This window comes from Sphingomonas qomolangmaensis, assembly GCF_024496245.1.
GTDB lineage: Bacteria > Pseudomonadota > Alphaproteobacteria > Sphingomonadales > Sphingomonadaceae > Sphingomonas > Sphingomonas qomolangmaensis.
Genome location: NZ_CP101740.1, coordinates 739,181 through 853,901, shown reverse-complemented (window position 1 = coordinate 853,901; position 114,721 = coordinate 739,181). Strand labels below are relative to the sequence as shown.

The 114,721-nt window shown below is 65.9% G+C and carries 105 protein-coding genes, 1 tRNA gene and 1 pseudogene (2 of these 107 cut by a window edge); 57 read left to right on the top strand and 50 right to left on the bottom strand.

The features are described 5' to 3' along the window. The 5 genes from dnaE to NMP03_RS04075 all read right to left on the bottom strand — a co-directional run. Nucleotides 1-60, bottom strand: partial view of a DNA polymerase III subunit alpha gene (gene dnaE, locus NMP03_RS04095; protein WP_256507257.1) — the beginning only. 3,498 nt of this gene lie to the left of the window's left edge; the window shows 60 of its 3,558 coding nt (coding positions 1-60); it begins with the start codon at nt 58-60; its stop codon lies off the left edge, out of view. A 112-nt stretch (nt 61-172) separates the two neighbouring features. Next, a complete protein-coding gene (locus NMP03_RS04090) occupies nt 173-652 on the bottom strand; it encodes a glutathione peroxidase (protein ID WP_256507256.1) in 480 nt (159 codons plus the stop codon). Further along, entirely contained in the window at nt 649-1,323 is a 675-nt protein-coding gene (locus NMP03_RS04085) for an ABC transporter ATP-binding protein (RefSeq protein WP_256507255.1), read from the bottom strand. Before NMP03_RS04085 ends, NMP03_RS04090 begins: the two co-directional genes overlap by 4 nt. Next, nucleotides 1,316-2,566: a lipoprotein-releasing ABC transporter permease subunit gene (locus NMP03_RS04080; protein WP_256507254.1), complete on the bottom strand. Its 1,251-nt coding sequence runs from the start codon at nt 2,564-2,566 to the stop codon at nt 1,316-1,318. The genes NMP03_RS04085 and NMP03_RS04080 overlap by 8 nt, the downstream gene beginning before the upstream one ends. A 438-nt stretch (nt 2,567-3,004) precedes the next feature. After that, complete coding sequence (locus NMP03_RS04075) at nt 3,005-5,482, bottom strand: TonB-dependent receptor (RefSeq protein ID WP_256507253.1); 2,478 nt, start codon at nt 5,480-5,482, stop codon at nt 3,005-3,007. Between the two features lie 259 nt (nt 5,483-5,741). On the opposite strand from NMP03_RS04075, the gene NMP03_RS04070 reads away from it, so the two are divergent. Then, the gene (locus NMP03_RS04070; protein WP_256507252.1) at nt 5,742-6,218 is read left to right on the top strand and encodes an Hsp20 family protein; all 477 of its coding nucleotides are present in this window, start codon (nt 5,742-5,744) and stop codon (nt 6,216-6,218) included. Between the two features lie 104 nt (nt 6,219-6,322). On the opposite strand, the gene NMP03_RS04065 is transcribed toward NMP03_RS04070, so the two are convergent. Together NMP03_RS04065 and secG are read right to left on the bottom strand one after the other, a co-directional pair. Continuing rightward, the gene (locus tag NMP03_RS04065) at nt 6,323-7,957 is read right to left on the bottom strand and encodes a CTP synthase (RefSeq protein WP_256507251.1); all 1,635 of its coding nucleotides are present in this window, start codon (nt 7,955-7,957) and stop codon (nt 6,323-6,325) included. 107 nt (nt 7,958-8,064) lie between these two features. After that, nucleotides 8,065-8,445, bottom strand: coding sequence for a preprotein translocase subunit SecG (gene secG, locus NMP03_RS04060; RefSeq protein WP_256508000.1), 381 nt, complete (start codon nt 8,443-8,445; stop codon nt 8,065-8,067). Between the two features lie 313 nt (nt 8,446-8,758). Here secG and NMP03_RS04055 point away from each other — a divergent pair, with 313 nt between their 5' ends. The 8 genes from NMP03_RS04055 to eda all read left to right on the top strand — a co-directional run bounded on the left by NMP03_RS04055 (nt 8,759) and on the right by eda (nt 16,776). Beyond that, nucleotides 8,759-9,028: a MarR family transcriptional regulator gene (locus NMP03_RS04055; protein WP_256507999.1), complete on the top strand. Its 270-nt coding sequence runs from the start codon at nt 8,759-8,761 to the stop codon at nt 9,026-9,028. Continuing rightward, nucleotides 8,997-9,866 carry an NlpC/P60 family protein gene (locus NMP03_RS04050; RefSeq protein WP_256507250.1) on the top strand — a complete coding sequence of 290 codons (870 nt, stop codon included), beginning with the start codon at nt 8,997-8,999 and terminating at the stop codon, nt 9,864-9,866. Before NMP03_RS04055 ends, NMP03_RS04050 begins: the two co-directional genes overlap by 32 nt. After that, nucleotides 9,863-10,795, top strand: coding sequence for an N-acetyl-gamma-glutamyl-phosphate reductase (gene argC / locus NMP03_RS04045; protein ID WP_256507249.1), 933 nt, complete (start codon nt 9,863-9,865; stop codon nt 10,793-10,795). Before NMP03_RS04050 ends, argC begins: the two co-directional genes overlap by 4 nt. Nucleotides 10,796-10,900: 105 nt before the next feature. Continuing rightward, a complete protein-coding gene (gene zwf / locus NMP03_RS04040) occupies nt 10,901-12,358 on the top strand; it encodes a glucose-6-phosphate dehydrogenase (RefSeq protein ID WP_256507248.1) in 1,458 nt (485 codons plus the stop codon). Nucleotides 12,359-12,527: 169 nt separating this feature from the next. Further along, the gene (pgl, locus tag NMP03_RS04035) at nt 12,528-13,232 is read left to right on the top strand and encodes a 6-phosphogluconolactonase (protein WP_256507247.1); all 705 of its coding nucleotides are present in this window, start codon (nt 12,528-12,530) and stop codon (nt 13,230-13,232) included. Beyond that, nucleotides 13,232-15,076, top strand: a complete 1,845-nt coding sequence (edd, locus tag NMP03_RS04030; RefSeq protein ID WP_256507246.1) for a phosphogluconate dehydratase — start codon at nt 13,232-13,234, stop codon at nt 15,074-15,076. The genes pgl and edd overlap by 1 nt, the downstream gene beginning before the upstream one ends. Nucleotides 15,077-15,196: 120 nt before the next feature. Further along, complete coding sequence (glk, locus tag NMP03_RS04025; protein WP_256507245.1) at nt 15,197-16,165, top strand: glucokinase; 969 nt, start codon at nt 15,197-15,199, stop codon at nt 16,163-16,165. Beyond that, the gene (eda, locus tag NMP03_RS04020) at nt 16,162-16,776 is read left to right on the top strand and encodes a bifunctional 4-hydroxy-2-oxoglutarate aldolase/2-dehydro-3-deoxy-phosphogluconate aldolase (protein ID WP_256507244.1); all 615 of its coding nucleotides are present in this window, start codon (nt 16,162-16,164) and stop codon (nt 16,774-16,776) included. Before glk ends, eda begins: the two co-directional genes overlap by 4 nt. Before the next feature lie 37 nt (nt 16,777-16,813). Here the strand turns inward: eda and mltG are convergent, their stop codons facing one another. The 3 genes from mltG to NMP03_RS04005 all read right to left on the bottom strand — a co-directional run bounded on the left by mltG (nt 16,814) and on the right by NMP03_RS04005 (nt 19,426). Continuing rightward, complete coding sequence (gene mltG / locus NMP03_RS04015) at nt 16,814-17,782, bottom strand: endolytic transglycosylase MltG (protein WP_256507243.1); 969 nt, start codon at nt 17,780-17,782, stop codon at nt 16,814-16,816. Between the two features lie 24 nt (nt 17,783-17,806). Beyond that, nucleotides 17,807-19,069 (bottom strand): beta-ketoacyl-ACP synthase II, encoded by a 1,263-nt coding sequence (gene fabF / locus NMP03_RS04010; protein ID WP_256507242.1) that lies wholly within the window; start codon nt 19,067-19,069, stop codon nt 17,807-17,809. A 120-nt stretch (nt 19,070-19,189) separates the two neighbouring features. Continuing rightward, nucleotides 19,190-19,426 carry an acyl carrier protein gene (locus NMP03_RS04005; protein ID WP_256507241.1) on the bottom strand — a complete coding sequence of 79 codons (237 nt, stop codon included), beginning with the start codon at nt 19,424-19,426 and terminating at the stop codon, nt 19,190-19,192. 212 nt (nt 19,427-19,638) lie between these two features. On the opposite strand from NMP03_RS04005, the gene NMP03_RS04000 reads away from it, so the two are divergent. Then, nucleotides 19,639-20,784 (top strand): glycosyltransferase family 87 protein, encoded by a 1,146-nt coding sequence (locus tag NMP03_RS04000; RefSeq protein ID WP_256507240.1) that lies wholly within the window; start codon nt 19,639-19,641, stop codon nt 20,782-20,784. Here the strand turns inward: NMP03_RS04000 and fabG are convergent. Then, the gene (gene fabG / locus NMP03_RS03995; protein WP_256507239.1) at nt 20,738-21,478 is read right to left on the bottom strand and encodes a 3-oxoacyl-[acyl-carrier-protein] reductase; all 741 of its coding nucleotides are present in this window, start codon (nt 21,476-21,478) and stop codon (nt 20,738-20,740) included. The two genes, NMP03_RS04000 and fabG, sit on opposite strands and share 47 nt — an antisense overlap. 11 nt (nt 21,479-21,489) lie before the next feature. Beyond that, nucleotides 21,490-22,425 (bottom strand): ACP S-malonyltransferase, encoded by a 936-nt coding sequence (gene fabD, locus NMP03_RS03990; protein ID WP_256507238.1) that lies wholly within the window; start codon nt 22,423-22,425, stop codon nt 21,490-21,492. 187 nt (nt 22,426-22,612) lie between these two features. Here fabD and NMP03_RS03985 point away from each other — a divergent pair, with 187 nt between their 5' ends. From NMP03_RS03985 to NMP03_RS03965, 5 genes are all read left to right on the top strand, one after another. Further along, complete coding sequence (locus tag NMP03_RS03985; RefSeq protein WP_256507237.1) at nt 22,613-23,089, top strand: RcnB family protein; 477 nt, start codon at nt 22,613-22,615, stop codon at nt 23,087-23,089. Between the two features lie 189 nt (nt 23,090-23,278). After that, nucleotides 23,279-23,713 (top strand): 30S ribosomal protein S6, encoded by a 435-nt coding sequence (gene rpsF / locus NMP03_RS03980; protein WP_256507236.1) that lies wholly within the window; start codon nt 23,279-23,281, stop codon nt 23,711-23,713. Then, nucleotides 23,713-23,937 carry a 30S ribosomal protein S18 gene (rpsR, locus tag NMP03_RS03975; RefSeq protein ID WP_010543816.1) on the top strand — a complete coding sequence of 75 codons (225 nt, stop codon included), beginning with the start codon at nt 23,713-23,715 and terminating at the stop codon, nt 23,935-23,937. The genes rpsF and rpsR overlap by 1 nt, the downstream gene beginning before the upstream one ends. Before the next feature lie 12 nt (nt 23,938-23,949). Further along, nucleotides 23,950-24,570: a 50S ribosomal protein L9 gene (gene rplI, locus NMP03_RS03970; protein ID WP_256507235.1), complete on the top strand. Its 621-nt coding sequence runs from the start codon at nt 23,950-23,952 to the stop codon at nt 24,568-24,570. A gap of 322 nt (nt 24,571-24,892) precedes the next feature. Then, nucleotides 24,893-25,657, top strand: coding sequence for a ZIP family metal transporter (locus tag NMP03_RS03965; protein WP_256507234.1), 765 nt, complete (start codon nt 24,893-24,895; stop codon nt 25,655-25,657). Between the two features lie 58 nt (nt 25,658-25,715). On the opposite strand, the gene mutL is transcribed toward NMP03_RS03965, so the two are convergent. Beyond that, a complete protein-coding gene (mutL, locus tag NMP03_RS03960; RefSeq protein WP_256507233.1) occupies nt 25,716-27,551 on the bottom strand; it encodes a DNA mismatch repair endonuclease MutL in 1,836 nt (611 codons plus the stop codon). Between the two features lie 148 nt (nt 27,552-27,699). Between mutL and NMP03_RS03955 the strand changes: the two genes are divergently transcribed. The 10 genes and pseudogenes from NMP03_RS03955 to NMP03_RS03910 all read left to right on the top strand — a co-directional run bounded on the left by NMP03_RS03955 (nt 27,700) and on the right by NMP03_RS03910 (nt 37,112). After that, the gene (locus NMP03_RS03955; protein WP_256507232.1) at nt 27,700-28,740 is read left to right on the top strand and encodes a rod shape-determining protein; all 1,041 of its coding nucleotides are present in this window, start codon (nt 27,700-27,702) and stop codon (nt 28,738-28,740) included. Nucleotides 28,741-28,753: 13 nt separating this feature from the next. After that, nucleotides 28,754-29,635 carry a rod shape-determining protein MreC gene (mreC, locus tag NMP03_RS03950; protein ID WP_256507231.1) on the top strand — a complete coding sequence of 294 codons (882 nt, stop codon included), beginning with the start codon at nt 28,754-28,756 and terminating at the stop codon, nt 29,633-29,635. Further along, nucleotides 29,632-30,141 (top strand): rod shape-determining protein MreD, encoded by a 510-nt coding sequence (mreD, locus tag NMP03_RS03945; RefSeq protein WP_256507230.1) that lies wholly within the window; start codon nt 29,632-29,634, stop codon nt 30,139-30,141. Before mreC ends, mreD begins: the two co-directional genes overlap by 4 nt. Next, a complete protein-coding gene (gene mrdA / locus NMP03_RS03940) occupies nt 30,138-32,084 on the top strand; it encodes a penicillin-binding protein 2 (RefSeq protein ID WP_256507229.1) in 1,947 nt (648 codons plus the stop codon). Before mreD ends, mrdA begins: the two co-directional genes overlap by 4 nt. Before the next feature lie 10 nt (nt 32,085-32,094). Next, nucleotides 32,095-33,207: a rod shape-determining protein RodA gene (gene rodA, locus NMP03_RS03935; protein WP_256507228.1), complete on the top strand. Its 1,113-nt coding sequence runs from the start codon at nt 32,095-32,097 to the stop codon at nt 33,205-33,207. Between the two features lie 92 nt (nt 33,208-33,299). Beyond that, nucleotides 33,300-33,375, top strand: a tRNA-Lys gene (locus NMP03_RS03930). Between the two features lie 330 nt (nt 33,376-33,705). Next, nucleotides 33,706-34,655, top strand: a pseudogene (locus NMP03_RS03925) (SLC13 family permease); the annotation flags it as partial. Between the two features lie 68 nt (nt 34,656-34,723). Continuing rightward, the gene (locus NMP03_RS03920) at nt 34,724-35,113 is read left to right on the top strand and encodes a hypothetical protein (RefSeq protein WP_256508174.1); all 390 of its coding nucleotides are present in this window, start codon (nt 34,724-34,726) and stop codon (nt 35,111-35,113) included. A 3-nt stretch (nt 35,114-35,116) separates the two neighbouring features. After that, entirely contained in the window at nt 35,117-36,448 is a 1,332-nt protein-coding gene (locus NMP03_RS03915; RefSeq protein WP_256507227.1) for a TrkH family potassium uptake protein, read from the top strand. Beyond that, a complete protein-coding gene (locus NMP03_RS03910; protein ID WP_256507226.1) occupies nt 36,441-37,112 on the top strand; it encodes a potassium channel family protein in 672 nt (223 codons plus the stop codon). The genes NMP03_RS03915 and NMP03_RS03910 overlap by 8 nt, the downstream gene beginning before the upstream one ends. A gap of 158 nt (nt 37,113-37,270) precedes the next feature. On the opposite strand, the gene NMP03_RS03905 is transcribed toward NMP03_RS03910, so the two are convergent. From NMP03_RS03905 to smpB, 8 genes are all read right to left on the bottom strand, one after another. Beyond that, complete coding sequence (locus NMP03_RS03905; RefSeq protein WP_256507225.1) at nt 37,271-38,890, bottom strand: DUF5597 domain-containing protein; 1,620 nt, start codon at nt 38,888-38,890, stop codon at nt 37,271-37,273. A 509-nt stretch (nt 38,891-39,399) separates the two neighbouring features. Next, the gene (gene recA, locus NMP03_RS03900; RefSeq protein WP_319937621.1) at nt 39,400-40,494 is read right to left on the bottom strand and encodes a recombinase RecA; all 1,095 of its coding nucleotides are present in this window, start codon (nt 40,492-40,494) and stop codon (nt 39,400-39,402) included. A 173-nt stretch (nt 40,495-40,667) separates the two neighbouring features. Then, complete coding sequence (locus tag NMP03_RS03895; RefSeq protein WP_256507224.1) at nt 40,668-40,976, bottom strand: hypothetical protein; 309 nt, start codon at nt 40,974-40,976, stop codon at nt 40,668-40,670. Nucleotides 40,977-41,234: 258 nt separating this feature from the next. Beyond that, the gene (locus NMP03_RS03890) at nt 41,235-41,579 is read right to left on the bottom strand and encodes a response regulator (protein WP_256507223.1); all 345 of its coding nucleotides are present in this window, start codon (nt 41,577-41,579) and stop codon (nt 41,235-41,237) included. Between the two features lie 39 nt (nt 41,580-41,618). Then, the gene (locus NMP03_RS03885; RefSeq protein ID WP_256507222.1) at nt 41,619-43,997 is read right to left on the bottom strand and encodes a hybrid sensor histidine kinase/response regulator; all 2,379 of its coding nucleotides are present in this window, start codon (nt 43,995-43,997) and stop codon (nt 41,619-41,621) included. A gap of 311 nt (nt 43,998-44,308) precedes the next feature. Beyond that, a complete protein-coding gene (locus tag NMP03_RS03880) occupies nt 44,309-46,378 on the bottom strand; it encodes a M13 family metallopeptidase (RefSeq protein WP_256507221.1) in 2,070 nt (689 codons plus the stop codon). A gap of 70 nt (nt 46,379-46,448) precedes the next feature. Then, nucleotides 46,449-47,024 carry a DUF2062 domain-containing protein gene (locus tag NMP03_RS03875; RefSeq protein ID WP_256507220.1) on the bottom strand — a complete coding sequence of 192 codons (576 nt, stop codon included), beginning with the start codon at nt 47,022-47,024 and terminating at the stop codon, nt 46,449-46,451. A gap of 1 nt (nt 47,025) precedes the next feature. Next, nucleotides 47,026-47,508 carry an SsrA-binding protein SmpB gene (smpB, locus tag NMP03_RS03870; protein WP_256507219.1) on the bottom strand — a complete coding sequence of 161 codons (483 nt, stop codon included), beginning with the start codon at nt 47,506-47,508 and terminating at the stop codon, nt 47,026-47,028. A gap of 224 nt (nt 47,509-47,732) precedes the next feature. Here smpB and NMP03_RS03865 point away from each other — a divergent pair, with 224 nt between their 5' ends. Next, entirely contained in the window at nt 47,733-48,266 is a 534-nt protein-coding gene (locus NMP03_RS03865) for a fasciclin domain-containing protein (RefSeq protein ID WP_256507997.1), read from the top strand. A gap of 143 nt (nt 48,267-48,409) precedes the next feature. Here NMP03_RS03865 and dapA read toward each other — a convergent pair whose 3' ends face one another. Further along, nucleotides 48,410-49,291 (bottom strand): 4-hydroxy-tetrahydrodipicolinate synthase, encoded by an 882-nt coding sequence (gene dapA / locus NMP03_RS03860; protein ID WP_256507218.1) that lies wholly within the window; start codon nt 49,289-49,291, stop codon nt 48,410-48,412. A gap of 69 nt (nt 49,292-49,360) precedes the next feature. Here dapA and NMP03_RS03855 point away from each other — a divergent pair, with 69 nt between their 5' ends. From NMP03_RS03855 to NMP03_RS03835, 5 genes are all read left to right on the top strand, one after another. Then, nucleotides 49,361-51,418 carry a lytic transglycosylase domain-containing protein gene (locus NMP03_RS03855; protein WP_256507217.1) on the top strand — a complete coding sequence of 686 codons (2,058 nt, stop codon included), beginning with the start codon at nt 49,361-49,363 and terminating at the stop codon, nt 51,416-51,418. 112 nt (nt 51,419-51,530) lie between these two features. Continuing rightward, nucleotides 51,531-52,037 (top strand): transcription elongation factor GreB, encoded by a 507-nt coding sequence (greB, locus tag NMP03_RS03850; protein ID WP_256507216.1) that lies wholly within the window; start codon nt 51,531-51,533, stop codon nt 52,035-52,037. Nucleotides 52,038-52,078: 41 nt separating this feature from the next. Further along, nucleotides 52,079-52,816, top strand: a complete 738-nt coding sequence (locus NMP03_RS03845) for an NYN domain-containing protein (protein WP_256507215.1) — start codon at nt 52,079-52,081, stop codon at nt 52,814-52,816. Then, the gene (locus tag NMP03_RS03840) at nt 52,813-53,094 is read left to right on the top strand and encodes an acylphosphatase (RefSeq protein ID WP_319937620.1); all 282 of its coding nucleotides are present in this window, start codon (nt 52,813-52,815) and stop codon (nt 53,092-53,094) included. The genes NMP03_RS03845 and NMP03_RS03840 overlap by 4 nt, the downstream gene beginning before the upstream one ends. Nucleotides 53,095-53,151: 57 nt before the next feature. Beyond that, a complete protein-coding gene (locus NMP03_RS03835; protein WP_256507214.1) occupies nt 53,152-53,724 on the top strand; it encodes a Uma2 family endonuclease in 573 nt (190 codons plus the stop codon). Here NMP03_RS03835 and NMP03_RS03830 read toward each other — a convergent pair. Together NMP03_RS03830 and ettA are read right to left on the bottom strand one after the other, a co-directional pair. After that, a complete protein-coding gene (locus NMP03_RS03830; RefSeq protein ID WP_256507213.1) occupies nt 53,719-54,912 on the bottom strand; it encodes a sensor histidine kinase in 1,194 nt (397 codons plus the stop codon). The genes NMP03_RS03835 and NMP03_RS03830 overlap by 6 nt on opposite strands. Nucleotides 54,913-54,916: 4 nt before the next feature. Continuing rightward, nucleotides 54,917-56,596: an energy-dependent translational throttle protein EttA gene (ettA, locus tag NMP03_RS03825; protein WP_131601405.1), complete on the bottom strand. Its 1,680-nt coding sequence runs from the start codon at nt 56,594-56,596 to the stop codon at nt 54,917-54,919. Nucleotides 56,597-56,704: 108 nt separating this feature from the next. On the opposite strand from ettA, the gene NMP03_RS03820 reads away from it, so the two are divergent. The 4 genes from NMP03_RS03820 to NMP03_RS03805 are packed head-to-tail and all read left to right on the top strand — an operon-like array spanning nt 56,705 to nt 59,190. Continuing rightward, the gene (locus tag NMP03_RS03820) at nt 56,705-56,968 is read left to right on the top strand and encodes a hypothetical protein (RefSeq protein ID WP_256507212.1); all 264 of its coding nucleotides are present in this window, start codon (nt 56,705-56,707) and stop codon (nt 56,966-56,968) included. Next, the gene (locus NMP03_RS03815; RefSeq protein WP_256507211.1) at nt 56,965-57,408 is read left to right on the top strand and encodes a type II toxin-antitoxin system VapC family toxin; all 444 of its coding nucleotides are present in this window, start codon (nt 56,965-56,967) and stop codon (nt 57,406-57,408) included. The genes NMP03_RS03820 and NMP03_RS03815 overlap by 4 nt, the downstream gene beginning before the upstream one ends. After that, a complete protein-coding gene (locus NMP03_RS03810; RefSeq protein WP_256507210.1) occupies nt 57,405-58,787 on the top strand; it encodes a M28 family peptidase in 1,383 nt (460 codons plus the stop codon). The genes NMP03_RS03815 and NMP03_RS03810 overlap by 4 nt, the downstream gene beginning before the upstream one ends. Nucleotides 58,788-58,815: 28 nt before the next feature. After that, nucleotides 58,816-59,190, top strand: coding sequence for a hypothetical protein (locus NMP03_RS03805; protein ID WP_256507209.1), 375 nt, complete (start codon nt 58,816-58,818; stop codon nt 59,188-59,190). A gap of 211 nt (nt 59,191-59,401) precedes the next feature. Here NMP03_RS03805 and NMP03_RS03800 read toward each other — a convergent pair whose 3' ends face one another. From NMP03_RS03800 to NMP03_RS03790, 3 genes are all read right to left on the bottom strand, one after another. Next, entirely contained in the window at nt 59,402-60,868 is a 1,467-nt protein-coding gene (locus tag NMP03_RS03800; RefSeq protein ID WP_256507208.1) for a glucoamylase family protein, read from the bottom strand. 82 nt (nt 60,869-60,950) lie between these two features. Further along, on the bottom strand, nt 60,951-63,953 hold the full coding sequence (locus NMP03_RS03795) for a TonB-dependent receptor (protein WP_256507207.1): 3,003 nt from the start codon (nt 63,951-63,953) through the stop codon (nt 60,951-60,953). Nucleotides 63,954-63,996: 43 nt separating this feature from the next. Next, nucleotides 63,997-64,989: a LacI family DNA-binding transcriptional regulator gene (locus NMP03_RS03790; RefSeq protein WP_256507206.1), complete on the bottom strand. Its 993-nt coding sequence runs from the start codon at nt 64,987-64,989 to the stop codon at nt 63,997-63,999. Between the two features lie 166 nt (nt 64,990-65,155). Between NMP03_RS03790 and NMP03_RS03785 the strand changes: the two genes are divergently transcribed. After that, nucleotides 65,156-67,444: a glycoside hydrolase family 3 N-terminal domain-containing protein gene (locus NMP03_RS03785; protein ID WP_256507205.1), complete on the top strand. Its 2,289-nt coding sequence runs from the start codon at nt 65,156-65,158 to the stop codon at nt 67,442-67,444. Here NMP03_RS03785 and NMP03_RS03780 read toward each other — a convergent pair. The 6 genes from NMP03_RS03780 to NMP03_RS03755 form a co-directional block, all read right to left on the bottom strand. Beyond that, entirely contained in the window at nt 67,441-68,778 is a 1,338-nt protein-coding gene (locus tag NMP03_RS03780; protein WP_256507204.1) for an MFS transporter, read from the bottom strand. The two genes, NMP03_RS03785 and NMP03_RS03780, sit on opposite strands and share 4 nt — an antisense overlap. 112 nt (nt 68,779-68,890) lie before the next feature. Continuing rightward, nucleotides 68,891-69,748, bottom strand: a complete 858-nt coding sequence (locus tag NMP03_RS03775) for a DUF4886 domain-containing protein (RefSeq protein ID WP_256507203.1) — start codon at nt 69,746-69,748, stop codon at nt 68,891-68,893. Between the two features lie 58 nt (nt 69,749-69,806). After that, complete coding sequence (locus NMP03_RS03770) at nt 69,807-70,547, bottom strand: class I SAM-dependent methyltransferase (protein ID WP_256507202.1); 741 nt, start codon at nt 70,545-70,547, stop codon at nt 69,807-69,809. Between the two features lie 114 nt (nt 70,548-70,661). Beyond that, on the bottom strand, nt 70,662-71,432 hold the full coding sequence (locus NMP03_RS03765) for an SDR family NAD(P)-dependent oxidoreductase (RefSeq protein ID WP_256507201.1): 771 nt from the start codon (nt 71,430-71,432) through the stop codon (nt 70,662-70,664). Nucleotides 71,433-71,436: 4 nt separating this feature from the next. After that, nucleotides 71,437-72,621, bottom strand: a complete 1,185-nt coding sequence (locus NMP03_RS03760; RefSeq protein ID WP_256507200.1) for a zinc-dependent alcohol dehydrogenase — start codon at nt 72,619-72,621, stop codon at nt 71,437-71,439. After that, nucleotides 72,621-73,283: an SRPBCC family protein gene (locus NMP03_RS03755; protein ID WP_256507199.1), complete on the bottom strand. Its 663-nt coding sequence runs from the start codon at nt 73,281-73,283 to the stop codon at nt 72,621-72,623. The genes NMP03_RS03760 and NMP03_RS03755 overlap by 1 nt, the downstream gene beginning before the upstream one ends. Before the next feature lie 184 nt (nt 73,284-73,467). On the opposite strand from NMP03_RS03755, the gene NMP03_RS03750 reads away from it, so the two are divergent. From NMP03_RS03750 to NMP03_RS03730, 5 genes are all read left to right on the top strand, one after another. Then, nucleotides 73,468-73,719 carry a UvrB/UvrC motif-containing protein gene (locus NMP03_RS03750; protein WP_256507198.1) on the top strand — a complete coding sequence of 84 codons (252 nt, stop codon included), beginning with the start codon at nt 73,468-73,470 and terminating at the stop codon, nt 73,717-73,719. Nucleotides 73,720-74,052: 333 nt separating this feature from the next. Next, nucleotides 74,053-75,585, top strand: coding sequence for a flavin monoamine oxidase family protein (locus tag NMP03_RS03745; RefSeq protein WP_256507197.1), 1,533 nt, complete (start codon nt 74,053-74,055; stop codon nt 75,583-75,585). After that, nucleotides 75,582-76,148 carry a GNAT family N-acetyltransferase gene (locus NMP03_RS03740; protein ID WP_256507196.1) on the top strand — a complete coding sequence of 189 codons (567 nt, stop codon included), beginning with the start codon at nt 75,582-75,584 and terminating at the stop codon, nt 76,146-76,148. Before NMP03_RS03745 ends, NMP03_RS03740 begins: the two co-directional genes overlap by 4 nt. A 68-nt stretch (nt 76,149-76,216) precedes the next feature. After that, nucleotides 76,217-78,874: a TonB-dependent receptor plug domain-containing protein gene (locus tag NMP03_RS03735; protein ID WP_256507195.1), complete on the top strand. Its 2,658-nt coding sequence runs from the start codon at nt 76,217-76,219 to the stop codon at nt 78,872-78,874. 32 nt (nt 78,875-78,906) lie between these two features. Then, on the top strand, nt 78,907-79,416 hold the full coding sequence (locus NMP03_RS03730) for a RidA family protein (protein ID WP_256507194.1): 510 nt from the start codon (nt 78,907-78,909) through the stop codon (nt 79,414-79,416). 46 nt (nt 79,417-79,462) lie between these two features. Here NMP03_RS03730 and NMP03_RS03725 read toward each other — a convergent pair whose 3' ends face one another. Next, nucleotides 79,463-79,807 carry a UrcA family protein gene (locus NMP03_RS03725; RefSeq protein ID WP_256507193.1) on the bottom strand — a complete coding sequence of 115 codons (345 nt, stop codon included), beginning with the start codon at nt 79,805-79,807 and terminating at the stop codon, nt 79,463-79,465. A 401-nt stretch (nt 79,808-80,208) separates the two neighbouring features. On the opposite strand from NMP03_RS03725, the gene NMP03_RS03720 reads away from it, so the two are divergent. Then, on the top strand, nt 80,209-81,165 hold the full coding sequence (locus tag NMP03_RS03720; protein WP_256507192.1) for an NAD(P)H-dependent flavin oxidoreductase: 957 nt from the start codon (nt 80,209-80,211) through the stop codon (nt 81,163-81,165). 156 nt (nt 81,166-81,321) lie between these two features. Here the strand turns inward: NMP03_RS03720 and NMP03_RS03715 are convergent, their stop codons facing one another. The 4 genes from NMP03_RS03715 to NMP03_RS03700 all read right to left on the bottom strand — a co-directional run bounded on the left by NMP03_RS03715 (nt 81,322) and on the right by NMP03_RS03700 (nt 88,094). Next, entirely contained in the window at nt 81,322-82,623 is a 1,302-nt protein-coding gene (locus NMP03_RS03715; protein ID WP_256507191.1) for a spinster family MFS transporter, read from the bottom strand. A gap of 87 nt (nt 82,624-82,710) precedes the next feature. Continuing rightward, nucleotides 82,711-85,512: a TonB-dependent receptor gene (locus NMP03_RS03710; protein ID WP_256507995.1), complete on the bottom strand. Its 2,802-nt coding sequence runs from the start codon at nt 85,510-85,512 to the stop codon at nt 82,711-82,713. Between the two features lie 190 nt (nt 85,513-85,702). After that, nucleotides 85,703-86,776, bottom strand: coding sequence for an acyl-CoA dehydrogenase family protein (locus tag NMP03_RS03705; protein WP_256507190.1), 1,074 nt, complete (start codon nt 86,774-86,776; stop codon nt 85,703-85,705). A 100-nt stretch (nt 86,777-86,876) separates the two neighbouring features. Next, complete coding sequence (locus NMP03_RS03700; protein WP_256507994.1) at nt 86,877-88,094, bottom strand: acyl-CoA dehydrogenase family protein; 1,218 nt, start codon at nt 88,092-88,094, stop codon at nt 86,877-86,879. Between the two features lie 185 nt (nt 88,095-88,279). Here NMP03_RS03700 and NMP03_RS03695 point away from each other — a divergent pair, with 185 nt between their 5' ends. The 3 genes from NMP03_RS03695 to NMP03_RS03685 all read left to right on the top strand — a co-directional run bounded on the left by NMP03_RS03695 (nt 88,280) and on the right by NMP03_RS03685 (nt 92,357). Next, a complete protein-coding gene (locus NMP03_RS03695; protein WP_256507189.1) occupies nt 88,280-89,050 on the top strand; it encodes a thioesterase family protein in 771 nt (256 codons plus the stop codon). 110 nt (nt 89,051-89,160) lie between these two features. Continuing rightward, nucleotides 89,161-92,010 carry a DNA gyrase subunit A gene (gene gyrA, locus NMP03_RS03690; protein ID WP_256507188.1) on the top strand — a complete coding sequence of 950 codons (2,850 nt, stop codon included), beginning with the start codon at nt 89,161-89,163 and terminating at the stop codon, nt 92,008-92,010. Continuing rightward, nucleotides 92,007-92,357 (top strand): DUF952 domain-containing protein, encoded by a 351-nt coding sequence (locus NMP03_RS03685; RefSeq protein ID WP_256507187.1) that lies wholly within the window; start codon nt 92,007-92,009, stop codon nt 92,355-92,357. The genes gyrA and NMP03_RS03685 overlap by 4 nt, the downstream gene beginning before the upstream one ends. Here NMP03_RS03685 and NMP03_RS03680 read toward each other — a convergent pair. Then, entirely contained in the window at nt 92,354-92,791 is a 438-nt protein-coding gene (locus NMP03_RS03680) for a DUF488 domain-containing protein (RefSeq protein ID WP_256507186.1), read from the bottom strand. The two genes, NMP03_RS03685 and NMP03_RS03680, sit on opposite strands and share 4 nt — an antisense overlap. Before the next feature lie 125 nt (nt 92,792-92,916). On the opposite strand from NMP03_RS03680, the gene trmFO reads away from it, so the two are divergent. Continuing rightward, complete coding sequence (gene trmFO / locus NMP03_RS03675) at nt 92,917-94,284, top strand: methylenetetrahydrofolate--tRNA-(uracil(54)-C(5))-methyltransferase (FADH(2)-oxidizing) TrmFO (protein ID WP_256507185.1); 1,368 nt, start codon at nt 92,917-92,919, stop codon at nt 94,282-94,284. A gap of 9 nt (nt 94,285-94,293) precedes the next feature. Here the strand turns inward: trmFO and NMP03_RS03670 are convergent, their stop codons facing one another. Both NMP03_RS03670 and NMP03_RS03665 read right to left on the bottom strand, forming a co-directional pair. Further along, nucleotides 94,294-94,755: an EF-hand domain-containing protein gene (locus NMP03_RS03670; RefSeq protein WP_256507184.1), complete on the bottom strand. Its 462-nt coding sequence runs from the start codon at nt 94,753-94,755 to the stop codon at nt 94,294-94,296. Nucleotides 94,756-94,820: 65 nt separating this feature from the next. Further along, a complete protein-coding gene (locus tag NMP03_RS03665; protein WP_256507183.1) occupies nt 94,821-95,504 on the bottom strand; it encodes a squalene/phytoene synthase family protein in 684 nt (227 codons plus the stop codon). A 1-nt stretch (nt 95,505) separates the two neighbouring features. Between NMP03_RS03665 and NMP03_RS03660 the strand changes: the two genes are divergently transcribed. From NMP03_RS03660 to NMP03_RS03650, 3 genes are all read left to right on the top strand, one after another. Then, nucleotides 95,506-97,674 carry a TadE/TadG family type IV pilus assembly protein gene (locus tag NMP03_RS03660; RefSeq protein ID WP_256507182.1) on the top strand — a complete coding sequence of 723 codons (2,169 nt, stop codon included), beginning with the start codon at nt 95,506-95,508 and terminating at the stop codon, nt 97,672-97,674. Further along, nucleotides 97,671-98,285: a TadE/TadG family type IV pilus assembly protein gene (locus NMP03_RS03655; protein ID WP_256507181.1), complete on the top strand. Its 615-nt coding sequence runs from the start codon at nt 97,671-97,673 to the stop codon at nt 98,283-98,285. Before NMP03_RS03660 ends, NMP03_RS03655 begins: the two co-directional genes overlap by 4 nt. An 80-nt stretch (nt 98,286-98,365) precedes the next feature. Then, nucleotides 98,366-98,974 carry a TadE/TadG family type IV pilus assembly protein gene (locus NMP03_RS03650; RefSeq protein WP_256507180.1) on the top strand — a complete coding sequence of 203 codons (609 nt, stop codon included), beginning with the start codon at nt 98,366-98,368 and terminating at the stop codon, nt 98,972-98,974. Here the strand turns inward: NMP03_RS03650 and NMP03_RS03645 are convergent. The 4 genes from NMP03_RS03645 to eno form a co-directional block, all read right to left on the bottom strand. After that, nucleotides 98,963-100,396, bottom strand: coding sequence for a pyruvate dehydrogenase complex E1 component subunit beta (locus tag NMP03_RS03645; protein ID WP_256507179.1), 1,434 nt, complete (start codon nt 100,394-100,396; stop codon nt 98,963-98,965). The two genes, NMP03_RS03650 and NMP03_RS03645, sit on opposite strands and share 12 nt — an antisense overlap. Before the next feature lies 1 nt (nt 100,397). Beyond that, nucleotides 100,398-101,447 carry a pyruvate dehydrogenase (acetyl-transferring) E1 component subunit alpha gene (pdhA, locus tag NMP03_RS03640; RefSeq protein WP_256507178.1) on the bottom strand — a complete coding sequence of 350 codons (1,050 nt, stop codon included), beginning with the start codon at nt 101,445-101,447 and terminating at the stop codon, nt 100,398-100,400. Nucleotides 101,448-101,635: 188 nt separating this feature from the next. Then, nucleotides 101,636-101,959 (bottom strand): FtsB family cell division protein, encoded by a 324-nt coding sequence (locus NMP03_RS03635; protein WP_256507177.1) that lies wholly within the window; start codon nt 101,957-101,959, stop codon nt 101,636-101,638. A gap of 31 nt (nt 101,960-101,990) precedes the next feature. After that, complete coding sequence (gene eno, locus NMP03_RS03630) at nt 101,991-103,274, bottom strand: phosphopyruvate hydratase (RefSeq protein ID WP_256507176.1); 1,284 nt, start codon at nt 103,272-103,274, stop codon at nt 101,991-101,993. A 139-nt stretch (nt 103,275-103,413) separates the two neighbouring features. Here eno and NMP03_RS03625 point away from each other — a divergent pair, with 139 nt between their 5' ends. The 5 genes from NMP03_RS03625 (at nt 103,414) to NMP03_RS03605 (ending at nt 105,505) form a co-directional block, all read left to right on the top strand. After that, on the top strand, nt 103,414-104,010 hold the full coding sequence (locus NMP03_RS03625; protein WP_256507175.1) for a hypothetical protein: 597 nt from the start codon (nt 103,414-103,416) through the stop codon (nt 104,008-104,010). Nucleotides 104,011-104,045: 35 nt separating this feature from the next. Further along, nucleotides 104,046-104,402, top strand: a complete 357-nt coding sequence (locus NMP03_RS03620) for a phage holin family protein (protein ID WP_256507174.1) — start codon at nt 104,046-104,048, stop codon at nt 104,400-104,402. Between the two features lie 14 nt (nt 104,403-104,416). Next, nucleotides 104,417-104,722: a hypothetical protein gene (locus tag NMP03_RS03615; RefSeq protein ID WP_256507173.1), complete on the top strand. Its 306-nt coding sequence runs from the start codon at nt 104,417-104,419 to the stop codon at nt 104,720-104,722. Nucleotides 104,723-104,724: 2 nt separating this feature from the next. Continuing rightward, nucleotides 104,725-105,177 (top strand): hypothetical protein, encoded by a 453-nt coding sequence (locus NMP03_RS03610; RefSeq protein WP_256507172.1) that lies wholly within the window; start codon nt 104,725-104,727, stop codon nt 105,175-105,177. Nucleotides 105,178-105,274: 97 nt separating this feature from the next. Beyond that, nucleotides 105,275-105,505, top strand: a complete 231-nt coding sequence (locus NMP03_RS03605; protein WP_256507171.1) for a DUF4170 domain-containing protein — start codon at nt 105,275-105,277, stop codon at nt 105,503-105,505. 138 nt (nt 105,506-105,643) lie between these two features. On the opposite strand, the gene NMP03_RS03600 is transcribed toward NMP03_RS03605, so the two are convergent. The 5 genes from NMP03_RS03600 to NMP03_RS03580 all read right to left on the bottom strand — a co-directional run bounded on the left by NMP03_RS03600 (nt 105,644) and on the right by NMP03_RS03580 (nt 111,794). Next, entirely contained in the window at nt 105,644-106,282 is a 639-nt protein-coding gene (locus NMP03_RS03600) for a rhomboid family intramembrane serine protease (protein WP_256507170.1), read from the bottom strand. Between the two features lie 5 nt (nt 106,283-106,287). Further along, a complete protein-coding gene (greA, locus tag NMP03_RS03595) occupies nt 106,288-106,764 on the bottom strand; it encodes a transcription elongation factor GreA (protein ID WP_256507169.1) in 477 nt (158 codons plus the stop codon). Between the two features lie 76 nt (nt 106,765-106,840). Then, entirely contained in the window at nt 106,841-110,176 is a 3,336-nt protein-coding gene (gene carB / locus NMP03_RS03590) for a carbamoyl-phosphate synthase large subunit (RefSeq protein WP_256507168.1), read from the bottom strand. Next, nucleotides 110,176-110,463, bottom strand: a complete 288-nt coding sequence (locus NMP03_RS03585; protein WP_256507167.1) for a hypothetical protein — start codon at nt 110,461-110,463, stop codon at nt 110,176-110,178. The genes carB and NMP03_RS03585 overlap by 1 nt, the downstream gene beginning before the upstream one ends. Nucleotides 110,464-110,471: 8 nt before the next feature. After that, a complete protein-coding gene (locus NMP03_RS03580; RefSeq protein WP_256507166.1) occupies nt 110,472-111,794 on the bottom strand; it encodes a carbamoyl phosphate synthase small subunit in 1,323 nt (440 codons plus the stop codon). Nucleotides 111,795-111,934: 140 nt separating this feature from the next. On the opposite strand from NMP03_RS03580, the gene NMP03_RS03575 reads away from it, so the two are divergent. From NMP03_RS03575 to dnaG, 3 genes are all read left to right on the top strand, one after another. Beyond that, a complete protein-coding gene (locus NMP03_RS03575) occupies nt 111,935-112,387 on the top strand; it encodes a GatB/YqeY domain-containing protein (RefSeq protein WP_256507165.1) in 453 nt (150 codons plus the stop codon). 70 nt (nt 112,388-112,457) lie between these two features. Then, nucleotides 112,458-112,916: an endonuclease domain-containing protein gene (locus NMP03_RS03570; protein WP_256507164.1), complete on the top strand. Its 459-nt coding sequence runs from the start codon at nt 112,458-112,460 to the stop codon at nt 112,914-112,916. Beyond that, a protein-coding gene (gene dnaG, locus NMP03_RS03565) for a DNA primase (protein ID WP_256507163.1) crosses the window boundary here: on the top strand, nt 112,913-114,721 show its 5' portion. It continues 66 nt past the right edge of the window; the window shows 1,809 of its 1,875 coding nt (coding positions 1-1,809); it begins with the start codon at nt 112,913-112,915; the stop codon falls past the right edge of the window. The genes NMP03_RS03570 and dnaG overlap by 4 nt, the downstream gene beginning before the upstream one ends.

The window sequence follows — 114,721 nt, the reverse complement described above, 5'->3', positions numbered from 1 at the left end:
CCCGTCGAGCATGGTGTAGCAGGAAAAGACGCGGAGGGGCACGAAGCCGGAGTGGGACATGGCTTCAGGGTAGGTCGTGCGGCGGAGGGTGGAAAGGGCGCGGGGAAATTATCCACAACCTTCTTCCCCCTTTCCGAACGCTCGTTCCCCCTCCCGCAAGCGGGAGGGGGATTTACAGTAGCGCTTCGATATCCTTGGCGATCGCCTCGGGCACAGTCTGCGGCGCATAGCGTTCGACCACGCGACCGTCGCGATCGACCAGGAACTTGGTGAAATTCCATTTCACCGCTTTGCTGCCGAGCAAGCCCGGCGCCTGCTCCTTCAAATGCCGGTACAGCGGCGCGGCATCGTCGCCATTGACGTCGAGCTTGGCATAGACCGGAAAGGTCACGTCATAGGTCAGCGAACAGAATTTCGCGATTTCGGCGGCGTCGCCCGGCTCCTGCGCGCCGAACTGGTTGCAGGGAAACCCCAGCACCGCAAAGCCGCGCTCGGCGAACCGGCGGTGCAGCGCCTCGAGGCCGGTATATTGCGGAGTAAAGCCGCATTTCGACGCGACGTTGACGATCAGCAGCACCTTGCCCGCATGATCGGACAGATCGGTCGGCGTGCCATCGGCGGCGGTTACCGGGATCGCGGTGACGTCGGTCATTGCAGCCTCCCCTCGTGCAGCCGGACAACGCGGTCCATCCGCAGCGCCAGCCGTTCGTTATGTGTCGCTACCAACGCCGACGATCCCTCGCCGCGCACCAACCGCAGGAATTCGGCGAACACGATGTCGGCGGTCGCCTCGTCGAGATTGCCGGTCGGCTCGTCGGCGAGCACCAGCGCAGGCCGATTGGCGAGCGCGCGCGCGACCGCGACTCGTTGCTGCTCGCCCCCCGACAATTGGCTCGGGCGATGCGTCAGCCGCTTCGCGAGACCCAGCGCCGAAAGCAATTCCTCGGCGCGCGCCTCGGCATCGGCCTGGGTCGCGCCGTGGATCAGCAGCGGCAGGATCACGTTTTCGGCGGCGGTGAAGTCGGGCAGCAGATGGTGGAACTGATAGATGAACCCCATCTGGTCGCGCCGCGTGACGGTGCGGCCATTGCTGTCGAGCTTGGCGACTTCGGTGCCCGCGATCCGGATCGATCCCTCGAAGCCGCCCTCGAGCAGGCCAACCGCCTGCAGCAGGGTCGACTTGCCCGAGCCCGAAGGCCCGAGCAGCGCGACGATCTCACCCGGCGCCACCGCCAGGTCGACACCGCGCAGCACTTCGATCTTGTGCCCGCCCTGCTCGAACGAGCGCATGAGCCCGGTGGTCTGGAGGACGGGCTCATTCATAGCGAAGCACCTGGACCGGATCGGTACTCGCCGCCTTGAATGCGGGGTACAGCGTGGCGAGGAACGAGAAGACGAACGCCATCAGCACGATGCCTGCGACCTCCCAGGGATCGGTCTTGGCGGGCAATTCGGTGAGGTAGCGCATCGAGGGATCCCAGATCTGCTGCCCGGTCACCGCGCCCATGAAGGCGAGCACCTGCTGCCGGAAGAACAGGAAGATGAAGCCCAGGATCAGCCCCGCGAGGATTCCCAGCGAGCCGATCGTCGTGCCGACCGTCACGAAGATGCGGATCAGGCCGTAGCGCGTCGCCCCCATCGTCCGCAGGATCGCGATGTCGCGCGTCTTGGCGCGCACCAGCATGATCAGCGACGACAGGATGTTGAACACCGCGACCAGGATCAGGATCGACAGCACAGTGAAGGTCACCAACCGATCGACCGCGAGCGCCTCGAAAATCTCGGCGTTGAGCCGGCGCCAATCGTTGAGCACCCCACGCGATCCGATCTTGGCGGCGAGCGGCTGCAATATCTCGCCGACACGGTCGGGATCGACGGTGTCGATCTCAACCATCCCCACCGAATCGCCCATCAGCAGCAAGGTTTGCGCATCCTCCATCGGCAGGATCACGAACGCCTTGTCATAGTCGAACACCCCCACCTCGAAGATCGCGCCGATCCGGTACGACACGATGCGCGGTACCGTCCCCATCGGCGTCGCCACCCCCTGGAAACTGATGAGCGACACATCGGTACCGACCGTCGCACCTAGCGCCTCGGCCAGCCGCGACCCGATCGCGATGGTGTTCGATCCGTTGGAGAGCCGCGACAGATCGCCCAGAATGACATTGTCGCGGATCGTCGGGTTGCTGCGGATATCCTCGACCCGCATCCCGCGCAGGATCACCGCCTGCGTCCGGCCATTGAAATCGGCCATCAGCGGCTGTTCGATCAGCGGTGTCGCACTCGTGACCCCGGGCGTTTCGCGCGCCTCGCGCACGATGTCGCGCCAGTCGCGCAATTGCCCGCCATAGCCCTGTACGACCGCATGGCCGTTGAGCCCGACGATCTTGTCGAACAGCTCGGCGCGGAACCCGTTCATCACGCTCATCACGATGACGAGCGCCGCCACCCCGAGCATCACCGCGAACAGGCTGATGCCCGCGACCAGGAAGATGAACGCCTCGCCCCTGCCCGGCAGCAAATAGCGCCGGGCGATCATGCGTTCGTAGCGCGACAGGATCATGGAAAGCCTTGGGTTACGGGGAGCGGGTTCATGTGCTGCAGCGTGCCTTACGGTTCCGCAACAAGCCGCGCAATCAGTGCTGTTGCCAAATGAACACATGGTGAAACGATTCGGAAATACATGCCTGCATTTCCGGTGACATCGGCCCGCGACAGGCCTAGGCCACGACTATCGAAGTGCAGGCAATGGCCGCGGTTCGGGGAGGCTTCAGGCCCCGCTGGTCGAAAGACCGGTGTGTGGGCGGAAGCTAAAAATGGGGGCTGACGAGCGATCGTCACGCAGGCGCCCGGATCGGCAACGATCCGGGCGTTTGCATGTCTGGCGTTCTTCTTCGCGGTTGCAGCGCAATCTGTTCGAGCGCTTGGCCAGGTCTTCCGACCGTTGAACAGATAACTTGCCGCGATCGTCCGAAGTCCGATCCTCCACGCCGCTCGCAGACTAGAAGTCGAACTTGATCGTGCCGCCGAAGGTCCGCGGATCGCCGACCTGTGCCGCGATCAGCCCGGTATTGCCCCCGGTGCCCGCGAGCAGCAGGTCGATATAATTCTGGTCGAAGGCGTTGCGCAGCCAGACGAAGCTGTCGAAGCGGCCGGTGCGGAAGCCGACGCGGAAATTGTGCAACGAATAGGCATCGACCCTGGTGTAGATCGATGGCGACGGGTTCGATGACCAGTCCGACCGGTAGCTCGCGTCGTAGCCGACATAGAGCTGCCCGGTTTCGCCGAACAACACGCCCGGCGCGTTGCCCTCGGCGCCCCACGATGCCGCCCATTCCGACACGCCGGGCAGCACCTGCCCCGACACATCGCAATTGGCGGGGCTGAGCGCGCCGGGAACCCCGGCCGCGCCGGGTTGCTGGCTGCCGGTCACGACGGTGCCCCCCGACAATTCGGGCGGGCATGGCGCATCGACGAAGCGGGTATAGCTCGCGTCGGTGTAGGCGCCGCTCAGATACGCGTTGATACGCGCGCTCGGGCGGATCGAGAAATCGGCTTCGATCCCGCGGCTGCGCACCTGCTCGGCATTGGCGAGATAGCCGCGCACCGTCCCGAACTGGCCGTTGGTGACGTTCGCCTGGAAGTCCTGGATCTCGGTCCAGAAGCCAGTGACGTTGAGGGTCGCGCGGCGGCCCCAGAACTGGCTCTTGATACCTACTTCGAAGTGATCGACCTTTTCGGGCTTGATCGTCGAGGCGGCGAGGATCGGCGCGCCGTCGGCGTCGGCTGGAACGCCGTTGAGGTTGATGCCGCCGGTTTTGAACGCGCGGGCATAGGTCGCGTACAGGTTCACGTTGTCGGTCAGCTCATACGCCAGGTTCACGTCATACGACAGGTTCCAGGCGCTGAATGCGGGCTCGAAGAATTGCGATGCCTGGATGCCGCGCTGCGCCGCGGTCCAGGGATCGTTGTACGAGGGCGAGCCCGGCACCGCCGACACGATCTGCCGCGTCCCGTTCGACGCGGTGCCGGTGACCACCGAATCGTACAGCCCCTGCTTCTTGTCGTAATTCACCCGCAGACCCGGCGACAGCGTCAGCCGGTCGGTGACCTCCAAGTTCAGCTTGCCGTATGCCGCCAGGCTGATGTTATCGAGCCGGATGTCGTTGATCGCCACGACGTTGTCGAGCACCGCTGGATTGTTCGACAGCGCGCTGGTCGGGTTGAGCAGCGATTTGCTCGCCGCTGGCCCCGTCTCCTGGATGCCGCTGGTGCGGATCTTCTGAAGGAATGCGAACAAGCCGGTGACGAAATCGAACCCGGCGCCCTGGTGATTGAATCCGAATTCCTGCGAATATTGATCCTGGACGGTGGGGTTGTTCACCTTCGTATAGATCGGCAGGCCGGTGTAATCGCGGTCGTTCGCGGGGGTCCAATCCCAATAGCGCCATGCGGTGATCGACGTGATGGTGCTGCGATCGCCGACGTCCCACACCGCACGCGCCGACAGGCCGCCATGTTCGTTGCGAGCGCGAAGCGCGGCATCGACATCGGTCACTCGATCATAGGGGTTGGTGGTGGGCGCGACATATCCCGGGAAATAGCCCAGCAACGCCGGATATTGCCGGTTCGCTAGCCGCTGCGTAGGCCCGTAGCCTCCGTTCACGAACGCGCAGCAGATCGGATCCTGCAGGTTGAAGTCGCCCGCAAAGGTCAGGTCGAGATTAGGTGCCGCGCGCCACAAAACCGATCCACGGATACCCAGGCTGTCCTGCGATTGGATGTAGGTGTTCGTTGTGCTGTTGAAGATCGTGCCACGACGGCTGGTCGAGGTCACGCTCAGCCGCGCGGCGATCGTGTCCGACAGCGGCCCCGAGATCGATCCCTTGCCTTGTTTGAAATTGAGGTTGCCGAACGAAATCTCCCCCTTGCCCTCGAGCTCGAAGCTCGGCGGCTGGGTGGTGATGTTGATCGCGCCCGCGGTGGTGTTCTTGCCGTACAGCGTCCCCTGCGGCCCGCGCAGCGTTTCGATCTGCTGGACATCGACGAAGTCGAGCGTCGCCGAGGCGATCCGGTTGTAATGCACATCGTCGACATAGATGCCGACGCCCTGTTCGAACCCGTCGTTGGTCAGGCCGAACGGCGCGCCGATCCCGCGGATATTGATGAAGGTGTTGCGCGGATTCTGCGAATAGAATTGCAGCGTTGGCTGCAGCTGGGTCAGCCGGCTGATATTGTAGGTGCCCTGCGCATCGAGCGTCTCGCCGCCGATTACCGAGATCGCGATCGGCACGGTCTGCACCGACTCGGTCCGGCGGCGGGCGGTGACGACGATCTCGCCGCCCCCCTGTGGCGGCGTAGCGCTCGACGCTTCTGCTGAAGCGCCTCCCTGCTCCGGTGAAACCTGTTGCTCCACCGGCGCGATCGCGGGCTGGGCGGGTTCCTTCGCCTGCGCGGTTTGCAGCATGGCGAGCGTCATCAGGCTTACGGACGTTAGTGTCATCAAATCGCTCCCGGGCTTCGAATATGCCCCAGTATCTCAATTCATACCCAGTCAGTCGATATGGATTCCTTTTGCCTCCGACGTAGGTGAAGTTTTTGCCGGCAACGATGCTTGAAAATCGTCGCGCTCGAACCAAATCAGTCAGGCAACGGTGCCATTCGGGCCGCTCGCAATCCGCGCCGCGCCATCGGTGGGCGCCTTCACATCGTCACGTTGCTCACAAGGAGGATTTGACATGAGCCGTTTTGATTTCACCCCCTATCGCCGCTCGACGATCGGCTTCGACCGCCTGTTCGACCTGCTCGAGGCAAGCTCGCGCCAGGCGTCGGGCGACAATTACCCGCCGTTCAATCTCGAGCGGACCGCCGAGGACCGCTATCGCATCACGCTAGCGGTTGCAGGCTTCAAGACCGACGAGATCGACATCGTCGCGCAGCAGAACCTGTTGCTGGTCAGCGGCAAGAAGGCCGACGAAAGCGCCGAGCAGCGCAGCGCGTTCCTGCACCTGGGGATCGCCAACCGCAGCTTCGAGCGTCGCTTCGAGCTTGCCGATTTCGTTCGGGTCGAAAATGCAGCGCTCGCTGACGGGCTGCTGACGATCGATCTGGTCCGCGAAGTCCCCGATACGATGAAGCCGCGCAAGATCGCCATCAGCGACGGTCAGCCCGGCGACCATTCGATCCTGACGCACCCAACGGCCGAAGCCGCCTGAGTGCGTTGACCCACTAGCAGGCGCCTTGCTCCCTTGGGTGCCGCAGCGAAGGGCGCTCGGACCATTGGTCCGGGCGCCTTTTGCGTATCAGCGTCGGTTAGGCGTCAGACCAGGCGGCTCTGGCGAACCGCCGCGGCGATGAAGCTGGCGAACAACGGATGCGGCTCGAAAGGGCGCGACTTGAGTTCGGGGTGGAACTGGACGCCGACGAACCAGGGGTGATCGGGGCGCTCGACGATTTCGGGCAGCGTGCCGTCGGGCGACATGCCCGAGAACACGAGCCCCGACTTTTCGAGCGCCTCGCGATAATGCGTATTCACTTCGTAGCGATGGCGATGCCGTTCCGAAATCGTGTCGCCGCCATAGATCGATCCGACGACACTGTTGCCCGCGAGCCGCGCTTCATAGGCGCCGAGCCGCATCGTGCCGCCCAGGTCGCCATTGGCCTCGCGTTTCTCGAGCCCCTTCTCGCTCATCCATTCGGTGATGAGGCCGACGACGGGCTCGGGCGTGGTGCCGAACTCGGTCGACGAGGCCCCGTCGATCCCCGCCAGGTCGCGCGCGCTTTCGACGCACGCCATCTGCATGCCGAAGCAGATGCCGAAATAGGGGATTTCGCGTTCGCGCGCGAAGCGGACGCTGGCGATCTTGCCCTCGGCCCCGCGCTCGCCGAAGGCGCCGGGCACCAGAATAGCGTCGCAAGGCTCTAACGCCGCCGCCACTTCATCGTCGTCGCCTTCGAACAATTCGGCGTCGATCCAGCGAATGTTGACGCGAACGCGATTGGCGATGCCGCCATGGATCAGCGCTTCGTTGAGCGACTTGTACGCATCCTGCAGCCCGACATATTTGCCGACGACGCCGACGGTTACTTCGCCCTCGGGATTGGTCAGGCGATCGACGATCTCGGTCCAGCGATCGAGGTTGGGCGCTTCGCCCGGCTCGATACCGAACGCGCGCAGCACTTCGCCGTCTAACCCTTCGGCATGATATTGCAGCGGCACCGCGTAGATGCTCTTGGCATCGAGCGCGGGAATCACCGCCGCGGTCGGCACGTTGCAGAAGAGCGCGATCTTGTTGCGGTCGCTCATGGGCAGCGGATGTTCGCAGCGGCACACCAGCACGTCGGGCTGGACCCCGAGTGCGGCGAGTTCGCGCACCGAATGCTGCGTCGGCTTGGTCTTCAGTTCGCCCGCCGCGGCGATGTACGGCACCAAGGTCACATGGATGCTGACCGAATTGCCGCGCCCCAGATCATTCCGGAGCTGGCGGATCGCTTCGATGAACGGGAGCGATTCGATGTCGCCGACGGTGCCGCCGATCTCGCACAGCACGAAATCGAGATCCTCGGTTTCGGCCTGCGCGAACGCCTTGATCGCGTCGGTGACGTGCGGGATCACCTGCACCGTAGCACCCAGATAATCGCCGCGCCGCTCGCGCGCGATGATCGTCTGATAGATGCGGCCCGAGGTGATGTTGTCCGACTGGCGCGCCGAAACGCCGGTGAAGCGCTCGTAATGGCCAAGGTCGAGATCGGTCTCGGCACCGTCGTCGGTGACGTACACCTCGCCATGCTGATACGGGCTCATGGTGCCCGGATCGACGTTGAGATAGGGATCGAACTTGCGGATCCGCACTCGATAACCGCGTGCCTGCAACAGCGCCGCGAGACTGGCCGCCATGAGGCCCTTACCGAGCGACGAGACCACGCCCCCGGTGATGAAGATGTACCGTGCCATGGGAGAAAGGGCCTACCGCCGAACCGCGATGAACAACAAGCGCGCGAATCCGGCGCCGATGGAATAAAGGTGCCGGCGGACGCATCCGCCGGTGCAGCGCGGGCGCGTTATTGCGCCAGCGGGACCGCGCCATTGTCGGCCGGTGCCGACTGGTTGGTCACGACTTCGCCCGCGGCAGCGCCGAGCGGATCGACCGCCGGCGCGGTGCCGGTGGCGGGTGCCGCCGCGCCGGGGCGTGCCAGCGAGGTATCGATCGTGTCCGATCCGCGATTCGCCGCGATCACCGCCAGCACGATGCTCATCGTGATGAACACGCCGGCCAGCACCGATGTCGACCGCGTCAGAAAATCGGCGGCGCCGCGCGCCGACATCAGCCCGTTCGAGCTGCCGCCCGACGTCAGCCCGCCGCCTTCCGAGCGCTGCATCAAGATGACGGTGACGAGCAGCGCCGCGATGATGGCGTGGACGATGAGCAGGAACGTGAACAGCATGGCGTGATTTTCAAACCTCTGGAAAGCGCGGCACATAGGCGGGTGCGCGCGGACGATCAACACCCCGCCGTTACGACCGCCACGCCGCGCGACGGCGCCCTCGCATGAACCTAATGTAACAATTCATTCACCCTCTGCGAAACCCCAGCGCTTGGCGGGCGTTCACTGGGCAGAGAGTCTCGATTCTTGCGCGACTGTAACAATATGAGTTTGCCCTGTGAACGCCATTAGCGATACCTCGCTCTTTTCCTGGAAGAAGACCCTGGTCGACTATGTCCGCTCGGGCGAACCCGATCTGACCAACCGACAGATGGCTTTGCTGCTGCTGGTCTATCTCGAAGGGGGACCGCATACGGTGCGCGGGTTGGCGCGCGCGCTCAACGTCTCGAAGCCCGTCGTCACACGCGCCTTGAACAGACTAGGCACGCTCGGCTATCTGCGCCGCCAACGCGACGACAGCGACAAGCGCAATATCTTCGTCACGCAGACACCGGAAGGGACGGAGTTTCTTGCAGAGTTCGGGCATTTCCTCGCTGGCGACGCCCCAAATGGGTCAGGTGATCGCCGAGCAGCCGCGTAACCGCCATGCGCTGACCGGTCGATCGACCGCGCTTGATCGCCGCACCACCGCCGTGCGCCCCGACCTTACCGACGTAAGGCTCGCAGGATCGGTGTTCGCCCCGCATTATGCCGCCGCGATGCTCCAGACCGCTTCGTCGATCATCGCGATCCGCGAGACCCCCGATCCGGCATCGGCAGTGGTGTCCGAGGTGCTACCGGGCGAAACCTTCGAAATGCTCGAACTGTCGGAGCAGGTCGCCTGGGGCATCGGCACCGCCGATGGCGTCGTCGGCTATGTCGATGCGGGCCGCCTGCAGGATTTCGCCGCCCCCACCCATCGGGTGACTGCCATCGCCGGACGGCTCCGCGAAGCGCCCGACGCCAACGCCGCCGTGCTGGCAACGCTCCCCGCCGGCGCGCGTATTGCCGCGCTCGGCGAGCGCGACGCGTTCCTGCTCACCGACCATGGTTATATCGCAGCCGCCGACGTCGCCGCGCTCGACGCGCCGACCAGTACCGTCGGCGCCATCGCTGCGCGGCTCGTGGGCGTGCCTGCACGCGCCGGCGGGCGATCGGGCGCAGGGGTCGACACCGCCGGGCTGGTATTCCTCGCCCACGACCTGTGCGGCGTTCGCGCGCCCCGATTTACCGACCTGCAGGCCACCACCCTGGGCACCGAGGTGTCAGAGGACGACGCGGCACGCGCGGGCGATCTGTGGTTCTTCGCCGATCACGCCGCGATCCTGATTTCGCCCGACGCGGCGATCCACGTCGCGGATCGGGTCCGCGAAATTCCTTGCACCGCCTTGCGGGCGGGCGACCATGGGCCGGTGCTCACCCGGCGGAGAATCGCATGACTCATTCGGTTTTCATCGACGGCGCGGTAGGCACCACCGGGCTCGAAATCCGCGAGCGACTTGCCGGTCGTACCGAATTCGACGTGATCACGCTCGGCGGCGACGCGCGCAAGGACGCGGCGGCGCGCGCCCAGGCGCTCAACGATGCCGACTTCGTCATCCTGTGCCTGCCCGACGACGCCGCGCGCGAGGCGGTGGCGATGATCGCCAACGACCGTACCCGCGTGATCGACGCCTCGAGCGCGCATCGCGTCGCGGAGGGCTGGACCTATGGCTTCGCCGAGCTCGAACCCGCGCAGGCCGCCGCGATTGCCGAGAGTGCGCGCGTCAGCAACCCCGGTTGCTATCCCACCGGCTTCCTCGCGCTGATCCGCCCGTTGGTTCGCACCGGGCTGGTGCCACATGATTGGCCGCTCAGCGTCAACGCGGTCTCGGGCTATTCGGGTGGCGGCAAGGCGATGATCGCCGATTTCGAGAGCGGCGAGGAAACGACCGCGCACCGTGCCTACGGCCTCGACCTGTCGCACAAGCATCTGGGCGAGATGCAGCGCCACGCGCGGATCGAGCGCGCGCCGATCTTCCAGCCCGCGGTCGCGCACACGCATCGCGGGATGCTGGTCGAAGTGCCGCTGCCGCTCCACGCCTTGCCGCGCAAGCCGTCGCTCGCCTCGATCGAAACCGCGCTGCGTGATGCCTATCGCGATTCGCCGATCGTCGGCTTGATCGACAGCGAGGAAACGCGGCTGGTGCGGATCGAGGAAGATGCCGGCACTGATCGCATGACGCTGCGCGTGTTCGGCAATGCCGAGCTCGGCCAGGCGCGGTTGATCGCGACGCTCGACAATTTGGGCAAGGGCGCCGCGGGTGCCGCGGTGCAGAACCTCAACATCATGGCGGGGATCGACGCGACCGCGGGATTGCGGCTCTGACGCGCGTCCCTCTGGCGGATATTCGCCGAGGCATCGCGCAGGGTGGGTTGCGCGCATCCCTGCAGCCGCTAGTCCGGCCCCCGATATCTAAGGAGACGTAACGGCATGCGCGAACCGGTCGGCAAATTGCTATTGTTCGGCGCCACCGGCGACCTGTCGCAGCGGATGCTGATACCGTCGCTCTACGGGCTCCACGCCGACGGGCTGCTGCCCGAGGGGCTGACGATCACCGGCACCGCACGATCCGAGCAGGACGACGACTGGTTTCGCAACTTCGCGCGCAAGTCGCTCGATGAGCATCTCGCCGACGATCACAAGGATGCCGAGGCGATCGATCGCTTCGTCGAACGGCTCCACTATCAGCCGCTCGATGCCTCGACGATCGAAGGGTTCGACCAGCTGGCCAAGAAGCTTGGCGACATTTCGGGCGGGCTCGCGATCTTCCTGTCGACCGCGCCGTGGTTGTTCGGGCCGACGATCAAGGGGCTGCAATCGGCGGGCCTTGCCGGCGACAACGTCCGCATCAGCCTCGAAAAGCCGCTCGGCAAGGACCTCGAATCGAGCCGCGAGATCAACGACATCGTCGCCGGCGCCTTTCCCGAGGAGCGGACCTTCCGCATCGATCATTATCTGGGCAAGGAAACCGTCCAGAACATCCTGGCGTTGCGCTTTGGCAATTCGCTGTTCGAGCCAAGCTGGAACGCCCGCGGCATCGATCACGTCCAGATCACCATCTCCGAAACCGTCGGGCTCGAAGGGCGCGCGGGCTATTATGACGAAGTCGGCGCGCTGCGCGACATGGTGCAGAACCACATGCTCCAGTTGCTCGCGCTGGTCGCGATGGAGCCACCCGCGCGGGTCGATGGCACCGCGGTGCGCGACGAGAAGGTCAAGGTGCTGCGCTCGCTGCGCCCGATCACCGGGTCCGACGTCAGCCAGCTCACCGTCACCGGCCAGTATGACAGCGGCGCGGTCAAGGGCGCGATCGTCCGCGGCTATGACGAGGAGCTCGACAAGGATTCGAACACCGAAACCTTCGTCGCGATCAAGGCGCATGTCGACAATTGGCGCTGGCAGGGGGTCCCCTTCTATCTGCGCACCGGCAAGCGGATGCCCGAGCGCCGCAGCGAAATCAGCATTCAGTTCAAGCCGGTGCCGCATTCGATCTTCGCCGAACGCGGCGGCGCGCTCCAGCCCAACACGCTGGTGATCCGGCTGCAGCCCGAGGAATATGTCCGCCTGCTCGTGATGGCCAAGCAGCCCGGGCTCGACCGCGACGGGGTGCGGCTGCGCGAGGTACCGCTCAACCTCAGCCTCGACACCGAATTCGCCGGCACCCGCCGCCGCATCGCCTATGAACGATTGCTGCTCGACCTGATCGAAGGCGACCCTACGTTGTTCGTGCGACGCGACGAGGTCGAGGCGCAATGGGCATGGATCGACGGCATCCGCGAGGGCTGGGCATCGAGCGACATGAAGCCCAAGGGCTATGCCTCGGGCAGCTGGGGTCCGTCGTCGAGCGTCGCACTGACCGAACGCGACGGCGTGACCTGGAACGAGTAGGTTTTGCACCCTCTCCCGCACGCGGGAGAGGCAACGAAGACTTGGTCGCGCCCTTGCGCGGCCTAGTCGCAGTCGGTGAGGGTCTTCTTTCGCTGAACGACGCGAGGAAGAAGCCCCTCACCCAGCCTCTCCCGCACGCGGGAGAGGGGAAGAAGATAAAGGAACAAGCATGACCGAGATCGAATGGTGGGAATATGACGACGCTGCCGAAATGGCCGAAGCGGTCGCAGGCGACGTGCAGTTCATCATCGAAAGCGCGCTCGATGCCCGCGGCGGCGCGGTAATCGCGCTGCCCGGCGGCAAGACCCCGCTGCCGATTTATGAGAAGTTGGCCACCGCCAAGCTCGACTGGAAGAAGGTGATGATCGTCCCCACCGACGACCGGCTGGTGCCGATGGGCGATCCGCTCAGCAACATCACCGCGATCGGCAAGGTCTTCGTCCCCAAGGGCGCGCGCGTGTTTCCGATCACCAGCGAAGCCGCGACCGACTATCGCGCCGCCGGCCGCGCCGCCGATGCGCGGCTGCAGGACGTCCATTGGCCGCTCGACCTTTGCCTGCTCGGCGTCGGCGGTGACGGCCATACCGCCTCGATCTTCCCCGGCCCCGACCTAGACGAAGCGCTGTCGGGTCCCAAGGAACGCCGCGCGCTCGGCGTGATGCCCGATCCCCTCCCCCCCGAAGCCCCCGTCGCGCGCGTCACGCTGTCGCGCTCGGCGATCGTCACCGCGCGCGCGCTGCTGATCGCGATCAGCGGCCAGGCCAAGCGCGACGTGCTCGAAGCCGCGATCGCCGAGGGGGCCGGCTCGCCCTATCCGATCGGCCGCGTGCTCGCCGACACCGAGCTTCCCGTCGACATCCACTGGAGCGCCTGATGTCCCCCAGCCCTGCTTCGGCCCCAGCTTTGGCCCCCGCCCTCGCCGCCGTCACCGACCGGATCATCGAGCGATCGAAGCCCGGTCGTGCCGCCTATCTCGCACTGATGCGGCGTGAGCGCGATTCGGGGTTCGATCGGCCAAAGCTGGGCTGCGCCAATCTCGCGCACGCTTATGCCGGCACCGACGAGCAGCGCGATCGGATGCGCGACGGCAAGGCGATGAACATCGGCATCGTCACCGCCTACAACGACATGCTGTCGGCGCACGCGACCTATTATCGCTACCCCGAACAGATGAAGGTCTGGGCGATCGAGGCGGGCGCCACCGCGCAAGTCGCAGGCGGCGTGCCCGCGATGTGCGATGGGGTGACGCAGGGCTATCAGGGCATGGAATTGTCGCTGTTCAGCCGCGACGCGATCGCCATGGCGACCGCGATTGCGCTGTCGCACCGCACCTTCGAGGGTGCGGCGCTGCTCGGCATCTGCGACAAGATCGTTCCCGGTCTGCTGATGGGTGCGCTCCGCTTCGGCCATCTGCCGATGGTGATGGTCCCCGGCGGCCCGATGCGATCGGGCCTCGCGAACAAGGAAAAGGCGGCGGTGCGCGAGGCCTATGCCGAGGGCAAGGTGGGCCGCGAGGCTTTACTCGACGCCGAAATCTCCGCCTATCACGGCAAGGGCACCTGCACCTTTTACGGCACCGCCAATTCGAACCAGATGATGATGGAGGCGATGGGGCTCCACGTCCCCGGTGCCGCCTTCGCCAATCCGCAGACCAAATTGCGCCAGGAACTGACGCGCGCCGCCGTCCAGCGGCTGCCGCAGATCGGCTGGAACAGCGATGATTACCGCCCGCTCGGCGAATGCGTCGACGAGCGCGCGATCGTCAACGCGGCGGTCGTCTTGCTCGCCACCGGCGGGTCGACCAACCATCTGATCCACTTGCCCGCCATCGCCCGCGCGGCGGGGATCATCATCGACTGGGAGGATTTCGACCGGCTGAGCAAGGCGGTGCCGCTGCTCACCCATGTCTATCCCAACGGATCGGCCGACGTGAACGGCTTCGAGGACGCCGGCGGCCCGCCCTTCGTCATCCGCGAACTTCTGCGCGGCGGGCTGCTGCATGGCGACATCCTCACGATCGCCGATGGCGGCTTCACCGAATATGGCCGCAAGCCCATGATCGAGGACGAAAAGCTGGTCTGGCAGGATCTGCCCGCCGCCAGCGGCGACGACACCATCGTCCGCACGATCGACGCGCCCTTCTCGCCCGAAGGCGGCTTCCGCATCCTCCAGGGCAATCTGGGTCGCGCGTGCATCAAGGTGTCGGCGGTCGAGCAGGACCGCTGGATCATCGAAGCGCCTGCCCGCGTCTTCGCGACTCAGGCCGAGGTCCAGACCGCGTTCCAGGCGGGCGAGCTTGACCGCGACGTCGTCGTGGTCGTCCGCTTCCAGGGGCCGCGCGCCAACGGCATGCCCGAATTGCACAAGCTCACTCCGCCGCTCGGCGTCCTCCAGAATCGCGGCTTTCGCGTCGCATTGGTCACCGATGGGCGGATGTCGGGCGCATCGGGCAAGGTGCCTTGCGCGATCCATCTGTCGCCCGAGGCTTTGGGCGGCGGGCCGCTCGGCAAGGTACGCGACGGCGACATCATCCGCCTCGATGCCGAAGCGGGTACGCTCGCGGCCCTGGTCGATGCCGCCGAATGGGAAGCGCGCGAGCTGGTCGAGGAACCGCCGCGCGCCGACGGCACCGGGCGCGAGCTGTTCAACATGATGAACTTCGGCGCCGACGAAGCCGAAAAGGGCGCCTCGGCGATGTTGGCCGCGGCGGGATTGTAATTGCGCCCCTCCCACTTGCGGGAGGGGTTGGGGGTGGGCGTATCCCCAAAGTGAACACGCCGCTTGCACAGGATAGGCCCACCCCCGGCCCCTCCCGCAAGCGGGAGGGGAGTATTTGATATGGAAATCATCGCGGTAGATATCGGCGGCACCCATGCCCGCTTCGCGATTGCCGAGGTCGAGAACGGCCGCGTGCTGTCGATGAGCGACCCGATCACCCAGAAGACCAAGGATCATTCGAGCCTCCAGCTCGCCTGGCAGGCATTCGGCGAGGCGCTGGGCCGTCCGCTGCCGCGCGCCGCCGGGATCGCGATCGCCTCGCCGATCAACGGCGAGATGATCCGCATGACCAACAATCCCTGGATCATCCGCCCGCGGCTGATCCAGGAGCGGCTCGGGGTCGATACCTATACGCTCATCAACGATTTCGGCGCGGTCGGCCACGCCGTTGCGCAGATGCACGATGACGCCTTCATCCATATCTGCGGCCCCGAAACCCCGTTGCCCCAGCACGGCTCGATCACCGTCTGCGGGCCCGGCACCGGGCTCGGCGTCGCGCAGGTGCTGCGCACCGCAAGCCATTACCACGTCATCGAAACCGAGGGCGGGCACATGGACTTCGCACCGCTCGACGGGATCGAGGACGCGATCCTCAAGCGCCTGCGCCGCACCTTCACCCGCGTCTCGGCCGAGCGGATCGTCGCCGGCCCCGGCATCGTCGCGATCTACGAAACGCTCGCGGGGATCGAGGGTCGCCCGGTGCTCCAGCTCGACGATCGCGCGATCTGGGACCTGGCGTTCAGCGGGAAGGACAGCCTGGCCAGTGCCGCGCTCGACCGCTTCTGCCTCAGCCTCGGCGCGGTCGCGGGCGATCTCGCACTCGCGCACGGCCCCAAGGGCGTGGTGATCGCCGGCGGCCTCGGGCTCCGGCTCAAGGACCATTTGATCTCGTCCGGCTTCGGCCAGCGCTTCGTCGCCAAAGGGCGCTTCCAGTCGCTGATGGCGTCGATCCCGGTCAAGCTCATCACCCATCCGCAGCCGGGCCTTTACGGCGCCGCAGCCGCCTTCGCGCAGGAGCACACCCAATGAAAGACGTGACGATCGAAACCATCATGCGCACCAGCCCGGTCATCCCGGTGCTGGTGATCGACGATGCCGCCACCGCGCGCGCGCTCGCTGAAGCGCTTGTCGCGGGCGGGCTTCGGGTGCTCGAGGTGACGCTGCGCACCGCCGCCGCGCTCGACGCGATCCGCGAAATGAAGCAGGTGCCCGGCGCGATCGTCGGCGCGGGCACCGTGGTGTCGACCGGCCAGTTCGACGACGTAATGGACGCCGGCGCCGAATTTATCGTGTCGCCTGGCCTTACCGAAACACTCGGTCGCGTCGTCGTCGACAGCCGCGTCCCCTTCCTGCCCGGCATCGCGACCGCAGGCGACATCATGCGCGGCTACGACCTGGGCCTGCGGCACTTCAAATTCTTCCCTGCCGAAACCTCGGGCGGGCTGAAGGCGCTCAAGGCGCTCGCGGCACCGTTCCACGAGGCGCAATTCTGCCCCACCGGCGGCATCACCGAAGCATCGGCACGCGACTGGCTGGCGTTCGAGAAGGTGCTGTGCGTCGGCGGCAGCTGGGTCACGCCGGCGGGCGCGGCGATGGCCGATGTCGAAGCCAAGGCAAGGGCCGCGGCGAACCTTCGCTAATCTGCGCTTCCCCCTCCCACGCGGGAGGGGGGACGGCTCACATCTCGCCGCGCGCGCGCCGCAGCGCGTACCATTTCGCGACATTGGCGTTATGCTGCTCGAGCGTGTCGGCGAAGATATGGCCGCCGGTGCCATCGGCGACGAAGTAGAGCGCGCTCGTCTGCGCCGGATCGAGCACCGCATCGATGCTGGCGCGCCCCGGATTGGCGATCGGCCCCTTGGGCAGTCCCGCCATCGCATAGGTGTTGTAGTCGTTCACCGCGTTCACCTCCGATCGCAGGATCCGCCGGCCGAGCGGGCGTCCCTTGGTCATCGGATAGATGATCGTCGGGTCGGCCTGCAGCCGCATCCCGATCCGCAACCGGTTCGAATAGACCGCCGCGACCGTCCGCCGCTCTTCGTCCTTGGCGGTTTCCTTCTCGACAATCGACGCCAGGATCAGCGCTTCTTGCGGCGTCGACACCGCGATCCCCGGCTTGCGCTTGGCCCAGGCGGCGGCCAGATAGTCGCGCATCGCCACCTGCATCCGCCCCAGCACCGCCTGCCGCGCCTCGCCGCGTTCATAGCTGTAGCTGTCGGGCAGCACCGATCCCTCGGCGGGCACATCGAGCTTGCCGTCGAGCTGCGGCGCCTTCATCAGCGCCTCGTGCACCAGCACCGAAGGCCAGCCCTCGGGTACCGCGACGAAGCGCTGGACGGTCCGTCCGCCCTGCATCAGCTTGAGCACGTCGGACTGGCTGATTCCGGCAGGCACCGGATATTCGCCCGCGCGGATCGGGTCGTCCGACCCGAAGAATCGCGCATACAGCGTGAACCGGCTGGCCGAGGGGATCACCCCCGCCTTTTCCATCTCCTGCGCCGCTCGCGTCAGCGTTGCGCCCTCGGGCACGACAACGTTGACGTTGCGCTCGAGCGATCCGGCGCCGCCCCAGCTCTGCATGACGAAGAACAGCGCCGCGATGAGCGCGAGACCGGCAAACAGGCCGAAGCAGCCGAGACGTTTCATGCGCGCGCTTGCCCTATACGGGGTTCAGGTAACTGGGACCATCACCAGGCTTGCATTGGTCCCGCCGAAACCGAACGAATTGTTCAGCACCGCCTTCACGCGCCGTTCCTTGGCGACATGCGGCACCAGGTCGACCCCGCGGCACGCTTCGCTGGGATTATCCAGGTTCAGCGTCGGCGGCACGATCTGGTCGCGCATCGCCAGGATGCAGAAGATCGATTCGACCGCGCCTGCGCCGCCCAGCAGATGGCCGATCGCCGACTTGGTCGAGCTCATCGACATAGTGTCGATCGACGACCCGAACAGCCGCCGCACCGCGCCGAGCTCGAGCTCGTCGCCAAGCGGGGTCGAGGTGCCGTGTGCGTTGACATAATCGATGTCGCTCAGGCTCAGCCCCGACTTGCGCATCGCCATTTCCATCGAGCGGAACGCCCCCGAACCCTCTGGGTGCGGCGCGGTGACGTGATAGGCATCGCCCGACAGGCCGTAGCCAATGACCTCGGCATACATCTTGGCGCCGCGCGCCTTGGCATGCTCATATTCCTCGAGCACGACGACGCCCGCGCCCTCGCCCATCACGAACCCGTCGCGATCGACATCGTAGGGCCGGCTCGCGCGCTCGGGGGTGTCGTTGAAATTGGTCGACAGCGCGCGCGCCTGGGCGAAGCCCGCGATGCCGAGCGGGCAGATCGCCCCCTCCGAACCGCCAGCGAGCATGACATCGGCATCGTCCATCGCGATCATCCGCGCGGCGTCGCCGATCGAATGCGCGCCGGTCGAGCAGGCGGTGACGACCGCGTGGTTCGGCCCCATCAGCCCGTATTTGATGCTGACCTGGCCCGAGATCAGGTTGATCAGCCGGCCATGGACGAAATGCGGGCTCACGCGGCGCGGCCCCTTGGCGGCGAGCACCAGCGATTCGCTTTCGATCCCCGGCAGCCCGCCGATCCCCGCACCGATCGAGCACCCCGCGCGATAGCGCTGCGCTTCGGTCATGTCGGTCAGCCCGGCATCCTCGATCGCCTGGCCCGCGGCATCGATGCCGAAGATGATGAACGGGTCGACCTGGCGCTGCACCTTGTGATCGACGCGCTTGCCCGGATCGAAGCCATATTCATGGTCGGCGGGCTTCACTTCGCAGGCGATGCGGCACTGATATTCGCTCGCGTCGAAGCGCGTGATCGTCGCGGCGCCCGATTTGCCCGCGATCAGGTTCTTCCAGACGGTTTCCACCTCGGCCCCTAGCGGGGTGACGAGGCCAAGGCCGGTCACGACTACGCGACGCATCGCATCTCTCCGTTCAGTTCATCAAAGCAAAACGGCTCCCCACCCGGGATATTAGCCCGTTGGCGGAGAGCCGTTGCAATCAGTCGCCCCGTTCGCAGGGGCAAGCGACATAAGCTGCGATCAGCCCTTGTGCTCGTCGATATAGGTGATCGCGTCGCGCACGGTGGTGATCTTCTCGGCGGCATCGTCGGGGATCTCGACGCCGAATTCCTCTTCGAACGCCATCACCAGCTCGACGATGTCGAGGCTGTCTGCGCCCAGGTCGTCGATGAAGCTCGCGTCCTCGGTGACCTTCTCGGCCTCGACGCCCAGGTTCTCGACGACAATCTTCTTCACGCGATCGGCGGTGTCGCTCATGGTAGCTTGATCCTCAGTTGCGGCTATTCGTGATTCCTGAACGCACCTAGAACGGACCTCCATCAGTGGCAAGGCCCGTGCGAAGCTTAGCGGTCGGTCAACATTTGCGTAGGTATGCCACAGCGATGCGCCGATGGCCCTCCCCTTTCTCACCGCTGCGCGAATTGACCGCGTTCGACGGCAAGCGCGCGCGAAGCTACCGGTCGATAGCGGTGGCGATAGTTTTCGGAGTGGTGGCGCTATGGTTCGCGGCGGGGGGCAATGGCGAAGACGCCGCAGGCCGCGCGATCGGCACCGACTTCGTGAGCTTCTGGATCGCGTCGCAGGTCGCGTTGGCTGAGGGCGGTGCGGCTGCGTACGATATCGTTGCGCATGGTATCGCGCAGCGCACAGCGTTCGGCCCCGGCGACGGCTATGTAGCCTTCTTTTATCCGCCGGTTTTCCTGATGCTGTGCCTGCCGATGGCGTTGCTGCCCTATTTCGCTGCACTCGGGCTTTGGCTCGGCAGCACTGCGCTGGCTTACCTCGTCATGGTCCGGCATTGGCTCGGCGGCAGCTTTGGTAGCGCCGCGCTGACGCTGGCAGCCTTCCCGCCCACCCTGCTCAACGCCGGGCACGGCCAGAACGCGTTCCTCACCGCCGCGCTATTCGGTGGCGGGTTGATCGCGATGCGCACGCGCCCCTGGCTGGCGGGGCTGTTGCTCGGCCTGCTGGTGATGAAACCGCATCTGGCCATCCTGCTGCCGCTGGCGCTGGCATGCCGCGGCGAGTGGCGGACCTTTATTGCCACCGGGGCAGCCGCTGCAGGATGGTGCCTGCTGAGCTGGGCAATCCTCGGCACCGGCGCGTGGGCGGGTTTCATCGCCAATACCGGCCTCGCACGTTCGACGCTCGAGGACGGGCTGGTGGCGCCCGCCAAGATGGTCAGCATGTTCGCAGCGATGCGCGTGCTGTCGCTCGACGTCGCGACCGCCTACGCCGCACAAGCGGCATTTGCCGCGGTCGGCGCCGCTGCGGTCATCTACGCCGCCCGCGCGCGACTTCCCCGCCCAGCGCAGGACGCGATCCTGGCGGCGGCGACGCTGACGGTGTCGCCCTTCCTACTGGACTATGACCTGACGCTGATGGCGATACCCTTGGCGTGGTGGTTCGCGCAGACGCAGCGGCGCGGGTTCCTGCCCTATGAAAAGGCCGCGCTGCTCGCGCTTTTCATCGCGCCGCTGTTCCTCCGGACGCTGGCGACCGCCGCATCGCTGCCGCTCGCGCCGCTGGTTACCGCAGGGCTGCTGCTGGGCTGCTGGCGCGCTGCGCTTACAGCATCGCCATCCCGCCATTCACGTGCAGCGTCTGCCCGGTGACATAGCCCGCCTCGCGGCTGGCGAGATACACCACCGCCGCTGCGACGTCCTCGCCCTTGCCCAGATCGCCCGCGGGAATGCGCGTCAGCAACGCGGTCTTCTGCGCGTCGGGCAGTCCGTCGGTCATCGCCGATCGGATGAAGCCCGGCGCGACGCAATTGACGGTGATGTTGCGGCTGGCGAGTTCCTGCGCCAGCGCCTTCGACATGCCGACCAGCCCCGCCTTCGACGCGGCATAGTTCGCCTGGCCCGGATTGCCCGTCGCACCGACCACCGAGGTAATCGACACGATCCGCCCGAACCGCGCCTTCATCATCGGCCGCGCCGCCGCGCGGCAGAGGCGAAACGCCGCCTCGAGATTGACGCGGATGACGTCGTTCCATTCGTCGTCCTTCATCCGCATCGCCAGATTGTCGCGCGTGACCCCGGCGTTGTTGATCAGGATATCGAGCCGCCCGCCCAGCGCCTCGACCGCCTGTGGCACCAGCGCATCGACCGCCGCGCCGTCGGAAAGGTTGCACGCCAGCGCGACATGCTCGCCGCCCAACTGCGCCCGAAACGCCTCCAGCTTGTCGCCATTCGACCCCGAAACCGCCAACCGCGCGCCCTGTGCCGCCAGCGCCTGCGCGATCGCCGAACCGATCCCACCCGAAGCGCCGGTCACCAGCGCGGTCATGCCTGTCAAATCGAACATATTCGAACTCCTCACAGCGCTTTCGCCAGCGCCTCGATATCATCCATAGTAATCACGCTCGCCGTGGTCGCATCGGGCGCCGTCCGCTTCACCATCGGGCCCAGCACCTTGCCACCCAGTTCGACATAGTCGGTCACCCCGGCATCCCACATCGCCAGCACCGATTCGCGCCAGCGGACGATCCCCGTCACCTGCTCGACCAGCAGCGCGCGAATCACCTGCGGGTCGGCGACCGGCGCGGCGGTGACATTGGCGAACACCGGCACCAGCGGCGCCTGCAGCGCGACGTCGGCGAGCGCGGCTTCCATCGCCTCGGCGGCGGGTTGCATCAGCGGGCAGTGGAACGGCGCCGAGACCGGCAGCAACACCGCGCGCTTGGCGCCCATTTCCTTGGCGAGCGCCACCGCGCGCTCGATCGCGCCGCGTGCGCCCGAAATCACCACCTGCCCCGGGTCATTGTCGTTGGCGACGGTGCAGACCTCGCCCTGTGCGGCGGCGTCGGCAATCGCCTGCGCCTTGTCGCGGTCGGCCCCCAGCAGCGCCGCCATCGCCCCCTCGCCCACCGGCACCGCCGCCTGCATCGCCTGCCCGCGCAGCTTCAGCAATCGCGCGGTGGTCGCGACGTCGATCGCGCCCGCGGCGCACAGCGCGGTATATTCGCCCAGGCTGTGCCCGGCGACATACCCAGCCTTGTCGGCTACCCGCACCCCGCATTCGCGATCTAGCACGCGCAGCACCGCAATCGCGTTTGCCATGATCGCGGGCTGCGCATTCTCGGTCAGCAACAAGTCGCTTTCGGGCCCCTGCGTCATCAGCCGGTACAGATGCTGGCCCAGCGCATCGTCGACCTCCTGGAACAGCTCGCGCGCCGCGCGGCTCGCCTGCCCCAGCGCCATCCCCATGCCGACCGCCTGGCTGCCCTGCCCCGGAAAAATGAACGCGCGCATCGTGATCTCCTGCTTTCAGGCGCGGCGGGGTACGCCCGAACGCCGAAAGCTTTCAAGTCCCGACCGACTTGCGACATTCTGTGACGCTTTTGTTCTTCCTCGGCACATCCCAGCGACAGGCGGCTTCTAGATTGTCTTCATCGCCGGACAGTCCGGTGCACCAGTCACCCCGTCGAAGGAGATCGACATGAAGAAGATCGCAATCGCAGCCGTCGCAGCCTCGATGCTCACCGTCCCCGCCATGGCGCAGGCGCAGCAGCGCACCGTCATCGAGCGCGGCAACCGCACCGTCATCGTCGACCGCGCCAATGGCGTCCAGCAGCGCACCGTGGTCAACAATCGCCGCGGCAATGTGGTTCGCCAGAACGTCCGCGTCGCCAACCGGCCGGTGGTTCGCCAGAACGTCCGGGTCGCGCAGCGCCCGATCGTTCGCCAGCAGGTCCGCTATGCGCAGCCGGCGAACCAGTATCGCAGCTGGCAGCGTGGCCAGCAGTTCAACCGGTCGTTCGCGCCCAACTATCGCCAGATCGACTATCGGTCGTATCAGCAGCGCGGCCTCTATGCCCCGCCGCGTGGCCAGCAGTGGGTGCAGTCGGGCAACGATGCAGTCCTCGTGGCACTTGCAAGCGGCCTGATCGGCGCGGTCATCGGCGGCGCATTCTAAGCCGCACCGCGGAAGGCAAGGGGTTCGCCCCTTGCCTTTGCGCCACAAATCGATAAGGCACGCGCATCCGGGGTGGTAAGGCATCGTCCTTTCCGCCCCGGTTCGCATTTGCGAGATACGTGAGACGACAGCCGGAGGGGCCGCGCGATTGGCGCTCGGTCAGCGATCGGCCAGGACGAAGGACAAGGCATGGCTCTGTACGAGCATGTGTTCCTTGCGCGCCAGGATCTGGCACAAGCGCAGGTGGACACGCTGGCGGAAAACGCCACCAAGATCATCACCGACAATAACGGCACCGTCGTGAAAACCGAAACGTGGGGCCTGCGCGGCCTGGCGTATCGCATCGCCAAGAACCGCAAGGCGCATTACGTCATGCTCGAGATCGACGCGCCCGCAGGCGTCGTCGCCGAGCTCGAGCGCCAGACCGCGATCAACGAAGACGTGATCCGCTACATGACCGTCCGCGTCGACGAGCATGAAGCCGGTCCGACCGTGATGATGCGCAAGGGCGAGCGCGACCGCGAGCGCCGTCGTGACCGCGACGACCGTGGCCCAAGTGCCGACCGGGGCGACCGTCCCGACCGTGGCCCGCGCCGCGACCGTGAAGAAGGGGAGAACAACTAATGGCCCGCCCGTTTTTCCGCCGCCGCAAGAGCTGCCCCTTCAGCGCGAAGGACGCGCCGCGGATCGACTATAAGGACGTCCGGCTGCTCCAGGGCTTCGTTTCGGAGCGTGGCAAGATCGTGCCGTCGCGCATCACTTCGGTGAGCGCCAAGAAGCAGCGCGAACTGGCCCAGGCCATCAAGCGCGCCCGTCATCTGGGCCTGCTGCCCTACATCGTTAAGTAAGGAGGGCACCCCATGCAAATCATCCTGCTCGAACGCGTCGAAAAGCTCGGCGCCATTGGCGATGTCGTCACCGTGAAGGACGGGTTCGCCCGCAACTTCCTGCTGCCGAACAAGAAGGCGCTCCGCGCCAACGCCGCCAACCGCAAGGTCTTCGAGGCCAATCGCGAGCGCATCGAAGCCGAGAACGCTTCGCGCCGCGAGGAAGCGACTGCCGAATCGAAGTCGCTCGAGGGCGCTTCGGTGACGCTGATCCGTCAGGCATCGAATGCCGGCGCGCTCTATGGCTCGGTCGCGGTTCGCGATCTGGTCGAGGCGCTGGTCGCCGATGGCCACAAGGTCCACAAGGGCCAGGTGGTGCTCGGCAAGCCGATCAAGACGCTCGGCATGCACGAAGTGAAGGTTGCGCTGCACCCTGAGGTTTCGGTCAACGTCAAGGTGAACGTCGCCCGTTCGCCCGAGGAAGCCGAGATGCAGGCAAAGGGTGTCGACGTGATGGCGGCGATGTTCGAAACCGACACCGCTGGCTTCACCGAGGAGTATGACGCCAACGCCGAGCCGGGCGAAATCTCGCGCGGCGACGAAGCGGCGCCAGCCCCGACGACGACCGACGAAGACGAAGCCGAACCGGCCTAAGCCTTTCGACGTTTGGATATGAAAAAGGGCCGTCCGGTTATGCCGGGCGGCCCTTTTTCATATCGGCGTCGTTCGCCAAAGCTCAGGGCACCGCGACGCAGGCGCCCACGACCGCGAAGAGCGGGATGAGTGCGAGGATGACCGGCATTGCCTTACCCATGATATCGCCTGACTTTTCGAAAGAGTGTGGCGAGTGAAATGCACGGTCGGGGAAAAGGTTTCCCGGGGATGAACGGCGCCCAAGCGCGACCGAGGAATCACGTAGTGATCGCCGCCGGGGCACCGTGTATTGATCCGCAATCCCGTACGTCTTGGAGAGGCCATGATCCCGTTGTCGATTCAAGCCGGTCTGTGGGGCCTGCTCAGCGGCTCGGCTTTGCTGATAGGTGCGACGATCGGCTGGTTCGTGGCGATGCCGCGCCAGGCGGTGGCCGCGATCATGGCGTTTGGCTCGGGCGTGCTGATATCCGCTTTATCGTTCGAGCTGATGGACGAGGCGTGGAAGCAGGGCGGGTTCCTCGCTGTCGCGGTCGGGTTCGTCGCGGGCGCGGCGGTGTACACCGTGCTGAACATGGCGCTGGCCGCTAGGGGTGCGCGTCATCGCAAGCGTTCGGACGCTTTCTCACGGAAGGAGCACGCGACCGCCGCGCCCAAGGGCAACAGCGCGTCGCTGGCGCTCGGTGCGTTGATCGACGGCATCCCCGAATCGATCGTGATCGGCACCAGCCTTCTTTCAGGGGGCGCGATCGGCGGGGTAGCGGTTGCGGCGGTCTTCCTGTCGAACCTGCCCGAGGGACTTTCGAGTGCCGCAGGCGCGCGCCGCGAGGGAAAATCTGCGGGCTTCACGTTCGCGCTGTGGACCGGGATAGCGCTGGTGGCTGGGTTGTCGTCGTTCGTCGGGTACACCGTGTTCGACGGCGCCTCGCCAGCCGTGCTCGCTGCAGTCCAGGGTGTCGCAGCGGGGGCCATCCTGGCGATGATCATCGACACCATGGTTCCCGAAGCGTTCGAGGGAATGCACGACTTCACAGGGCTGATCGCGGTTTTCGGCTTCTTGACCGCCTTTGGTTTATCCAAGCTCGCCTAGTTGCGATCTGAACGGGTGACCTGAATGCATCAGCGAAGGACAGCGTCAAGGAGTGGGCTTACTTCCGCCCGAACAGCTTCTCCACATCCTGCGTCCGCAGCTTCACCCAGGTCGGGCGGCCATGGTTGCACTGCCCCGAATGCGGGGTGACCTCCATCTCGCGCAGCAGCGCGTTCATTTCAGCGACGCTCAGCACCCGCCCCGCGCGCACCGATCCGTGGCACGCCATCGTCGAGGCGACGTGATCGAGCCGTTCGCGCAAGCTCAGCGCCTGATCGTGCGCCGCAAGTTCATCGGCAAGGTCACGAACCAGCCCGATGACGTCGCCCTGCCCCAGCAGCGCCGGGGTCGCGCGCACCAGCATCGCATTGGGGCCGAAGCGTTCGAGGTCGAGCCCGAACTCGCTCAGCTCGGTGATTCGTTCCTCGAGCCGGTCGCACGCGGTCTCATCTAGCTCGACGACTTCGGGCAGCAGCAGCGCCTGCGCGCGTACCCCGCCATTGGCGAGCCCGACGCGCAGCCGTTCGAGCACGAGCCGTTCGTGCGCGGCGTGCTGGTCGACCAGGATCAGCCCGTCCTCGGCTTCGGCGACGATATAGGTCCGTGCCACCTGTCCGCGCGCTGCGCCGAGATGGTGCGCGACGGTTGAGGGAACGGGCTCGGTCGCGGGTTCGGCGCGCGCCTGCGGCGGGGCGGTGAAGAAGGTCGGGCGATAGTCGCGGACGGTCCGACTTACTTCGGTCGTCACCCCAGCGAAGGCTGGGGTCTCTTCGTTGTAAGCGTCGCGCTCCCCAACCGGGAGATCCCAGCTTTCGCTGGGATGACGGGTGGAGGCCGCACCCCCGCCCTCGCTCGTCCACAACCCAAGTGCCGCCTCGCTCGGCCGCGCGCTGCGATGCCCCGCGGCATCGAGCGCGCGGCGCAGCCCGCTGACGATCATCCCGCGCACCAGCGCCGGATCGCGAAACCGCACCTCGGTCTTGGCGGGATGGACATTGACGTCGACCGCGTCGGCGGGAACGTCGAGGAACAGCGCCACCACCGCATGGCGATCGCGCGCGAGCATCTCGGCATAGGCGCCGCGTACCGCGCCCACCAGCAGCCGGTCCTTCACCGGTCGCCCGTTGACGAACAGATATTGGTGATCGGCGATGCCGCGGTTGAAGGTCGGCAGCCCCGCGACGCCGCCGAGCACGACCCCCTCGCGCGCGAAATCGACCGCGACGCTGTTGTCGAACAGCGCGCGATCGGTGAGCGCCGCGACGCGCTCGGCCTGGCTGTCGCCGCCCTGCACCGACAGGCTGCGGCGACCGTCATGCTCGAGCGAGAAGGCGATATCGGGCCGCGCCATCGCCAGCCGGCGGACGACGTCGAGGCAGGCGGCATATTCGGAGCGCGGCGAGCGCAGGAATTTGCGCCGCGCGGGCACGCGTTCGAACAAGCCTTCCACCTTCACGCGCGTTCCCGGTGGCAGCGCGGCGGGGCCGTCATGCACCACCGCGCCATTGTCGACGATCCGCGTCCAGCCCTCGCCCTCGCGCGGGCGGCTTTCGAGCGTCAACCGCGCGACGCTGGCGATCGACGGCAACGCTTCACCGCGAAAACCGAGCGTCGTGACGCCTTCGATCGCCCCCGATTCCCACAATGATTCGGGCAGCTTGGAGGTCGCATGACGCTCGAGCGCCAAGGCCATCGCCGCCGCGTCCATGCCGGAGCCATCGTCGACCACCTCGATCAGCGCGGTGCCCCCCGCCGACAGCCGCACAAATACGCGGCTTGCGCCCGCATCGATCGCGTTTTCGACCAGTTCCTTGAGCGCCGCGGCGGGGCGTTCGACCACCTCGCCGGCGGCGATGCGGTTGATGAGATGCTCGGGCAGGCGGCGTATTGACATGCCCCCCGCTCTAGCCCAATCGCGGCCATCCCGCGACCCGCATCCGCAGACTTTTGGGAGCTGGCACGTTCAGCAACCGGCGGGCCGCGCTAAAGATCGATGTGCGAACAGCCGCGTTGCACCCACGCGGCCAGGGACGGATTACTTCATGGCTTTCTCCCGCTTTTTCAAGTTCATGTCCCACGATATGGCAATCGATCTGGGAACGGCGAACACCGTCGTCTATCTGCGCGGGCGCGGCGTGGTGCTCAACGAGCCCTCGGTGGTCGCGGTCGAGACGATCAACGGCGTGAAGAAGGTCAAGGCGGTCGGCGACGACGCCAAGCTGATGATGGGCAAGACCCCGGGCACGATCGAGGCGATCCGGCCGCTTCGCGACGGCGTCATCGCCGACATCGATGTCGCCGAGCAGATGATCAAGCATTTCATCCAGAAGGTGCATGGCGGCCGCCGCTTCATCCGCTGGCCGCAGATCGTGATCTGCGTTCCCTCGGGATCGACCTCGGTCGAGCGCCGTGCGATCCGCGATGCCGCGTCGAACGCCGGCGCGAGCCAGGTCTTCCTGATCGAGGAGCCGATGGCGGCGGCGATCGGCGCGGGCATGCCCGTCACCGAGCCGATCGGCAGCATGGTCGTCGACATCGGCGGCGGTACCACCGAAGTCGCGGTGCTCTCGCTCCGCGGCCTCGCCTATTCGACCTCGGTCCGCGTCGGCGGTGACAAGATGGACGAGGCGATCGTGAGCTATGTCCGTCGCAACCATAATCTGCTGATCGGCGAAGCGACCGCAGAGCGGATCAAGCAGGAAGTCGGCACCGCCAAGCCCCCCGCCGACGGCATCGGCATGACGATCCACATCAAGGGTCGCGATCTGGTGAATGGCGTTCCCAAGGAAATCCAGATCAACCAGGGCCAGATCGCCGAGGCGCTGAGCGAGCCCGTCGGCACGATCGTCGAAGGCGTGCGGATCGCGCTCGAGAATACCGCGCCCGAACTCGCCGCCGACATCGTCGACCAGGGGATCGTCCTCACCGGCGGCGGGGCGTTGCTGCAGGGAATCGACGAGGTGCTGCGCGACGAAACCGGGCTGCCGGTGACGATCGCCGAGGACCCGCTGACCTGCGTGGCGTTGGGCACCGGGCGCGCGCTCGAGGACCCGCAGTTCCGCGGCGTGCTGCTCGCGGTCTGACGGCGGGGACGACATGGCGCCGCAACGTAACCGGCGCCCGGGATTTTCGCGGCGGGCGCAATATGTGCTGTTCATCGGCTATGTCGCGGCCGCGCTGGGGGCGCTGCTCGGCGCGGTGCTGCTCGTGCTGTCGACGCTCAACCCGCCCGCTTATGCGATCGTCCGCGGCGCGCTGCGCGAGTTGACGACACCGGTATCGAGCGGGCTGCACGGCATGCGCCGCGGCATCACCGGCATTCCGCGCGGGATCGGCGAATATTTCGGCGTGATCGAAGAAAACCGCCGGATGCGCGCCGATATCAAGCGCAACCGCGCATTGGTCGAAAAGGCGCGCCAATTGGTGCTCGAGAATGCCCGGCTGCGGCGGTTGCTCGCGGTTCGCGATCGCGGCACCGAGCAAGTGGCGGTCGCGCGGCTCGTCAACGCGTCATCGTCGAGCACGCGGCGCTATGCCACGCTGAACGCTGGCTATTGGCAGGGCGTCCGTACCGGCCAACCCGTGCGCGGACCTGAGGGGCTGATCGGCCGCATCCTCGAGACCAGCCCCAACACTGCGCGGGTGCTGCTCGCGGTCGATCCCGAAAGCATCGTGCCCGTCCGGCGAACGCGCGACGGGGTGCCCGGCATCGTCACCGGCCGCGGCGACGGCTTGCTCGAGATCCGCTCGGCGACGATCGCCAACCTGCCGTTCCGCGCGGGTGACCTGTTCGTCACCTCTGGCACCGGCGGCATCTATCCGCCTGGGATCCCGGTCGCGCGCGTGCTGCGCAACACCCGCGACCTTGCCGAGGCGCGACCGCTCGCCGATCCCGACCGGCTCGACTTCGCGGTGGTCGAGCGCCCCTATCTGCCGCCCCCGCCGCCCGCGCCCAAGCCCGAATCGGCGCCCAAATGAACGAGCCGCTGCGCACCGGCTTCGCCGAGCCCGACGCGCCGGTCCGGTCCAAGCGGCTCGCGCCGATCACGGTGATGCTCGGATCGCTGATGGTGTTGTTCCCCGTCATATCGACGATCCCGTGGATGCCCCCCTTCGGACTGATGGTGCTGCTCGGCTGGCGGCTGCTGCGTCCCGACGTATTCAAGGTCTGGGTCGCGGTACCGCTCGGGCTGTTCGACGATCTGCTGAGCGGCCAACCGCTGGGCAGCGCGATGCTGCTATGGACCACGTGCTTTCTGGCGATCGAAGTGTTAGATAGCCGCCTTGTGTGGCGTGATTTCTGGCAGGACTGGCTTCTCGCGACCGGCGCCATCGGCTTCTGCCTGATCGCCGGCCGGCTCATCGCGTCGCCGCTCGGCGCGCATGTTGATACCGTCCTGCTGCTTCAGCTAGCGTTGAGTGTCGCGCTGTATCCGCTCATCTCGCGTATGTGCGCCGCGATCGACCAGCGGGGGCGGCCATGAGCGGGCCGATCAAGATCGTCACCGAAGCCGCGCAAAGCTTTAGCTTTTCGCGCCGCGCCACGATGCTCGGCTTCATGCAGGCGGGGGTCGGCGTGCTGCTCGCGAGCCGCATGGCGTGGATCGCGGTGGCCGAGAACGAGCGCTATGAACTGCTCGCCGAGAGCAACCGCGTGAACCTCACCTTGTTGCCGCCGCGGCGCGGCTGGATCGTCGACCGCGCGGGCACGCCGATCGCCAACAATCGCACCGATTTCCGCATCGACCTGATCCCCGAACGGCTGACCGACGCCGAAGGCACACTGGGCAAGCTCAGCCAGCTGCTCGCGCTCGATACCGAAGCGCTCAATCGGATCCGCCGCGACTTGCAGAATGCGCGCGGCTTCACCCCGGTGCCGGTGGCCGAAAATCTCGATTGGGACCGCTATGCCTCGGTCGTGGTACGCCAGCCCGAACTGCCCGGGGTCGCGCCGACCCAAGGGTATGCGCGAAATTATCCCAGCGGCGCGGCGGTGGCGCATCTGGTCGGCTATGTCGGCGGCGCGACCGCCGACCAGTATAAGGAAACCAAGGACCCGCTGTTCCTCACCCCCGGTTTCAAGCTCGGCAAGGATGGCCTTGAAAAGGCGCTCGAATCGACGCTGCGCGGGGCGCCCGGCGCCAAGCGCGTCGAGGTCACCGCGCGCGGCCGCCCGGTCCGCGACCTGGAAACGCGGCGCGACGTGCCCGGCAAGACCGTCCGGTTGACGATCGATGCCGGCCTGCAGGAGTATGCAGCGCGCCGGCTGGGCAATGAATCGGGCACGGTGGTGGTCATCGACACGCTCGACGGCAGCATCCTGACGATGGCGTCGATGCCCGCCTATGACCCCAACAGCTTTTCCGACGGCATCAGCCAGATCGAATGGGGAATGATGTCGAGCGACGATCACCTGCCGCTTACCAACAAGGCGCTGCAGGGCCTGTATCCGCCGGGATCGACCTTCAAGCCGGCGACCGCGCTGGCGGCATTGCGCTCTGGCATCGATCCCGACCGAACCGTCTATTGCGGCGGTGGCTATCAGCTGGGCAATCGTTTCTTCCGCTGCCTTGGGCGCCACGGCTCGGTCAATCTCCACCGCGCGATCGCGCGCAGCTGCAACACCTATTTCTACACCATGGGCCGCGAAGTCGGGATGGACGCGGTCGCCGCGGCAGCGCGCGAACTGGGCCTGGGCGCCGAATATCCGCTGCCCTTCCCCTCGCAGCGCTACGGCACGATCCCCGATCCCGCGTGGAAGCTGCGCAAATACGACCAGAAATGGACCCCGTCGGACACGCTCAACGCCGCGATCGGCCAGGGCTATATCCTCACCAGCCCGTTGCAGCTCGCGGTGCAGACCTCGCGCATCGCGTCGGGTCGCCGGTTGGTGCCGCGGATCCTTGCCGACACCCCGATCGTCGCGCCGATGCTCGACGTGCCGCCCGAACGGATGGAGCTGATCCGATCGGGGATGGACGAGGTGGTCAACGGCGCGGGCACGGCGGTGCGCAGCCGGCTCCAGCTCGACGGCATCCGCATGGGCGGCAAGACCGGCACCGCGCAGGTCCGGCGGATCGCTGGCGGCGCGCGCGGCGGCATGAACGTGCCGTGGAAATATCGCGACCATGGGCTGTTCATCGGCTTCGCACCGGTAGAGCAGCCGCGCTATGCGGTGTCGGTGGTGATCGAACACGGCATGTCGGGATCGGGCGCCGCCGCCCCCGTCGCGCGCGACGTGCTGACCTATCTGTTCGACCGCCAGCGCGCGCTCGATTCGCTCGCGGTGCTCGAGGAAAATTGGGGCGGCGACATTCGCACCCGGATGGCGGTGAAGGCAGACGCCTATCGCGCCGCGCGCGCCAACCCCGCGCCGGTTGACCCCGCCGCCGACACGGCTACCCCGCCCAGCGGCAATACCGAATGAGGCGCGCGCCATGAGATTGGGCGAGCTCGTCCCCGCCCCCGTCGCCCGCCTCCCCTGGGGCGTGTTGCTGCTGCTCACCGCGATCGGCGGCTTCGGCACCGTGGTGCTGTTCTCGGCGGCAGGCGGCAGCGTGACCCCCTGGGCGTCGTCGCAGGCGCTGCGCTTCTGCATCTTCATGGGCATGGCGATCACGCTGTCCTGGGTGCCGGCGCGCATCTGGGGGGCGATCGCGCTGCCGGGCTATGCGATCACGCTGGCGGCGCTGTTCGGGGTCGAAATGCTGGGGGCGGTCCGCGGTGGCAGCCAGCGCTGGCTCGAACTCGGCCCGATCCGCCTCCAGCCCTCCGAATTCATGAAGCCGTTCATCGTCCTGGCGGTCGCCAAATTCTACGACATGCTGCCCCCCAACGAGACGCGCAAATTCGGTGCGATCTGGCCCGCGGCGATCCTGATCGGGCTGCCCGCGGGGCTGGTGATGCTCCAGCCCGACCTCGGCACCGCGCTGATGATCACCGGCGGCGGGGTGGTGGTGATGTTTCTCGCCGGCATCCCGCTGCGGCTGTTCATCGGCGGTGCGCTCGGCCTCGCGCTCTTCATCCCGCTCGCGGTCAATTACCTGCTGCACGATTATCAGCGCAACCGCGTGCTGATCTTCCTGAACCCCGAAAACGACCCGCTCGGCACCGGCTATCACATCAGCCAGTCGAAGATCGCGATCGGCTCGGGCGGGCTGTTGGGCAAGGGGTTCGGCAATGGCAGCCAGGTCCATCTCGATTACCTGCCCGAGGGGCATACCGACTTCGTCTTCGCGACGATGGCCGAGGAATGGGGGCTGGTCGGCGGACTGTTGCTGATCCTGGCCTTCATGTTGCTGATTCGCTGGGGGATGAACGTCGCGCACCGCGCGCCCGATCGCTTCTCGCGGCTCGCCGCGGCCGGGCTCGCGACGACGATCTTCTATTATGTCGCGATCAACCTGATGATGGTGATGGGGCTCGCCCCGGTGGTCGGCATCCCGCTGCCGCTGGTGAGCTTTGGCGGCTCGGCACAGATGACCACGCTGATCTGCGTCGGCATCCTGATGTCGATAAACCGCGCCTCGACCCGCCAACCGAGCTGGTAGCGAGATAAGGTGTTGCCATCCCCGATCCGCAATGTTAGTGGCGCGCCTCCCGAACGCAAAGCGGCACCAAACCGCGGAATTTGCCAGGGTATGGACGCATAGCTCAGTTGGTAGAGCAGCTGACTCTTAATCAGCGGGTCCTTGGTTCGAGCCCAAGTGCGTCCACCATATTCTGTAATGCACAGCCGTTGCGAGCGGCGTTCATCCTCGGCCCCTAACCGCCACAATGCGACGGTTGGCGCACCCGGACCGACCGAGCCCATCGAGGCATCTACCCCGCTACACCGTCGCTTAAACGGCCGGGATGCCGGCGAACACTGCATTCCCAACTGCGATTGCCGGCTCGCTACCTACGGGGGCCTTGTCGGAACGCCTGCGTGTCAGCATATTCCGCGCAACCACCCGCCGGACCATTACCACGGCTTCATCGGAACCGGCCATTCGCTATGGCCGAAGCCCCCCTTGCACCTGCGCTTCGATAAGGTCCGCCGGTTCGGCCCCATGCGTGCTGGGCAGGAAATGGCTTCCGCCACGGTGCTGATGGGCTGCTGCACGCTGATCGGCACCTCGACCAATCTCCTCGTCGACGACATGGCGCGGATTGCGGACCAGCCGCGGTTCGGCCTGTTCGAGATCGCGCCGGCTGCGCTTGCCACCGCGATCGCGGGTGGGCTGTACCTATTCTTCTTCAGCGGCAGGTTGATGCGGGGCGCGATCGAAGCGCTGATGCCCGAGCCAGCCACCATCGAAGCCGATGTTTCGGCGGCAAGGGCGGCGATCGACGACGCGCAGGTCGGCGGCGTGCAGGTCGGCGGCGTGCAGGTCGGACATGCCGAGGTCTTCGCCGAGCCGCGCCCGTTCCAGCCTGCCAACGCCGCGACCGCGCTCACCGTATGCATCGCCGCGATCACGCTCGCCACGCTGAACATCGCGCCGATCGCGGCATCTGCCTTTGCCGGCGGTGCTACTGATCCTGTTGCGCGTCATCACCGCTGACGATGCGTATGGCGGGCTCAAGCCCGACATTCTCATTTTGATCGCCGGAATGGTGGTGGTCGGAATCGCGATGGAGGAGAGCGGGCTTGCCGACGCCGCTACCGGGGTGCTGATCGGATCGATGCATGAAATCAGCCGGTTATGGGCATTGATCGTGTTGTATGCGGCGACCACGGTGCTCCGAATTGCTGTCGAACGCGACCGTGGCGGTCCTTGTCACCCCGATCGCGGTAGCATTGGCCGAGAGCCCGGGCGTCAGCCCGCGCCCGTTCCTGATCGCGGTGATGATGGCCGCCAGCCTCGCCTTCGCTACCCCGTTTGGATACCAAACCAACGTCATCGTCTACCAAATGGGCGGATATCGCCACATGGACTTCGTACGCGTGGGGGTGCCGCTCAACCTCCTCACCTTTGCGGTCGCGATCGTCGCCATCACCCCCTTCATTCCATTCCGAGCCCGGCTGGCGGAGCCGGCGCCCTCACCAGTTGCGCAACCCGCGAGAAGGTCTAATCAGTCGCAGTGCTTACCTCGTATATCATCGGCGGCTTCGGACAGCCTGGAGAAGAGGCGGCGACGAAGAGCCTCGCGCAGCGGTGTGCACCGACCGTAAAGAGGGTTGAGGGGAAAGCGGACCACGCCCCGATACCACCCGCGCAGCCCTTCGCGGCGGACATCGAAGCCATGGACGTCACGCTTAATGGCGTCGCCTGCGGCGCGGTCATCGGCAAAAACCGAGCACCAAAGCGGGAAGCTATATGGCTTACCCATAAGGTCGCTCCCTCGGCAGACATGGCGATCGCGGCATACCGACTGGACCGGCCCGAAATCCTGATGGTCGAGCGCGGGCGGGCCGTCGCGAAGGCATTCGAATGCGTCGGCCTGCGCGGACCGGGTTCCCCGAGCGCCTAGTCGATGCTCAGCTCGATCCAGCATCCAGCACGCCTGGTGCCACTCGCCTTCTTGTTCGCCATCGCGGTGGGAACGGCGCTATTGATGCTTCCGTTCGCTCGATCCGCGGACGCGTCAGCACCTTTCCTGGTTGCTCTTTTCACCGCCACCTCTGCCGTCTGTGTAACCGGCCTGATCGTGGTCGACACGCCAACCTATTGGTCTACCTCTGGGCAAGGCGTGATCCTGCTTTTGATCCAGCTGGGCGGGCTTGGAATCATGACGGGTGCGACGATGCTCGGTCTTTTGGTGACCCGCCGCCTGAGGCTCAACCGTCGGCTGATCGCGCAGGCAGAAACCAAGACCCTCTCGCTTGGCGACGTTTCCTCGGTATTGCGATTGATCCTGATCACGACCGCCGTCGTCGAGCTTGTCATCGCGGCTTCACTCGCCCTGCGGTTCCACTTCGGCTATGATCAACCGCTGCGAGAGGCGCTGTGGAACGGTGCGTTCCATTCGATCTCGGCGTTCAACAACGCCGGCTTCGCACGCTACGCTGACAACGTCATCGGCTTCGCGCTCGACCCGCTCGTCCTGGTCCCGTTGATGGTGGCGGTGGTGATCGGTGGGATCGGCTTCCCGGTCATCTACGAGTTGCGGCGGGAACTCTTCGCTCCGGACAAATGGTCACTTCACACCAAGATCACGCTCCTGGGATATGCCATCCTGCTGATCCTCGGCGTCGTCGCGGTCCTGGGTTTCGAATGGAGCAACCCGAAGACACTCGGTGCCTTTGATCTTGGCGGAAAGCTGCTGTCTGCAAGCTTTCACTCGGTGGTCACCAGGACGGCGGGGTTCAACTCGCTCGACATCGCGCAGATGCGCCCCGAGACGCTTTTTGTGAGCGACTTCCTCATGCTCATCGGCGGTGGCAGCGCGGGTACCGCGGGCGGGATCAAGGTAACGACATTTTTCCTCCTGGGGATTGTCGTCTGGGCGGAAATTCGCGGTGAACCCGATCCCACGGCTTTCGGGCGGCGACTATCGTCCGACGTGCAACGCCAGGCTCTGACCGTGTTGCTACTCGCACTCGCCGCAATCTCGACCGGGACGCTGATCCTGCTCAGCGTTTCCCAATTCGACCTGTCCGCCATCCTCTTCGAGACGATTTCAGCATTCGCCACGGTCGGCCTTTCGACGGGGATCACGCCGGCCTTGCCCCCCGGCGGCCAGGCAACCCTCATCGTCCTGATGTTCATCGGTCGGGTGGGGACGATTACCGTCGCAACCGCCCTGGCGTTACAACGCGGCCGGCGGCCTTTCCGTTATCCGCAGGAGCGCCCTATCGTTGGCTAAATTCACATCCCCCGGAAACAACGCCGTCCTTGTCATCGGACTGGGTCGTTTCGGAAGCTCGGTTGCGCTGTCGCTCGCACGCCTCGGCCATGAAGTCCTCGGCATCGATCGCAACGCGGATCTGGTTCACGAGTGGGCAGAACGTCTCACGCACGTCGTCGAGGCGGATGCCACCAACACCGACACGCTGCGGCGGCTGGGCGCCGCCGATTTCGATCACGCGGTCGTAGGCATCGGCAGCGATGTCGAGGCAAGCGTGCTCACAGTCCTGGCCTTGAGCGAACTCAACATTCCCGACATCTGGGCAAAGGCGATCAGCGACAAGCACGGTCGCATCCTAGAGCGGACCGGCGCACATCACGTCGTATATCCCGAGGCAACGATGGGCGAGCGGGTCGCGCATCTGGTCACGGGAAAGATGATCGATTTCATCGAGTTCGATGACGGCTTCGCCATCGTCAAAACACGAGCCCCTTCGGAGGCGATCGGCAAGACGTTGGCGGAGGCCGCGCTTCGCAGCAAACACGGCGTCACGATCGTGGGTGTCAAACGGGCGATGACCGACTTCACCCATGCCACCCCCGAAACGATCGTCGAAAAGGGGGATCTTCTCATCGTGTCCGGACCGACCAACAAGGTGGAGGCATTCGCCGCGATTACCTGATCGATCCGAGGCGCATCGGCTTCGTGATCCCAGGAGTCACCCGGCCGAGCGACTGCACCTGGGCGCTTCGCTGCCCGTGGGGAGCGCAAGGACGGATAAAGCGGGCAGCGCCGCCCAGGCCGACGGCAGAGGCGTCAGGCGCAGCGCGCCCGGCATGATCATGGCCGGTAGGTTCCCATCGTGACGCGCAGCAACACCGGCTGGTGCGTGAAGTTCAGTCCATAATCTGTCTGGTCGCCGTTCCACATCCGGCGGAAGCGGAAGCTGCCGTCATCCGCCAGGCTCCCCTCTTCGACCCGCAGCATCTGCCCGGTCGCCGAAGCGCTTTCGCTGGCCATCCCGAAGCTGATGCGGACGTCGCTGCCCGCTACCAGGAACTGATCGGGGGCAATGTGGATCACCGCGGCACCGCCGACGGGTTGGTCGGCGGTCGGCGGCGGCGACGCCTTCAGCCAGGGCGAATCGAGGCTGCCGAATTGCCACTCGCCATATTGGGCCGACACCCGCCAGCGACCGAGCACCTTCGACTGCTGCTCGTCGGGTGCCCCCTTGGCGGTGCCCCAGGTCGGATGCCGATAGGCCAGTCGCGCCCACCCGCGCGCGATCGGCGCCAGCAGCGCATATTTGGATGCGAATGCCTCGATGGTCGCGCGATCGAGCGCGATCGCGCCCAGCGGATGGTTGTAATATCCTGTCTCGTCCATCCCGAACGGCGCCCAGCCAATCGCATTATACCCTAGCGCCGGCCACAGAAAGCGCGCGAATTCGGTAGCATTGCCGGTTTCGGGAACGATCAGCGCGTTATCGGGGCGATCATAATGGTCGAGGAACCTGATATAGTTCTTGGCCTCGCGCCCGTACAGATCGGGGGCCACGGCATCGATATGAGGCGCAGCGGCCTTCCAAACGTCGATCACCTGCCAATCGGGTCCGCCGCTGGCGCCGCCAGCCTTGCCCGGCGCGGCGAAGGGATCGCCCACCGCCGCGTTGGTGAACATCGGCAGATCCTTGACCGCCTGCCCGGCAGCCGCGATCTCGTCGATGTAGCGCGCGGTGTACCAGCTGTTGAACGCCTGCTCGGACCCATCGCCGAACGCCTGCGTCCAACTGCCACGCTTGCCGGTGGCCGTTGCCAGGGTTTGCGGGATCGGCCCCGCAAACAGACGATTTGCTTCGGGCGAATGGTCGCGATTCTGGCCATAGACACCCACTTCGTTCTCGGGCTGAACCATGATGACGGTGTGCTGCGGATCGCGCTCCTTCAGATAGCGCATGAGCGCGACGAACGCCTTCTTGTCCGCCTCGAGCGTGCTGCGGTGATGCGGCGACAAGGCATAATGCGCCTTGCCCGCTTTCGTGCGCATCCGCGGGAAGCGTTGATTGTCGGTCTTCACCCAAGCGGGCACATAGCTTGGGGAGGTGTTCTTCCACGTGCCGAACCACAGCAGCACCAGCCGTACACCGCGTTCGCGGGCTTGCGGCAGGAGCGCGTCGAGATAGCTGAAGTCGAACTGTCCCTCGACCGGTTCGATCTGCTCCCACGCGACCGGAATTTCGAGCGTGTTGGCGTGCACCCGCTCGACCATCGGCCAAACCTGCGGCAGCATTGCAGGGTAGTTGCTCGAATTGTTCGCCTGGACGCCCAGCATCAAGAACGGCGCGCCATCGACCATCAACGCGTGCCGACCATTCTCCGCCGCGATACGTGGCAGCGCGGCGTCGCGCCCTTGGGCCGCGCCGACCGTCGCCAGCGCCCATATCGCGATACCTGCGCCCACGCGACCTATCGCCCTGCTCATCGCTCCCCCGCCGCTCCCCATGCCGCGTTCGCCCCGCGACGCGCTGATTTCGGACACGCTAGGCATTTGTCATCGTCCGCGCGAGCAGTAATCCCGGCTCGCACAGGCCGCAGCGATCGCGACCGTCGGATCGCCGACGATGAATAGGCGTATCGCGGGATGGCTCGCGCGTGCCTCGGTTCACCGCCTGCCCGCGACCGGTGACGACTGGCGGAGCCGACGGCACCGCCACGATCGCAGTATCGGCCGTCGTGCTGGTGCAGAAGCTGCTGGGTTAGCAGGGGCAGTCTCGACCTTTGCCGCACATGTCCCATCTGCCTTCGGAAGGTGCCAAAGAAGGCAGGCGATAGCCGATCCCCGCCTGTCTCAGGCGGCGCCGGCGCCGGCGCCAACATTTATCCGATGGTATACTCTCAAAGCATGCACGCTGCCGTCGGCAGCTCAGCAGGGGCCGCGCGCGATGCGCACAAGGCCCCTGCCCTCCCGAATCATTCGTCGTCTAGATCGTCCTCGGCGCTGGGGCCGACCATCAACTCCTCGGCGACCTTGTCGGTGCGCGCGCGGATCGCCTTTTCGAGCTTGTCGGCCATTTCGGGATGCTCGCGCAGATAATTCTTCGAATTCTCGCGGCCCTGGCCGACGCGGACGCTGTCGTAGCTGAACCACGCACCCGATTTCTCCACGAGGCCGGCCTTGACGCCGAGGTCGAGAATTTCGCCGATCTTGGAAATGCCCTCGCCATACATGATGTCGAATTCGACCTGCTTGAAAGGCGGCGCGACCTTGTTCTTGACCACTTTCACGCGCGTGGCGTTACCGACGATGTCGTCGCGGTCCTTGATCTGGCCGGTGCGACGGATGTCGAGGCGGACTGAGGCGTAGAATTTGAGCGCGTTGCCGCCGGTCGTCGTCTCGGGGTTGCCGTACATCACGCCGATCTTCATCCGCAGCTGGTTGATGAAGATCACCATGCAACGCGAGCGGCTGATCGAGCCGGTGAGCTTGCGCAAGCTCTGCGACATCAACCGCGCTTGGAGGCCGACATGGCTGTCGCCCATTTCGCCCTCGATTTCGGCGCGCGGCACCAGCGCGGCGACCGAATCGATCACCAGCACGTCGATTGCGTTCGAGCGCACCAGCGTATCGACGATCTCGAGCGCCTGCTCACCGGTGTCGGGCTGCGAAACGATCAGCTCGTCGATGTTGACGCCCAATTTCTTGGCATAGACCGGGTCGAGCGCATGCTCGGCATCGACGAACGCCGCGGTGCCGCCGCCGCGCTGCGCCTCGGCGATCACGTGGAGCGCCAGCGTGGTCTTGCCCGACGATTCGGGACCATAAACTTCGATCACCCGGCCGCGCGGCAGGCCGCCGACGCCCAAGGCGATGTCGAGCCCGAGCGATCCGGTCGAGATCACCTCGACCTGCATCGCCTCCTTCGAGCCCAGCCGCATCGCCGAGCCCTTGCCGAATGCGCGGTCGATCTGCGCGAGTGCGGCGTCGAGCGCCTTTTGCCGGTCGCCCGCGACCTTGTCGGTGGAAGCTGCCATCTTGCTGTCGATCACCTTGAGTTGTGCTGCCATGTTGGAGCCCCCCTATCGCTAGAACAACCGCGCGAACCGTTCAACGCATGATGGTTATGTATATGGTCTGTTCCGCAAGAACAAGAGGTGAACTTCGGAGTGCGTTCGGGGCGAGGCCCGCCGTTACCGCAACCGACGCACCTCCAGTCGCTCGCTTCCACAGAGGGGCGAAGTCAGAAGGGGGTTTTGAGGCGGAGCATCATGCGCTGGCTGGTGAGGCCGGGGCCGATCTGTTCTGCTTCGACCTCCGCAGCGGCGCGGGTATCGCCGAACAGCAGGATTTCTGCCTTGGGTAGCGCAGACGATCCCGCCGTGTCACCACGCAGCGGGCGCAGGCGGAAGCGTTCGTTGGCGTTGCGATCGCCGCAAACGATGATTTCGTCGCCGGCGGGGGCAGCGCAGCGATCGAGGATGTCGATACGCATCAGCGGGGCGCTCGCCGGGTTGGCTGCCTGGAGGAGGTTGGCGAGGAGTTCGAGCATGGCGGGCTTCCTCTAGGGAAACGTGATCGTTGAGCCCGATTGTGGCGCGGCTATGGCTTGCGCCGGGTTGGCTGCTTCTTTGGGAGTGGGGGAAAGCGCGTGCCGAGTGTGACAGGGCGGTTCCTCGACTTCGCTCGAAGCGAACGGGGTGGTTGCGAGTCCCTGACGCGCAGCCGGTGACAGCATACGCCAGGCACAGACCCACCCCCAGCCCCTCCCTTTCAGCGAGGGGAGCCCTACAATGGTGCCTTCAAAGCTTTAAAGCGAATCGAGCGCCTTCTCGACGCCGTCCATCGTGAAGGGCTTGGACAAAACCGGGCGGTTGCGATGGTCGTCGGCCAGCACGTCGCCGCCGGTTGCCAGCACGAAGGGAATGCCCGCCGCCGCCAGCGCGTCGGCGACCGGCCAGCTCTTTTCGCCGCCGCGCAGGTTCACGTCGAGGATCGCGGCGTCGACGCCGCCGGCGTTCACCAGCTCGAGCGCCGCGGTCACGGTCTCGGCGGTTCCCGCCACATCGCGGTCGAGTGCGTCGAGGAAATCCTCGAGCATCATGGCAATCAGGGGCTCGTCCTCGACGATCAGGATACGCTGGCGTTCGGTCATGCGCGGGTCATAGGCAGAACATGGCGGTTTCGCCAAGTCTCAATCGGTTAGCAGTGCAGCGCGCGCTGCCTCGGCGAGTTGCTGGACCGAGAAGGGCTTGGGAAGAAACGCAACATTGTCGAGGTCGATCGAACGCCGCAACTGTTCCTCGGCATAGCCTGACATGAACAGGATCGGCAGGTCGGGATAGCGCGCGCGCACATGGCGGACCATCGTCGGGCCATCCATCATCGGCATCACGACGTCGGAAATCAGCAGATCGGGGCGATCGCAATTGGCCAGCAGATCGAGCGCCGCTTCGCCATGCTCGGCGGTGAGCACCTTATAGCCCTGCCGCGTCAGCGCGCGCTCGGCGACCGCGCGCACCATCGCTTCGTCCTCGACCAGCAGAATCGTACCGGTGCCCCAGGTATCGGCCTTGCGCACCGGCTTGGGGGGCGGCTTCACCGGCGCCTCGGTCGCGGTGTGGACGGGCAGATAGATGGTGAAGACTGCCCCCTGCCCCGGCGGCGATTCGGCGAAGATATAGCCGCCCGATTGCTTGACGATGCCATACACCGTCGAAAGCCCGAGCCCGGTGCCCTTGCCGATCTCCTTGGTGGTAAAGAAGGGTTCGAATATCTTCGACAGCGCCTCGATCGGGATGCCGGTACCGGTATCGCTGACGCGCAGCACCGAATAATCGCCGATCGGCAGCACGTCGTCGTCCATCCGGCGGACCTCGGCAGCGGTGATTGCGAGCGTCTCGATCGTGAGCGTGCCGCCGCCATTGGGGTTCTTGGCGAGCATCGCATCGCGTGCGTTCACCGCCAGATTGACGACGACCTGTTCGAGCTGCCCCGGATCGGCGCGCACCGCGCCGATCCCGCGGCCATGCTTGACGTCGAGCCGCACGGTCTCGCCCAGTAGCCGGGTGAGCAGGTTCGACACTTCGGAAATAATGTCGGGCAATTGCAGCGTCTGCGGGCGCAGCGTCTGCTGGCGCGAGAAGGCGAGCAACTGACGGGTAAGCGCAGCGGCACGGTTAGAATTGGCGCGCACCTGCTGGATGTCGTCATAATCGCTGTCGCCGGGCGAATGGCGCATCAGCATCAGGTCGCAATGGCCGATGATCGCGGTGAGGATGTTGTTGAAATCATGCGCGACGCCGCCCGCGAGCTGCCCGACCGCCTGCATCTTGATCGCCTGCGCGACCTGGCGCTTGAGCTCGCCCTCCTGCCCCGTTTCCTTGAGGCTGATCAGCACCGCGGCCTCGCCCAGGCCGCGAGCGCCCGCGAGCGTCAGCGCGATCGGTTCGTCGGGGCGGCCCGCAAGCCGCACCTGCATGTCGGCCGAATGCGCCGCACCGCCCGAGAAACGGCGGATCGCGTCGGCCAGCGCGCCCTTGTCCTCGCGCACCACCAGGTCGCCGGGATAGAGCGGCGGCGGGCCCGCTGCGATCCCCGCGGCGCGGACGAAGGCGTCGTTCATATGGACGAAGCGACCCTCGCGATCGACCAGCGCCATGCCGAAGGGAAGCAGCGACACCAGCGCGCGGACATGCGCGGTGACGTTCGATCCGATCGCCGCGGGAAGCCCCGATTCCTCCTCGTCGAGCAGCGCCACCACCAGCGGCGCGTCGTCCTGCGCGCTGACGGGCACCTGCAACAGCCGCAGCGGATTGCCCGCGGCGCCTTCGCGTTCGAAGCGCAGCAGCCCGCTGCTGTCGGTGGTGAGGAAGCGCGCGAAATCGCGGCCCTCGATCGCGGCATCGGCCTGCCCCATCGCGCGCAGGCGAAGCACGCGGTTGGCGGCGCGCACCCGGCCCTGCGGCGTGAGCGACGCGACCATGATCCCCGCGCTCGCCAGCCGATCGCCGACCTTACCGCCGAGCAACGGATCGAGATCGACCGCCGATCCCGCGTCGGCGGCGCGCGCGAACCGCCACACCAGCATGTCGTCGCCCGCGCGCACGATGCCGATGTCGAGCGCGGCGCCGCCATGCGTCAGCGTCGCCTCGCTCTCGCCATCGCGCCAGGCGGCGCGCCCGGTGGTGCCGAGCGCCGCCGCGGCGGCGGGATCGATCGGCAGATTGGGCGGGATTGGCAGGCCTTCGAACAGCTTTTCATAGGCGCGGTTGGCGCAGACGAGCTTGCCGTCGCGATCGGTAACCGCGAGCGCATCGGCGCTCGCGGCGGCAAGCGCGTTGGCGACCGACCAGTCGATCGTAGGCGCTGGCGCGAGCGGCGCGGGCCGCGCGGCGCGAAACGCTAACGCGGCGCCACCGAGGACGATAGCGGTGGCGAGGAAGGCGGCGGCGACGCGCCAGTCTCCGAGCACGAGGAAGACGACAAGCGCGGCGAGCACCCCCGCCCCGCCCGCGATCAGCGTCGCGCGGGTCGCGGGGGATTGCGGGTCGGGAGGTGCGAGCGATGCCATCGCGGCGTGTTGGGCCCGGGGTTTCGGGGCGTCAAGCACATGGGGTGCGGCGCGACGTGGTTGGTGGGTTTCTCGCCTTCGTGCGATTACACGTCAGCTTCGCGCGACCCACGGTCTCCGGTCGAGGAGCGGCCCACCCGGCCCAGCCCAAACCCACGTCACTACAGCGAAAGCTGGAGTCTCCCAGTTGGCGAACGATCCACCTGCCGCGCAGACCCCAGCTTTCGCTGGGGTGCCGTCAGTGGGTCGGGATGGCGGCACCGGCTCGTCACGCCTGCGCTGGGGGCGCCTCGAAGACGCCCCCACCCCCATCACCAGATCGAGATACGATCCTTGGGCGCGAGATACAGCTGCGCCCCCGGCTTCACGTCATACGCCGCATACCAGGGATCGAGGTTGCGCACGACCGCGACGCGCTGCTCCGAGGGCGAATGCGGATCGGTCAGCAGCCGGCGGCGAAGCTCGGCGTCGCGATAGTTGCGGCGCCACAATTGCGCCCAGCCTAGGTGAAAGCGCTGGTCGCCGGTGAAGCCTTCGATCACCGGGGCGGGCTTGCCGCCGAGCGATGCCTGATAGGCGTCATAGGCCATGGTGAGGCCGGCGAGGTCGGCGATGTTCTCGCCGAGCGTCAGTTCGCCGTTCACCTTGACGCCGGGCATGCCTTCATACGCCGAATATTGCGCGACCACCGCCTGCGAACGCTGCTTGAACCGCGCGACGTCCTGCGGCGTCCACCAGGTCGTGAGACGGCCTTCGAGATCGTATTTCGACCCCTGGTCGTCGAAATGATGGCTGAGCTCATGCCCGATCACCGCGCCGATGCCGCCATAATTGACCGCGGGATCGGCGTTGGGATCGAAGAAGGGCGGCTGGAGGATCGCGGCGGGGAAGACAATCTCGACCATGCCGAAATTGGCATAGGCGTTCACCGTCATCGGGGTCATGCCCCATTCCCATTTGCGGATCGGCTGGCCGAGCTTCGAGATATTGTCCTGATACGCCCAGTGATTGGCGCGCAGCGCGTTGCCGAAGGCGTCGCCCGAACGGATGTCGAGCGACGAATAATCACGCCACTGGTCGGGATAGCCGATCTTGGGGGTGAAGGCGGCGAGCTTGGCCTTGGCCTTCACCTTGGTCGCGGGGTCCATCCAGTCGAGCTTGTCGATCCGCTTGTCGAACGCGACGATCACGTTCTTGACGAGCTCGTCGGCCGCGGCCTTGGTCGAGGCGGGGAAGTGGCGGTCGACGTAGAGCTTGCTGACTTCGTCCGACAGCGCTCGATTGGTGAAGTTCACCGCGCGCTTCCAACGCGGCTCCTGTTCGGGGGTGCCGGCAAGCGTGGTGCCGGTGAAGGCGAAGACGGTCCGGTCGATCTCGCTCGGCAGGCTGCCCGAGAAATTCTCGAGCGAGCGGACGATCAGCTGGTCTTGCAGCACCTGGATCGGGGTCGCGGCGATCAGCTTCGCGGTGCCCGCGATCGCGCTCGGTTGGGCGACGATCAGCGTGTCGACCGGGGTACCCGCGGCCTGCAGATAGCGCGCGAAGTCGAAGCCCGGCGCCGTCCGTGCCAGGTCGGCAAGGCTGGTCTTGTTGTAGGTCTTCTCGCTGTCGCGGCTTTCGGTGCGCGTCCAGTGGACGCGCGCGATGCCGGTCTCGAACGCCAGGAGCGCGGCGGCGCGCTGTGCCGGGTTCGCTTCGCCCGCCAGCGTCAGCAGCTTGGTGAGATAGGCGAGATAGGCGGCGCGCGTCTCGACCTGCTTGGCGTCGGCCGACAGGTAGTAATCGCGATCGGGCATGCCGAGCCCCGACTGGCCCATATTCACCGCGTAGCTGGTCGGGTTCTTGTCGTCGATGCCGACATAGGTGCCGATCGGACCGTCGACGCCGTTGCGCTGCGCCTCGGCGACCAATGCGGCATAGCCCGGCTTGTCGCGGACGGTCTTGATCTTGGTGAGCCAGGGCTGGATCGGGGCGAGGCCCTTGGCGTCGATCGCCGCCTGGTCGAGATAGGTCGCATAGGCGGTGCCGATCTTCGATCCGGCGATGCCCTTCTGCTCCTCCAGGATCGCGCGCGTCTGTTCGCGCGCCTGGTCGTCGAGGACGTTGAACAGGCCATAGTTCGATTTGTCGGCGGGGATCGGCGTGGCCTTGGCCCAGCCGCCATTGGCATAAGCATAGTAATCGTCGCCGGGCGCGACCGAGCGGTCCATGCCCGCAGCATCGAAGCCGAACGCGCCGTAGCGCGGGGCAGCGGCAGGCTGAGCGGCGGGAGCAGCCGTCACGGCGGCGGCGGTGTCGGGTCCGGAAGCGGTAGTGGTGGCGCAACCGGCAAGGGTGGCGGCGCCCGCGAGCAATGCTGCGGACAGGGCGGTGATACGCATGGGCAACCTCTGAAGTTATGTCGTTGCAGAGCGTCTTACGCCGCTGACACGCTGCGTCAACGCACGCGGCTCAGTCGTGGTGATGGCGGATGTGGCGGATCTTCCACTTGGCGGCGACGCGCAACCGCCAGAACAGCACCGCACCCCAATAGCCGACCAAAGCCGAGCCCGCCGAAATCACGAACAGCCCGAGCATCAACGCTGGCGCTGCCTCGGAGAACAGCCAGGCGGCCCATTCGGCGATGCTGGCATGCGCATTCACCAATGCCATGAACCCCGACGCATCGGCGCTCCGCCCGAGCAGGAAATTGCCCAGCCATACCGAGGCATAGAGGATGAAGGGCGTGGTCGCGGGGTTGCTGAGAAAGGTCATCGCCACCGCGACGGGGACATTGGCGCGGAAGGGCAGCGCCAGCAGCGCGGCGCCCGCCATCTGGATCCCGGGAATCATCAGGAAGATGCCGACGAACAGCCCGAGCGCGGTACCGCTTGGAACAGAACGGCGCGTGAAGCGCCACAGTTCGGGGGCGAGCACCCGGTGCGCTACCGGGCGCAGGAAGCGGTTCGATTCCAGCTGTTCGCGCGTCGGGACGTTCGCCGCGATGGTCCGGGCCAGCCAGTCCTTGTCGCCCTGCTTGCGCGCCACCTCAGCCGCGGTCGCGCAAGATGCGTTGCTGGTCGCGCTTCCAATCGCGATCCTTGACCGTCTCGCGCTTGTCATGGACCTTCTTGCCCTTGGCGAGCGCCAGCTCGACCTTGGCGCGGCCTTGCGCGTTGAAATAGACGCTGAGCGGCACGAGCGTCATCCCATCGCGGGCGACGGCGCCGTGGAGCTTGTTGATCTGGCGCTCCTTGAGCAGCAATTTGCGTGGGCGCTTGGGCTCGTGGTTGAAGCGGTTGCCGTGGCTGAACTCGGGAATGTTGGCGTTGATCAGCCAGATCTCGTCGCCCTTCACCTCGGCATAGGCTTCGGCGATCGTGCCCTCGCCGCCGCGCAGCGCCTTCACCTCGGTGCCGGTCAGCGCGATCCCTGCCTCGTACACGTCGTCGATGAAATATTCGAAGCGCGCGCGCCGGTTCTCGGCAACGGTCTTCACTTTGTCGAATTCGATGGGACGGGGGCGGGCCATGGGATGCGGGACATAGGCGCTGTAACGGCGGAACGAAAGGGACCGTGCTCGACCGACACGGGATTTGGCCCATATGACCGATCGGCACCATCCCGCAGCCCAGGCGACTGCGTATCTTGAGAGCAGCCCGATCGACGGGCGACGCCAGGAGATATTCTATGCTGCGGACCTTCAAGACGATGCTGCTGACCGCGACGATGCTGGTCGGCACGAGCGCCTGCGCAATGCCCGACGGCACCGCGCCGATGGCGGCGGGCGAAACCAGCGCACAGGAAACCGCCAACCCGATGGTGGGCGGCGCGGCGATGTACGCCAACAAGACGATCGTGGAAAACGCGGTGAACTCGCCCGACCACACTACGCTGGTGGCAGCGGTCAAGGCAGCCGGGCTGGTCGATACGCTGAGCGGCCCCGGCCCCTTCACCGTGTTCGCGCCGACCAACGCCGCCTTCGCCAAGCTGCCCGCAGGCACCGTGGAAACGCTGGTGAAGCCCGAGAACAAGGCGACGCTGACGAGCATCCTGACCTATCACGTCGTCTCGGGTGCGGTCTCGGCGGCTGATGTCGCGGCGCTGGTGGCAGCCGGCGGCGGCAGCGCCACGGTTCCGACGGTGCAGGGCGGATCGCTCACCTTCCGCCAGGCAGGCAGCGGCTACACCGTGACCGACACCAAGGGCGGCACCGCGAACATCACCATCGCCGATGTCCGCCAGTCCAACGGGATGATCCATGTGGTCGATGGCGTGTTGATGCCGTGATGTAAGGGCCTTCTCTCCCCTCCTTGGAAGGGAGGGGCCGGGGGTGGGTCGGGTGCTCGCGATACGGTCGCGACGAAGTGCGCGGAAGCGGTACCCCCGGACCCTACCCACCCCCAACCCCTACCTGCCAGGGAGGGGAGCGATCACACCAGCCCCGCATGCTCCAGCCCGGCGTCCACCAACGCCTTCGACGCATCGCACGGTGGCGTCATCGGCAGCCGCAACTCGTCGGGAAACCCCGCGCGCACCTTCGACAGCGCATATTTCACCGGCCCGGGCGACGCATCGCTGAACAGCGCCGAATGCAGCGGAAACAGCCGGTCCTGCAGCTCCAGCGCCGCCGTGTAATCGCCCGCTCGGCACGCCGCCTGGAAATCGGCGCACAAGCGCGGCGCGACATTGGCGGTGACCGAGATACACCCTGCCCCGCCCATCGCCATGAACGCGAGCGCGGTGTCGTCATTGCCCGACAGTTGGACGAAACCCTCACCGCAGGCCGCGCGCTGCATCGATACGCGCGCGAGCACCCCGGTCGCGTCCTTCACCCCGACGATAACCTCGGGGAACGCCGCGACGATCCGCGCCATCGTTTCGACCTGGATGTCGGTGACGGTACGCGCGGGGACGTTGTACAGCACGATCGGCAGGCCGCCCTCGCTCGCCAATTTCTCGAAATGGCGAAACACGCCTTCCTGATTGGGACGGTTGTAATAGGGCGGGACGAGCAACGCCGCCGCCGCGCCCGCTGCCTTGGCGGCGCGCATATGGTCGAGCGCGACCGCGGTGTCGTTCGAGCCGCAACCGGCGATCACCGGCACGCGGCCCGCCGCCTGATCGATGCACACCGACAGCACATAATTATGCTCCTCGATCGACATCGTCGCGGCTTCGCCGGTGGTGCCGCAGGGCACCAGCCCCGACGAACCCTGCTCGATCTGCCAGTCGATCAGCGCGCGATATTGCGGCTCGTCGAAGCGGCCAGAGCGAAACGGCGTGGCGAGCGCCGTGATGGAACCGGAAAACATGGAATGAAACTGCCGATCAGAGGTAATTCGGGGGCGACAGATAGGTCGCAGTGGCATAGTCTGTCCAGCATGCTAGGGTCGTATTCCAAGCTCGCATTGGTCATCGCCGGTGTTTCGGGCGTCGCCGTTTCCGCTCACTCGCTCGCGCCGCAAGCGCGAACGGCGCCGCAAAGTGCGCCAAGTTGGCCGCCGCGGGGTATGGCGACACAGGCTTTGCCGCAGCAGACCAGCCCGATGGTGCAGCCGCTACCCGCTTATGCCAGCGACCCGCTCACCCGCGACATCAACGAATGGAAGCGGCTGCAGCAGTCGGACAATTACAGTTTCGCCGAATATGCCAATTTCCTGCTCGCGCATCCGGGCTGGCCGGGCGAGGTGAGCCGGCGGTCGGCGGCCGAGACGGTGCTCGACAGCGGGGCGACCAACGCCCCGCTGGTAACGCGCTTCTTCGGGCGCTTTCCACCGTTGACCGCGGCGGGCCACACCCGCCACGCCGAAGCGTTGATGGCAAGCGGCCAGCGTACCCAGGCGCAGGCAGCCGCGCGCGCGGCATGGCGCAAGGGATCGCTGCGTGCGCCCGACGAAGCCAGGTTGATGACGGGCTTCCCCGGCGCGATCGGGCCTGCCGATCACGACGCACGGATGGATGCGCTGCTGTGGCAGCGTGCGACGAGTGCGGCCGATCGGCAATTGGCATTGGTATCGCCCGGCAAGCGCGCGCTGTTCGCCGCGCGGCTCGCGTTCCGCAAACGCTCGCCCGAGGCGGCGACCTTCGCCGCACAAGCGAGCGAGAGCGACCGGCAGGATCCGGGCTATATCGCCGATCGCGCGACCTGGCTGCGCGCGAGCAACCAATCGCCCGCCGCGCGCGCCTATCTCGCGCAACCGCGCCGGCTGTCGGCGCTGCCCGGCCGGGTCGAGGATTGGTACGAGGTGTTGCTCCAGCAGGCACAGGGCGCCGCTGCCGATCGGCAATACAGCACCGCCTATGACATCGCGCGCCAGATCGACGATGCCTATCCGGCGGGCACCGATGTCTCGACGCGCCCCTATGGCGAGCGCGACGACTATACCAGCCTGGCATGGCTCGCGGGGCAGACCGCGATGCGCCGGCTCAACCGTCCGCGCGATGCGATCGGGATGTACGAACGCTATGGCATGGCATCGCAGACGCCGCAGACGCGGTCGAAGGGGATGTATTGGGCGGGGCGCGCTGCCGAGGCGGCGGGCGACCGGACTGCAGCGCAGGGCTTTTACCAGCGTGCGGCGGTGTTCCCCGACCTGTATTACGGGCAGTTGTCGCTCGAGCGGATGGGGCAGCCGATCCGCCGGCTTCCTGCGCCACCGACCGTGGCTTCGGTCGATCCCGCGGTGCGCGCGGCGTTCCAGAACCGCGAAGTGGTGCGCGCGGCGCGCTCGCTCGGCCAGATGAACCGGCCCGGCGATCAGGGGCTGTTCCTACGGCAGATCGCGGCCGACGCCACCAGCGCCGAAGACCATATCCTCGCTGCCGATCTCGGCCAAGCGATCGGACGCCCCGATCTCGGCGTGATGGTGGGGCGTAGCGCCTCCACCAACGGCCATTATGCCCAGGCGGCGTTCGGCTTCCCCAGCGTCGCGGTGCCGGGGTCGCAGGCGTCGAACTGGACGATGATCCACGCGATCGCGCGCCAGGAAAGCCAGTTCGACCGCGCGGCGGTGAGCCGCGTCGGCGCGCGCGGGCTCATGCAGCTGATGCCAGCGACTGCCCGCGAGCAATCGGGCAAGATCGGCATTGGCTATGACGCCGGCGCGCTGACCAGCGATCCGAGCTACAATATCCAGCTCGGCTCGACCTATTTCCAGCGGATGCTCAGCTATTATGGCGGCAGCTACCCACTGGCGATCGCAGCGTACAACGCCGGCGCGGGCAATGTGAACAAATGGCTCCGCGCCAATGGCGATCCGCGCACCGGCGCGGTGGACTGGCTCGATTGGGTCGAGGATATTCCGTATTTCGAGACGAAGAACTACGTCCAGCGCGTGCTCGAAAATGCTGTGGTGTACGACCTGATGCACCCCGACAAGGCGCGGTCGCGGGGGCCCACGAACCTGTCCTGGTATATGGGGAAGAAGACGCCGGGCTGAACCACGCCATCGCCGTCACCCCAGCGAAAGCTGGGGTCTCGGGCGGCCGGCACGCTACGGTCGCCAAAGACCCCAGCCTTCGCTGGGGTGACGCATGTGGATAGAGTTCAGAATGGATCGCCCCAACTACATCACCCCTGCAGGCTATTCGGCGCTGATGGCCGAATATGAAGCACTGCTCAGCGGCGAACGTCCCAAGCTGGTCGAGGTGATTTCCTGGGCGGCGGGCAATGGCGACCGGTCTGAAAATGGCGACTATATTTATGGCCGCAAGCGGCTGCGCGAGATCGATAGGCGGCTAGGTTTCCTCTCGCGGCGGATGAAGGCGGCCAAGGTCGTCGATCCCGCGCGCCAACCCGATCGCGACCGCGTGTGGTTTGGCGCGACGGTGACGCTCGCCGGCGAAGACGATGCCGAGCGCGTGCTGACGCTGGTGGGCGACGACGAGACCGATGCCGCCGCGGGGCTGGTCGGCTGGAACTCGCCGATCGCACGCGCGGTGCGCGGTGCGACGCTCGGCGATGTCCGCCGCGTCGTGCTCCCGGCGGGTGAGCGCGAATATGAAATCGTGGCGATCGCCTATCCCCCCTGCCCCGCCGATGTCACAACCGACGCTTAAGAGCATTGGGGTTTGCGATCGGCTGGCCTAAGAACGCGGGCATGACCGATTTTTCAAATGACGCCGCACCAAGCGGCAACGTCGCGCTGCTCATCGACGCCGACAACGCCTCCTCCGCCACGATCGACCCGGTGCTGACCGTGCTGGCCGAGCTCGGCACCGTCAATGTCCGCCGCGCCTATGGCAATTGGAGCAAGCCCGGCCTCAAGCGCTGGGCCGAGCTGACGATGAAGCACGGGATCGAACCCTATCAGCAGTTCGACATCACCAAGGGCAAGAACGCCACCGACATGCGGATGACGATCGACGCGATGGACCTGCTGTTCCGCGGGCGCGTCACCGGCTTTGGGCTGATGTCGTCAGACAGCGACTTCATGCCGCTGGCGATGCGGATCCGCCAGGAAGGGCTACCGGTCTATGGCTTCGGCACCCAGCGCGCGCCCGAGGGGTTCCGCGCCGCGTGCAGCCGCTTCATCGACCTCGACCGGCTCGAAAAGGACCGCGCGCAGCAAATCGACACCCCGCTTGCGATGGAAACCACCAAGGGTGCGGTGAGCGACGAGTTGGTGAAGCTGCTGATCGACGCATATAATGCTAGCAAGCGCGATGAGCGGGGATATGCCAGCCTGAACGATGTCGGCCAATTGGCGGGCAACCGTTCGAGCTTCGATACCCGCAATTATGGTTATGCGCGGCTGTCCGACCTGATCGGCGACGTGCCAAACTTCCAGGTCGAGCGGCGCGAAGGCGGCCGCGTGTTTGTAAAGCGGGTACGATGATGATGGCGACGCAGCGAGTATATGTTTCGGGCAAGGTCCAGGGCGTCGGTTATCGCGACTATATGGTACGCAAGGCGCGCGAGCATGGCGTCGTCGGCTGGGTCCGAAACACCCGCGACGGTCGGGTAGAGATGCTCGCGTCGGGCGAGGACGATGCGCTGGCGGCGTTTGTCGAAGCCTCGCGCGGCGGGCCGATGCTCTGCCGCGTCGACAATGTCGAGGCGCATCCCGACAGCGAGAAGCCGGCGAAGGGCTTTACCAAGCGGTTCACCGCCTGAGCGATCCGAGGCGCGCAGCCGGTTCAAGTGCGCGCCACATCGTGATATCCTTACCGTATGAACGAGATGCTTCCGCTCGAGCCAATCACCCGACCGATCGGGTTGCGGATAGAGGATTATCTGCTGCTCGACGGCGCGGGCACGTACGAGGCGGTGGGTAAGACCGAGCTGATCGAGGGGGAAGTCTTCGCGGTGAATTCGGAATATCGCCCGCACACGCGGATCAAATCCCGGTTACATCTGCTCATCGCCCGCGGGCTCGAACTGCTCGATAGCGATCTGGAAGCAGCAATCGAGGGATCGGTTGCAATGCCGCCCGCCAACGCGCCGATGCCCGATATCGTCGTCACCAGCGAGATCGAAGGCGACGGGCTGATACCCGTTACCTCGGTTCGCCTTATCGTCGAAGTTGCAGATGCGTCGCTGCATGGCGACTTGACGCGCAAGGCAGCGATCTATGCGCGGCATGCGGTGCCCGAATACTGGGTTGTCGACGTCAATGGCCGCGTCGTTCAACAACTCACTGCGCCTGGCGCCGACGGCTATACCGGCCGCCGCGTGATCGCTTTCGGCAGCGCCATAGAGTCGGTCACGATCCCGGGTCTCGGGATCGCGACCTCCACCCTATAACGTCCGCGGGTTGGGGAAGCTCAACCGCACGCGCGTCCCCTGATCTTCGAAGTCGGGGGTGAAGGCGATCGTGCCGCCCAGCTGACGCGTCAGGCTCGCGATCATCCGCATGCCGAGGCTCGCGCGCGACTGCGTCTTGATGTCGAAGCCCTCGGGCATGCCCGGACCGTTATCGCTGACGGTCATCGCGATCGCTCCGTCCTCCTCGGCGATACGCACGTCGATGCGGCCATGCTGGCCCTCGCCGCCGGCATATTTGATCGCGTTGGTGACCAGCTCGGTCAGCATCAGCCCGAGCGGGATCGCGGTGTCGGCGCTGATCGCGATCGGTTCGGCAGAGCATTCGATCCGGCATTGCGGCGCCTGTTCCCGCAGCCCGGTCACCAGCCCGCTTGCCAGATCGTCGAGCGCGACGATGCCGATCCGGTCACCGCGCCATAATTGGTCATGCGTCTGCGCGATCGCAGTGATCCGCGCCTGCGCATCGCCCAGCAGCCGGACAATCCGCGGATCGTCGTCTTCCTGCATCTGGAGGTTGAGCATCGCCGACACCAAGGCCAGGCTGTTCTTCACGCGGTGGCTAGCTTCGCGCACCAGCAACTCCTGATGCTCGAGCGCGGCGTTGAGCCGGCCTTCGGCATGCTGGCGCTCGATCGCGACGCCGATGAGGTTGGCGAAACCCTGCATGAAAGCGAGGTCGTCCTCGTCGAACTTGCCCTCTTGCGTGCTGTCCACCTCGATCACGCCATAGCGGTTGGCGTCGGCCTCGACGAGCACGTTGATCGCGCGCTTGATGCCATGCTCGGCCATGATCGCGGGGGTGCGGAAGCGCTCTTCGTCGTCGAGATGGTTCGAGATGACGGGCTCGCCGATCTTGTAGGCGAAGCCTGCGGGCGACCCGAGATCGGCATAGAGATAGGCGGTGCCGACGATACCCGGCGCCCAGCCCACGCCCGAGCGCACCAACATCCGCCCCTCTGCATCGGGCGCTTCGAGATATTTGCAGAACCCCGCATTCATCCCCGCGGCGCACAACTCGGTCGCGCGCTGCAACAGCTCGTCGAGGTCGCGCGACCGCAGCGCGTCCATCCCGAACCGGGCGAGGATGCGCTGCTGCCCCAGGCGATAGTCGATCTCACCCTGCGGGCGCGGGCCTGGATCTGCTGAAGCTTCCTCTACCACGGCCATGCGCTCAGCGAGTCAGTTTCTTGTACGCCAGCCGCGTCGGGCGGTCGGCAGCGTCGCCCATGCGGCGGCGCTTGTCTTCCTCGTAGCTATCGTAGTTTCCTTCGAACCATTCGACATGGCTGTCACCCTCGAACGCCAGGATGTGCGTGCACAGCCGATCGAGGAAGAAGCGGTCATGGCTGATGACCACCGCGCAGCCGGCGAAGGTCTCGAGCGCTTCCTCGAGCGCGCGCAGCGTCTCGACGTCGAGATCGTTTGTCGGCTCGTCGAGCAGCAGGACGTTGCCGCCCTCCTTCAGCATCTTGGCGATATGCACGCGATTGCGCTCACCGCCCGAGAGCTGGCCGACCTTCTTCTGCTGGTCCTGGCCCTTGAAGTTGAACGCGCCGACATAGGCGCGCGTGCCCAGCTCCTGCTTGCCGAAGCGGAAGACTTCGAGCTTGTCGGAGATTTCCTCCCACACATTGTTCGCAGGGTTCAGCGCGTCGCGCGACTGGTCGACATAGCCAAGCTTCACCGTCTGGCCGATGTCGATCTTGCCCTCGTCGGGCTGTTCCTGGCCGGTGATGAGCTTGAACAAAGTCGACTTGCCCGCGCCGTTGGGGCCGATCACGCCGACGATGCCGCCGGGCGGCAGGCTGAACGTCAGGTTCTCGAACAGCAACTTGTCGCCATAGGATTTGGTCAGACCCTCGGCCTCGATCACCTTGCCGCCCAGGCGCTCGGGGATCTGGATGAGGATCTGCGCCTTGCCGACGGCGCGGTTTTCCTGGCTCTTGACCAGATCGTCGAACGCGCGGATCCGCGCCTTCGACTTGGTCTGGCGCGCCTTGGGAGTCTGGCGCATCCAGGCGAGCTCGTCGGCGATCGCCTTCTGCTTGCCCTGCTCCTCGCGCTCTTCCTGCTCGAGCCGCTTGACCTTCTTTTCGAGATAGCCCGAATAGTTGCTTTCGTAGGTGTAATAGCGCCCGCGATCGAGCTCGAGCACCCAGTTGACGACATTGTCGAGGAAGTAGCGGTCATGCGTCACGAGGATGACGTTGCCGGTATATTCCTTGAGGTAGTTTTCGAGCCACGCGACGCTTTCGGCGTCGAGATGGTTGGTCGGTTCGTCGAGCAGCAGGATTTGCGGCTTTTCGAGCAGCAGCTTGCAGAGCGCCACCCGGCGCTTCTCGCCGCCCGACAAATTGCTGACATCGGCATCGCCCGGCGGGCAGCGCAATGCCTCCATCGCGATTTCGAGCTGGTTGTCGAGCGTCCAACCATCGACCGCGTCGATCTTTTCCTGCAGCTCGCCCATCTCGGTCATCAGCGCGTCGAAATCGGCATCCTCGGGCGGATCGCCCATGATGTTCGAAATTTCGTTGAAGCGATCTACCAGGTCGGCGACCGGGCGGACGCCATCCTTGACGTTGCCCATCACGTCCTTGCTCGGATCGAGCTGCGGCTCCTGCGCCAGATAGCCGACCTTGATCCCCTCGGCGGCCCAGGCCTCGCCGGTGAATTCGGTGTCCATCCCCGCCATGACCTTCATCAGCGTCGACTTGCCCGCACCGTTGGGGCCGATGATCGCGATCTTGGCGTCGGGCAGGAATTGCAGGCTGATATTGTTCAGGACGGGCTTGTTGGCGCCGGGAAAGGTCTTGGTCAGGCCTTTCATGACGAAGCTGTATTGGACGGCCACGAGCGAGGTCTCCGCTAGACGGAATTGCGATGAAGGGAATTTCGTGGCCGGGACATAGCGATGCGGCGGCGCATTGGCAAACGAACCGATGCGCGATAGCATCGCGGCATGGAACGCTATGAGGTCGATGCCGACGCGCGGTTGATCCCGATGCTCGACGCCGTAGCGCGCGGCGAAGCGGTGGTCATCCGACGTGCTGGTCAAGTAGTCGCAACGGTCGAACCGGTGCGCACCGACGCCGATGCCGCCGACGCTCCGTTTTCGCTCGAAGGGCTCAAGCAGCTCGAAGCGTTGCGCGCCATGGTCCGCGGCTCAGGAGTCACCGACGCCGCATTGCTGGTACGCGAGATGCGCGAAGCCGACGAGCATTGATCGCGCTGTTCGATACAAGCGTCATCGTCTGCCTGATCCTCCAGGAAAGCGGTTATCAGCCAGTCCAGGACCGCCTGGTCGATCTTTCGCTGACGGTTCGCTTCAGCGACTTTGGCAAAGGCGAGTTCGCAGCCGCCGTGGGTGCAAAGGTTCGTGCGGGTACCATTGGTGCGGCCGCTGCGGATACGATGCTGACGCAGCTCGATACCTGGCTGACGACCGACGCAATCATCCCCATCACCAGCGCCGATATCAAAGCAGCCACCGGTTTCATCCGGCGGTTCGAGACCGGCCTGCGCCTGCCCGACGCGATCCACATCGCGGTAGCGTACCGCATCGGCTGCCCGATCGTTTCGCTCGACCGAATTCAGCTGCACGCCGCGCTCGCCTGTGGCGTTGTGCCGCTACACCCCCTTGAAATCGCCAATGCCGGAGAATGACTGAAATGCATCGTTGGATTGCCGCACTCGCCCTTGCGTCCCCGCTTATCCCCGCCACCGCGCAGCAGGTGCCCGATCGGGTCGGCCAGCTCCGCGATGCCGCGCTCGACGATCAGGTCGCCTATGCGATCACCGAAGGGCTTACCACCGAGATCGGGCCGCGGCTGGCGGGGACCGAAGCCGAGGAGCGCGCCCGCGCCTGGGCGCTCCGACGGCTCACCGCGATGGGCTTCAGCAACGTCCGCAACGAACCCTTCCCGCTCAAGACCTGGGTGCGCGGCGAGGAGACCGCCGAAATCCTCGCCCCCTTCCCGCAGCCGCTGCGGCTGACCGCGCTCGGCAATTCCGGTGCCACCCCCGCGCGCGGGATCGAGGGCGAGGTCGTGTATTTCGCGAGCTATGACGCGCTGCTCGCCGCGCCCGACGGATCGCTCAAGGGCAAGATCGCGTTCGTCAGCCATGCGATGACGCGGACGCAGGACGGTTCGCAATATGGTACCTATGGCGTCGTACGGCGCGCTGGCCCCGGCGTAGCGGCCAAGAAGGGGGCGGCGGCGATCCTGATCCGCTCGATCGGCACCGACAGCCACCGCAACCCGCACGCCGGCGGCACCAACTTCCCCGAAGGCGTCACCGCGATTCCCGCGGCTGCGCTGTCGATCCCCGATGCAGAACAGCTCGAGCGGGTGATCGAACGCGGGCAGCCGGTGCGGCTGAAACTGACGCTCACCCCGCGCGCGATCGGCACGCGCCAATCGGGCAACGTCATCGCCGAAGTGCCCGGCAGCGACCCGGCGGCGGGAATCGTGCTGGTGGCCTGCCATCTCGACAGCTGGGACCTCGCGACCGGCGCGTTCGACGATGCCGCGGGCTGCGGGATCGTCACCGCGGCGGCGAAGCGGATCATGGACGCAGGACAGCCGCGCCGCACGATCCGCATCCTGTGGGCTGGCGCCGAGGAGGTCGGTATCTTCGGCGGCCGCGCCTATTTCGAGAAGCACAAGGCCGAGCGGCATGTGGCCGCGGCCGAATCCGATTTCGGCGCCGATCGCGTCTGGCGGGTCGATACGAGCTTCGCGCCCGCCGCCAAGCCCGTCGTCGACCGGCTAAAGGCCGCGCTGCTGCCGCTGGGGATCGCTGCGGGCTCGGCGCCCGCCACCGGGGGCGCCGACGTGTCGGCGGTCATCGCCGCGGGAACGCCGGGGATCGACCTGCAGCAGGACGGCACGCGATACTTCGACCTGCACCACACTCCCGACGATACGCTCGACAAGATCGATCGTGTGCAGATGCAGCAGAATGTCGCCGCATGGACCGCGATGCTGGCCGTGGTTGCCGATGCGCCAGAGGAAATCGGGATGCGAAATGCGGCGAATTGAGGCACTCAGCACCCCCTGAACCTCACTGTTGGATGAATTTGACGTTGACCTGCCACGCTGCATCGCTAAATGCGGCATCTTCGTGACGGCATTCGGGCCGGATGCGAAACAGATTATTGCTTGGGAGCAATCGCACATGAAGAAGATGGTTCTTGTCGCTGCTGCCGCCGGCCTGATGTCTCTGGCGGCGTGCAACCAGGGTACCCCTGCTGAGAACGCAGGCGACGCCATGGCGGCCAACCTGGAAATGGAAGCCGACAACATGGAAATGATGGCCGACAACGCCACCACCGAGTCGGAAGCCATGATGCTCGAGAACGCTGCCGACAACCTCGAAGAGGCTGCCGACAACGCTGACGACATGGGCGAGATGGACGGTTCGAACGTCGTCAACGCTATGTAATCGGCTCGGTCGTCCTTGCGGCGACCGAACAGGTTTTAGGAAAAGGGGCGTCCCATGCGGGGCGCCCCTTTTTCGTTGGGAAGTCACTCCCCTCCCTGAAAGCGAGAGGTCGGGGGTGGGTGGACTGCTCGATATACGGCCAAGCCAGCCGAGCCGCTCGCCGTAACTACCGGCCCCCACCCTCCTCCTGCCCCCTACCAAGGAAGGGCGATCAGCCCAACCAACCCCCGCTGAACCCTGCACGCGCCAGCCCGCGGCGGATGTGCGGATTGCGCTGCATCGTCTTCCAAACCAGCCCCGAACGATGGTTCTCGATCATCGCGACGATCGGCCCCTGATCGATCCCCAGATAATCCTTGTCGACCCAGCCGACGCCCGGCCGGATCTCGCCATGCTTGAGCCGCTCGGGCGGCCGCGCGGTCAGCGTCGGGTTGAAGGAATCGAGGAAGCCATATTTGTCGTACACCCCGGCACCGTAGCGCGCGTAGATCGCACTGACCGCGGGCTCGACGATCTCGGGGGCGAAGGGCAGCGAACCTAGCAAGGCAGTGGGCGCCAAGGTGCCGTCGTCGCGTTCTCCCGGCCCCCGCGCAGAGTAGCTGAAGAAGTCGCGCTTGCGCCCGGCGATCGTCATCGGGAAGTCGCCGGGGCCGTCGCACGCGGTCAGCCCCCAGCAATCGGCACCATAGCCTACCCAGCCGCCCGCGTTCTCGATCGCATAGGCGCGCTGCGCATAGGTCGCGCGGCGGCTATTCTCGAAATAGTCGATGCCCTTGCCGGCGATGTAACCGTCTTGGATCCCGCGGAAATCGACCCAGACATGGCTGTATTGATGGCCGAACATCGGCGCGAACTGCAGATGCGGCTCGCCCCAGCGATTGCCCCAGCTCGGCTCGAACCGCTCGGTCCACGCCTGCCACGTGCCGTCGGCGAGCGGATGCGTCGGCGATCCCAGTCCGAGGATGTAGAGGATCATCCCCTCATTATAGATATCCCAGTCGCTCGGGATGAACCCGCTCTCCGGATGCCAGCCCATCGACACCAACGGCGCGCGCGGCGTTGCCCAGGGCCATTCGATCGCGGTGTAGAGCTGTTCGGCGAGCGCGCGGATCCGCGCCTCGGCGGGATCGTCGGCGCGGTCGAACCAGCTCTGCGCGAACAACACCCCGGCCATCAGCAGCGCGGTGTCGATCGTCGACAGTTCGGCGCGCGCGAAGCGCAGTCCCTTGGTGACGCCCAGGAAATGATAGAAGAACCCGCGATAGCCGCTGGTGCCCTCGCCCTCGCCCATCGGCGCGGCGGCGAGGAACTCGAGCGTCGCCAGCGTCCGGTCGCGCGCGGCGGCGCGCGTCACCCAGCCATGCGACGCACCGATCGGATAGGCGGTGAGCGCATAGCCGATCGCCGCGATCGAGGCGAAGGACGGGGTCGGCCCGCGATCGGGCGCCAGCCCGGTCTTGGGATCGGTGGTTTCCCAGAAGAAGCGAAAGGCGCGGCGCTGGATATCGTCGAGCAGCGGATTGACGGGCACATCGGGGCTGGGAAGATTGTCGAGCGGGGTCCAGCCATCGACGGCGATCCGCGGATCGCCAAGGCTGTCGGCGCGCGGCGCGCAGCCTGCCATCAAGCCACCGAGGCCGAGCCCCGCCGTGGCCATGAATTGGCGTTTGTTCAGCAAATGCAGCTCCCAGGGTTACGCTAAGATACAAAAGCCCGGGACGGGCAGTAGGGGGGCACGGCCCGTCCCGGCAGGTAAGCGATTAGAAGCGATAGCCGACGCGGAACTGGATACGCCGCGGCAGGGTAAGCAACCGGCTGGCGTTTTCTATCGTTGCCGGCTGCAACAAATCGGGATTTGGCGTCGCGCTACGGTTGATGAATTCGTCGAAGCCGGCCCCATTCTTGTTGTTGAACGCATTCAGGACATCGACTGCGAACTCGACCTCGTTGCCGGTGCCGAAAAGCTTCTGCCGGTTGGCAAGCGTCAGATTGACCTCACAAAAAGCAAAGACGCCGGCGATGCAGTTCTTGTCGGGATAGGCTGCGGTGAATTCACGCTGGCCCGGCTCAAAGCCATCCGATGCATCGACGACATTATACGCCTGCCCCGAACCAAGCGTCGTCAGCGTCGAGAATTGGAAGCCGAGCGGCAAATCGACGATGCCCGACAGCACCAGCCGATGCCGCTCATCGCCGATAGTGGGGCGCCAGCCATAATCATCGGGGGTGACTTCGTCGAGACTGAAGAGATCGCCGCCATTCCGCTCGGCCTTACCGAGCGTGTAGGCGATATTCAGCCCCCAACCCGACGAGGCCGTATAGTTTTTGTCCAGCGTGACGAACAACGCCTTGTACCGGGTATCCAGCCCGTCAAAGCCGATCAGCGCGTTTGAATAGCCAAGGCTACGCAGCGTGGTCAGCGCATCCCCGTCGCAGCAGCCACCCTGACCGGCATTGTTCCGCGTGGCGAATAGATAGGTATAGCCGTTGCGTCCGCGCTGGTACGAACCGGTAACCGACGCTTGGAAGACCCCCAGGCGCTGGCGCACGCCGAACGAATATTGGTCATTCACCGGCGGCTTGGTGTTATTCTTGGTCACCAACAGTTCGGGCAAGCCGGTTTCAGGATTGCTCGCCAACAACTGCAACAACCCGTCGCGGGTCAGATAGGACTCGTCAAAGGCAACGGTTGGCAAGCCGCGTCGCGGCGTTCCATCGGGAGAGAATCGGAAAACACCTACCGGGTTTATCGTCCGCGAAAGTTCGTCGACCGTCGTATTGAAATTGTTGCGATCATAATAGCGGCCCGCGCCGCCAAAAATAACCGTATTCTCGGTACCGAAAATGTCCCACGAAAAGCCGACGCGTGGTGCGATCGCGCCCATGAATGGTTCGCGGTTCTCCCCCGTGCTGATGTAGTCTTCCGGGTTGAAATAGTCGGTTGCCGGCAAGGAGCGGAGTGCAGCCGCTGCATTGGCTGGTGTTACGAAGTTGTTGTTCTTGGCGTTGGTCTCATAGTCCCAGCGCACGCCAAGGTTCAACTGCACCCGATCGGTGACGTCCCAGTCATCCTGCAGATACAGCCCAACTTGCGTGTTAGACCCATAGATGCGGCCGTTGCCCAAGCCCAATCGGGCTTCCGCCGGAAAAGCAAAGTTCAAGTCGTCGGCAGGATCCAGCGGGGTACCCGCATCGTCGCTCCGAAAGAAGTTGTAGCGCGGCTGGATGAAGGCGTTGTTGGTGAATTCGATATCGGTCACTTCAACCCGAACACCCGCCTTGATCGCGTGGCGCTCAAATCCTGTCCAGGTAAGGTCGTCGCGCAGCGTATAGCCCTGTTGCAGTTCGCGACGCGTCGAATCTTTACCCCCAAACACCACCACGCCTGCGTAGTCGAACGTTGGCAGATCAGGGTTCAACGACGTGGGATTGAAGACATAGTTTAGATAGTTCGCGTTGAATTCATTGACGAAATTATTACCGTTGTACGTCCATTTAAACACATAGGTATCAACTACGTTGATTTTGTTCTCCGCAGCCTCGAACGCGACGATACCGCCAAAGCCCTGAATATCTGTTTCTTCCCGACGGCTGAACGACAGGTCGAACACTTGGTTGTCATCCGGCGTCAGCGTCATCTTGCCGAAATAGAAATCCTGGCGGAAGGGGCTGACAAATGCGCCCTCAAAATCCGACAGGCGGCGGCCCGAGGCTTGTTCAAATTCCTGTATCGCATTGGGGTCAGCCGTGACGCTCGGGTTAACGTTGAACGCCCGATCCTGATCGTTGCCCTCATATGCCGCGAAAAAGAACAGCCGATCCTTGATGATCGGACCGCCAAGCGAAATGCCATATTGCTTGCGCTCGAACGCAGGCTCTGCGTTGCCATCGCGGATGTCGATGTAGCTCTTCTGCGACAGAGCCTTGTCAGTATATTGCCCGAATGCTTCGCCATGGAACTCGTTGGTGCCCGACTTGGTGATTGCCGTGATCACCGCCGCACCAGCCTGCTCGTATTCCGCTTTGTAGTTCTGCGTGATGACGCGGAATTCCTGGACCGCGAGCTGGCCGAAGGGATTGCCGCGGCTGTTCTGCTGGCCGGCGACACCGCCCTCGCGCAGCTTGTTCTTCAAACTGACACCGTCGATGAAGACGTTGACCTGGCTCGCGGGCGACGCGCCCGACTGGAAGCCCTTGTCGGTTTCGCTGTCGTTGAAGCGAACGCCGGGGGCGAGCGCAGCGAACGACAGGAAGTTGCGGTCGGTCTGCGGCAGCGCGCGGATCTGTGCTTGCGACACATTGGTCGCGATCTCGCTGGTGCGGGTTTCAGCCAGCGCCGATCCGGTGACGACGATGTCGCCCTCCTGCGCCGACTGGTCACCGACGGTGACGTCAGCTGGTTCGTCGGCAGCCGCGGCGCCGAGCTGCGCGTCGAGCGTCGCCGACTGGCCGATCGCGACGGTCACCAAGCGTTCGAAGGTGCTGCCGTCGCTACCCGCGATCGTCACGCGATATTCGCCGGTGCGCACGCCGTTCAGGATATAGGCGCCGTTCGCCGCGGTGGTCGCGGTGCGGGTGATGTTGTTCGCAGTCGCCACCGCGGTGACGGTCGCGCCGGCGACGGGCGCACCCGACGCGTCGGTCACGGTACCGCGGATGCTCGCGGTCGTCGTCTGCGCCGCGGCGGGGGCCGCCATCACCACGGTGCCGCCAAGCGCGGTTGCGCTGGCCAGGAGAAGTCGGAATGCCTGTGTCGTCTTCATGGTGTCGTTCCCTGCTGACCCCCCTGTTTCCGGGGGTTTTTGGTTAATGGTGAATGGCGGTGGTCATGCGAACGACCAGCTGCGGCATGGTCTGTTCGATCTGGGTATCGGTGCCGCCACCGATCATGTCGGTCAGTCTGGCAACCGCGCGCATCCCGAGCGCTGCGATGTCGATGCGCATCGTTGTCAGCGACGGCGTGACGAAACGGGCGAGCGGAATATCGTCGAAGCCGGCGATCGCGACCCCCCCGGGCACGTCGATGCCCGCGTCGCGCAGCGCCATCAGCGCGCCGATCGCCATCATGTCGTTGCCCGCGAAGATCGCGTCGACCGCGACGGCGTCGGCGAGCAGCAACTGCGCGGCACGCTCACCCGATTCCTCCTGGAAATCGCCTTCGACGATGCGACGCTCGAGCCCGGCGCGTTCGATCGCTGCGATATAGCCGCGCCGGCGCTCGTCGGCATCGATATTGCCCGCAGGGCCAGCGATGTGGACGATGGCGCGGCGGCCGCTCGCCACCAGATGCTCGACCATCACCGCGGCACCGCCGGCATTGTCGACGCGTAGCTCGGCGCGCTGCTGGTGATGCGGTGCGCAATTTACGAGCACCGCTGGAACGCTGGGGGGAAGGTGCGCGAACAGCTCGTCGGCGTCGACATGCGGCGCCATCACCACCATCCCGTCGACGCGCCCGCGCATCGCCTTGAGCGCGACGATGCCCGAATCGGCATCGGCGTGCATGTTGGTGAGCAAAAGCTGCAGCCCGCGCGCCGACGCTTCACGGTCCATGCCGCGCAGGATTTCAGAGAAGAACTCGCCGTGCAGGTCGGGCAGCACGACGCCGATCGACCCGGTGCGCGACAGGCTGAGATTGCGCGCGCCGGCATGCGGCACATAGCCCAGCCGCGCGGCGACCGCCTGGACCCGCTGGCGCAATTCGGGGCGGACATTCTCGTGCCCGTTGAGCACGCGCGAAACCGAGGCGACCGAAACCGCCGCTTCACGCGCAACATCACGAATGGTGGCATTCGCCATCGTTTCAGACCGGATCCTCAACAGGGTCATCTTCTCGCGGACATTGTCGGCAGGCACGTTGGCCTGCCGATCACCCTTGATGTAACCGGTTACATCAATCTACAACGGGCATCAACACGATTGATGACGCCCCGCTGCGACGGGGCACCGAGAGAGGATCATGCCGATGAAAACACCCGCGATTTCGAGACGCGCCATGTTGCTGGGCGCGGGCGCGGTGACCGCTTGGGCGGCCTCTCCAGCGCGTGCGCTGCTGGCGCAAGCCGCCAAAAACGCGCTTCCCACCAGCGTCGAGTCGCTGCTGTCGCAGATGACCGTGGTCGAAAAGGCAGGCCAGCTGACGCTCAATGCTGCCGCCTGGGCCGGCAGCGCGGCGACCGCGCTCAACCCCGCCGGCGCGCAGACCAATTTCGAAGGCCAGCTTGCCGAGGTCCGCCAAGGCCGGCTCGGGGGCGTGTTCAACGGCAACGGCGCCGAAATGGCGCGGCAGATGCAGCTGGTGGCGATGCGCGAGGCACGGCTCAAGCTGCCCCTGGTGTTCGCGGCCGACGTCATCCACGGCTTCCGCACCGTGTTCCCGATGCCGCTTGCCGAAGCGGGCAGCTTCGATGCCGATCTCGCCGAGCGCACCGCGCGCGTCGCGGCGGTCGAGGCGACCGCGGCGGGGATCGACTGGAACTTCGCGCCGATGGTCGATGTCGCGCGCGACCCGCGCTGGGGTCGCGGGATCGAAGGCGCGGGCGAAGACGTGCTGCTCGGGCGGATCATGGCCGAAGCGCGGGTGCGTGGCTTCCAGGGACGCAAGGGGCTGAAGGCGGCCGACGCGATGGTCGCTTGCGCCAAGCATTTCGCCGCCTATGGCGCGGCCGAGGGCGGGCTCGACTACAACACCGTCGACGTATCCGAGCGGACGCTGCGCGAAATCTATTTCCCGCCCTTCCAGTCGGCGTTCGCGGCGGGTGCGGGCACGACGATGGCGGCGTTCAACGAATTGTCGGGCGTCCCCGCGACCGCCAACCACTGGCTGCTCACCGATGTGCTGCGGACCGAATGGGGCTTCGATGGCGTCGTGGTGTCGGACTATACCGGCGACATGGAGCTCATCGCACACGGTTTCGCCGCCGATGAGCGCGAGGCGACCAAGCTCGCCTTCCTGGCGGGCGTCGACATGTGCATGCAGTCGAGCTTCTACATCAACCACTTGCCCGACCTGGTCGCCAAGGGCGACGTGCCGATGGCGCGGCTCGACGAGGCGGTGCGGCGCGTGCTGGCGATGAAGGTGATGCTGGGGCTGTTCGACGATCCCTTCCGCCGGATCGACGTGCGGCGCGAACGCACGCGGATCGGCACGCCGGCGCACCGCAAGGTGGCGCGCGAGGCGGGGGCCAAGTCGATCGTCCTGCTCAAGAACGAAGGCGACCTGCTCCCCCTGCCCCGCAGCGGCAAAAGGATCGCGCTGATCGGGCCGTTCGTGCAGGGCAAGCGCGAGCTGATCGGGCCGTGGAACGTCTATGGCACCGACGCCGATGCGGTCGATCTGCTCACCGGCGTCCGCGCCGCCCTGCGCGACGCGTCGATGGTGACCGCGACCGACGGCTCGGGAATCCTCGAGCCGCTGCCCGGCGGGATCGAAGCCGCGGCGGCGGCGGCGCGCGCGGCGGACATCGTCGTACTCGCGGTGGGCGAAGCGCAGACGATGTCGGGCGAAGCGCAATCGCGCACCGACATCACCATCCCCGCGCCGCAAATGGCACTCGCAGAAGCCGTCGCGGCGGTGGGCAAGCCGATGGTGGTGCTGCTGCGCCACGGTCGCGCATTGGCGCTTGATGGCGCGGTGAAGGACGCGCCGGCGATCCTGGCGACGTGGTTCCTGGGATCGGAATCGGGTCCGGCGACCGCCGACATCCTGTTCGGCGCGGTCGCACCCTCGGCACGGTTGCCGGTGAGCTTTCCGCACAGCAGCGGCCAGGCACCTTATTATTACGCGCACAAGAATACCGGGCGTCCCAACCCGCCGGGCGATCGCGTCGCATTCAAGGCGCGCTATATGGACGTGCCGGGCGGCGCGCTCTACCCGTTCGGGCATGGGCTTACCTATGGCCGGATCGCCTATTCGGCGCTCGATACGGGCGACGGCGTGCTGGCGTCGGGGGGGAAGCTCACCGTCCGCGCGACGGTGACCAACAGCGGCTCGCGCGCAGCCGACGAAGTCATCCAGCTCTACGTCCAGGACGTTACGGCCAGCATCACCCGCCCGGTCCGCGAGCTAAAGGCGTTCCGCAAGGTGCGCGTCGCGGCCGGCGCGAGCGAAACGGTCGAATTCACGTTGGCACGCGGCGACCTGACCTTCATTGGGCAGGATCTGAAACCCACCGTCGAACCGGGCAAGTTCCGCCTGTGGATCGCCCCTTCCGCCGAGGCCGAAGGCGTGAGCGGCGAGTTCACCCTCGCCTAAGCCGGGCGCCCCGCCGCCAGTTCCTCGATGATCGCGGCGTGCCGCCCGCGCGGCAGCGGGTTGGCGAGCATCGCCGCGATCGACAGGACCAGCCCGGCGGCGGGGGCGGCGATCATCAGCCAGCGTATCCCCTCGCGTGCCGCCGCGTCGGGGGCGACGCTGCCGTCATAGCCAAGCAGCGTGTAGACCCCGCCGAGCAGCATCGCCGCGGCGGCGAGCGCGAGCTTTTGCAACAGCGCCGAAACGCCGAACGCGGTCGCCTCGACGCGAAGCCCGCCGCGCGCCTCGCCATAATCGACGGTGTTCGGCAGCATCGCCCAACCGGCAAGGCCGAGCCCGGTAAGCACTACCTGCATCGCGATCAGGAAGGGCCTGGCCAACCAGATCGCCTGCGGCCCGGAAACCGCGAAGATCGCGAGCGCCACCAGCCCGAGCGTCGCCGCGACGACCCAGGCGGCGCGCGCGCCGATCCGCACGGTGATCGCGGTCCAGACGGGGACCGCCAGCACCCCTGCGGCGGCCATCGCGGCAAAGGTGGCGGGGCCGCCCGCCGGGTCACCAGCGACGTGGCGGAAATAATAGAGCACCGACTGGTTGAGGATCGCGCCCGCGATCGCCGCCGCGGTCATGGCGATGCCCAGCGTCACGAAGGCACGGTTGCGGGCGAGCGCAGCCAGGTTGCACGTCACTGACGCCTGGTTGATCGCAGGCGCGATCCGCGTCGCCTGCCGGGTCGCAACACCGACGATCAGCAGCAACGGGGTGGCGACCGCGGCGAACAAGGCAGCGACCAGCGCGTGGCCCCCCGCCCCGGTCCGCGCGAGCAGCCACGGCGTGCCGAGCGCCACGACCGCCGCCGCCGCCGCGCCGAACAGCAGCCGGAAGCCGGCAATCAGCGTCCGGTCGCGGCTGTCGTCGCTCACCCGCGTGCTCCACGCGGCATAAGGCACGTTGGTGACCGCGTAGAGCGTCCGGAACGCTAGCTGCGCACCGATCGAAAGCGCCACCAGCGGCGCCCCGTTGAACGGCGGCAGCAGGTAGAGCAGCGGAAACGACAGCCCGAGCGGCACCGCCCCCAGCACGACGAAGCGCCGATAGCCGCGGCGCGACCGTTCGGCGGCGATCCCGACGATCAGGTCGGCAACCCCGTCCCAGATCGCCCCCGCCATGTACACCAGCCCCGCAGTCGCCGGGGGCAGCCCGAGCGTGTCGGTGTAGAAGAACAACAGATAGAGCGTAACGCTCTGCCAATAGAGGTTGAAGGCGAAATCGCCCGAGCCGAACAGCAGCAGCCGGGGGATGCCGGGACGAAGAGGAGCGGCAACAGCGGTCATCGTGATGAGAGCCCGTCCAACCGTTCATTCCGAGCGAAGTCGAGAAATCGGGATGCCCATGCTCGCGGCGGTTTCTCAACTTCGCCCGAAACGAACGGAGTTGATGCGAAGGTCAGGCTCCGCATCCGCCGTCGGACTTGAGCGTCTCGGCCGCGATCGCCTGCAGCGCGCCGGCCTGTTCGGGCGCAATCCCCAAGTCGCGTGCCGCGCGTTCGTCGCGGCCCAGCGAGCGCGGATCGTGGCGGGTGATCTGGCCGAACAACACCAGTGCCTCGAGATAATAGCCGTACATGCTGCCGTGATACCGGTCGGCCGCCCACAGCCCGACCTTGCCCGCATCGATCCCGTTATAGGGATCGGCGTCGGCAATCCCGGCGCGGATCGCGCAGGTGAAGGCCTGTCCCACCGGCGCGACGTCGGTGATTTCGGGGGTCGCTGCCTGCGCCCGGTCGGCAGCGGCGCGGACGTCGTTCGCCATCGAGGCGATCGCCTTACCCGACCAGCGGCTGCCTGGGCGATAGGTAAGGTCGGGCCGGCTCCACGTGGCATTGAGGCGCACCGCGACGCGCGGGTTGCGCTGGCGAAACAGCGCGGTGAGCGCGCGCGAGGCGGCGATGTAGCGCGTTGCATCGCCGGGACGCGTCGCGTCGAGCGTGCTGTATTCCTGCAGCACGACATGGTCCCAGCGGCGATCGATCGCTTCGCGGCGTTCGGCAAGATGCCAGGCGAGGCTGCGCCCGCCGCCGGTCTCGAGATGGACGTCATAATCGAACCCCGCCTGTTCGGCGAAGGCTGCGAACAGCGCGGGAACACCCCCGACGCCCTCCCGGTTAAGATCGGTGACACTGTCGGGGCGGTAGCGATGGACCGGCGATTCGGCGCCATAGGTGAAGCTGTTGCCCACGAAGAGGATCGTTTCGGCTTGTGCCGGCGTGGCAAGGACGATCGCGAGGGCTAGCAATGATTTCATGCGACCACCCTAGAACCTTGCGAACCCAGCAGTAACCGTTCGTTTCGAACCGAGGGGTTCAATCGGATCGCACCGCCTGCCAGCCGGTCGCGGCGTCGGCGGGCGCGGCGGGGTCGGGTTCGATCGACCGGTCACCGACGATCCCCTGGTACAGACGCTGGCCCCCGGGCGTCGCCGCGACGAAGCTCACCCGGGTACCGCGCAACGTTGGCCGGCCGATCGACGCCCCGTCGAGCGTGCCGCTGATCCGCTGGAAACGCTGCTCGAACGCCAGCGTGCCACTGCGCCCACCCGGCATCGTCAGCCGCCAGGTGCCGCCGACCGTCGCGGGAACGATCCAAAGATAGAGGTTCCTTTCCTCGACCACCCGATGCCCGTCGGGCGACCATTCGGCCATGTCGAACGCGTGGCTGACGATGCGCGTACCGGGACGCAATTCGTTGACCAGCTTGGGGCGAAGCGCGACGTTGACCGTCGGCAGCAGATACAGGGTGACGACGCTGGCATCGCGGATACGCGCTTCGAACAGATCGCCTTGCTCGAAGCGCGTCCGTCCGGGCAGTTCCTCCCCGCGCGCCAGCATTCGCGCGCGCGCGACGAGCGGCGAGCTTCGATCGATCCCCAATGCGCTCGCACCCCGGCGTGCGGCGGCGATGACGATCCGCCCGTCGCCCGATCCAAGATCTATAAGATTGTCGGCAGGTCCGACCTCGGCGAGATCGAGCATGCCTTCGACGATCGCTTGCGGCGTCGGGACATAGGGGACGCTGTCCTGTTGCGCCGCGACAGGCGCAGCCACGATCGCAGCAAACCCCAAAAACGCAGCACGGATCATCCCCACCCTCAACCTGGTTGCAGTCCCGATCCTGCACCGCCAAAGCCGAAGCCGCAATCGCGGCTCGGGCGTCATCGGTTATTCGGGTTCGGCCATCTTGCGATGCTGGCCCGCGAGCACGCTGTCGGGGGTGATGTGCGAAAGCGCCGCCTGGATCTTGTTCTTGGTGCCCGAAACGACATGCGCCGACCCGTCCATCATCGCCTTCCAACCATTTTGCGCGGTCTTGGCAGGGTCTTCCTTGCCGTCGTCCTTGCCGACCGGGGTGTCGAGCATGTTCGCGCGGCGGAAGAATTCGGTATCGGTGGGGCCGGGCATCAGCACGGTCACCTGCACCCCGGTATCCTTGAGTTCGTCGCGCAACGCGTAGGCGAAGCTGTCGAGATACGCCTTGGTGCCGTTATACACCGCCTGGAAGCTGCCGGGGATCAGCCCGGCGATCGATCCGACGATCAGGATCCGTCCCTCGCCGCGCGCGACCATCGCCTGCGCGGTCTTTTGCAACAGATAGGTGGTGCCGGTGACGTTGGTGTCGATCACGCGCCGCCAATCGGCCGGCGCTTGCTCGACGAACGCATGGCCGAGGCCGCGCCCTGCATTGGCGATGAGGATATCGATAGGGCGACCATCGGTAGCCGCCAGCAGCGCGTCGTTGCCCTCGAAGGTCGCAAGATCGGCCTCGACCGACTGGACGTCGACGCCGCGACCGCGCAATTCGCCCGCCGCGGCATCGATCTGCGGCTCGTCGGCGACGACCAGCAGGTCATAGCCTTCGTCCGCCGCGATCTTGGCGAGTTCGAGGCCGATACCGGTCGATGCGCCGGTGATGACTGCGAGTTTGTTCGCCATGCCTTTAGGCTCCCATGCCAGGCTTGAGAATCACCTTGGTGAACTCGTCCTGCTTCGACTTGAAGTTGCGATAGCCCTCGGCCGCTTGTTCGAGCGGCAGGCGATGCGAGATCAGGAAGGTCGTGTCGATCTTGCCATCGGTGATCATCCCCAGCAGCTGCTCCATATACTTCTGGGTATGCGTCTGGCCGGCCTTCACGCTCAGCCCCTTCTCCATCAGCGCGCCGAGCGGGAATTTGTCGGTCATCCCGCCATAGACGCCGGGGATCGAAACGCGTCCGCCCTTGCGCACCGCCAGGATCGCCTGCTTGAGCGCCGAAGCGCGATCGGCACCGATGCCCACCGTCTGCTTGGCGATGTCCATCATGTTGTCGAAGCTGAACCCGTGCGATTCCATGCCGACCGCATCGATCACCGCGTCGGGACCGATCCCGCCGGTCATCTCCATCAGCGCTTCGCGGACATTGCTTTCGCGGAAGTTGATCACGTCGCAGCCCAGCCCCTTGGCTAGCTTCAGCCGGTTGGGATAATGATCGATCACGATCACCTTGTGCGCGCCCATCAGCAGCGCGCTTTGCGCCGCGAACAGCCCGACCGGCCCTGCGCCCCACACCGCGACGGTATCGCCATTGGTGATCTCGGCATTTTCCGCCGCCATCCAGCCGGTGGGCAGGATGTCCGACAGGAACAGCACCTTGTCGTCGTCTAGGCTGTCGTCCTCGATCACGATCGGGCCGACATCGCTATAGGGGACGCGGACATATTCGGCCTGGCCGCCGGGATAGCCGCCGGTGAGGTGCGAATAGCCGAACAGCCCGCTCATCGGCGTGCCGTAGAGCTGCTCGGACATGTCGCGCTTTTCGACCGGGTTCGAATTGTCGCACGCGCTGAACTGCTGCTGGCCGCAGAAGAAGCACGAGCCGCACGAGATGGTGAAGGGCACCACCACGCGCTGACCCTTGCGCAGCGTCGATTGCGGACCGGTCTCGATCACCCGGCCCATGAATTCATGACCCAGAATGTCGCCCTTCATCACCGCAGGGATCACGCCGTCATACAGATGCAGGTCCGAGCCGCAGATTGCGGTCGAGGTGATCTGGATGATCGCGTCGCGCGGATTGACGATCTCGGGGTCGGGATGGGTGTCGACTCGCACGTCCTGCGTGCCGTGGAATGTAAGCGCGCGCATCAGGCGGCCTCCTCGATGTTGAGACGGTTGTCGGACGTGGCGATTTCGCCGGTTTCCATCAGGCTCTTGAAGCGGCGAAGGTCGCGCCGTGCCTGAATGTTGGGTTCGCGCTGGAACAGCTTAGCGACCAGCCGGCCCGCGGTGCCGAACGGCGCCTTGTACGCCACGATCAACGCCACCTGGGTGCCGCGCCCGCCGGGGGCGTCGCGGAAGGTTACGCGTCCCTCGGTGTCGATCTCCGACCCTTCGACCGACCGCCAGGCGATCAGCTCGCCCTCGCGCTCCTGCGCGATTTCGCTGTCGACCGTGACGGTGCCGCCGGGCGCCTTGATCGTCCAGCGCGACTGCTTGCCGCCGGTCAGCTCGACCGAATCGAGATTTTCCATGAAGGCGGGCAAGTTGGTGAAGTCACGCCAGAAGGCATAGAGCTCGGCGCGCGACGGCTTCGAGATCGTCACCGTCTTGCCGACCACGGTATAGTCGCCGAAGCTGCTGCGGCGCGCGGTGCGGCCAGGCGCGCTGTCCTCGCCACCGTGCGGCGGCTTGCGTGGGCGCGTCGCTGCGACGGCGGCAACCCCGGCAACTGCCAGGAGGCCTAAGCCGGCAGCGATGACGCCGGTGGATGGCACCCCGGCAGATGGCGACTGGGAAGTTTTGCGCATCGTTTTTTCTCCGCTGCGATGGTGGGGGAAAGTTGCAGAGGAAACGTGCCCCGCTGCTGGGAGTTGCCGCGCCGGGGAAAGATAGTCGTTACGCTGGGCGAACTTGCGCCGATCGGTTGCGTCGTTTCGGCAGGTCGGGCGTTACGCAGCGATGGCAGACACGATTGCTTCGATCGAACACCGTATGGCGCAAGCGGCGGAGGCGCTCGACTTCGAGGAGGCGCGACGCCTGCGCGACCAGCTCAACCTGATGCGCGGCGGCGCCGACGCCGACCAGGCGGCAAAAGCCGACACCTCGGGGCTGACCCGCCAGCAGCCCGGCGCGATGGGGCTTGGCAGCAGCCGCAGCCGCCCGACCCCGCCCCCCGGATGGAAGCCCCCGCCCCGACCCGACCCGATGACCAGCGGCAGATCGCAGCGCAAGCGGCCTGAGTGACGCCGCCAGTGTGACCAAATCGTCACATTGCAACGATCGATCGAAAAACTTTGCTCTGCAGCAATTTTCCTTCTTGTCAGCGCCCCGAATATACGTTGTCATGTCCCGGTCATGATTTGACGGGTTCCAGACAAGAGCAGGCGCGTTGTGCTTTGCTCATCGGGAGAGTGTATGTCCGAGACGTCCAATAGCGGACGAATCGAAGGCCCCTGAACACCACCACCCGCATCGATCAGGTGCGGGACAGCCGGGGGGCATGTCTTGAGCATTTCACGTCGTAGCCTGTTACAGCATATCGGGAATGTAGGCGGTACTGCAGCCGCGGCGAGCGCGATGCAGGCGTTGGGACTGTTCGGCAATATCGCCGCCGCCCAAAGCTTGCCGTCGCTGCCCAGGAACTTCGGATCGGGCAAGTCGGTCGTGGTGCTAGGCGCCGGGATCGCCGGCTTGACCGCCGCGTATGAGCTGCAACAAGCGGGCTATACCGTCCATGTTCTAGAAGCGCGCAACCGCGTTGGCGGCCGCAGCTGGACCGTCCGCGACGGCGACCGCATCGTGATGAACGGCGAGGCCGACCAGGTCGCTCGCTTCTCCGAAGGCGCCTATTTCAACGCCGGACCGGCGCGCATCCCCAGCTTCCACGAGCGGCTGCTCGGCTATTGCGGCAAATTGGGCGTTCCGCTCGAGGTCGAGATCAATTCGAGCCGCGGCGCCTACATCATGGGCGGCGACGGGCGGAAGCAGCGGATGCGCGTCGCGATCAACGACACCCGCGGGCATATCGCCGAACTGCTCACCAAGGCGGTGAACCAGGGCGCGCTAGACCAGTCGCTGACCCCCGAGGACAAGGCGGCGCTGCTGCCGTTCCTCAAGACCTATGGCGATCTCGACGACAAGGGCGGGTTCAAGGGCACGCTGCGATCGGGGTTCAAGACCTATCCCGATGCCGGGGTGCGATCCTTCGCCGCACCGCCCGAGGCGGTGCCGCTGCGCGACCTGCTCGCCAACGAACAGCTCCCTGCGACGCTGTTCGAGGACAATGTCTATATGCAGGCGACGATGTTCCAGCCGGTCGGCGGGATGGACCGGATCGCCGCGGGCTTCCAGCGCGCCCTCAAGCGCCCGGTGATCCTCAACGCCGACGTCCAGCGCGTCCGCAACGGCGATCGCAAGGTCGAGGTGGCGTTCAAGGACACGCGCACCGGCGCGATGCGCTCGCTCTCGGCCGATTACATGGTCTGCACCATCCCCTTCCCCGTGCTGGCGAAGGTCGATTGCGACTTCGCCCCACCGGTCGCGCAGGCAATCAAGAACGTCGTCTATGATCATTCGAACAAGGTGGCGTTCGACGCGCCGCGCTTCTGGGAAAAGGACCAGATCTTCGGCGGGATCAGCTTCGTCGGCGGCGATACCTCGCTGGTCTGGTATCCCAGCGCCGGGCTGTTCAGCCCGCGCGGGATGCTGCTCGCCTGCTATTCCTCGGGCGAACGCGCGGCGCGCTTCGCCCAGCTGCCGATCGCCGAACAGGTCGAGCGTGCGCGCGCGGTGGTCGAGAAGCTGCATCCGGGGCACGGCGGCGAATGCGCCAACGGCGTCGCGGTCAATTGGAACAAGATCCCCTACAGCCTGGGACCCTGGCCCAATTGGTATGCCGGCATGGCCGGGCGGCAGGAGGGGACGATCGATACCGATCCGTACCGCCTGCTCAACCAGCCCGCGGGCCGCGTGATCTTCGCCGGCGCCGCGCTCAGCCAGACGCCGGGGTGGCAGGAGGGCGCGATCCAGTCGGCGCACGGCGCGGTCGCCGATCTGGCGAACCTGCAGCGCGCCGACGCGGTGACCCAGCCGACGCGCATCGCAGCGTGACGACCGCCAGTTTGTCGCGCCCGTCCGACGCGATCAGCATCAGGCAAGCGACTCCCGCCGACGTGCCCGCGATGGCGACACTGATCGAGGCATCGGCGCGCACGCTCGGCAGCGGCTATTATGACCACCGCGCGCTGGCGGCGGCGATCGACGGGGTGTTCGGGGTCGACAGCGTGCTGGTGACCGATGGCACCTATTTCGTCGCCGAGATCGATGGCGCGATGGCGGGCTGCGGCGGCTGGAGCCGGCGCGGCAAGCTGTTCGGCAGCGACCGCTTCATCGGGCGCGCCGACGATCTGCTCGATCCGGCAACCAGCCGCGCAAAGATCCGCGCGATGTTCGTAGCCGCTGCCTTCGCCCGCCGCGGCGTCGGCAGCGCGATCCTGCGCGCCGGCGAGGAGGCGGCGCGCGCCGCCGGCTTCACCGCGGTCGAGCTGATGGCGACGCTGTCGGGAGTCGATTTCTATCGCGAGCGCGGCTTCGTCGCCGCGCCCGAAACCCTTGTGACGGTGGGTGACGCCACCGTCGTGTTCGTACCCATGCACAAGCATCTGTCGGCGTAACCGAGAACAGAAAAGGCGGAGAGGCCCTGCGAAGGCGCAAGCCGGGATATCTTTGGGGGGCTTTGGGAATGAAGAGCATATCGTCGATTTCGATCGTCGCACTCGCGACGTCGCTCTGCGCCGGGGTGGCGCATGGACAAGCACAAACGCCGCCGGTCGAGGAAAGCTCGGTGGTCGATCCACCCGCCGCGGCGAATGCGCAGGGGGAGATCATCGTCACCGGCACGCGGCGCACCGACCGCACCGTGCTCGAATCGGCCGCGCCGGTCGATGTCTTCACCGCCGAGACGCTGCAGACCCAAGCGTCGGGCGACATGAACAACATCCTGCGCAACCTGGTGCCCTCGTTCAACGTCGGCCGGTTCGCGATTTCCGACGGATCGACCTTCGTTCGACCGCCGACGCTGCGCGGCCTGCCACCCGACCAGATCCTGGTCCTGGTCAACGGCAAGCGCCGCCATCGCGCGGCGCTGGTGCAGATCGGCGGCGGCGCGCTGGCGGCGGGTTCGCAGGGCGTCGACCTCGCACAGATCCCGACGATCGCGGTCGAGCGGATCGAAGTGCTGCGCGACGGCGCGGCGGCGCAATATGGCTCGGACGCGATCGCTGGCGTCATCAACTACGGCCTCAAGCGGAACCGCGAGGGGATCGAACTCACCGCCCGCTATGGCCAATTCTATGAAGGCGATGGCGAGAACGTCCAGATCGCGGCGAATGTCGGGCTGCCGCTCACCGATGCGGGCTTCTTCAACGTCAGCGGCGAATATATCGATTCGAAGCAGACCAGCCGCGGGGTGCAGCGCCCCGGCGTGGTGGCGTTGCAGGCGCAATTTCCCGGCACCTATGACGGACTCCGTGACCCGGTGCAGCTGTTCGGCGATCCGCAGGTCGAGGCTGCCCGGCTGTTCGTCAATGCCGGCCTCGAAGTCGCCGAAGGCACCGAAGTCTACGCCTTCGGCAATTACGGCGTTTCGCGACAGGAGGGCGACTTCAACTATCGCCAGCCGGTGAGCTCGACCGGTCGCAATGCCGCGGGCACCGGCAACCAGACCTTCGGCGCGGCGGGGGGCATCTTCACGACGTTGTTCACCGATGCGATCCCAGGGCAGTTCGATGCGCGCGGGCGGCCGGTGTACAGCGCCACCGGGCGGACCTTCAACTTCAACAGCCTGTACCCGCTGGGGTTCGCCCCGCGCTTCTTCGGCAAGGTGACCGACTATTCGATCGTCGGCGGGTTGAAAGGCGAGGTGCTGACGGGGCTGAGCTACGACGTCAGCGCATCCTATGGTCAGAACCAGATCGACTATCGGATGACCAACACGCTCAATCCGTCGATGGGGCCGACCTCCCCGACCGCCTTCTACATGGGATCGCTCCAGCAACGCGAAACCAACTTCAACGCCGATTTCGCTTATGAGACCGATATCGGCCTCGCCTCGCCGCTGACGATCGCGGCGGGCGCCGAGCATCGCCGCGAAGCCTATGCGATCCTGCTCGGCGATCCGGCATCCTATGCGTTCGGCAATTTCGGGTTGCAGACGGTCCAGCGCGCGGACGGCACCCGCTTCGTCAACACCGCGCAGCAAGTGGGGTCGAACGGCTTCCCCGGCTATGGCCCCGATTCGACGATCGACCAGGATCGCACGAGCTACGCCTTCTACGCCGAAGTCGAGGCCGACATCGTCGCCGGCCTGTCGCTGTCGGGGGCGATCCGGCACGAGGAGTTCAGCGATTTCGGATCGACCACCAACTGGAAGGCGACGGGGCGGTACGAATTCACCCCCGCCTTCGCGGTCCGCGGCGCCGCCAGCACGGGCTTCCGCGCACCGACGCCGGGACAGTTGTTCACCACCAACGTCGCAACCGCCTTCACCGGCGCAAACCCGATCGAAAGCGCGATCCTGCCGGTGACGACCGCCGCTGCGCAGGTGTTCGGGGCGACCTCGCTGCGGCCCGAAAAGTCGAAGAACTATTCGGCGGGGATCGTCATCACTCCCACCGCGTCGTTCTCGATCACGCTCGATGCCTATCAGATCGAGGTGACCGACCGCATCGGCCTGACCGGCAATATCGAGATCGACACCGCGGCGCGGCGCCAGGCCCTGCGCGACGCCGGGGTGCAGAATGCCGAGACGCTGGGGCGGCTGCGCTACTTCACCAACTCGTTCGATACCCGCACACAAGGCGTCGATCTGGTGGCGAACCACACCGCTTCGACCGATTTCGGGCGGTTCAACACGATCCTGGCGGTCAACTACAATGACACCGAGGTGACCGGGATCGACACGGTCAATTTGCTCGGCACCCAGACCGCGGTGATCGACGCTGTACGCGTGGGCAATATCGAGAATCTCAACTCGAAATGGCGCGGCAACCTCACCGAAAACTGGTCGCTCGACCGGCTGAGCGTCACCGCGCGCGCCAGTTACTGGGGCAAGTTCACCAGCTACGCCGCAACCGCCGACGGTGGTAACAAGACCTTCGGCGACGACGTCACCTTCGATCTCGAAGTCGGGTTCGAACTCAACGACCAGATCCGGCTGGCGGTGGGCGGCGAGAACATCTTCGACAATTATCCCGACAAGAACTTCCGCGCGACCGGCCAGGCCAACCAGAATTGGTATGCCGCGACCGGGGGAACGGTGAGCGGTTCGGTCTATCCCGACGATGCGCCTTATGGCTTCAACGGCGGCTTCTGGTATTTTCGCGCAGCGACCAAATTCTGATGACGAACACGATTAGCGGGGAGAAGAGGGACATGACACTTCGAACGATTGCGGCGGGACTGCTACTGGCGGGGGCGCTCGCCGCTCCCGCCGGGGCCCAGGTGGTGCGGCACCAAAATCCGGGGACGACACCCTCGCTGATCCTCCAGGCGGTGACGGTGCCGCCGGGCGCCGAGACGCTGGTCTTGTCGGGGCAACTGCCCGCAGCGATCGACCCGTCGCAACCGCCGACGAGCTGGGAATCGTTCGGCGACACCAAGACACAGACCATCAGCATCCTCAACAAGATCAAGGCAATCCTGGCGTCGAAGGGCTATGCGATGTCCGACGTCATCAAGCTGACGGTGTTCGTCACCGCCGACCCGGCGCGCACCGACGGCAAGATGGACTTTGCGGGGATGAACGAAGGGTTCAAGCAGTTCTTCGGAACGGCCGAAAACCCCAATACCGTCGCGCGATCGACGGTGCAGGTGGCGGGGCTGGCCGGCCCCAATTTCCTGGTCGAGATAGAAGCGACCGCGGCGAAGATGCCGGCAAAATAGCCGTCAACCGACGCTGTGGTCCCGTCGGACGGGACCACCGCTCTGGTCAGTTGGCGCCGCCCAGGGCTGCACCGCCGGTCGTGGTGACCTGCGCCAACGCGTTCGACACCGACTGGTCGAGGCAGCGACGGTAATCGGCGGGCGGACGAAGGCCGTACATATCGACGCGGCCGCACGCCTGTTGCGCGGCGAGCCGGACGCGCTGCTCGACCGCGGCACGCCCGCGCGGGTCGTCGAGGTTCAGATCGTTGGTGCGCACCGTCAGCGCCCGCGTCACGGTATTGGCGCCGCCGCGGATAAGCGCGGTATCGTTGTCGACGGCAAAGGCGGTGGCGGGAAATGCCACCATCGTCGCGAGAAACGCGACGGTCAGTTTCCTGCGGATCATCATTGCTCTCCTGCCAGGCCGGACGTTGCCGGCCGTCCGACGGTCGTTGCCGTCATGGGCGGATGTACGCTCGCCGCGGGGCGGCTTCAACTAGGCGGTGCAGCATAGGGCATGGCGTGCAGGCGGCCGTAAATCCCGGCAAAGGCCAAGGTGACGGTAGAGCGTCATCCTCCCCCGCCAGGGGGAGGTGGCAGCCCGAAGGGCTGACGGAGGGGGCGGATCACCATCGGGCCGCTCGAGTCTGCCCCCTGCACCACCGCTACGCGGCGGTCCCTTCCCCCTGGCGGGCGAGGATTGCAGGAACGGCGGCCGGGGGGGCGATGAGCCGTCCAAACCAATTCAGCGCACCCCCTCCCCTTCATTCCAGTTGCGCGATGAAACCCACCATGGCTATGTTCGGCGCCATGGCCCTACCCCCGCTCTTCGATCGCCTGGCACTGCCGATCATCGGCTCGCCGCTCTTCATCATCTCGGGTCCCGAGCTCGTTATCGCACAGTGCAAAGCGGGGATCGTCGGATCGTTCCCCGCGCTCAACGCGCGGCCGCAAAGCGAGCTGAACGAGTGGCTCCACCAGATCACCGAGGCGCTGTCGGCGTGGAACCGCGAGCATCCCGACCGCCCCGCCGCGCCGTTCGCGGTCAACCAGATCGTCCACAAGTCCAACGACCGGCTCGAGGCCGATCTCGAAACCTGCGCCAAATGGCAGGTGCCGATCGTCATCACCTCGCTCGGCGCGCGCGCCGAACTCAACACCGCGGTCCACGCCTGGGGCGGGATCACGCTCCACGACGTGATCGACGACCGGTTCGCGCACAAGGCGGTAGAAAAGGGCGCCGACGGGCTGATCCTGGTGTGCGCTGGTGCTGGCGGCCATGCCGGCCGGCTCAACCCCTTCGCCTTCACCCAGGAAGTCCGCGCCTGGTTCGACGGGCCGATCGCGCTATCGGGGGCGATCGCCAATGGCGGCGCGGTACTCGCGGCGCAGGCGATGGGCGCCGACCTCGCCTATATCGGCTCGCCCTTCATCGCGACCACCGAGGCGCGCGCCGCCGACGAATACAAACAGGGCATCGTCGAGGGCCATGCGCACGACATCGTCTACACCAATTTGTTCACCGGCATCCACGGCAACTATTTGCGCAGCTCGATCGAGGCCGCGGGGCTCGACCCCGATAATCTCCCCGCGAGCGATCCCTCGGCAATGAACTTCGGCTCGGGCAGCAATACCAAGGCCAAGGCGTGGCGCGACATCTGGGGATCGGGCCAGGGGATCGGCGCGGTCGACCGGGTCGAGCCGGTGGCGGTGCGGGTGGAGCGGCTGGCGGCGGAATATGCGGCGGCGAAGGCGCGGCTGGGATAACTGGAGTAGCCTCTCCCGCTTGCGGGAGAGGGGGCGAGACTTGGGGTAGCCCTTGCGGCGCCGAGTCGCAGCGGTGAGGATCTTCCGTGGGCGGCCGAGCGCTGGCAGAAGAAGAAGGCCCTCACCCAACCCTCTCCCGTAAACGGGAGAGGGCTTTTAGCCCGCGCGCTTCAACAACACCCCCGCGCGCCAATAATGGAAGATCGCCCAGGGCGTCACCGCGGCGAACAACATCATCGACCAGCGCAGCGAATCCTCGCCGAAGCTCGGCTTCAACAGATCGCTGATCACCCCCACCAGCGTCGGCCCGGCACCCAATCCGATCAGGTTGATCACCAGCAAGGTGATCGCCGCCCACAAGGCGCGCAGCCGCAGCGGCGCCAGCCCCTGGATCAGCGCGAAGGTCGGCCCGAGATAGCTGTTGGCGAACAGGATATAGAGAAAATAGGACCCGATCGCGAGCACCGGCTGGTCGAACAGGAAGAAGCCCAAGGTGAAGGGCAGCGCGAGCGTCTTGAGCACCGCGACCATCGTGCTCTGCGCGTGCAGCCCATGCCGCCGCGCGAGCCAGTCGGCGATCTTGCCGCCGCCCACCGCCGAGGCGATGCCGAACAGCCCTCCCGGCAGCGCGACATAGAGCGAAATGTCGCGCACCCCGATCCCCAGCGAGCGCTGCATATAGCTTGGCCCCCAGGCGGTAAGACCATAGCCGATCATCGAGGTCAGCGTGACGCCGGCCACCAGGTGCAGCGCCGGCCCCGACGCGGCGAGCGACGCGAACCCTTGTGCGAGGCTTGGCATCGGCTCCTTGGCAGCGTCGGGCGCACGGTTGGGATCGGACAGGCCGCGACGCGGCTCGACGACGAACAGCCAGACGATCAGCGCGAGCACCACGCCGGGCATGCCGATGACGTACATCGCGGTGCGCCAGCCGAACGCCGCGGCGACCAGCCCGCCCACCGACGTGCCGATCGCACTGCCGAGCACGACGCCAAGCGAAAACACCCCCATCGCCCCCGCCCGGCGATCGGGCGGATACAGATCGGCGATGATCGAATGGCTCGGCGGCGATGATCCCGCCTCGCCGATCCCCACCCCGATCCGCGCGAGCAGCAACTGGGTAAAGTTCTGCGCGAGCCCGCCGACCGCGGTCATCGCGCTCCATGCGGCAAGGCTCAGCGCGACGATGTTCTTGCGGTTGAACCGATCGGCCAGCCGCGCGACTGGGATGCCGAGCGTCGCGTAGAACAAGGCGAACGCCAAGCCGGACAACAGGCCGAGCTGGGTATCGCTTAGCTGCAGGTCGGCCTTGATCAGCTCCTGCAGGATCGCGAGGATCTGGCGATCCATGTAGCTGAAGAAATAGGTGGTGGTGAGCAGCGCGAGCGTCAGCCCGCGGCGGCGGATCGCCTTTTCATCGGCAATCGCATGCGCGGCCAGCGTCTGGGGTTCGGTCACGCGTCGTCCTTGTTGCTCGCACCCTGCTTGATTGCCCCCTGAGGTTCGACACCGGCGGCTCCCCCGAACCGCCGGTGTCACGCGGGCTCAAAAGCTGCCGCGAAGCGTCACGCCATAGGTCCGCGGTTCGGCGAGGAACTGCGAAAAGATCTGCCGCCCGCCGGGATATTGCGGATCCTGGAACGCGGCGTTGGCCGCGCCTTCCTGGAACGGCGAGTTGAAGGCGACCTGTGCATAATCCTTGTCGAGCAGGTTCTGCGCCCAGAGCTCGACCGCCCAGCGCTGGTCGGGCCCGCGAATGCCGACGCGCGCGTTGATCAGGAAGAAGCTGTCCTGTTCCTTTTGCGGGAACAGGTCCGACCCGGTGTTGTAATCGTCCGAGAGGCGGCCATCGATATAGAACAGACCCGACAGCCCGCTGCTGCCGATGTCGGGGGTCCAGGCGACCGACGAAGTCGCGACGATCTCGGGCGCGTTCGACAGATTGTCGCCGGGCAGCTTGCGCAGCGCTTGGTTGAGCGGCTGGCCGCGATCATTGCCGACCAGGTTGTCACGGAACTTGGTGTCGGCATAGGTCAGCCCCACCGCGATACGCAGATCGCGGATCGGCGCGAGTTGCGCCTCGAGCTCGACGCCCTGTGCGAGCACCCCATAGCCCAGATTGTCGGTGTCGCACGCGCCGGTCGCCGCGGCGGTGGCGCTGTAATTGGCAGCGGCGGTGAACTTGCTCTGGTCGCGATCGGCACCGTTCAGCTCTTCGGTGCAGCCGTTGACGTTCTGAACGATGAAGACGGTACCGTCGAAGGTGTTGAGCTGGAAGTTTTTGAACTCCTGGCGGAAGCCCGCGACCGAAAGGCTGAACGGACCGGTCGAATATTTCGCGCCGACCTCGAAGGCGTTCACCGTCTCGGGGTCGAACTGAAGGTTGCCGGTAAGCGCCTGCACGCCGCCCAGCGAGGCGAAGGTTTGCACCGGAAGTTTGAGTGCCGATCGATCGAGGTTGAAACCGCCCGCCTTATAGCCGCGCGTGAAGCTGCCATACAGCAGCAGATCGTCGGTGGCCTTCCACGACAATACCGCGGTGCCGGTGAATTCGCTTTCGTTGCGCTCGTCTTCGACGCTGACGCCGTTCAACTCGGCGGTCGAGTTGCCCTGGCAGCCAAGCCCGAGCAGCGCCTGGCCAAGCGCGCGCTGCGTGGCGGTCGAGGTCGGGCCGAAAGCTTCGTCCGACACCGTCGATTGTAGGAAGGTGCAGACGGTATTGTCGTTGTTGAACGACGCCGAGAAGCGCTTGCGCTCGTCGGTGTAGCGAAGCCCCAACGTCAGATCGAGCGTGTCGGTGAGGTGGACGATGTTGTGGGTAAACGCGGCGAAGCTGCGCGTGTCCTGGCGATAGGTTTCGCCCGCCGAACCGAGGTCGCTGAGCGTGCTCAGCCGCGCAAAGCCCGCGGCGATGTCGCGGCTGCCTGCGGCGGTGAGCGTCGCCGGGCCGATGCCGGGGGCGACGCAGCCGGGGCTGGTCGGCGAATATAGTGCCGCAAGCGCGCCACCGGTGATGATCCGGCAAGCAGCGAACTGACCATATTGCCGACCGAAGCGCAGGTTGCTGTTCACCCGGATCTTTTCGTCGAGGAAGAAGCCGCCGACCAGCCAGTCGAGCTTGTCGTCGAACAGGCTGCCCTGCAGCCGCAGCTCCTGCGTGAAGGTCTTGAACAGCCGCGAATTGCCGTCGCCGCTGGCGTTGTAAAGCAAATCGGGGGTGCCGTAGTCGACGTCCGACCCTTGCGAATTATAATAGGTGCGATAGGCGGTGATCGAGGTCAGCGAGACGTCGCCGAAGCGCCAGTCGAGCTGGCCCGACACGCCCCAGTCTTCCGATGCGCTGCCATAATCGCGACCCGGCGTCACCGATACGTCGCGGCTATAGCCCTGGTTGAACGCTGCGGGGTTCTGGCCGAGCGCGGTCAGCACGTTGATGATGTTGTTACCGCGCGGCAGCCCGGTGGTGATCGGGGTGGCGGGATTGTTGAGGTTGCCGATGAACGGATTGACCGAGCTGTCGACATAGGTCGCGGCGCAGCAATTTTCGTCGCGCTTGCTGTAATCGCCGATGAGCCGGAAATCGATGTCCGAGGTAGGCTGGAACAGCAACTGGCCGCGAACGAAGTAGCGATCGCGATCGTTGATCGTCGTGCCGTTCGCCGGATCGTTATAGAAACCGTCGCGCTTGACGAACACGCCATCGACCCGGGCGGCGAGCGTCTGGGTGATCGGACCGGTCAGGCTGCCGGCAAGCCGCCAGAAATCATAATTGCCATAGGTCACCTCGGCATTGCCGCCGAATTCGAACTCGGGGCGTTTGCTGACGATGCTGATGAGGCCCGCCGACGAGTTGCGCCCGCCTAGCGTTCCCTGCGGTCCGCGCAGCACCTCGATCCGGTCGATCTCGCCGAGCTCGTTGAGGCCGATGCCCGAGCGCGAGCGGTAGACGCCGTCGATGAAGGTGACGACCGAGCTTTCGAGGCCCGGATTGTCGCCGACGGTGCCGATGCCGCGGATACGCGCCGAACCATTGGCTTCGGACCCGGTCGAGGACACCAGCAACGACGGCGCGAGTTGGTTGAGCTGGCGAATGTCATTGGCGCCCGACAGCAATAGGCTTTCGGAGGTTACCGCAGAAACCGCGATCGGCACGTCGGCGAGCGCCTGCGCGCGGCCTTGTGCGGTGATGACGATGTCGCGGCTAGTATCCTGCGAAGGATCCTCGTCCTGCGTGGTCGAGCCAGCCTCGGTCGCGGTCGCCCCGGCGTCCTGCGCGACGGCCGGATTGGCGAATGCCAGGACGAGCGCGGGGACCGCACAGGCGGTGAGCAGCTGCCGTTTCATCATCATCTCCTCCGATCGGTTGCATCTGTCGTTCGATGCATACCGTTAGCTCGAATTAAGCCCAGCTGAAGCCGAGCGTCAAGACGATGATTAGCGTTAGCGCGACCATTCCCAAGGGTATGTTGCGGAATTACCATCGCCGCAACGCACCATACCCCAATTCCTAAAAGTTGCGTTCGACAACCGATGGCGCTCAGTAGCCGTTCAGCTTTGCGAAGCGCTCGCGGTGCCATGCGGCGTTACCCCACATCGCCTCGAGCACGCGGGCGCGTTTGAGGTAGAAGCCGGCGTCATATTCGTCGGTCATGCCGACCCCGCCATACAGCTGCACCATCTCGCGGCTGACGAGGTTGAGCGTGTCACCCGCGATCGCCTTGGCGAGGCTCACCGCCTGGTCGACATCCGAACGCTTGGCATCGATCGCCTCGAGCGCACCCTCGACCGCCGATCGCATCAGCTCGAGTTCGGTGAACATCTTGGCCATGCGATGCTGCAGCGCCTGGAAGGTCGACAGCGGCTGACCGAACTGGACGCGCTGCTTGAGATAGTCGTTGACCTGGGCGAACGCCGACTCCGCCATGCCGAGCATCTCGGCGGCGGTGGCGGCGGCGGCGCGATCGGTGACCTGGCGCAACAGCTGCCCGCCGCCTTCGGGCAGCTTTTGCGCGGGAGCGTCGGTGAAGACGATCTCGGCATGGCTTCGCGCATCGGCGAGCTTGCGGGTGTTGCGGGTAACGCCCTGCTCGCCCGTCACCAGATACAGCCCATCGGTGGCAGCAACCACGAACAACGTCGCGCTGTCGCCCTCGGCGACGAACGCCTTGGTGCCGCTGAGCTGGCCGGCTTCGATACGGGTGGCGATTCGATCAGGCGTGAAATGCGGCCCTTCGTCGATTGCCAGCGTCGCGACGATTTCGCCCGCGGCGATCCGCGGCAGCCATTCGGCCTGCTGCGCCTGCGATCCGCCGAGCATCAGCGCGCTGGTCGCCGCCGCGGTCGCGGCGAGCGGCGAGGCGACGAGGTTGCGGCCGAGCTGTTCGAGCACCAGCCCGAGCGACAGGAACCCCATCCCCGCGCCGCCATGCGCTTCGGGCACCAACACGCCGGCCCAGCCCATTTCGGCCTGCGCCCGCCACAGCGCGGTGTCATAGCCCTCGGGCGGCGCGGCATCGCGGGTCTTGCGAAACACCGCCACCGGCGCTTCGTTGTCAGCCCATTCGCGCGCCATGTCGCGCAGCATTGTCTGGTCTTCGCTTAGAATTGCCATGTCACCCTCCATTACCCCAGCGCAGGCTGGGGCCTCGCGCCGCAAGCGCGCGCCTCATTACCTCGATGCCCCAGCTTTCGCCGGGGCGACGCCTCGCGGCCTATTTCGCCTCGGCCATCCCGAGGATACGCTTTGCGATCACATTGTTCTGAATCTCGGTCGATCCGCCATAGATCGACACCGCCTTGCCCCACAGCCAGGTCCGGGTCTGCGCGAGTTCGTCCTCGCTGAACCCCTCGCCTTCCCAGCCCAAGCCCTGCATCCCCATCACCTCGATCGCGAGTTCGGCGCGGTCCTGGGTGATGCGCGCGCCGACATTCTTCATGATCGACGACGTCGCCGACGGCCCCGCATTCGATTTCGATTCGAGCGCGGCGCGGCGCAGCGTCAGCGCGAAGGCGCGCACGTCCATTTCGTGGCGGACGATCCGCGTGCGCAGATCGGCATCGCTCAGCCGTCCGGCGTCGTCGGCGCCGCGATAGTCGAGCGCCATTCGCCCCAGCGGCGTTCCCGCGAACAACCGGCTGGCGCTGCCGCCGCTCGACAGGCTCGAACGCTCATGCTGGAGCAGCCGGGTGCCGATTTCCCAGCCCTGCCCTTCGTTGCCGACCAGATTGGCCTTGGGCACCTTCACCTCAGTGAAGAAGGTCTCGCAAAAGGGCGACTGGCCAGAGATCAGCCGGATCGGCTTGGTCTCGACCCCCGGTGCGTCCATGTCGATCAGCAGGAAGCTGATGCCGGCATGTTTGTGGCTCTTGTCGGTGCGCACCAGCGCGAAGCATTTGTCGGCCCATTGCCCGCCCGACGTCCACGTCTTCTGCCCGTTGACGATATAATGGTCGCCGGCATCGATCGCCGAGGTCTGGATATTGGCGAGGTCCGATCCGGCATTGGGCTCGGAATAGCCCTGGCACCAGCGCACCTCGCCGCGCGCGATCGCGGGGATATGCTCGGCCTTCTGCGCCTCGCTGCCATATTCGAGCAGCGTGGGGCCGAACATCATCACCCCCATCCCGCCGATCGGGTTCCACGCTCCCGCGCGCGCCATCTCTTCCTGCAGCACGCGCGCCTCGCCCCGACTGAGCCCGCCGCCGCCATATTGACTCGGCCAGGTCGGCACCCCCCAGCCCTTGTCGCCCATCGCCGCCTTCCAGCGGCGTTCGGCGTCGCCTGCTTCGTCGGGGCCATCGACCGCCGACATCGGGTTTTCCTTGCCCTTCAACTCGGGCGGAAAGTTCGCCGCCAGCCACGCGCGCGCCTCGCCGCGGAACGTCGCCATCGGGTCGGTCGCTGAGTCGATCTTGGGTGCGGTAGCCATCATGCCTCTCCTGATATTCCGCCTGTGTAGCAGCTTTGCGAGGATCGGGTATGGTTTTCGATCGGGTATTTCGGCGGTAGGCGCACCTATATCTCAGCCGCCATGCCGGGTGCGACGATATTTGCGGTAGCGACGTTTCGAACAACGCGTATGGATGCGCGCCTTCCCCGAACGAAAGGCGCGCCATGACCCCGATCCGCGACATCCTGACCAGCGCCCGCCCGATCGAGGCGGGGTTCAGCGCAGCGATCCCCGCCGACTGGATGCAGGGCCGAACGGCCTATGGCGGGCTCTCGACCGCGCTGGCGCTGCACGCGGCGCAACGCTGCGAGCCCGACCTGCCGCCGCTGCGATCGGCGCAGATCAGCTTCATCGGTCCATTGGCGGGCGAGGTTCGCGCGACCGCGATCAAGCTGCGGCGCGGGCGCAACGCCGCCTTCATCCAGGCCGATGTCACGGGCGACGCCGGCTTGGGGCTCCGCGCGACCTTCGTGTTCATGGCGGCGATCGACTCGAGCGTGGCGCACGATGCCGCCGTGCGCGCCCCGCGTACCCCGCCGCCCGCCGACGCCACCACGCACATCGGTCCCGATCATTTCTTCACCGGCAATTTCGAATATCTCGACGATGAATCGACGCTCGCCCCCGCCGAATGGTTGCGCTGGGTCCGCCTGCGCGACCGAGCCGAGATCGATCCGCTCGTCGAGCTCATGGCAATCGGCGACGCGCTGCCGCCGGCTGCGTTCGGGCTGTTCGATGCGCCGGTGCCGATCAGCTCGCTCACCTGGATCGTCAACGTGCTGACACCAGCACCCGCGACCGATGACGGCTGGTGGTTGCTCCACGCCAAGGCCGACCGCGCGGTCGACGGCTATTCGAGCCAGCGGATGACGATCTGGAACGCGGCGGGCGAACCGGTGGTCGAGGCGATGCAAGGGGTAGCGATCTTTGGGTGACGCGTAGCACTTTTTGCGCGGGACCGATCGCGCAGGCGCCAAGGCTTGGCAGGCGCGCGCCCGCGTACTAGACCCAAATCAACCACCCAACCCGAAAGCGAAAACCAGCCTTGACCGACGAGACCGTCCTCGCGGACCCTTCCGATATTTCCCCGATCTCGATCGTCGACGAGATGAAGGCGAGCTATCTCGACTATGCCATGTCGGTCATCGTCGCACGCGCGCTGCCCGATGTGCGCGACGGGCTGAAGCCAGTCCACCGCCGTATCCTCTATTCGGCGTATGAAAGCGGCTATGTCGCGGGCAAGCCGTATCGTAAATCGGCGCGCATCGTTGGCGACGTCATGGGTAAATATCACCCGCATGGCGACAGCTCGATCTATGACGCGCTGGCGCGGATGGCGCAGGATTGGTCGATGCGGGTGCCGCTGGTCGACGGCCAGGGCAATTTCGGGTCGATGGATCCCGATCCGCCCGCCGCGATGCGCTACACCGAGTCGCGCCTTGCGAAGGTCGCCAACGCGCTGCTCGACGATCTCGACAAGGATACCGTCGATTTCACGCCCAACTATGACGGGTCCGAGAGCGAGCCGTCGGTCCTCCCCGCGCGCTTCCCCAATCTGCTCGTCAACGGCGCGGGCGGTATCGCGGTCGGCATGGCGACCAACGTGCCGCCGCATAATCTGGGCGAAGTGGTCGATGCCTGCATCGCCTATGTCGACGCCGCCACCGGCGGCGAACCGCTGACCACCGAAGCGTTGCTCGACATCGTCCAGGGCCCCGATTTCCCGACCGGCGCGATCATCCTTGGCCGCGCGGGCATCCGTTCGGCGTTCGAGACCGGGCGCGGGTCGATCATCCTGCGCAGCCGCCACATCCTTGAGCAGCGCGGCGAGCGGCGCTCGATCGTGCTCACCGAAATCCCCTTCCAGACCGGCAAGAACGGACTGGTCGAAAAGATCGCCGAAGCCGCCAAGGACAAGCGCATCGAAGGCGTCAGCGACATTCGCGACGAATCGAACCGCGAGGGCGTTCGCATCGTCATCGACCTGAAGCGCGACGCGACGGCCGATGTCGTGCTCAACCAATTGTGGCGGCACACGCCGGCGCAATCGAGCTTCTCGGCCAACATGCTCGCGATCCGCGGCGGTCGCCCCGAATTGCTCAACCTGCGCGACATCATCGACGCCTTCGTGAAGTTCCGCGAAGAGGTGATCACCCGCCGGTCGAAGTTCGAACTCGCCAAGGCGCGCGACCGGGCGCATCTGTTGCTCGGCCTAGTGGTCGCGGTCACCAACCTCGACGAGGTGGTGAAGATCATCCGCGGCTCGTCGAGCCCCGCCGAAGCGCGCAACAAATTGCTGGTGCGCGAATGGCCGGTCGCCGAGATCGCACAGTACATCAAGCTGGTCGAAGCGGTCGAAACCGAGATTTCGGGCGACACCTATCGCCTGTCGGACCTGCAGGTCCGCGCGATCCTCGATTTGCGCCTCCATCGCCTCACCGCGCTCGGCCGCGACGAGATCGGCAACGAGCTGGCGGCACTGGCGGCGCTGATCACCGAACTGCTCGCGATCCTTGGCGACCGCGCCAAGCTGTACGCGGTGCTGCGCGAAGAACTGGTCGAGGTGCGCGCCGCCTTCGCCACCCCGCGCAAGACCGAGATCGCGGCTGCTGCCGACGGCATCGACGACGAAGACCTCATCGAGCGTGAGGAAATGGTCGTGACGGTGACGATGGAGGGCTACATCAAGCGCACCCCGCTAGCCACCTTCCGCGCCCAGGCACGCGGCGGCAAGGGCCGCGCAGGCATGGCGACCAAGGATGAGGACGCGATCACCAATTTGTTCGTCACCTCGACGCACACCCCGGTGCTGTTCTTCTCGACCGCGGGCAAGGTCTATCGGATGAAGGTGTGGAAGCTGCCCGAAGGCGGTCCCGCCACGCGCGGCCGCCCGATGGTGAACCTGCTGCCGCTCGCCAATGGCGAAGTGATCTCGACCGTGCTGCCGCTCCCCGAGGACGAGGAGGAATGGGCAAAGCTCGGCGTCGTGTTCGCGACCGCTAGCGGCACCGTCCGGCGCAATTCGATGGATGCGTTCACCAATGTGCCCACCGCGGGCAAGATCGCGATGCGCTTCGAAGATGACAGCAGCGACCGGCTGATCGGCGTCGCGTTGCTCACCGAGGGCGACGACGTGCTGCTCGCCAGCCGCGAGGGCAAGGCGATCCGCTTCGCCGCGACCGACATTCGCGAATTCCAGAGCCGCACTGCCACCGGCGTGCGCGGCATGACGCTGCGCGAGGGCGACGAGGTCATCTCGGCGTCGATCCTCCACCGCGTCGGCACCACGCAGGAGGAGCGCGAGGAATATCTGCGCTTCGCACCCTGGAAAGCCGCGCGCGAAGGCGAGATGGAGGATCGCGAACGCTTCGATCTGATGGCGCAATCCGAACAGTTCATCCTGACGGTGTGCGCCAACGGCTATGGCAAATTGTCGTCGGCCTATGAATATCGCCGCATCGGCCGCGGCGGCCAGGGCGTGACCAATATCGACAATATCGCACGCAACGGTCGCGTCGTCGCAAGCTTCCCGGTGAAGTTCGGCGATCAGCTGATGCTCGTCACCGACCAGGCCAAGCTCATCCGCATCCCGATCGAGCGCCGTGCGGTGGGCGAGGATGCCGGCGGCAGCGACAATGGCCTGCGCGTCATCGGTCGCGGATCGGCGGGCGTGCGGCTGTTCAACGTTGCCGCGAACGAGCATGTCGTCGGCGTCGCCTTGATCGACGAGGAGCCCGCGCCCGAGAACGAGGCCGAGGAGATGATCGCCAGCGAGATCGCCGAGGCCCCAGCCGCCGATCCCGACAAGGCGATCACCCTCGACGACGGTACCGGCCCCGACACGATCAGCGAAAGCATCCCCGAGGACGATGGCAACATCGACGACGAGGCATGAGCGACATCCCAACCACCGCGTACAAGGTGCTGACCGACGAGCAGATGACGGCGCTCGAAGCCGACAGCTTCGCCGGCGCGCCAGTCGATATCGCCGATGGCTATATCCATCTGTCGACCCAGGCGCAGTTGACTGAGACGGTCGACAGGCATTTCGGCGGCCAGACCGACCTGTACGTCGCGGCGGTCGATCTGGCGGCGCTGGGCGATTCGGTGCGCTGGGAGGAAAGCCGCGGCGGCGCGCTGTTCCCGCATATCTATGGCCGGCTGCCGCTCGAGGCGGTGGTCGCCTATGGCCCGCTCGAACGGCTGGATGACGGCACGGTACGGCTGCCCGTTACCGGCTAGCCCGCGAACAGGTCGACGACCTTCGCGCCACCGCCTTCGGCGGCCAGCAGCAGCGTGCGGTGGCAAACGCAGGGGTCGCGCTCGAAGCACAGCAGCGCCGATGGTTTTTCGGCGATCAGCTCGCGCATCCGCGCCGCCTGCGCCTGCGTTTCGGGCAGCTCGAGCTGGCCCGCATAGACTGCTTCGAGCGTCGCGCGATCGCCCTTCTTGGCAGCGTCGCGCCCCGGCTTGGGCGTGCCCAGCGCCTTCAGATGGACATAGTCGATCCCGCGCTCGGCGAGCGCTGCCGCAAGCCCGGTCTTGGAAAAGCCCGGTCTGCGCGAGAGCGGCAACTGCCGGACGTCGATCAGCCGCTGCACGCCTGCGCGTTCGAGCGCCGAGAGCAGCTCGTCGACGGTCGCGCCTTCATAGCCGATGGTGAACACGGTTTGCATCGCCGCAATATAGGGACGGCGTGCGCCCGGCCAAAGCTCGCCCGCCTTTCGCCCCCCTGTCCTTCGCCGCCCCGATGCCCTACCTGTTTCCCATCCACCCAGCGCAAAAGGACGAGCCCATCACCGTGAGCGGCGAACACGATATCCATATCATCGGCGGCGGGCTCGCCGGGTCCGAAGCAGCGTGGCAGCTCGCCAATGCCGGCTGGCGCGTCAAGCTCTCGGAAATGCGCGGCGGGGGCGACGGCACGCCCGCGCACCAGACCGACTCGCTTGCCGAACTGGTGTGTTCGAACAGCTTCCGGTCGGACGATGCTCAGCGCAACGCGGTAGGGCTGCTCCACGCCGAGATGCGTGCGCTGGGATCGATCATCATGGCGCAGGCCGACGCGCACCAGGTGCCCGCGGGATCGGCGCTTGCGGTCGATCGCGACGAATTCGCCGCGTCGGTCACCCGCGCGCTGGCAGCGCACCCCAACATCAGCATCGTGCGCGAGCGCGTCGACACGCTCCCCACCGACGGCCCCGCGATCATCGCCACCGGCCCGCTGACCGCGCCGATCCTCGCCGACAGCATCGCCGGCGCGACCGGCGCCGACGCCCTCGCGTTCTTCGACGCGATCGCACCGATCGTACATGCCGAGAGCATCGACATGAGCATCGCGTGGAAACAGTCGCGCTGGGACAAGGCGGGGCCGGGCGGCGACGGCAAGGACTATATCAACTGCCCGCTCGACAAGGACCAGTATCTCGCCTTCCACGCCGCGATGATGGCGGGCGAAAAGGCATCGTTCCGCGAATGGGAGAACGTCCCCTATTTCGACGGCTGCATGCCGATCGAGGTGATGGCCGAGCGCGGGCTCGACACCCCGCGCTTCGGGCCGATGAAGGGCGTCGGGCTCGACGATCCGCGCACTGGGCGCTGGCCCTATGCCTGTGTCCAGCTGCGGCAGGACAATGCATCGGGCACGTTGTGGAACATGGTCGGCTTCCAGACCAAGCTGAAGCACGCCGAGCAGGTGCGCATCTTCCGCACCATTCCCGGTCTCGAACATGCCGAGTTCGCACGGCTGGGCGGGCTGCATCGCAACACCTTTATCCGATCGCCCGACCTGCTCGATCGTACGTTGCGGCTGAAGTCGCGGCCCAACCTGCGCTTCGCTGGGCAGATCACCGGTTGCGAGGGCTATGTCGAAAGTTCGGCGATCGGGCTGCTCGCGGGGCGCTTCGCCGCCGCCGAGCTGGCGGGGCAGACGCTCGCGCCGCCGCCGGTCGAAACCGCGTTCGGCGCGCTGCTGGCGCACATCACCGGCGATGCCGATGCTGCGACCTATCAGCCGATGAACGTCAATTTCGGCCTGTTCCCGCCGATCGCGTACGAAGGCAAGAAGATCAAGAAGCCCGACCGCAAGCTGCTCTACACCGCGCGCGCGCGTGACGCGTTCGCCCGCTGGGCGCCCGACCTTGAGGTTACGGCGGCCGCCGCCGAGTAGTCGCGGGCGTCAGCCCTCGTCCTCGCGCGGCGGCGGGCAATTCGCGGCGCGGCTCGGCGCCTTGCGCTTGACCGCGGTGGTGGCGAATTCGGCGCGGTTCAGCACCGCCGATCGGTCGCGATCGGCGGCGGCGAATTTGGTGGTGGTCTTCGCCGCCCATTCGTCGAACGACAGCCGCCCGTCGCCATCGCTATCGAGCCGCGCGAACGCCTTGCGCCGGGTGCCAAGATATTCCTCGCGCGTGACGCCGTCGTCGCGATCCTTGTCGTAGCGATCGAAGCGCCGTTCCTCGCGCGTCTTGGGCGTCGCCTCGGCCACCCGATCGGGCAGCGCGGGCGTGTCACCCGGTGCGGCGGCGGCCCCGGGCGGCGGCGGCAACACCGTCTCCTGGCTGGCGCTGCCTTCGAACAGGAACATCCCCGCCAATCCCAGCGCGAGCGCAGCCGCTCCCCCCACCAAATACCGCCACATCGGCCTTCTCCCCCAGCCCCGGTGTCGAAGCAAAGGCTAGCCGATCTGGCAATCGCGACAAGCCCCTAGCGGCCGGTCAGCCGATGCCATGCGAGCCGCGCGACTCGCCCGGGCGTGGCCGCGGGAAGCGGCTGGGCGGCGGGGGTGCGCAAATCCATTGCAGCGAGATGCGCAAGCGCGCCCAGGCTCCGGAGCGAGCCGGGCCAACGGCGGGCCAGCGCCGGCACCAGTGCGGTCTCCGCTTCGGCGCGCGCGGCGGCGGCAGCAGCCGGGTCGGCGAGGTTGCGCGCCAGATCGGCGAGCGCCCAGCCCTGCCCCGCCCCCGCCGTGTCGAACCGAGCATCGCCCAACAACCGCGCCGCGAGCGCGAACAGCGCACCGCCGCGGCCCACGGCATAGCCAACGCGGACCCCGGCTTCGCAGGGATCGCCCTCGCTGAGCGCCTCCCACCCCTCGACGAGCCGCGCCAGCTGGGCACCCTCGATCCCGAACGGGAGCACGTCGCTCGCCAGCGCCTGCAGGACCGGTTCGGCTGGCGGCGGCGCAGCGTCGAGCTTGGTCAGCGCATCGTGCCACCAGGTAAGCCGCATCTGCACCAACATCGGCTCGCGCGTCGATCGCAGGATATTCGCGACTGCATCGTCGAGCGCGAGCATCGCCGCCAGTCCGCCGCGCACGCCGGGCGGGGCGTAGGTGAGGATCAGCGCGCGTTCGGGGGCGGCGGGCGGGAGTGAGGGGTTTTTAAACATTTTGCGCCAGAGCAATTATCGCGCCGGGATTCAAAATGCCATGCGATTGGACGGAGTTTACGCAATGCGAGTGTTACCGGCGGCTGGACGACAGGCGAAATCGCTCGCCGCGCAGCTCGCGCACGACCGGAGCGGCAACGTGCTGATCCTCTCGGCGGTCGCCATCATCCCGATCCTTGGCATGATCGGCGGCGCGATCGACGCCAGCCGGTTGTACATGGCGCGCACGCGGCTTCAGCAGGCGTGCGACGCCGGCGCGCTCGCGGGGCGCAAGGCAATGGCCAACATCACGACGCTGACGACCGCGGAAAAGGCGCTGGCGAAGAACTTCTTCGACTTCAACTTCCCCGCCGGCACCTATGAGGCGACGAACGTCGTCGCCAATTATGTTCGTGGCGCGCAGCCGGGCACCGTCGCCGGTACCGCGTCGATCGTCATACCGACGACGATCATGAGGCTGTTCGGCTTCGAAACGGTGCCGATGTCGGTTACCTGCGAATCGACTCTGTCGATTCCCAATACCGATGTGATGTTCGTACTCGACGTCACCGGTTCGATGCTCGAAACGCCCGACGGCGATACCCAGACCAAGATCGCCGGGCTCAAGCAGGCGGTGAAGGAATTCTACGCGGCATTGGGACCCGGAACGAGCACTGGCGCCGGACGCGTACGCTATGGCTTCATGCCCTATTCGAGCAACGTCAATGTCGGCAAGATCGTCTACGCGCTCAACGCCAATTACATCGCCGGCGGCACTGGTGTTGAAGAGGTTGAGTACCAAACACGCAAGGCGGTCACCACGCCGATCTACATCCCGACCTATGGCACCGAGTCGGCTCCTGGCGGGGCGACCACGTCACAGCCGTCGACTGGGTATACCGACTGGGCCGATACGAATGCATATGTGTCGGGAACCAGCCAGGCCGACTGCAACAGAAAGTCGTTGCCCACCGGCAACAGCACTACAAATAGTACTCAGTCGTCGGGCACCCGGGGAACCGCCGCTTACCCCCAGAATCAAGTGTCCACCCCATATTCTTCGCAGCAAACAACGACGCAGCCAGAGTATCGATATGACTATCGTCAAGGATATGTACGTAGCGGGCGAAGTTGGGTCTTCGTTCAAGTTTGCATGGAGCAAATTCGAACCAAGACAACAACGGTAACGTCGAACTGGAACACGACGACGCCGGTAAGCTGGGCGACACAGGAGCAGTTCGCTTCGTGGAATTATGCGGTGTGGCCCGTCGACGTTTCCTCGGTGGTGCAAAATGGCAGCGCAAACAACCCGACTTACTGGACGGGGCTGACCAACGGAGGCAATCCCAACATCAACGAGGGCAATGTCGGAACCGGCAACTATTATACTACCGGCACGCCCTCCACGATCACTTGGGACGGATGCATCGAGGAAGCGAAGACGCTCAATACCATTACCGCGACGTCAGCGCTGACTGCCCCGAGCGGGGCATATGACCTCGACATCGATCTTATTCCCAATAGCGCCGATACACGATGGAAACCGTTCCTTCCCGCGATCCAATTCCGATCGGACAACCGCGATTGGCTGGGACGCCAGAATGGCTGGATCCAGCAAGGCTTCGCCGTATGTCCCCGCGAGGCCAGCCCGCTCGGGCAATATGCGTCGGACTATGTTGCGACGACAAAATCCTCGGCAAGGTTCAACACCTATGTCGATTCGCTGACCGCGGTGGGCGGCACATATCATGACATCGGCATGATCTGGGGCGCGCGCTTCCTGTCGCAGGATGGGATCTATGCCGCGACGAACGGCGATGCCGCCGCCCCCGGCGGCTTCCAGGTATCGCGGCACATCGTCTTCATGACCGATGGAACGCTGGACACCCGGCCGAACGCCAACGATCCATGGGGCATCAACAATCTTCAGGGCAAGATCGCGCCGACAGGCACCAACGAAAACGGGCTCGAAGCGATTCACCGGCGGCGGACGAGCATCATCTGCAACGAGATGAAAGGAAAGGGCTTCACCATCTGGGTCGTCGGCTTCGGGATCGATACGATGCCTACCGAACTGCAGGAGTGCGCCACCGATGCCGCGCACTGGACGTTGGCCATCGATTCGGCGGCACTACGCGCCGAGTTCCAGAAAATCGCGCAGACGATCGGCGGATTGCGGCTCTCGTCATGATTTACGATCCCCGCAGCCGGCCGGTCGCGGCCTTGGTGCGCGATCGCGACGGCGCGACGATCGTCGAGTTCGCGCTGATCCTGATCCCGTTCCTCACGCTGATCATGGGCGCGCTCGATGTCGGGTATCAGCTATATCTGCGTGCGCTCACCACCGGTGCGGTAGAGCGTGCTGCCCGCACCGCAGCGGTGGGCGGCCTGACCAGCGCGCAGATCACCGACATGATCACCGCCGAAGTGCGCACGATCCTCCCGAACTCCGAGCGCGACAACCCGCAAGCGATCCAGGTCGCCAAGACCAACTATTATAATTTTTCGAACGTCGGCGGCGGCGAGCGGATCACCGGGGATACCGCGCCGGTCGGCCAGTACAATGCGACCGACTGCTACGAGGATCGCAACGGCAATGGCCGATTCGATGCCACCAGCGGCGGTGCAACCGGATTGGGCGGCGCCGACGACATCGTCTATTACGACGTCACGGTCACGATCACACGATTGTTCCCGGTCGCCGCGCTGTTCGGCGCCAGCTCGACGATGACCGTCGGCACCAAAACGCTGATCCGCAACCAGCCCTTCGGCCAGCAGGTGGTGACGGTACGATGCACATGAACGCGGCGTCGCACCGCCCACAGCTCCATCGGGTCGGGCGGCGCCTACGCGCGGTGCTACCCGACCGCTCGGGTCTTGCGATGATCGAATTCGCGCTGGTTCTGCCGGTGCTGGTCGGCTTGACGCTGGCCGGGATCGAAACCGCGAACCTCGCCATCACCGTGTTGCGGATCAACCAATTGGCGATGATGGCGTCGGACAATGCCGGCCGCGTCCGCAGCTCGATCGACGAAACCGACATCAACGAGATCATGGCGGGGCTGAAATTCGCGGGGTCGGGGATCGATTTCGGCGTCAATGGCCGCGCAATCATCTCAAGCCTCGAACCCAACGGCCTTACGGGGACGAACGCGGGGCACAAGATCGGTTGGCAACGCTGCTTCGGCGCGAAGAACGTGACTTCAAGCTACGGTCTGGCAGGCGCGGGATCGACCGACGCTTCGCTAAGGCTCGGCATGGGCCCGGCCGGGCAGAAGATCGCACCGGTGCCCAACAGCGCGCTGGTGTTCGCCGAGATTCGCTACACCTATCGGCCGCTGCTCGCGTCGGGGTTCGTGGCCGATCGCGAGATCAGCGCGATCCAGGCCTTCACCGTGCGCGACCGCGCGCTACAGACGTTGACCAACAAGACCAATTTGTCGGTCGCCAATCAACGCCTGTGCGACGCGGCGCATCTTTCAGCTACCTGAGCGGTAGGTTACCTTCTTTACCGCCGCCACCACCCGCGGCGCATCGATCAGCGCCAGCTTTTCCAGGTTGGCGGCATAGGGCAGCGGCACGTCTTCGTTGGCGACGCGCAGCACCGGGGCGTCGAGATCGTCGAAGCCCTGCTCCATCACCACCGCCGCCAACTCGGACGCGATCGAGCAGGTCGGCCAGCCTTCCTCGACCACGACCATGCGGTTGGTCTTCTTCAAGCTCTCCAGCACCGTCGCGGTATCGAGAGGGCGCAGCGTGCGCAGGTCGATCACCTCGGCGTCGATCCCCTCGCCCGCCAGCGTCTCGGCGGCTTCGAGCGCGAGCCCGACGCCGATCGAATAGCTGACGATCGTCACGTCCTTGCCGGGCTTCATGATCCGCGCCTTGCCGATCGGCAGCACGAAATCGTCGAGCTTGGGCACGTCGAAGCTGCGCCCGTACATCAGCTCGTTTTCGAGGAAGACCACCGGATCCTGGGTGCGGATCGCGGCCTTCAGCAACCCCTTGGCATCGGCGGCGTCATAGGGCGCGATCACGATCAGGCCGGGGACGCTGGCATACCAGGGGCCGTAATTCTGCGAATGCTGCGCGCCGACGCGGGTGGCGGCGCCGTTGGGACCGCGGAACACCACCGGGCAACGCATCTGGCCGCCCGACATGTAATTGGTCTTGGCCGCCGAATTGATGATGTGGTCGATCGCCTGCATCGCGAAGTTGAAGGTCATGAACTCGACGATCGGGCGCAGGCCGCCCATCGCCGCGCCGGTGCCGATGCCGGCAAAGCCATATTCGGTGATCGGCGTGTCGATCACGCGCTTCGGGCCGAACTCCTCGAGCAGCCCCTGCGTGACCTTGTACGCGCCCTGATATTCGGCGACTTCCTCGCCCATTACGAAGACCCTGGGGTCCGCGCGCATCTCTTCGGCCATCGCATCGCGAAGCGCCTCGCGGACGGTGGTCTTCACCATCTCGGTGCCTTCGGGGATTTCAGGCTGGCGGTCGCCGGTCTTCTCCGCCGACTGCGTCAGCTGCGTCGTGCCGGTTTCCTTGGGCTCGGGTGCGCCGCCGCCGGCGGTGATCGGCTCGGCCTGCTGGTCCGACGGCGTTTCGGTCTTTGCATCATCCTTCGGCGCTTCGACCTTGGGCGCGGGCGCGGCGGAGGCGTCCTCGCCTTCCTCGGCGATCATCGCGATCACGGTGCCGACCTTCACGCCATCGGTGCCCTCGGCGACCAGGATCTGCGACACGATGCCTTCGTCGATCGCCTCGAATTCCATCGTCGCCTTGTCGGTCTCGATCTCGGCGAGGATGTCGCCTGATTTGACCGCGTCGCCTTCCTTGACCAGCCACTTGGCCAGCGTGCCCTCTTCCATCGTGGGCGACAGCGCCGGCATCTTCAGTTCGATCGCCATCTCAATACTTCTCCACCAGGACGTCGGTGTACAATTCGGCCGGAGCGGGCTCAGGGGTCGACTCGGCGAAGTCGGCGGCTTCGTTCACCACCTTGCGGATCGCCTGTTCGGTCGCCTTCAATTCGGCATCGGTCACGCCGATCGCCTCGAGCTCGCGCTTGAGCGCTTCGATCGGATCGGACTTGTCGCGCATCGCCTGCACTTCCTCGCGCGAGCGGTATTTCGCCGGATCGGACATCGAATGGCCGCGATAGCGATAGGTCTTCATCTCGAGGATGATCGGCCCCTTGCCCGCGCGGACCCATGCCAGCGCGGTCTCGGCCGCGGCACGGCAGGCGAGCACGTCCATGCCGTCGATCTGCAGCCCTGGGATACGAAAGCTCTCGCCGCGCTTGTACAACTGGTCCTCGGCCGACGCGCGGTTGACCGACGTACCCATCGCGTACTGGTTGTTCTCGATCACGAAGATGATCGGCAGCTTCCACAGCTCGGCCATGTTGAAGCTTTCGTACACCTGGCCCTGGTTCGCGGCGCCATCGCCGAAATATGTCAGGCAGACGCCGCCATCCTCATCGTATTTGTGCTTGAACGCGAGCCCAGCGCCGAGCGACACCTGCGCGCCGACGATGCCGTGGCCGCCGAAGAACTTATGCTCGGTTGAGAACATGTGCATCGACCCGCCCTTGCCCTGCGAGATGCCCGCAGCGCGCCCGGTCAGCTCGGCCATGATCACCTTGGGATCGATGCCATAGGCCAGCATATGGCCATGGTCGCGATAGCCGGTGATGACGCTGTCCTTGCCCGGCTGCAGCGCCGACTGGAGTCCGACCGCGACGGCCTCCTGGCCGATATACAGATGGCAGAAGCCGCCGATCAGGCCGAGGCCATAGAGCTGGCCGGCCTTTTCCTCGAAGCGGCGGATCAGCAGCATCTGCTGGTAGAAATCGAGAAGCTCTTCTTTCGAGGCTTCGTAGCGCGTGGGCTGTTCGGGCCGTTCGCGATTGGGGGTTGCGGGTTCGCTGTTGGCGGTACGCGCCGGTGCCTTGGCCACGATCGGATAAACCTCGTTCCTGGGGAGCGGGAAGCAGTGGAGGCGGCTATAAGCGCGTTTGTCGGGGATGCGCAACGCCGTAGGGGATTTTGACCCTACTTCCCCCCTCCCGCCTGCGGGAGGGGTCGGGGAAGGGCATGCCTACACCAGCGTTCAGCCGCCAGCCACGCGCCGAGCGGAGAGGAACATCAGTTCAGCGGAACGATGATCTCATCGGGATGCGCGACGTTCAGTTCCTTGCGGACCAGTTCGTCGACCATGTCGGGGTTGGCGCCGCGTTGCGGATCGAGCAGCCGGACTTCGTTGCGCAGTTCGGCGCGGCGCTTTTCGAGCGCAGCGAACTCGACCTCCTTGCGCTCGATCTGACGGGTATATTCGCGATAGGCGACGACGCCATTGGGGCCGAGCACCGCATAATAGCCGAAGAACCCCATGAAAATGATCGCGAGCGCCGGCATGCCGGCGCTCTGCAGCATCATCTGAAGCTTCGATTTCTGAACAACGCGGAGCATCGCCCAGCTATCGACGCTTACGTTGCGCGAATCAAGCGAAGTTGCGCAGGATGTCGCGCCCGGCATAGCGCGCCGAATCGCCCAGTTCCTCCTCGATGCGGATCAGCTGGTTGTACTTGGCCAACCGGTCCGACCGCGCGAGGCTGCCGGTCTTTATCTGCCCGCAATTGGTGGCGACCGCGAGGTCGGCGATCGTCGTATCCTCGGTCTCGCCCGAACGATGCGACATCACCGCGGTATAGCGCGCACGATGCGCCATGTTCACCGCCTCGAGCGTCTCGGTCAGCGTTCCGATCTGGTTGACCTTCACCAGCAACGAATTGGCGAGGCCCCGTTCGATGCCGTCAGCCAGCCGCTCGGGGTTGGTGACGAACAGGTCGTCGCCGACGATCTGCACCTTGGCGCCGAGCTTGTCGGTGAGCAGCTTCCAGCCGTCGAAATCATCCTCGGCCATGCCGTCCTCGATCGACAGGATCGGATAGCGGCCGGCCAGGTCGGCGAGATACTCGGCCATCTCATGCGGCGTCAGCGTGCGGCCCTCGCCCGCCAGCAAATATTGGCCGTCCTTGAAGAATTCGGTCGCCGCGCAATCGAGCGCCAGCATCACGTCCTCGCCCGGTCGGTACCCTGCCTTTTCGATGCTCGACATGATGAAGTCGAGCGCCTCGGTCGCGCTGGCGATGTTCGGCGCGAAGCCGCCTTCGTCGCCGACCGATATCGACAGCCCCTTCTCGGACAGGCCCTTTTTGAGCGTGTGGAAGATCTCGGCGCCGCAGCGCACCGCCTCGGCGATGCTGTCAGCGCCGACCGGCATCACCATGAATTCCTGGAAATCGATCGGGTTGTCGGCATGTTCGCCGCCATTAATGATGTTCATCATCGGCACCGGCAGCAGATGCGCGCCGATCCCGCCGACATAGCGATACAGCGGCAACCCGCGCGCTTCGGACGCTGCCTTGGCCACCGCCAGGCTGACACCCAGGATCGCATTGGCGCCGAGCCGGTGCTTGTTCGCGGTGCCGTCGAGCTCGATCATCGTCTGGTCGACATCGGCCTGGTCCTCGGCCTCCATCCCCAGCACCGCCTCGGCGATCTCGGCATTCACCGCCTCGACCGCCTGGGTGACGCCCTTGCCCATCCAGCGATCCTTATCGCCGTCGCGGCGCTCGACGGCCTCGTGCGCACCGGTCGAGGCGCCCGAGGGTACCGAGGCGCGGCCGAAGCTGCCGTCTTCGAGCAACACGTCGACCTCTACGGTCGGGTTCCCCCGGCTATCGAGGATTTGGCGGGCATGGAGGTCGATGATTGCGGTCACGTAACGGTCTCCCTATGTCGGTTGGGACCAGAATGGCGCCGCCGCCTGTATCGGGTTCGTAGTCGGCGGGCAATTCGTCAGCGTGATGGAACCGCGACGATCCCGTGCGGTTCTTCGTTCGAACGACGGAGGATTTGACATGGAAGACACGAAATTGGGCAACCAGCCGGTTGGCTTCGAGCCGACAAACGCGACCAACAGCAACGGCGGCGGTAGCAATACCGGTGCCAGCGACACCGTAAGCTTCGAACCTGCTCCCAAGCTCGAAGACATCGGGACAGTCGAGTTCGACGCCGCCGCCGGCCTGAACGACGGCGCTGCCAAGCGGACCGCCGCCGAGACGATCAAGGAAGAAGCCAGCAAGCTTGGCAGCCAGGCGGCCGACAAGGCGCGCTCGTTCGCCGGCGACGGCAAGGCGAAGGCATCGGGCGCACTCGACGAATTCTCGCGGATGATGAGCGACGCCGCCGACACGGTCGATGAAAAGCTCGGTGCGCAATATGGCCAATATGCACGTTCGGCCGCCGACCAGATCGGTGGCTTCGCCGAAACGTTGCGCACGCGCGAAGTCGACGAACTGCTCGACGACGCTCGCGTCTTCGTCCGCAAGAGCCCGGCGATTGCGATCGGAACCGCCGCCGCACTCGGCTTCGTGCTGGCGCGCATCATCAAGGCGGGTGTCGATGGCGTCGCCGACGCGAGCGACCCCACCGTTGGCGGCACTCCGCGCGCGTGACGCGTTGGGCGACATCGCGAACGGGGAGCGACGGCATGGCGATCGGCGGTGAGCCGCAACAACCGGGCGTGACCACCTTGGTCGCGCGCACGGTCGAGGATGCCAAGCGCTGGAGCCAAGCCGAGCTTGCCTATTACAAGGCGCTCGCCGGCGATCGCGGCGGTGACGCGGGAGTCGGCATCGCCTTCGGCGTTGCGGCATTGGCGCTCGTCCAAGCAGCATTGATCGCGGCGCTGGTGGGCATCGTGCTCACGCTGGCGCCGGCGATCGGGCCGGGGTGGGCGACGCTGGTGGTGGTGCTCGCCACCCTAGCGCTGGCGGGCCTTCTAGGCTGGCTGGCGCTAGGCAAGATACGCCGCGCGACCCGGCCGGTGTCGGATATGACGTCATGAGTGCGAAGGTACAAATGGCGCGGCGCGAGGCCGATGCGGCGCGCAACGTATTGGCGGCTGATGTCAGAGCCGTTCGCCATGCGCTCACCCCTGCGGTGATCGCCGATCGCGTCAGCGTGAAAGCGGCGACCGCGATCGAAAGCGCCAACAGCGAGATCCGGGCGCGCCCGGGCGCCGCTGCGGCGGGGCTGGCCGCGGTACTGCTGTTCGCCGCGCGGCATCGTCTGCTCCGCCGCCGCGAGGCGCCTAAACCCGAAGATCAACTGAGCCAGGAATTCCCGACCATCAGCCGGCAGGACGCCGCTAAGCAAGGAATATGAACATGACCGACCACGACCACTCGATCGTCGATCGCACCAAGGACGCCGCGGCACAGGCGTTCGACACGACCAAGGCGCAGACCGCGCTCGCCGTCGACAAGACGCGTGAAACCGTCGTTCACGCCTATGACGCGACGCGCAAGACGACCGGCGACGCGGTGCATCAGGCAGTCGACGGCATTGAATCGAACCCGCTGGCAGCGCTGGTCGGCGGCATCGCGGTCGGCGTCGCGATCGGCGCGTTGCTGCCGCGTACCCAAGCCGAAGCGCGGCATCTGGGGCCGATTGGCAAGCGCCTGAACGAAAGCGCGAGCGCTGCGGTGCGGGCGGCGCGCGATCAGGGCAAGCAGGAACTCAGCGGCCTGGTGCCCGACAAGAGCAACGCGAAGGAAAAGGCCGGCTCGGTCGTCGAAGCCGTGATTCAAGCGGCGCGTGCCGGCGCCACCACCGCCTGACGCAAGCTGCGCCGCGGTGCAGCATCTGGCGGGTTGAGGATTTCGCCCCGTGCTTTATGCGCGGGGCGAATTTGCAACAACCGGAAGGCCCCAAGCGATGAGCAAGCTGCATCTGGTGTTCGGCGGCCGCGTGGCCGACCCGCGGACGCTCGATTTCAACGATCTGGAGACGATCGACATCGTCGGGGTGTTCGCCGACTATGCGAGCGCCGAAAAGGCGTGGCGCGGCGCAGCCCAGCGGACCGTCGACGATGCCGAGATGAAATATGTCGTGGTGCATTTGCACCGCCTGCTCGAGCCCGATCCCGAACTGGTTCGAGGGGGGTGAACTTACACCGTTCGTCCTGAGTAGGGGCTGAGCGAAGCCGAAAACCCGTATCGAAGGACATCGCCCGGACCGCGCCCGATCCTTCGATACGCCATTTCGACCAGCTCAATGGCTACTCAGGACGAACGGCCCGGCTTATCAAGCCTCGCGCCACTGCCACTCGAGCAACGGTCGCACCAGCACCACGCCAGCGATAAACCCACCGACGTGAGCCGCCGCTGCGATCGGCGAGTCGGTCCCCGCGGTCAGAAACCCGATCAGCAGGTTGATCGCGGTCCACGCGCCGATCAGCCACGCGATCTGCACGAGCCGCGGCGAGAACGGCCCGATCGCGCCGGTGCGCTGACGCCCGTACAGAATCGCATAGGCCCCAACGATCGCCGACACCGCGCCGCTAGCGCCGATCATCGGCTGGGTCGAATTCGGATCGATCACCCAGTGCGCGAAGACCGAGGCGACCGCGCCCACCAGATACAGCGCGAGGATCCCGCGCGTGCCGATTGCGATCTCGGTCGCCTTCCCGACGATCAGTAGCATCACCATGTTGAAAAGCAGGTGGGTGAACCCGCCATGCACCAGCGTGGCGCTGAACGGCGTCAGCCATGCGGGCAGCAAGCCGGCGTCGTTGAGAAACCCCGCCTCTGCCCCGCCGAAACGCGCGGGAATGAACCCGGCATATACCGCAGTATAATCGACATTGCCGGTCAGGATCAGCGCCAGGCCGATGAACGCCGTCACCGCCCCGATCGCGGCGGTGGCGGGCGCCTTTTCGAGCATCGGTGTCAGATGAACTCGATCTTCGACACGACGTAATAGCGATCGCCTGACGGCACCGTCACTTCGACCTCTTCGTCGACCTTGCGGCCGATCAACGCGCGGCCCAGCGGAGAGTTATAGCTGATGCGGCCGGTCTTGGCGTCAGCCTCGGTCTGACCGACAATCTGGTACTTCACCGGCTTGTCGTCGTCGTCGAGCAGCGTCACCGTCGCACCGAACACGATCTTGTCGCCCGAAAGCTCCTTGGGATCGATGATCTGCGCGCGGCTCAGCTTGTCCTCGATGTCCGACAGCGATGCCTCGATCTGGCCCTGGCGTTCCTTGGCGGCGTGATATTCGGCGTTTTCCGACAGATCGCCATGCGCGCGCGCTTCCTCGATCGCATCGACGATCAACGGACGTTCGGCCTTCAACCGCTTGAGCTCGACACTCAGGGTCTCATACCCTTCGGCCAGCATCGGCATCTTTTCCACCGTCGCCATGTCGTCAATCCTTGATAAGTCGCTTATCGCGCGATCCCGAACGGGTCGCCCGCACCGATGTTCCTGTGGGTTGGGATCAATTGTGCAGTCGCGAATAATAGGATTGTAGCGGCCTTACTTCAAGAGATTGTCGCGAAAGTGCCTCCATCGCGCGCGCCGCGGCAACGCTGGCGGTGGCAGTGGTGAAGTACGGAATCTTCTGCGCCAGCGCCGACCGGCGAATGTCCGACGAATCCTTGAGCGACTGCCAGCCCTCGGTGGTGTTGAAGATCAGGTCGACCCGGCGATCGAGGATGCGATCGACGATGTGCGGCCGCCCCTGTGCCACCTTGTTGACCCGCTCGACCGCGATCCCCTGCCCGGCCAGGAAATCGGCGGTGCCGGTGGTGGCGATGATCGTGAAGCCCAGATCGGCGAGGATACGCAGGCCGGGCAGGATTACCGCCTTGTCGCTCGCCTTGACGCTGACGAACACCGTTCCCTTCGATGGCAGGATCGTCCCCGCCCCCAATTGCGCCTTGGCGAAGGCGATCGCGAAATCGGTATCGATCCCCATCACTTCGCCGGTCGACTTCATTTCGGGCGACAGCACCGGATCGACCCCGGCGAAGCGCCCCCAGGGGAAGACGGCTTCCTTCACCGCGACGTGATCGACGCGCCAGTCGATCTTGGGCAGGTCGGCGAGCATCTCGCCCGCCATCACCCGGCTCGCGATCTTGGCGATCGGCACCCCAATCGCCTTGGCGACGAAGGGCACGGTGCGGCTGGCGCGCGGATTGACCTCGATCAGGTACACCACGCCATCCTTCACCGCGAACTGGATGTTCATCAGCCCACGTACCGACAGCGCATGCGCGAGCACGACGGTCTGGCGCTCGATCTCGGCGATGATGTCCGCGGGCAGGCTGTAGGGGGGCAACGAGCAGGCGCTGTCGCCCGAATGGACCCCGGCTTCCTCGATATGCTGGAGCACGCCCGCCACCACGACATCGGTGCCGTCGCAAATCGCATCGACATCGACCTCGATCGCGTCGCGCAGATATTGATCGATCAATACCGGTGAGTTGCCCGATACCTGCACCGCAGTCTGGATATAGGATTCGAGCTGCGACGTACCATCGACGATCTCCATCGCGCGCCCGCCGAGCACATAGCTCGGGCGCATCAGCACCGGATAGCCGATGCGTTCGGCCACCGCGATCGCCTCCTCGCGGCTGCGCGCGATGCCGTTGGCCGGCTGTTGCAGCTTGAGCTTGGCGATCAGCGCGGCGAAGCGCTCGCGATCCTCGGCCAGGTCGATCGCGTCGGGGCTGGTGCCCAGGATCGGGATCCCCGCATCCTCGAGCGCCTGTGCCAGGTTGAGCGGGGTCTGGCCGCCGAACTGGACGATTACCCCTACCAACGTGCCGTTGCTCTTCTCGACCTCGAGCACTTCGAGCACGTCCTCGGCGGTCAGCGGCTCGAAATACAGCCGGTCGCTGGTGTCGTAATCGGTGCTGACGGTCTCGGGGTTGCAGTTGACCATGATCGTTTCATAGCCGGCGTCGGCCAGCGCGAAGCAGGCGTGACAGCAGCAATAATCGAACTCGATCCCCTGCCCGATCCGGTTGGGTCCGCCGCCCAGGATCACGATCTTCTTGGCGGAGGTGGGCATGCTCTCGCATTCGGGCTCGCCGAAGCTCGGACCTTCATAGGTCGAGTACATATAGGGCGTCTTGGCGTCGAACTCGGCGGCGCAGGTGTCGATCCGCTTGAAGACCGGACGCACCCCCAGCTTGTGGCGCAGCGCGCGCACTTCCTTCTCGGTCACGCCGCCGGTCATCGCGACCACCGCCTCGTGGATCAGCCCCGATCCGCGCGCGATCGAGCGCTCGCTGCCGCCGCGAAGGTTCGCCGATTGCAGCGCCAGATAGGCGAGCCGCTTGTCGCTGAAGCCCATCGCCTTCAGCCGGCGCATGCCCGCCGCGTCACGTGGCAGGCCGCCCGCGCGCACCTCGTTCTCGGCAAGCACGATCTCTTCGATCCGCGCGAGGAACCAGGGGTCGTATTTGGCGATCGCATGCACTTCGGCAACGGTCATGCCCTCGCGCAGCGCCTGCGCCGCGACCAGCAGCCGGTCGGGCGTGGCCACCGAAAGCGCCGCCTCGATTTCCGCGCGAGGGGCACCGATCAGCCGGTCGACATCGTTGAAGCCCGACAGCCCGGTCTCGAGCCCGCGCAATGCCTTCTGCATGCTCTCGTGGATGCTGCGGCCGATCGCCATCACTTCGCCGACCGATTTCATCGCGGTCGACAGCACTTCCTCGGCGCCCTTGAACTTCTCGAACGCAAAGCGCGGGATCTTGGTGACGACATAGTCGATCGTCGGCTCGAACGCCGCCGGAGTCGCGCCGGTGATGTCGTTGGTGATCTCGTCGAGCGTGTAGCCCACCGCCAGCTTGGCCGCGACCTTGGCGATCGGGAAGCCCGTCGCTTTGCTCGCCAGCGCCGACGAGCGCGACACGCGCGGGTTCATCTCGATCACGATCAAGCGGCCATCGGCGGGGTTCACCGCGAACTGGACGTTCGATCCGCCGGTTTCGACGCCGATCTCGCGCAGCACCGCGATGCTGGCGTTGCGCATGATCTGATATTCCTTGTCGGTCAGCGTCAGCGCGGGGGCGACGGTGATCGAATCGCCGGTATGCACCCCCATCGGATCGATATTCTCGATCGCGCACACGATGATGCAATTGTCCGCCTTGTCGCGGACGACCTCCATTTCGAACTCTTTCCAGCCGAGCAAAGATTCCTCGATCAGCACCTCGGTCGTCGGGCTGGCGTCGAGCCCGCTGCGGACGATCTCGACGAACTCCTCGCGGTTGTAGGCCACGCCGCCGCCGGTGCCGCCCAAGGTGAAGCTCGGGCGGATGATCGCGGGCAGCCCGGTATGCTCGATCGCGGCCAGCGCCTCGTCGACGGTATGCGCGATCCGCGACCGCGCGCTTTCGAGGCCGATCCGGTCCATCGCGTCGCGGAACTTGATCCGGTCCTCGGCCTTGTCGATGGCCTCGGCATCGGCGCCGATCATCTGGACGCCGTATTTTTCGAGCGTGCCGTCCTGCGCGAGCGCCAGCGCGGTGTTGAGCGCGGTCTGCCCGCCCATCGTCGGCAGCACCGCATCGGGGCGCTCCTTGGCGATGATCTTTGCAACGATCTCGGGGGTGATCGGCTCGACATAGGTGGCGTCGGCGAGGTCGGGATCGGTCATGATCGTCGCCGGGTTCGAATTGACCAGGACGATGCGATAGCCCTCTTCCTTGAGCGCCTTGATCGCCTGCGTGCCCGAATAGTCGAACTCACAGGCCTGGCCGATGACAATCGGCCCCGCGCCGATGACGAGGATCGAGGAGATGTCGGTGCGTTTGGGCATTATTTCTTCTTTTCTTCCGCGACTTGCTCGTTGCCGAGGAAGCCGACCTTGGAGAAGCCGATTTGTGTGCCAATCTGCTCCATCATGCACGCCACAGCTTCGTAACGTGCATCTTGTGGTGGCTGGATCACGACTTCGCCGCCGCTTAGAAGCTCTATTGCTGCCGGGGGAAGCTCACACCTTTGCGTGATCGCAAGAACCGTCGCGCGCCGTTCGGTTTGATTGGCGTGTTTCCAACTCTCGACAGGCCCGAGAGCAACATGCTGTGAAAGCGCTAGAAGCAGCATAGCATCTATCACCGCAACGCCCCCACAAACCGCTCGAACAGATACAAGCTATCCTGCGGCCCGGGGCTTGCCTCGGGGTGATACTGAACCGAAAACGCCGGGCGGTCGGTCAGTTCGAAGCCGGCATTCGATCCGTCGAACAGCGACACATGCGTCTCGCGCGCGGTTTCGGGCAGCGTGTCGGTGAGCACCGCGAAGCCGTGGTTCATGCTGGTGATCTCGACCACGCCGTCGGCCAGCCGCTTGACCGGATGGTTCGCGCCGCGATGGCCCTGGTGCATCTTGGTGGTCTTCGCCCCCACCGCCAAGCCGAGCAACTGGTGGCCGAGGCAAATGCCGAACACCGGCATCTTGTCGTCGAGCAGGCGGCGGATGACGGGGACGGTATAGTCGGCGGTCGCGGCGGGGTCGCCGGGGCCGTTCGACAGGAACACGCCGTCGGGCGCGAGCGCCATCACCTGGTCATAGGTCGCGGTGGCAGGCAGCACCGACACGCGCGCGCCGGCGGCGACGAGGTTGCGGAAGATGTTGCGTTTGGAGCCATAGTCGATCGCGACGACGTGGGGTTGGGCTTCTTCCCCCCTCCCGCTTGCGAGTTCGGGGTCGACAGCGCCCCGCGCTGTCGAGGATGTGCCGGGGGCACATCCGACCCCGGACTGGGTCGGGGGAGGGCTTGTCGGATCGAGCGCCGCGGTTGCGGACATGCCCTCCCCTAACCCCTCCCGCAGGCGGGAGGGGGATTGGGTATTGTCATACCCCGCCCCCAGCCTCCACAACCCGCCTTCCCAGCCATAATGCGTCTCGCACGACACGCTCTTGGCCAGGTCCATGCCCTCGAGCCCCGGCCACGCCCGCGCCATCCGCAGCAGCGAATCGAGGTCGAACACGCCATCGGCGGCGTAAGCGATCACACCATTGGGCGCGCCGCCGGTGCGGATGCGGCGGGTGAGCGCGCGGGTGTCGATGCCCGACAGGCCGATGCGGTTATGCGCCTTCATCCAGTCGTCGAGCCGCTGAACGCTGCGGAAGTTCGAGGGCTCGGTCACGTCGGCGCGCACGATCATGCCCAACGCATGCGGATCGTCGGCCTCGACATCGTCGGCATTGGTGCCGGTATTGCCGATATGCGGGAAGGTGAAGGTGATGATCTGCCCGGCATAGGAAGGATCGGTCATCACCTCCTGGTATCCGGTCATCGCGGTGTTGAAGCAGACTTCGCCGACCGCGGCACCCTCGGCGCCGAAGCCGCGACCCCACAGCATCTCCCCGCTGGCGAGCACTAAAACCCCCGTGGCTCCTTCAGGCGCGGACATGGGTTTAGGCTCGGCCATGGACGGGGGCACTCCGGTGTGTTGGTTCCAGCGATGTCGCTAAGCGGTCGGGCTAGACCCCCGGTCCCGCCCCGTCAACCGGTGACGAACAACCGCGCATCCGCTAGGCTCTCCGGCTTGCCCGCACGAGAGGCCCATACATGATTCGCGACGACATCAAGACCGCCCTCATCACCGCGATGAAGGGCGGCGACAAGGCTAGCACCGGCACGATCCGCCTGATCCAGAGCGCGATCAAGAACCGCGACATCGAAGCGCGCACCGGCGCATCGCCCGACGACGACGACGTGCTGGTGGTCGAAGTGCTGCAGAAGATGGTGAAGCAGCGCCGCGAATCGATCGAGATGTTCGAAAAGGGCGACCGCCAGGAACTCGCCGACGCCGAAGCCGCCGAAGTCGTGGTGATCGAACGCTTCCTGCCGCGCCAGATGGACGCGGCCGAGACCGCGGCTGCGGTCGAGGCCATCAAGGCGGAGCTTGGCGCTACCGGCATGAAGGACATGGGCCGGGTGATGGCCGAGCTGAAGGCGCGGCATGCGATGACGCTCGACATGAGCAAGGCAAGCGGCGCGGTGAAGGCGGCGTTGGGGTAAAGTGCTGCCGCTCGCCGGAGCATCTTTGACATAACTCCCCTCCCGCTGGCGGGAGGGGTCGGGGGAGGGCATGTTGGACAAGGCATATGACCGCCCCACCGCGCGCTCCCGCGAATTGCGCACCAACGCCACCGAGGCAGAACGCTTGCTCTGGCAGCAGTTGAGCGCTCGCAAAGTCGCGGGCGTGCGCTTCAATCGGCAGTTTCCGATCGGGCCGTGCATCTGTGACTTCGTGTCGCGCTCGGCAAAGCTGATCATCGAGGTCGATGGCGGTCAGCATGAAGCACAGTCGGCGAAAGACGCCCGGCGGACAGCATATCTCGAGGCGCAAGGCTATCGTGTCCTACGGTTCTGGAACAACGATGTGATTGAACGGATCGAAGGCGTAGTGGGCGAAATTGTACGCGTGCTCGGTGACACGCCCTCCCCTAGCCCCTCCCGCGAGCGGGAGGGGAACCAGCTTCCCCCCTCCCGCTTGCGGGAGGGGTCGGGGGAGGGAATGTCCAATAACCCGGGGCATGAGGGTTGACCCTAACCCCAGCCTTCCTCGACGAACTCCGCGCCCGCACCACGCTGTCGAGCCTCGTCGCGTGCACCGTAAAGCTCCAGCGCGCGGGCCGCGAGTTCCGCGCGTGCTGTCCGTTCCACAACGAAAAATCCCCGAGCTTCTACGTCAACGACGACAAGGGCTTCTACCATTGCTTCGGCTGCGGCGCGCATGGCGATGCGATCCGGTGGATGACCGATCATCAGGGCCTGCCCTTCATGGACGCGGTCAAGGAGCTCGCGGGCGTCGCCGGGCTCGACGTGCCCGCCGCCGACAAGCGCTCGGCCGAGCGTGCCGAGCGCGCCAAGGGGCTGCACGAGGTGATGGCCGACGCCGCCGCCTGGTTCACCGAACAATTGCACGGCCAGGGCGGCGGCGAGGCGCGGGGGCTGCTCGAACGGCGCGGGATCAACGCCGCGACCGCCGCGACCTTCGGGCTGGGGTTCGCGCCCGACAGCCGCGGCAAGCTGCGCGCCGCGCTCAAGGACTATGGCGATCCGCTGCTGATCGAGGCCGGGCTGCTGATCCAGGTAGAGGACAAGGAGCCCTATGACCGGTTTCGCGGACGACTGATGATCCCGATCCGCGATCCGCGCGGGCGGGTGATCGCGTTCGGCGGACGGATCATCGGTGATGGCGAGCCCAAATATCTCAACTCCCCCGAAACCCCGCTCTTCGACAAGGGGCGCAATCTCTACAATCTCGACCTCGCCCAGCCCGCCGCGCGGAAAGCCAACCGGGTGATCGCGGTCGAGGGCTATATGGACGTCATCGCGCTGGCGCAGGCGGGGTTCGGCGAGGCGGTTGCACCCTTGGGCACCGCGATGACCGAATCACAGCTCGAACGGCTCTGGCGGATGACCGACGTGCCCTTGCTGTGCTTCGACGGCGACTCGGCGGGGCAGAAGGCGGCGATCCGCGCCGCGACACGCGCGATGCCGATGCTCGCGCCGGGGCGAAGCCTCGCCTTCGTCACGCTCCCGCAGGGCCAGGACCCCGACGATCTGGTGCGCGCCGCCGGCCCCGCCGCGTTCGAGGCGCTGGTCGCCAAGGCGCAGCCCTTGGTAGATCGGCTCTGGAGCCACGAAGTCGCCGCCGAGCCGCTCACCACCCCCGAACAACGCGCCGGGCTCAAGCGGCGCCTGTCCGATCTCGCGAGCAGCATCGCCGATCCCGGCGTGCGCGACGAATATCACGCCGATTTCCGCAACCGCTTCGACGATATGTTCGCGCGAAAGCCAGCGCCGCGCCGCGTCTTCCAGCCGCAGCGCTCCGGCGGCCGCTTCGACAAGGGGCGCGGCGGCTGGAAGCTGCCCGATCCGCCCGCGACCGAAGGCACGCGCGACGTCAGCACCGGCGGGATCGACCCGGTGCTGGCGCGCGCGGTGCTCGCCGGGCTGATCCGCCATCCGGCGCAAATCGCGCGGCATATCGAGATATTGGGCAGCCTGAAGCTCGCCAACGCCACCCTTGCGCGCCTGTTCGAAGCGGTGATCGATGTTGCACTGGAAGATCAGGCGCTTGATAGCGGCCATGTCCTCACCATATTGGCGAGGTCGGGTTTCGATCAGGTGGCAAGCGACTTGTTGCGCGCCGATAGCCTGCCGTTCACGTTCACCCAGGGTCACGCCGACGAGGCGCAGGCTATGGCCGACCTGAACGAGGCGATCGCGGTGATGGTGGCACGCCCCCGGGTCGATGCCGCATTGATGGAAGCGACACTGGCGGTACAGACTGGCTTCACCGACGAAGCCTATACGCGGCAGATAGCATTGGTGCATGAGCGC

Coding starts and splice junctions, on each gene's coding strand:
- NMP03_RS03650 (WP_256507180.1), top strand. CDS start 98,366: ATGATCGAATTCGCGCTGGTTCTGCCGGTGCTGGTCGGCTTGACGCTG.
- NMP03_RS03665 (WP_256507183.1), bottom strand. CDS start 95,504: ATGTTTAAAAACCCCTCACTCCCGCCCGCCGCCCCCGAACGCGCGCTG.
- NMP03_RS04075 (WP_256507253.1), bottom strand. CDS start 5,482: ATGACGCTCGCCATGCTGCAAACCGCGCAGGCGAAGGAACCCGCCCAG.
- NMP03_RS03890 (WP_256507223.1), bottom strand. CDS start 41,579: ATGACCGAACGCCAGCGTATCCTGATCGTCGAGGACGAGCCCCTGATT.
- fabG (WP_256507239.1), bottom strand. CDS start 21,478: ATGTTCGATTTGACAGGCATGACCGCGCTGGTGACCGGCGCTTCGGGT.
- NMP03_RS03880 (WP_256507221.1), bottom strand. CDS start 46,378: ATGCGTATCACCGCCCTGTCCGCAGCATTGCTCGCGGGCGCCGCCACC.
- NMP03_RS04080 (WP_256507254.1), bottom strand. CDS start 2,566: ATGATCCTGTCGCGCTACGAACGCATGATCGCCCGGCGCTATTTGCTG.
- NMP03_RS04050 (WP_256507250.1), top strand. CDS start 8,997: ATGGGTCAGGTGATCGCCGAGCAGCCGCGTAACCGCCATGCGCTGACC.
- NMP03_RS04055 (WP_256507999.1), top strand. CDS start 8,759: ATGGCTTTGCTGCTGCTGGTCTATCTCGAAGGGGGACCGCATACGGTG.
- NMP03_RS04085 (WP_256507255.1), bottom strand. CDS start 1,323: ATGAATGAGCCCGTCCTCCAGACCACCGGGCTCATGCGCTCGTTCGAG.
- mreD (WP_256507230.1), top strand. CDS start 29,632: ATGAACGAGCCGCTGCGCACCGGCTTCGCCGAGCCCGACGCGCCGGTC.
- NMP03_RS03720 (WP_256507192.1), top strand. CDS start 80,209: ATGGCCCTACCCCCGCTCTTCGATCGCCTGGCACTGCCGATCATCGGC.
- NMP03_RS03915 (WP_256507227.1), top strand. CDS start 35,117: ATGCTCAGCTCGATCCAGCATCCAGCACGCCTGGTGCCACTCGCCTTC.
- NMP03_RS03785 (WP_256507205.1), top strand. CDS start 65,156: ATGAAAACACCCGCGATTTCGAGACGCGCCATGTTGCTGGGCGCGGGC.
- NMP03_RS03795 (WP_256507207.1), bottom strand. CDS start 63,953: ATGAAGACGACACAGGCATTCCGACTTCTCCTGGCCAGCGCAACCGCG.
- NMP03_RS03840 (WP_319937620.1), top strand. CDS start 52,813: ATGATGATGGCGACGCAGCGAGTATATGTTTCGGGCAAGGTCCAGGGC.
- NMP03_RS03885 (WP_256507222.1), bottom strand. CDS start 43,997: ATGGCATCGCTCGCACCTCCCGACCCGCAATCCCCCGCGACCCGCGCG.
- NMP03_RS03615 (WP_256507173.1), top strand. CDS start 104,417: ATGGCGCGGCGCGAGGCCGATGCGGCGCGCAACGTATTGGCGGCTGAT.
- mutL (WP_256507233.1), bottom strand. CDS start 27,551: ATGTCAATACGCCGCCTGCCCGAGCATCTCATCAACCGCATCGCCGCC.
- NMP03_RS03605 (WP_256507171.1), top strand. CDS start 105,275: ATGAGCAAGCTGCATCTGGTGTTCGGCGGCCGCGTGGCCGACCCGCGG.
- mrdA (WP_256507229.1), top strand. CDS start 30,138: ATGAGCGGGCCGATCAAGATCGTCACCGAAGCCGCGCAAAGCTTTAGC.
- NMP03_RS03775 (WP_256507203.1), bottom strand. CDS start 69,748: ATGAAATCATTGCTAGCCCTCGCGATCGTCCTTGCCACGCCGGCACAA.
- glk (WP_256507245.1), top strand. CDS start 15,197: ATGGAAATCATCGCGGTAGATATCGGCGGCACCCATGCCCGCTTCGCG.
- NMP03_RS03855 (WP_256507217.1), top strand. CDS start 49,361: ATGCTAGGGTCGTATTCCAAGCTCGCATTGGTCATCGCCGGTGTTTCG.
- NMP03_RS03670 (WP_256507184.1), bottom strand. CDS start 94,755: ATGTGGCGGTATTTGGTGGGGGGAGCGGCTGCGCTCGCGCTGGGATTG.
- pgl (WP_256507247.1), top strand. CDS start 12,528: ATGACCGAGATCGAATGGTGGGAATATGACGACGCTGCCGAAATGGCC.
- rplI (WP_256507235.1), top strand. CDS start 23,950: ATGCAAATCATCCTGCTCGAACGCGTCGAAAAGCTCGGCGCCATTGGC.
- NMP03_RS03760 (WP_256507200.1), bottom strand. CDS start 72,621: ATGCGCGCGCTTACATTCCACGGCACGCAGGACGTGCGAGTCGACACC.
- rpsF (WP_256507236.1), top strand. CDS start 23,279: ATGGCTCTGTACGAGCATGTGTTCCTTGCGCGCCAGGATCTGGCACAA.
- NMP03_RS03865 (WP_256507997.1), top strand. CDS start 47,733: ATGCCCGACGGCACCGCGCCGATGGCGGCGGGCGAAACCAGCGCACAG.
- rpsR (WP_010543816.1), top strand. CDS start 23,713: ATGGCCCGCCCGTTTTTCCGCCGCCGCAAGAGCTGCCCCTTCAGCGCG.
- NMP03_RS03730 (WP_256507194.1), top strand. CDS start 78,907: ATGACACTTCGAACGATTGCGGCGGGACTGCTACTGGCGGGGGCGCTC.
- rodA (WP_256507228.1), top strand. CDS start 32,095: ATGAGATTGGGCGAGCTCGTCCCCGCCCCCGTCGCCCGCCTCCCCTGG.
- NMP03_RS03955 (WP_256507232.1), top strand. CDS start 27,700: ATGGCTTTCTCCCGCTTTTTCAAGTTCATGTCCCACGATATGGCAATC.
- argC (WP_256507249.1), top strand. CDS start 9,863: ATGACTCATTCGGTTTTCATCGACGGCGCGGTAGGCACCACCGGGCTC.
- NMP03_RS03710 (WP_256507995.1), bottom strand. CDS start 85,512: ATGATGAAACGGCAGCTGCTCACCGCCTGTGCGGTCCCCGCGCTCGTC.
- NMP03_RS03600 (WP_256507170.1), bottom strand. CDS start 106,282: ATGCTCGAAAAGGCGCCCGCCACCGCCGCGATCGGGGCGGTGACGGCG.
- NMP03_RS03585 (WP_256507167.1), bottom strand. CDS start 110,463: ATGCTGCTTCTAGCGCTTTCACAGCATGTTGCTCTCGGGCCTGTCGAG.
- edd (WP_256507246.1), top strand. CDS start 13,232: ATGTCCCCCAGCCCTGCTTCGGCCCCAGCTTTGGCCCCCGCCCTCGCC.
- carB (WP_256507168.1), bottom strand. CDS start 110,176: ATGCCCAAACGCACCGACATCTCCTCGATCCTCGTCATCGGCGCGGGG.
- NMP03_RS03830 (WP_256507213.1), bottom strand. CDS start 54,912: ATGGCCGTGGTAGAGGAAGCTTCAGCAGATCCAGGCCCGCGCCCGCAG.
- NMP03_RS03835 (WP_256507214.1), top strand. CDS start 53,152: ATGAACGAGATGCTTCCGCTCGAGCCAATCACCCGACCGATCGGGTTG.
- NMP03_RS04090 (WP_256507256.1), bottom strand. CDS start 652: ATGACCGACGTCACCGCGATCCCGGTAACCGCCGCCGATGGCACGCCG.
- greA (WP_256507169.1), bottom strand. CDS start 106,764: ATGGCGACGGTGGAAAAGATGCCGATGCTGGCCGAAGGGTATGAGACC.
- NMP03_RS04065 (WP_256507251.1), bottom strand. CDS start 7,957: ATGGCACGGTACATCTTCATCACCGGGGGCGTGGTCTCGTCGCTCGGT.
- mltG (WP_256507243.1), bottom strand. CDS start 17,782: ATGAAACGTCTCGGCTGCTTCGGCCTGTTTGCCGGTCTCGCGCTCATC.
- NMP03_RS03635 (WP_256507177.1), bottom strand. CDS start 101,959: ATGCTCCGCGTTGTTCAGAAATCGAAGCTTCAGATGATGCTGCAGAGC.
- NMP03_RS03845 (WP_256507215.1), top strand. CDS start 52,079: ATGACCGATTTTTCAAATGACGCCGCACCAAGCGGCAACGTCGCGCTG.
- NMP03_RS03570 (WP_256507164.1), top strand. CDS start 112,458: ATGTTGGACAAGGCATATGACCGCCCCACCGCGCGCTCCCGCGAATTG.
- NMP03_RS03580 (WP_256507166.1), bottom strand. CDS start 111,794: ATGGCCGAGCCTAAACCCATGTCCGCGCCTGAAGGAGCCACGGGGGTT.
- NMP03_RS03745 (WP_256507197.1), top strand. CDS start 74,053: ATGCAGGCGTTGGGACTGTTCGGCAATATCGCCGCCGCCCAAAGCTTG.
- NMP03_RS03620 (WP_256507174.1), top strand. CDS start 104,046: ATGGCGATCGGCGGTGAGCCGCAACAACCGGGCGTGACCACCTTGGTC.
- NMP03_RS03735 (WP_256507195.1), top strand. CDS start 76,217: ATGAAGAGCATATCGTCGATTTCGATCGTCGCACTCGCGACGTCGCTC.
- greB (WP_256507216.1), top strand. CDS start 51,531: ATGGATCGCCCCAACTACATCACCCCTGCAGGCTATTCGGCGCTGATG.
- NMP03_RS03750 (WP_256507198.1), top strand. CDS start 73,468: ATGGCGCAAGCGGCGGAGGCGCTCGACTTCGAGGAGGCGCGACGCCTG.
- NMP03_RS04070 (WP_256507252.1), top strand. CDS start 5,742: ATGAGCCGTTTTGATTTCACCCCCTATCGCCGCTCGACGATCGGCTTC.
- mreC (WP_256507231.1), top strand. CDS start 28,754: ATGGCGCCGCAACGTAACCGGCGCCCGGGATTTTCGCGGCGGGCGCAA.
- NMP03_RS03705 (WP_256507190.1), bottom strand. CDS start 86,776: ATGGCAATTCTAAGCGAAGACCAGACAATGCTGCGCGACATGGCGCGC.
- NMP03_RS03610 (WP_256507172.1), top strand. CDS start 104,725: ATGACCGACCACGACCACTCGATCGTCGATCGCACCAAGGACGCCGCG.
- NMP03_RS03655 (WP_256507181.1), top strand. CDS start 97,671: ATGATTTACGATCCCCGCAGCCGGCCGGTCGCGGCCTTGGTGCGCGAT.
- NMP03_RS03695 (WP_256507189.1), top strand. CDS start 88,280: ATGACCCCGATCCGCGACATCCTGACCAGCGCCCGCCCGATCGAGGCG.
- NMP03_RS03625 (WP_256507175.1), top strand. CDS start 103,414: ATGGAAGACACGAAATTGGGCAACCAGCCGGTTGGCTTCGAGCCGACA.
- NMP03_RS03680 (WP_256507186.1), bottom strand. CDS start 92,791: ATGCAAACCGTGTTCACCATCGGCTATGAAGGCGCGACCGTCGACGAG.
- fabF (WP_256507242.1), bottom strand. CDS start 19,069: ATGCGTCGCGTAGTCGTGACCGGCCTTGGCCTCGTCACCCCGCTAGGG.
- NMP03_RS03700 (WP_256507994.1), bottom strand. CDS start 88,094: ATGGCTACCGCACCCAAGATCGACTCAGCGACCGACCCGATGGCGACG.
- NMP03_RS03820 (WP_256507212.1), top strand. CDS start 56,705: ATGGAACGCTATGAGGTCGATGCCGACGCGCGGTTGATCCCGATGCTC.
- NMP03_RS03765 (WP_256507201.1), bottom strand. CDS start 71,432: ATGGCGAACAAACTCGCAGTCATCACCGGCGCATCGACCGGTATCGGC.
- fabD (WP_256507238.1), bottom strand. CDS start 22,425: ATGCGCGCGTTCATTTTTCCGGGGCAGGGCAGCCAGGCGGTCGGCATG.
- NMP03_RS03895 (WP_256507224.1), bottom strand. CDS start 40,976: ATGCTCGAACTCCTCGCCAACCTCCTCCAGGCAGCCAACCCGGCGAGC.
- NMP03_RS03790 (WP_256507206.1), bottom strand. CDS start 64,989: ATGGCGAATGCCACCATTCGTGATGTTGCGCGTGAAGCGGCGGTTTCG.
- NMP03_RS03575 (WP_256507165.1), top strand. CDS start 111,935: ATGATTCGCGACGACATCAAGACCGCCCTCATCACCGCGATGAAGGGC.
- NMP03_RS04005 (WP_256507241.1), bottom strand. CDS start 19,426: ATGAGCGACACCGCCGATCGCGTGAAGAAGATTGTCGTCGAGAACCTG.
- dapA (WP_256507218.1), bottom strand. CDS start 49,291: ATGTTTTCCGGTTCCATCACGGCGCTCGCCACGCCGTTTCGCTCTGGC.
- NMP03_RS03965 (WP_256507234.1), top strand. CDS start 24,893: ATGATCCCGTTGTCGATTCAAGCCGGTCTGTGGGGCCTGCTCAGCGGC.
- recA (WP_319937621.1), bottom strand. CDS start 40,494: ATGGCAGCACAACTCAAGGTGATCGACAGCAAGATGGCAGCTTCCACC.
- NMP03_RS03645 (WP_256507179.1), bottom strand. CDS start 100,396: ATGGCGATCGAACTGAAGATGCCGGCGCTGTCGCCCACGATGGAAGAG.
- eda (WP_256507244.1), top strand. CDS start 16,162: ATGAAAGACGTGACGATCGAAACCATCATGCGCACCAGCCCGGTCATC.
- NMP03_RS03755 (WP_256507199.1), bottom strand. CDS start 73,283: ATGCGCAAAACTTCCCAGTCGCCATCTGCCGGGGTGCCATCCACCGGC.
- NMP03_RS03985 (WP_256507237.1), top strand. CDS start 22,613: ATGAAGAAGATCGCAATCGCAGCCGTCGCAGCCTCGATGCTCACCGTC.
- zwf (WP_256507248.1), top strand. CDS start 10,901: ATGCGCGAACCGGTCGGCAAATTGCTATTGTTCGGCGCCACCGGCGAC.
- NMP03_RS03780 (WP_256507204.1), bottom strand. CDS start 68,778: ATGACCGCTGTTGCCGCTCCTCTTCGTCCCGGCATCCCCCGGCTGCTG.
- smpB (WP_256507219.1), bottom strand. CDS start 47,508: ATGGCCCGCCCCCGTCCCATCGAATTCGACAAAGTGAAGACCGTTGCC.
- NMP03_RS03725 (WP_256507193.1), bottom strand. CDS start 79,807: ATGATGATCCGCAGGAAACTGACCGTCGCGTTTCTCGCGACGATGGTG.
- NMP03_RS03685 (WP_256507187.1), top strand. CDS start 92,007: ATGAGCGACATCCCAACCACCGCGTACAAGGTGCTGACCGACGAGCAG.
- NMP03_RS03810 (WP_256507210.1), top strand. CDS start 57,405: ATGACTGAAATGCATCGTTGGATTGCCGCACTCGCCCTTGCGTCCCCG.